We start from the raw sequence: 115,343 nt of genomic DNA on the forward strand, positions 1-115,343 counted from the left end.
TGCCTGACGCAAACCCCTCAACAACCGGCCCTTCAGGTGAAATCCCGCCTATTGTGCTTTTCGAGCGCTTGGTTCAGGGCTAGGAGGCCGGCGCAAAGGCGCCGTGGAACGTGATGGGGATCGGGTGGTCGAACCACGCCCGCGCGACCGGTCCCTGGGAGAGGTCGTCGCCGTCGAGCACCGCCACGAAGCTGCGATCGCGGGCTTGCTCGTAGCCGAGCACCAGCACCCACGCGTCGCGCTCGTCGTCGGGGCGATTGCCTCGGGCCACGGGGATCGGCTCGCTGAGCGCGGTTGGGGTGTCGGGCTGCCAGCTGCTGGTGCGACCCGTCTCGACCTCGAGCAGGGTCACCACCTCGCTGCCATCCGCCTTGCCGCCGTGGAGGAACGCGAGGCGATGCTCCACGCCCTCCCGCTCGGGATGCACCCGGGGGAACTCGGCGGCGCACGGGCTGCGCTCCTCGCTGGTCATGCGCCTGGTGCGAACGTCGAGCCGAGCGCGGTGGTAGCGAGGCTCGGTGGCCGCGGCGGGCTGACCACCACGGCCGGTTCGGATCTCGCGAAGCGTGCCGAAGTCGGCGTACCGGCACAGGTCGACCACGATCTCGTCGCCGCGCTCGAACGCGTTGGCGAAGTGCCACACCCAAAACGGCTCGGCGGGGATCCGTATCACCCGCTCGGGCTCGGCCAGCGGCACCACGATGATCTCGGTGCCGCGCTCGGGCTCCCAGGCGAACAGCCGCTCGAAGTTGGGGTCGCCGAGCAACGCTCGCCAGATGAGCAGCCGCACCGGACCCACCACGAACACCAGGTGCCGCTCGGTGGCGATGAAGTCGTGGACCATGCCCGCCCAGGGCAGCGGCACGACGCCGAGGTGGCGCGTGGGGCCGTGATCGGGCAGCGCATAGAGATCGAGGGCGTGCTCGCGTCCGTAGCGGACGCCGAAGTTGAAGGTGGTGCCCAGCGCGGCCACCCGATGGGGATGCGCCGAGAACACCCCGCGCAGCGTGCCATCGAAGCGCTCCTCGCCGAGCACGTCGAGGGTGTCGGGATGCAGGCGCGTGGGACGGGCGCCCTCCATCAGCGCGTAGACCTGACCATCGTGCACCCAGGCCGAGGTGTTGGCGGTGTTCTTGGTGCGCTGGCGCAGCGCGGCCACGATGTTGCGGAGCCGGCCTGCGCCGGTCCCGTAGAGGCGGCGCCCGGCGGATTGCTCTTCGAGGTAGCCCTCGCTCTCGATGATGCGAGCGGCGCCCAGCGGCCGCTCGTCCCCGAAGCGCACCGCCGTGATCGCGCCGTCGGCCTCGAACGGGTGCGCCACCGCGACGCCGAAGCGCTCGAACATCCCCGGGCCCGCCCGATAGAGGGTGCCGCGGAGATCCTCGGGGACGGTGCCCTCGAGCTCGAGCGGCACGAAGCCATGTGCGGTGCGGAGGTTCTCGTGGAGGGAGTCGAACGGCACGGGAGATCCTAACTCGACGTTGCGCGGCCCCCAACGGCCTTGGTGGGATGAAGGACGTCGCGGGCGAGGCAGCGTAGACGAGCCGCGCGGTTTCGCGACCGCCCGGCGTGCGAGTCGTGCGGCGAGCCGGCCGTCTCGGACGCGGGGGTGGCGACGATGAGGTGGTGACGTCAGGACGCCGCGGGGCAGCACACCGAGCCTTCGACCGCGATCGGCCCGCCCTCGGGCGCCGTGATGTCGCCGATGGGAGGCTGCCCGCTCTCGCAGGTGTAGTCGGGGCGGTGGATCGCGCCGTCGCCGATGTCGCCGACGATCGTGCCACCCTTGCCCTCGCACTCCTCGGCGGTCAGGGAGGGGCGCGCAGCGCCGTCGCTGGGCGGAAGGGTCTGGGGGTCGTTGGAGGAAGGCGGAGGGGTGGTCGTCGACCCCTCGCCGCTGTTCTTGGGGCAACCGGTCGTCGACAGCAGGGCCACCGTGGTGGCCAGGAGCAGGCGTAGCGTCATGCCGGCAATGAAGCGCAGGTTTGGGTGGGCGGCAAGTGAGGGCCCATCATCGTGACCTCACGTGGTGGTCGTGCGTGCGGTGAAACGGATGGCGTCGGTGATCAGATCCGGTGCTTCCTCCTGCGGAAAGTGGCCAGCGCCTGGGATCTCGACCGTCCTCGCGTTGGGGAAGGCCTCGCGCCAGCGTGCGAGGTAGTCCGGTCCGAAGGCGGGATCCTTCATGCCCCATGCGAAGGTGAGTGGCCGGCGCGAGAGGACCTCGCGCCTGGCCCACAGGGATGCGTACCAGGGATCGGAGCCGGCCAGCTCGCAGCCCAGCGTCCAGGGGCCGAGGCGCTCGTGGCGGCGGCCGAACGGACGGAGGTAGTGTTGGTGGGTCTGGCGATCGAGGCGGCTGCGGTCGCCGAACGCCATGGGCACGATCCATCGGGGCGACGCGTTGAGCCACAGGTAGAGGAAGCGACCGAGCGGCGATGCGACCAGGCTCGACATGCGGCGGATGGCCGGGCGATCGGCGTGCGCCCACATCCACGAGTTGAGCACGACCACCGAGGCGATGCGCTCGGGTTCCTCGAGCGCGAGCGACAGTCCGATCGGTCCGCCGAAGTCGTGCACCACCAGCGTCAGGTCGCGAAGGTCGAGCGCCTGGACCAGCGCGCGCAGGCGACGGGCGTGATCGGCCGGGGCGTAGGCGGCATTGCGGGGCTTGTCGGACAGGCCGAAGCCGAGGTGATCGGGGGCGATGCAGCGGTGGGACGATCGCAGCGACGCGATCGCGTGGCGCCACTCGAAGGACCACGACGGAGTGCCGTGCACGAAGAGGATCGGGCGGCCCTCGCCCTCGTCCAGGTAGCTCATGCGCCCCTCGTCGGTCACGTGGGTGCGAGGGGCGAAGGGGTAGAGGGTCGGGCTCAGCCAGGCGGGTCGGAGGCTCGGGCTCGAAGTCGTGGAGGTGGAGGTGGTGGTGGTGGCGGGGGCCAGCGCGGTCGTCGATGCCATGACGGTGGTTTCTCCTGCTCTCGAGAAGGTGCGCTGGAGCGAGGGAGGAGCGTATGGTACGTTCGTACCCCACCGACATGGCGGCCACGGCCATCGACCTCGGCGTGCGACTGTGCGCGATGGCAGCGGAGACCTCCGTGCTGCCGCAGTGGCGCCAGCAGGCGCTGCACGGGCTACGCACGCGGGTGCGGTTCGAGGCGGGGCTGTTCCACGAGCTGTCGCCGCGCGCTCCGCTGGATCGCGCCGGGGTGCTCGACTGGGACCTCGCTGGCCTGGCGGCCACGCGCCGGAGCTGGGACGACCTCGCGGTGGACTTCGGCCCGCTGCGAGAGCGGGCGCTCGTGCAGGGCGGCGTGGCGACCGACCGCGAGGCGTTCGGGCATCGGGGGCCGGCGCGCTCGCGATGGGAACGGCAGGTCGCGCGGCCGCTGGGGATCCGCTCGCTGCTGGCGATCCACCTCGTGCTCGACGCACGGATCATCGCGGTGGTCATGCTCGCGCGACGAAGGGACCCACCGTTTTCGACCGCGGAGCGCGAGGCGATGCAGCCGCTGGCGCCGGTGCTGGCGGTATGCGACGGGCTGCACCAGTCGCGCAGCCGCTGGATGCTGCCCGGGGTGGCGACCGCGGTGCGGTGCGTGGACGAGCGGCTGACGTCGAGACAGCGGCAGGTGGTCGAGTACGTGGCGCTGGGGCGGACCAACGAGGAGATCGCGGAGGTGCTGGGGATCTCGGCCAATACGGTGCGCAACCTGCTGGTGAAGGTGCGGGCGCGCGTGGGAGCGGCGAATCGAGCCGAGCTGGTGCGGGTGGCGGTGCTGCACCCGGGGACGCCGGGCGGGTCGTGACGGCCCATTCCATGCGTCCCATTGGAGTTAGACTCCCCGGCCCAAGACGACGAGTTCGAGCGCTGCGTTCCCCGATGTCCGAGATCCTCATCTCGATCAAGCCCAAGTACCTCGACCTGATCCTCAGCGGTCGCAAGACGGTCGAGCTGCGCAAGCGCTCGACGAAGATCCGTCCTGGCACACGTCTGTTGCTCTACGCATCGTCACCGCGATGCGCGGTCATCGGCGAGGCGCATGTCTCGTTTCGGGAGGAGCTACCCCTCGAAGAGCTATGGGCCAAGCATGGTGCGGCTGCCGCCATCGGGCGAGACGAGCTGGATGCCTACTACGCCAGTGCCGACGCCGGGGTAGTCCTGGGTCTTGTCGACGTCCACCACTATCCCGTCGAGCTCCCGTTGCGTTCCCTACGCGCCGTCCATGACGGATTTCGCCCGCCACAGAGCTACATGCGAGCACCCGCGTTCATCGACGTGTTGCTGAGCAGGCTGCTCGGCTGGCCTTCGGACCGTGGAGGAAGCCGGGAGCTCTCACAGCGAGCGCTCCCCTTCGTCGTGCCGGCCGAGTAGGCTATCGGTGATTGGCTGCCCGCCGGTGGCGTTCGTTGCTTGCGGTACCCACTGGGCGCGGGCGCAAGCGCCCCGCCGGGCGCTCGACTATCATCCGGGCATGGTGCGCGGGGGCAAGGCCTTCGAGTCTGGCGAGGTCACGTTGGGGCCCAGCGAGCTCGAGTCGGAGCTCTCGTCGCGAACCCACGAGCCCACGACCCGCGGCGCTCGAGCGTCATCCCCCGTGCCGCGAGCTCTGGGGCGCTACACGGTGCTCGGCGTGCTTGTCAAGGACCGCCATCACGGATCACGCCAGCTCGCCTAAGAACCTATCCCAGTAGGCCGGTGGCTCGCCATGCGATCAGCCCGCAGACCAGGTGCAGCATCCCGATGTAGGACGACGAGCGCTTCTCCCATCGCACCAGGATCCGTCGAAAGCGGTTGAACCAGCTGTGGGAGCGCTCGACCACCCACCGCCGAGGTTTGCCACGACGACGGCGACGCGCTCGAGCTTCCTCTCCACGATGACAAACGTGCGGGACGAGGTTGTACTCGGCCAAGATCTTCAGGACGAACTCGAAGTCGTAGCCCTTGTCCAGGCACATGTGCTGGGGGTGCTTCTTCGTGGGCTTGGGTCGGCGGATCGGAATGCTATCGAGCGTCTGCTCCACGAGCTTGCAGTCGTTGCGGTTGGCTCCGGCGACCGTCACGCCCACCGGGACGCCCTTGGCTTCGACCAGCAGGCTGCGCTTGACCCCGCCCTTGCCCCGGTCGGTGGGGTTGGGGCCCACATTTTTCCCCCCCGAGCGGTGCCTTGGTCATCGCTCCGTCCATCGACAGCCAGTTCCAGTCGATGCCGACCATCTCGTCGTAGACCAATAACCCCTGCCTCCAGAACTTCTCGAACACACCTGCCGCGGTCCACTCCTGGAACCGGCGATGGGCGGACGAGCTCGAGCAGATGCCGGTCGCGCTCAGAGCGTTCCATTGACAGCCCGTCCTCAGCACGAAGAGGATGGCGTCCATCGCGTCACGATCGGGTACTCGCCTGCGGTGGCAGCCCAGCGGGTGATTGTCCTCTGGCACGGGCAGCAGCGGCTGGATCTTGGCCCACAAGGCGTCGGACATGCGCCAATGGTCGTTCGGCTGGAGAAGCCTCATGCCGCCTGCCTAGCCAACCGGATCGGCGCGGCAATCGGACCGTCGGCGTCAGCCGTCGCCCTACCGGGGGCCTACTGGGATCGGCTCTAAGGCGTTGCTATCCAGCCGGCACGCGTCGCAAGAATTGGCATGAAGGTCTCGAAGAACCGAAGATGAGCCGGAACCAGTCCAAGAAACGTTGCATATGCGGATGCAAAGCGACTACGACCCCGGCTCCGTTCCATTGCATCGACAGCCGAGAGAACCTTTTCAAGGTCGGTCACAGGAATGTACTGTTTTACGGCCTCCTTCAGGCCCTTGAAGACATTTTTGTTGATCTCGGCAGTCAATTCGGCTGCCATCTGAATCAAGTCCCGGTGAGTTACGATGCCATTTTTATCGTCCCAGACTCTCTTGAACAATTCCCTGGTCACTTGGCTTTCCCCAAAGATCTTCATGAAATTCTGGAGCACCGCTTCACGTGCCTTGAGCCCCTTGAAACCGGAAGTAAATGTGACAAAGGGGTCAATCCCAAAGTTGTCTAGCTTTCGTCGTTCGATTGCAATATCCCAGAGGCCATTGATCTCCCGACGATCTTTCTGACCTTCTACCTGACTGTCTCTTTGATAGTCAAAACCAAAGCCGGGATCAAGCCGGTCGTTCAGATGATAAATTTCATGATATATGATGGACCGGAGGGATTTCTCATCGTCCTCAACGTCTTTGCTTGAACTATAGGAGTGCTCATCACTGAGGTTCAAGCGAACCGCGACACCATTGGGTGCAACGACTGGCACGGAGTGGAATACAGCTCCGTCGGACTCGACCTCCACTCGCTTCACGAAGTCGGGGACAGTAATCATGATCGCCGTCATTGCCTCTTGTATGAGTCTTTCCAGCGCCGCAATGACCATCTTCCGATCATCTTCGTCGTCGGGAGTTTCATCCATAAAACTAGGACCGAATATGACTTTCACCATGGTAGGATAGTTTACTCTGGTTTGAACCGCGTCACAAGTATTGCCGCACAGAGGAGACGCCAGCGCGACGTCGCCGTCACAGCAAGCCTCGGAGTTGGGTAGTGTGCGTCGACGGGCCGCCCTGGGCATGCTCGGCGGGGTCGTCCCCGTGGAGCCGGCCCCCGGCCCTGCTATCCGTCCGTCCCCCGAGGAAACGCCTCACCGGATTGACTGAGGTCGGGGTGGGTGCGCTCGGCGAGGTGCTTACCAGCGCGTGTCCACCCCAACCCATTGGTCGCAAGGTCACCTCAACCTTGGACGACGCATCATTCAGCAGCCTCGTGGTCGAGGGCCATTCTCACCGTCGCCTCCAGCGTGGCGACGAGCGCCAGGAGGATGTCGGAATAGTCCGCATCGGTGTCCCCGAGGAGATCGGCAAGGCGCTCCGTGAGGACCTTGGCGACATCGCCCTGGCCGGGCTGTGCTTGCAGGAGCGCCGTGGTTCGACCGTGGTCGTAGCCCAGCTCGAAGCCGACCTCGACGCCGCTCACGACCTCGTGGGACGTGTGGTGCTCGAAGTCGAGGATGAGCTGCCAGGTCTGGTCGTCCACGCGCTCGCGGATCCGTTCGAGCAAACGCCAGCGCGGCGGCTACGGTGTTGCCTCGGCGGTCCTCCTCGTCGAGACGGGCCGCGACCGCGTCCCACAGGGAGGAGAGCCGCGTTGCTCTCGGGCTTGCTCGAGCAGGCGCAAGAGCGTGTGGCGGCGGCGAAGGGGCTGGCGGTCGTCATCCATCATGGTCGACCGCTCCCTTCCGCTGCGCTTCGGGGCATGCCGCGTCGCTCGCACGAGGTGGTTCAGTCCATCGGTTCATCGGCCCTGCGCGTGTGAGGGCTCGCTTGTCGTCGGTCATGGGTGCTCCTCGCCCGGTTGTGGCGGGCAAAGTGCGGGTGCCCCGAAGCCACAACCTCCGGGGCTACGACCCGGGCCCCGACTTCGCCCGGGAAGGCGCACCGTCGGGGCAGAGCGTCCCCAGCCGGCGCACCACGAGAATTGCTCGCTCTGCTCCCCATGTGGAAGGAGGGAGCTCAGGGTAGTCGCGCAAGGCCGCGGCCACGACGTCCGAGAAGTCGCAGTCGTCGTCGAGCGCGCGCTGCTTGGTGGCCTTGTGCAGCGAGGCCGGGAGCGTGACCGTGGTGCGCTTCTTGGAGTCGCTCGGCTCGGAGGCCGGGGGGCGGGAGATCTTCTTGGGCATGAGCGAGATGCGCGAAGGCCGGCAGAGACTGGATCGCACGTCACGGGGCGGATGTCGAGGCCGACGGCCGCTGGGTGGCCCGTGAGGTGGCGGATGGCACCAAGGATCCATGAGTTGGGGTCCCATGCCCGGCGCCGGCACGGTAACCTTCGGTAACCGCGACCCGGGCCGCAGCGGGCCCAAGCCACGGCCGGGGGACGCGTCCCCAGCGGAGGACGAGCCGACCGCGCGCAAGGGGAAACGGGGGGCAAAGGCTCGGACGCCCCGTGACCCTTGACCCCAGCGGCGACACCCCGAAACGGCTAGCTGTGCGTGAAGAAGATGCCCCCGAGAACAGCAAGGTCACGTACAAGGGCCGCGCCAGCCCGAAACGCTGAGCTGTGCCTGAAGAGGATGCCCCTGTTCGACCCGACCAAGCTGCGCCTACTGGCTCGGCAGTATGAACTCCCTCGACACGAGGCTCTCAAGCGCCTTGACTGGATTGCCAAGCTCCGCCAACGACGTGCGGATGGGGTCCTGACAACTCGCAGGGAAGTTCGAGTGGAGCAGTCCTTCAACGAGCGCTTGTTCTGCGAGCTATTCGACTATGACAGCATGTTCCGGACTGGAAGGGGATTCTATTCCATTGAGGCGAAGAATGCCTACGACGTCCCTAAAGGCAAGACGCAGAAATCAAAGAAACAATTTGATGACTTCAGCCTGGGCTATTTCTCTGGCGACGACAGAATTTCAATAGCCTCGGTAGAACTGAAGCCAGCGGACACCGATCTGGACGCCCCGCAGAGTGGTTACCCCGGTCGCTGCTCGCCAGTTCAACAGGCCTTCCGTACCGCTGCTAACGACCCAGGCGTCCAGTGGATCATCGTTAGTAACTTTGATGAAATCCGACTCTATTCAGTCAAATCGCAGGAACAGCATGAGAGCATCCATCTATCGAACATATTGAGCGTTGATGACTTCGCTCGGGCCTACGCTTTGCTAGGACGCCGTACTTTGTTGGGTGAGCGAAATGTCGTGAGCCCGCTGCTGCGACTTTATAGAGGAGAAACGCCAATGGTCGTCGACGCTATTCCGGGACGTGCATCCATGGTACAGCAGTCGGATGTCGATATCGGGCAAGATCTCGGGTTTCACATCATCGAGGCAGCCTTCTTTGCTGCACTCGACCAACTAACGAAGGATCCATCGCTTCGCTGGCCGTTGCTCCCGCCACAGAAGCAGAAGATCTTCCCCGTTGTCAGAAACGACAGACTGGTCATTTCAGAGAAGGACAACGATGAGACGCAGTGCAACATCGAGTTGGTGCGGAGCGGTACAGTCCGAATCTCGGACCACCTTCCCTTGGCAGAGCCAAGCATCACCCGAGAAGCCAACGATGCACAGCAGGAGGTCACGAGATTTCGCGACTCAGAGGTAATTCTTCGCGTGGCCGGCTTCCTTAAATTTGTCAGCTATTTCTACCGAGAAATCTTGAAACATACGAGTGGATCTGTCACGATGAAGGTGCATAGCGAACTCCTGAACATCGGAGTGGCGCGTTGTGCATCTGAACGTGGTTCATTCAGTAATCCGCTGGACCTAAACAGCGCTCCGCATACCCATAGAACATATGTTGCGCGCGATAGTATCAACCTCGTTCAAAACAAAGGAATAGACAATCCAGACAGACTCAATCTCATCACATATATTGTAAGAGAGTTGCTATTTCCATTTGCACGCAGCAGGGGAGATGAATACTCCCGGCTGCAACCCGGCGACGATGACCTTCGTGCCGCACTGAAACACTACCGCACCCTTGGCCTATGGATCGGGTCGGGGATGGCCGATCACACCGGGTAGCAGATCGTCGATCGCAAGAGACGGACCGGTTATGCGGAAGGGCCATGAGAGATAGATTTACAAGGAAGAGCAAAACGGTTCGCGGACGCATGCGCCAGAACGTCAAGCAGGATGTCCTGCGAAGGGACGACTACACTTGTCAATACTGCCGCAAAAAATTCGCAGCAGCAGATCTAACTATTGATCACCTGATTCCTATGGCTCATGGGGGCCTCGACGAAATAACCAACTATGCGACATGCTGCGAGCCTTGCAATCAGCGAAAAGCAGACATGCCACTACAAGATTTTGCAAAGACGATCGGAGTAGAAGTCAAAGACTTGCCCGTCCACGGCGATCCCATCATCGACAATAACGACCTACCAATCCAGATACGACTACTGCGAAAAAGCATATTCGATAAGGAACGCGAACGAAAATTTGCCACAGGCAGTGGATTTCAGAAGAAGCTGGAAAAAATCTATCGACGCACATTTTGGAGCACTCCTATAGGAGTCGCCTTGGAATCAGAAATTCCAAGCCTGCCAGGACACGTGAGGATTATGATCCCCGAGATCCGAACGATTGCAACCAGCAAGGAGGAGTATCTGCTTCTTGTTGAGCTTGCCAAGTCGGCCTCTACGCGCAACCTGATCGGCACCACCCTTACCGCAGGCGCAGATGTTATCAATATCGTGGCTTCCATGAAAGAGCGCCACGGTGAGGAGGCCGTGCGGAAACGCCTCCAACAGGCATGGACCCGGTATCAGAAGGAGCTGGAACGCCTGGCCACCCGCGCGTGACCGATATCCGAAGAGGAAGGTGACAGATGGCGAGGCCACGTTCGATCAATCCTGGCGCGCTCGCCTTGCTCGGTCCCATCCGCGGCGGGCACCACGGGTGCTTATGGCGGGCGTAATTCCATACCCCGCTCTATCCGGGGCTCCCGGGCGAAGGCACCGCATCCACCGCGACCCCGAGGCAGGGGCGGCGTTGATGCGTCAGGCCTGGGGAATCACCGGGAACAAGGAGCCGGCGCGGGCGCTGCTCGAATTCGCCGATGCCACGGTCGGTGACGTGACGCTCGAGGACGAGGTCTTCGTGGCCTGGCAGATGGTGTTGCTCTCGGTCGGCTGGCGTTGCCTCGGCGAGTACGAGCGGGCGCTGCACTGGGCGCTGCAAGCCCGCTCGCTGGTGGGTGCGGTGACTGGGCCCGATCATCCGATGTGGGCCCACGTCGACGAGCACCTCGGGCGCGCCATCCATCCCCACGAGCGACGCGGAGGCTGCGAGGAGGCGCTGTCCTCCTTCGACGACGCGCTCCGGGGCTACCTGGGACACGGGAACGGAGAGGCAGCCGCGATCGTCCGCCTCGAGATCTCCCGGTGCCTGCACCAACTCGGCCAACATGCGGCGGGCCTCGAGCACGCACGACTGGCGGCCGACTACTGGGCCGAGCACGAGCCCACGTTCATGCTCAATCGACAAACCGCCCACCTGCTGGCCGGAACCCTGCTGGAGGCGCTCGGCCGGCTCGACGAGGCCGAGGCCGAGTACGAACACCTGCTGACGCTCGTCGACCTCGAGGCCTCCAGCGAGCACTCGCGCAACGAGGCCAGGCGGGCGCTCGAGCGCCTGAGGGCAGCGAGGACGGACGCCGCCACCAGGTGACGGCCGAGATCCCTCAGACGTACCGCACCCAGCTCGTCGGATGCGCGCGCTTGTACCCGCGATACCACCGACACACGGGCAGCAGCACGAGCACCGCCGCCGCCGCCGCGAGGCAGGCGGTCTGTGGGCCCCCCATGCCGAACAGACCGAAGATCGTCGCCGGGATCCCCAAGACCAGCCAGTGGATCAAATAGAAGAACAGCGCGGTCTGCCCGAGCACCAGCACCGGTCCGTTGGGTCGCGAGGGCATGCGGGGCTCGAGCTTCATGAGCATCGCGAGGATCAGCGCGACCAGGCCGAGCTCGAGGCCCACGAAGGCCAGGGCGGGCGGGTACTTGCTCACGTGCAGCCACTGGGTCAGTGAGCCGTCTTCGCGCAGCAGGAACATGTTGCCGTAGCCGTTGGCCGCCCTCACCACCGCGAACACGCACAGGCCGGCCAGACCGGCGAGCACGAGCACGCGCACGGGGGAGGTGCGCGTGGTGCCGGCCTGCCACCGGGCGATGTGCTGACCGAGCGCGTGGCCGAGCAACATGATCGCCAGCCAGGGGAGCGCCGGATAGATGATCGTGCCTTGCTCGCCCTGAAAGTAGCCGACCGCGAGTGCGGCCAGCGCGGGGGAGGAGCCCACGGCGGGGTCCCACACCAGCGAGGTGACGGCCTGGTCGATCGTCAGCCAGCCGAGCGCGAGCACCAGCAGCGTGCGGGGGCCGAGGCGCCTCGCGGGGATCAGCGCGATCATGCCGATCCCGATCGCATACAGCACCTGCAGCATCGGCAGCCCGACCAGGGCGGACATGTAGAACAGGTCGAGCCCCACGAGCACGAGCCCGCGAACGAGCAGGTGGCGATCGAATGCGCGTGCATCGTCGCGGCCCTGGCGACGCGCTCCCGCCAGGGCGATGCCCGCGCCCGCCAGCAGCACGAAGGCCGGGGCGCACAGGTGCGTGATCCAGCGGGTGAAGAATTGCCCCGGCGGCAGCGGTGTGCCGACCACGTGCATGATCGCGTTGTCGTTGGCGATGCGACCGGCGTTGTAGATGATCGATGCGTGATCGATCGCCATCACGATCATCACGATCCCACGCAGCCAGTCGAGCGCTCGCAGACGGTCGGGCGCGGTGGGGGCAGGCTGGGGCATGGCGCGCTCTAGGTGATCGCGAACACCCGGTAGGTCACCCCTCCGTCGCCGGTCTTGCCGTAGCCGACGGCCACCACGCCGTTGAGCCAGGCGTAGCGCGGGTCGCCGGTCTCGAACAGCGGGTTGGTGCGAAAGTAGTAGCTCTCGGGATCGGGTCCGGTGGGCTGGGCATAGGCCAGCACCTGCGCCAAGAGCTCGGGCTGCGCCACCAGCCGGCCGCCGTAGGTCATGAAGATGTGGGCGCCGTCGTGGGTGCGCAGGGTCAGGCGCACGTCGAGGGCGAGCGTTCCGTCGGGACGCAGCCGGCCCCAGTCGCCGCCGCTGTGGGTCACGACCGTGCCCTCGAGCTTGGGCCCGGAGAACCGCCCCCCGCCGACGATGATCGCGAAACGATGGCCATTGGGGGTATCGCCGTGATCGATCGGCGGGTGCAGCTCCGCGAACATCTCGAACAGGAGCTCGGAGGAGACCGAGCTACGCGCGAGCCAAGCATCGTGCGACATGGAACCCCGAGCATGCACCACCCCGCCCGAAGATCCAACGCTCGATGTCGGACGAAATCGCGCGAGGCGGCTGGATGTCCGCTCGATCAGCCGAAGCGAACCGAGTAGATCGGAGGCAGGTGGTGAGCCACCGCGACGAAGGAATCGCCGCGGTCCTCGCTGACGAAGAGGTTGCCGGTGGTGCTCCCGAACGCGACGCGACGGCCCCGGACCGCCAGGGCGTGGCGATAGATCACGTCGTAGGCGCTGTCTTGGGGCAGCCCCGCGCGGAGTTGCTGCCACGACTGACCGCCGTCCTCGGTGCGGGCCACGAACAGACCGCCGCCGATGGCCATCCGCTGCTGATCGGAGATCCCGGGCACCACCCACGCGGTGCGTCCGTCCTCGTCGTCGACCGCGATCGGGAAGCCAAAGTGTACGCCCTGCTCGGGAGCGCTCACCTTGGTCCAGCTCGCCGAGCCGTCGGCGCTGTAGAACACCCCGCAGTGGTTTTGCTGCCACACGTGCTGCGGCTGCCCCGGGCAGCTCTGGACGAAGTGTGCGTCGTGTCCCCACTCGGTGTGTGGATCCGGGAGGTAGTCGTTGGTCATGCCCTGGTTGCGGCCCGCCCAGGTCTTGCCGCCGTCTCGGCTCTCGAGCACCCCGGCGGTGGAGATCGCCACTCGCAGCCGGTTGGGGTCCTTGGCGTCGACGTCGATGGAGTGGATCCCCGCCGCGAACTCGCCCCCCTCCGAGGCCGGCGTGCCGAACCAGTGCGTCTTGCGATCGCCGATGTCCTCGTTGCGCCGCACGTCGGTGAGATCACCGCCACGGCTCTCGTGATCCCACAGCGGCCGATTGAGCTCGAAGCTCTCGCCCCCGTTCTCGCTCACGAACAGCCCGCCCGGAATCGTGCCCACGTAGACGCGACCGCCGGGCCCGAAGCCGAGCACCCACAGCTTGAGCAGCGTGGCGGGGCGCACGGTGAAGCGGCTCGGCTCGGCGTCGTCCTCGGTGCCGGGATCGGGGGGCGCGAGGTAGCGAGCGTCCTGCGGGTACTTGATCTGGCTGGCGTCCGCCCAGGTCGCGCCGCCGTCCTCGGAGCGCGAGAGCTTCGCTCCCCAGTGCCCGAATCCCAGCGCCGCCCACACGTGCCCGGTGTGGGGATCGCGGGCCACGTAGTTGACGCTCGTGCCGGCGTGCCCGGCCAGGCGAAGCTGGTACCCGTTGGGTCCGCGCTCGGCGATGAAGGTTCCCTTGCGAGTGCCGATGTAGAGGGTGTCGTTCATGATGGTGGTGCTCCTGCTGGCTCAGCCGCCGCTGAGCGCTTGCGCGATGAAGACGCGGGTGTCGGGTTCGAGTGGGTCGCTCAGGTGCTGCCGGTCCACCAGCAGCTCCCCATCGACGAAGATGTTGACGTGTCGGCGCAGACGCCCGCGCTCGTCGCAGACGTAGAAGGCCACGCCCGGGGCGAGCCGGTCGAGCGCCGCGACCAGCTCGGCCACCGTGCTCGCCTCGAGCGGCAGCGGTCCCCCGCGAAGGTGGGGGAACAAGGTCGGCAAGTGCTGGGTGAACTCGATCTGCGCCACCCCCGGGAGCATCGCTCAGTCGGCGGCAGGGCGCGAGCGGACCGCGGGAACGCGGGGAATCTCGTTTTGGAGGCGGATTTCGCCGCCATCTCGCCCTCGTCGTGCGATCCTCTCCGCGTCACCTCGATGCCCCGCGTGCTGATCATCGATGACGACACCTCCCTGCTCGACGTGCTCGCGCTCGCGTTCGAGGACGCGGCGCACGAGGTGCACACCGCGGTCGATGGAGCCGACGGTCTGGCGAAGATCGAAGGCAAGCGCCCCGACGCGATCGTCTCCGACGTGAACATGCCGGGCATCGACGGCTTCACCCTGTGCCGACGCCTGCGCGAGGCCGGCAATGCCACCCCGCTCATCCTGCTGACCTCGCGCGACTCCGAGATCGACGAGGCCCTGGGCTTCGAACTGGGCGCCGACGACTACGTGAGCAAGCCGTTCAGCACCCGCGTGCTGCTCGCCCGCGTGGCGGCGCTGCTGCGCCGCGAGGCGCAGCGCTCGGGCGGCGGCGGGTTCGGGGCCACCCAGGTCGCCGGGCGCCTGCACCTCGACGCCGCGCGCCTCGAGGCGCGCTACGACGGCCAGGCCATCGTCACCACCGTGACCGAGTTCCGCCTGCTCGAGGCCCTCACCTCGCGACCCGGGGTGGTGCTGGGTCGCCCCGCGCTGCTCGAGCGCATCCGCGGTGACGACAGCGTGGTGGCCGAGCGCATCATCGACACCTACGTGCGAAGGCTGCGGCGCAAGCTCGAGACCATCGATCCCGAGTTCGATGCGATAGAGACGGTGGTGGGCGCGGGGTACCGGTGGAAGGCCGGGCGGTGAGCGACGCCTCCACGACGGACGGCCAAACGGGCGGCCAAACGGGCGGTCGGACCCGCGGAAGGTTGGAGCCGTCGCTCGGTCGTCGCACGCGCCGAATGCTCCGCTCGCTGCGCTTCCGCGCGTTCATGGTGGCGGTGGTCGTGGCCTTCGCTCCGCTCTCGGTGGTGGCGATCGTGGGCGCGCTGGAGATCCGCAGCGAGCCCGACATGCAGCGCGCAGCCGACCAGGCCGCGACCGAGCTGACCGAGCGCTTCGCCGCCGAGCCCGAGGCGCTGGTGCAGCCCACCGCGCTGGTCGAGCAGGTGGCCCGGCGCCATCACGTGCGCGTGCGGCTGCTCGATCCCACGGGCACGGTGATGGCCGACGCCGACGCCACGCGTACCGTCACCGTGCTCGAGGATCTGTTCCTGGGCCCGGAGGACGAGCCGGCCCTGCAGGACGCCGACGAGCAGGAACCGGCCGTGATGGATCGCCCGATTCCCCGCGCGGCCGTGCACGCCGAGACCTCGGGCCACGCGGCGGGCTGCGAGACCTGGGCCAGCGGCACCCTGCGCGTGTGCCAGGTGGCCCGGGTGCTGTGGCGCGACGGCGAGGTGCTGGCGCTGGTCTACGTGCAGCAGGCCCACCGACGGGCGATCCGAGCGCTCTACGATCTGCGCTTCGCCCTGCTCAAGCTCACCCTGTTCGTGGCCGCGGGGGCGCTGCTGCTGGGTTGGTGGCTGGGCTGGCGCATGGTCCGGCCGCTGCACCGCCTGCGCAACCAGGCGCTCGAGTGGGCCACCGCCCATGCGCGCGATCAGCAGGTCGAGACGGTGTCGCCGGGGCTGGAGCTTGCGCGCGAGGACGAGATCGGCGACATGGCGACCGCCTTCAATCGGCTGCTCGAGGCGCTGCACGAGCGCGCGCGCCACAACGCCGAGTTCGTCGCCGACCTCACCCACGAGTTCAAGAACCCGGTGGCAGCGGTGCGGGCCTGCGCCGAGTCGCTCGCGTCGCATGCCGACGCGCCGCTGCCACCCGCTCGCACCGAGCGCCTGGCCCGGGTGCTGCGCGACAGCAGCGCCCGCCTCGATGCCCTGGTCACCCAGTTCCTCGAGCTGGCCCGGGCCGAGGCCGGCATGGTGGGGGAGGATCGCGGGCCCGTGGATCTGACCTCGCTGGTGCGCGGCGTGGTGGAGACGATCGCCGCGCAGCCCGAGCACGCCACGGTGGAGATCACCCACGAGCTGCAGGAGGTGATCGTGCCCGGCGTCTCGGGCCGGCTCGAGACCGCGGTGCGCAACCTGGTGGAGAACGCGGCCTCGTTCGCGGGGCAGGATGGTCACGTGCGCGTGACCCTGCGGCGCCAGGGGTCGCACGCGCGGCTCGAGGTCCACGACGACGGTCCCGGCATCGCGCCCGAGGATCTGCCCCGCGTGTTCGACCGCTTCTTCACCCGACGCCAGGGTCGCAAGGGCACGGGGCTGGGGCTGGCGCTGGTCAAGGCGATCGCCCACGCCCACGGCGGTCGAGCGCGCGTGCGCTCGACGGTGGGCGAGGGCAGCACGTTCTCGCTGCGGCTGCCGCTGAGCGCTCGGGCGGAGGCGGCGATCGGCTCGGCGTCGATCGAGCCCACGCGGTCGCGAGCGGAGCGCCACGAGAATCATCGCGTCATGGAATGACTCGCGATCCCGAGGACGGCGTTCCAGGGTGACGGACGATCATGCTCGCGTCGGCGGCCGCCGCCGCGCTCGCTCGATCGCTTGACGACCTCCATGCCCCCACTAGCTTCTTTCGAGAGCTGGGATGCCGCTGCTGGGCTCCCACGTGGAGTGTGAGGCGCCACTACTGCCCGGGACCAGGACAGGAACGGATCGGTGGCGCGAAAAGAACCAGGAGGATGATGATGACGGACATTGCATACGGACGAACCGACGGCGTGACGCACGACTGGGCCAGGGCCAGGATCGAGGCTTCGATGCTGTACCTCCCAACGGGCTACGACCGCCCGGTGGTCATCGCCTCGATGCTGACCTTCAACGGCGGCGACACGGCCCAGGTACGGATGAGGGCGCTGCGCGAGTGCGGCTTCGAGGTCAAGAGCGAGGAGGAGCAGTCGGCCGATGGCGAGGTCAACCATGTACCGGAGAGCATCGGCCACATCGCGTTCCCTCCCACCTGGCTCTACGACTACGGCGGCAATGCCATCGGCTACGCCACCTTCCTCGACGTGGAGCAGCGCAGCGCCAACATGTGGATCCCGGCACCGGTGCCCACGAGCTTCACCGTGGGTGACAGCATCCTGTTCGCCCAGGTGCTCACCTTCAACGGCGGGCAGCCCGTCCACGTTCGCATCCGCCACGATCACCCGTCGACGGGGGCTGGCGGCTTCTTCTTCAAGCTCGAGGAGTGGCCCACCTACGACATGCAGCACACGGCGGAGCGCGTGGGGTTGGTCGTGCTCCAGAAGGGCTACCATGCCCTGGGCTCGGCCAGCGATCCCCGCCTGCGGGTGGGCCAGGTCAACGGCGTCACCACCGGCTGGAAGAGCGTCGACGTGAGCGGCACGACCGGCGCCGGGCGGCCCGTGGTGGTGACGCAGTGCCAGACCTTCAACGGGGGCGACCCCGTGGTGACCCGACAGCGCGAGGTCGGCTCGTTCGGCGTCGACACCCGGGTGCAAGAGGCCGAGATCGGGGGGTCGCACCCCAATGCGGAGATCGTGGGCTACGTGGCGGTGGGCATGCCCTAGGGCGCGCCCTCGGCTCACCCCGGTGGATCGGTCGGCGGCATCCACAGCGCATCGAGGCTGAGACCACCGGGGTAGCCATAGGAGGCCGCGCAATCGTAGCCGCCCACCAGCACGCCCACCGGATTGCTCGACGTCATGAACTGCTGGCCGTCGGTGCAGCTGCCCTCGCCGCCCATGCCGTCGTTGTCGAGCTGCACCGAGCCCACCTCGTAGGGCGTGCCCGGGATCGCGGTGAAGTGGCTGGCATCCACCAAGCCGAGGCAGTCGAGCTCGACCTGCGTCCCGGTCTCGCGCACCAGCAGCACGAAGTCGCGCGCATAGGACGTGTCGGTGAGGAACGGCAGCGAGGTGAGCCACTGCTCGGTGGGCACCATCTGCATCATGTAGGGGTCGCCCACCGCGGGGCCCGGGGTGCACGAGGTGGCGTTGAACACGGTGGAGCCGCCCGCCATGTACTGCACCACCATGAACGGCTTGTCGTTCGGGGCGTCGAGCACGAAGCTCTGGGTGCTGCTCACCTCGGTCCAGTCGCCGGCCGCGGCCAGGGAGATCTGGTCGCCGGGCACGATCCCCGGCGGATCGACGTCGATCGTGATGTTGTCGACGCCGGCGATCACCCTCCAGTAGACCGGCTCGATCGGCGGGCTGAGCATGGGCTCGCGCTGGGGGTGCCGCGCCGCCACGTAGCTGGTGCCCCACGCCGCCAGCGGGATCACGGCTTCCTCGACGTGATCGCACCAGCCGGCCCCGGCGGGCACGTTGACGCACGAGCTGCCCGAGAACACCGCCACCGGCTTGTCGCTGCCCACGAAGAAGCCCGTGGGGTCGCCAATGCTGAAGGTGTAGACGTCGAAGGCATCGAGCACCTGCATGCCCGCATCGGTGTTGAGCGTGGTGCCATCCTGGGTGGCCACCGCGATCACGAAGCCGCCGGCGCCGTAGCCCATGCCGTAGTAGGCCTGTCCCAGCGCGTTGATCGGCAGCAGCATGCTGGCGTCGGGCACGAAGCTGGGGGCGCCGCCGATGGGGTTGATCTGCATGGCGGTGACCGGAGAGTCGCTGCTCACCCGGAACGCCACGTTGTTGCCCATGCCGCTGAACGGCGCGGTGTGGTTCTCGCCCGGCATCACCCCGCCCACGTTGCCGTTCATGTCGATGATCTGGCTCTCGCGGGGCCCGAGCACGAACTGGTGGAACATCCGCAGGGTGCCTCCGGCCCCCCGTAGATCCTCGATGGTCACGGTGACGTCGAGGTCGAACGGATTGCCCACGCTGACGCCCCAGCCGAGCCCCGCGCCGCCCGAGGCCGGCACCGCGGTCGCCCAGAATTCGCAGCCGATGCTGGTCGGCCCCAGCATCTCGAGGTTGTCGCACGTGGGCATCACCGGCGGCGGCGTGCCCATGTCGCCGTCGGGCGGCTGCAAGTCGAAGAGCACCGAGGGCCCCGTGTCGGAATCCTCCCCGGTGGTGGCCGAGCCCATGCTCGTGGTGGCCGCCGTCGTGTCCACGCTCGAGGTGCTACCCGTGGCGGTGGGGTCGATCGGGCCGGTGGTGGCGGTGATCGTGACCACACCCGTGGTCGAGCTCGATCCCTCCGGGTCCTCGCCCGGGCATCCGCTCAGCATCGCGACCAACACCAGCGTCCCCGTGCAGCCGAACGACCGTGGCATGCGTGGCATGCGTGCATCCATCGACATCGAGTCTTCTTCCCCCGTCCCCCCAGCAGAGCACGGGCGCGGCCTCGAGGACAAGCCCGTGCACGCGCTCGCGCACCGGCTCGAGAACACGGATTCGCGCCATCCGACGCCGCGATGGGCGGGGGTGGGCGTTTTCACCGTCGTTTCACACCCGCCTCACCGACCGTTCACGGGCGCCGCACATCCGGTCCACGGCCAGGGGGGAAGGTGGCTTCACGATGTCGAACGTCACCACTACCTTTTCCACCCTGCTCCAGCTCATCACCGGGCGCCGCGTCGAGGAGGCGGAGGGCCGAGCCCGCCGCGTCCAGCTGATGATCACGGCCGGCCTGCTCTCGCTGGTGTTTGCGGCGCTGTGGGGCCTGGCGGTGGGCAGCGCCTCGATCGGGCTGGCGGTGGCCAATCTCTACAAGGTCCCGATGATCGTGCTGCTCGCCGCGCTGTTCTCGGTGCCCGCGGGCTTGCTCGCGCTGCGGGTGAGCGGGGCCGACTACCGCGTCTCGGATCTGCTGATCTCGTTCTTCACCGCCGTGTTCAGCGGCTCGCTGGTGCTGGGCGTGCTCTCGCCCCTGGTCGCGCTCTACTACCACACCAGTGCCTGGGCCGGCCCGTTCCTCGGCATGGGCTCGGCGTTCCTCGCCCTCGCCACGGCCGGCTTCGTGTTCGTGCGCGCCACGCTGCGCCGCCGCAAGGAGGACACCATGCCCGGCGCCCTGGCCCTGCCCACGCTGGTGATGGTGGTGATGAACGCCGCGTGTCTCTTGCAGCTGGTGGCCCTGGCCTCGCCGATCCTCCCCGAGGCCACGATCTTCGAGGGCGGCGTGGACGGAGTGATCGCTCGCCATTGATGCCCACGGGTCATACGGAAGGGAGAGCACCCATGTCTCGCACCAACGCCCTCGTCCTCGCGCTGCGCCCCCTGGGTGCAGTCGCTGCCCTCGCGCTGCGCCCCCTGGGCGCAGCCGCCCTCTTGCTGATCCTGCTGCTGCCGCGCGCATCGTGGGCGGGCACCGAGAGCCCCGTGGCCTGGGGGCTCCATCGCGTCGAGCTCGAGCACGCCACCGTGGTGGTGCGCAGCGAGCTTCGGCTCGAGCACGCCACCGACGAGCCGATTGCCCTGGCCGCGCCCTTGCCGGTGGCGGCCGAGCTGACCGGAGCCGAGCCGGTGCTGGCCGATGGCGGCACGATCGTGGCCCTGCGCGCGCCCGAGCATGCCAGCGCGCTCGTGCTGGAGGTCCGCGTGCCGTGGGGTGACGTGCGCCGCAGCCAGGCGCTGCCCGTGCCCGTGCCCGAGGGCCGCAGCGTGCACCGGGTGGTGCTGAGCCCGGCCCTCGGCTTCAGCCCCGATCCCGCGCTGGGTCTCATTGCGCAGGTCGGCCACTATGCGCCCGCGGAGATCGACGTGGTGGCTCGCCACCGCTTCGATGCGCGCACCGACGGCGATCTGCGCCACGTGGGCGCCTACTACGTGCGGGGCGACGATCTCCGCGGCGTGGGCTCGCTGCACGGCGAGGTCGTCCTCCAGCGACAGCGCATGGGCCGGGTCGCGCTGGTGGTGGGCGTGGTGTTCGTGCTGGTGGTGGGCGGGATGATCGTGGTGCACCGCCGCCTCGATCGCGCCGTGCGCTACGAACGAGCCGAGGCCTACCTCGCCAAGGAGATGGAGGCGCTCGAGGAACAGAGCGCCGAGTGAGGCGCGGCGTGGAGTGAGGCGATCGCGGCGGGCGCGGCGGGAGCCGGTGGCAGGTGATCGCCCGCCGGAGCGCCCCGGGGGGCCCGAGGGGCGTGGTGGGCCGTTTGCTGGCGTCCGGACCCCCGACCCCGTACGATGCGCGAGTACGGCGCGCCGCCGCCCTGCCCCATGCCCCTGTCACTGCCCAACCCTCGTCGCGACCGCCCTCGGCGGCCGATCGAGCCGTTGGCTCCGCCGCTGCGCGAGCCTCCGCAGCGCACGTACTCGTTCGATCCGAACGCGGCGCGACAGGCCTGGCGACAGGTCGCACGCACTCGAGGGGCCTACGCCATGCGCCTGGACGGGCGCGATCCCGGCGGCAAGCTGGCGCCGCTGACCCTGGCCCTGGTGGCCCTCGCGGTCTTCATCCTGTGGGCCACCAGCCGCGAGGACGTCGAGCCGGTGCAGGCCCCGGCGGTGACGACCAACGACGTCGACCCGGCCTCGCCAATGGGCACGGAGCCGCGAAGCCTGCAGCCCGAGCCCGAGGCGGTGGAGCCAGCGCTTCGGGCGGGCGCCTCGAGCTTCAGCGACACGGCCGAGGAGGACGAGCCGCCCCCCGAGCCCGCGGTGCAGCGCTCCGTGCCGCCCGGGACCGACGAGGACAACGCCAAGGCGCTGCTCAAGCTCCCGCACGCCGCCTCCGATCGCCCCCCGCTCGGCGGCATCGGGCCGATGGGCATGCACGTCGATCGCATCGCCATGGGCACCGAGTACGAGGACGGCTCGTGCATGGGCCCCACCGGCAAGTTCTCGGCGCGCGACGACGACTTCGCCAACCTCTGCTTTCGCGTGGTCCACCCGCGAACGCGGCAGAAGGTGATCGTGCGGTGGGAGCGAGGCGGCAAGCTGGTGCGCCGCACCTTCGTCACCATCGACGACTCGCACGCCTATCGCACGCGCGCCGTGCTGCCCCTGCGCCGCCGCTATCGCGGCGAGTGGACGGCACGGGTGGTGTCGGCCGAGGACGGCGTGGAGCTGGCATCGCAGACGTTCCAGGTGCTGTGACGGATCTCGACACCCTCGGCACCCTGCTGGTCGTCTCCGTCGTGGTCATCGCCGTGGCACAGCGGCAGCGCCTGGCGGAGATCCTGCTGCGCCACGAAGACGGTCGCACGCTGGCGGCACTGCGGATCATCGGCGGTGGGCTCGTGCTGTGGTACGTCGCGGCACGAGCCCCGCTGCACCCGTACCTGCTGTCGGACGAGGGACTGTTCCTCGAGGACACGGCGCAGTGGGTGTTCGCGCGCGACGGGTTCGGCGGCTACGGGCAGGACCTGCCGGGGTCGGCCGCGGGGTTCTTCGACCTCCGCGGGGTGCTCGCCTGGGTGCTGGGCCCCAACCACTCGCTGTTGATGTTCCGCAGCGATCCCGCCTTCGTACGCGCGCACGAGCTGGCGCTCTACGTGGTGGCGGGCGCGTTCACGGTCGGGCTCGCCACGCCGATCACCAAGTGGCTGACGTGGTTCTTGCTGTTGTCGATCCTCCAGCGCAACACCATCGCGGCCGCGGGCGAGCAGGTGTTGCTGGGGTTCCTCGTGCCGGTGGTGTGGTCGCGTTGTGGCGAGGTCTGGTCGGTCGACCGCTGGCTGCGGAGAGCCAGGCCGGAGCGGCGCATTCCCGCGTGGCCGCGCTACCTGATGATCGTGCAGACGCTGCCGATGTTCGCGGCCAATGGCCTCTACAAGACGGGCCAGATGTGGGCCGACGGTGACACGCTCTGGTACACGCTGAGTCATCCGGGGCTGCGGACGGAGTGGGCGAGCGTGCTGCCATCGGCGCTGGGACCGGTGCCGCTGCGGCTCGCCACATGGTTCGTGCACGGCTTCGAGGTGCTGTTCCCGCTCGCGATCGCGGGCGCCGTCGCACGGGCGCTCGTCGGCACGTCGCGGCCCTCACCCGCCGCGCGGCTCGTGACGCGCGGCGCGGCGCTGGTGTTCGCCGCCGCGCTCGTCGCGACCGCCTTGGCCCTGCTCGACCCCAACGAGCGCGGGCGCCTGCCGATGGTCGCGGTGGTCGTGCATGCCGGTTGGATCGCCGTGCTGGCGATCGGCTGGCCCACGATTCCGCCGGCATGGCGTCCGTGGATCGTGGGCCGGCGGGTGTGGATCCCGGCGATCGCATGCTTCACGATTCCGCTGGTCCTGCTGCTCGACATCGGGGCCTTCACGGCGATGACGGCCGCCTCGTGCCTGGCGTTCGTTCGCGGGGACGAGCTCGGCCGGCTGCTGCGTCGAATCGGGTCGAGGGTCGGCGCGAGGCCGCCGGAGCCGGTCGATCCTCCCGCGCGGCCCGGCTGGCGGCGACGGGCCGTGCTCGTGCTCGTGGCGATGCACGTCGCGATGATCGGCGTGGCGCGGCTGCCTCCGAGCGAGTCCGAGCTGCGCGCGACGCTGGCGGGACCGCTCGAGAAGTGGTCGCGGCTCTGGGGGACCGGGCAGCACTGGCGGATGTTCGCGCCCAACGGCCCCGTGCGCGTCGAGGACGTGCGAGTGCAGGCCTCGCTGGCCGACGGGCGCGTGGTGGATCTGGGGCGAGGCTTGCACGCCGAGGCCGGCTTCGATGCTGGCTCGGAGCCGGCCTCGGCCCACGACAAGGCCGGCAAGGTGGCGCGTCGGCTCGCCGGCGGCGGTCCGAGCAAGTGGTTCCGCAAGTGGCACGTTCGCTACGTGTGCCGCGCGTGGGCGCTGCACCACGAGGGGCAGCCGCCGCTCGAAGTGGAGCTGTTCTCGGTGTCCGAGCCGATCGCCGCTCCGCCCGATCGCCGCCCGTTCACCTCGCCCACCTCGGTCGAGAAGAGCCTCGAGCATCACGTGTGTGCCGAGACGCCGCAGGGGCAGCTGCCAGGGGAGGTCTTGCAACGGTACGGGATCGATCCGGCCACCGCGCCACCGTTCGTCCCGTGGGATCAAGGGCGGCGCGAGAAGTGGATCGGTCGTTCGAGAAGAGGGAGCTGAACGGCCGAGCCGCGCAGCCCCGCGCAATCCTACGACTCGTCGCGCTCGTCGAGCCGGACCTCGATGCGATCGACCCGTGCATCGAGGCGGTCGACCCGCTCGTCGAGCCGCAGGCGTCCCTCGCTCGCGGCCGTGGAGGCGCGCTCGAAGAACTTCAGCCGCTCGGCGACGATCCCCAGCGTGGTGTTGGTGTGCACGGCGTTGGTGTGCAGGGCATGAATGCCATCCTCGACCGAGGAGAGCCTCGTCTCGACCGAGGAGAGCCTCGTCTCGACCGAGGAGAGCCGATCCTCCACTCGGTCGAAGCGCTCGCCGTGCTCGACGCGAAGCGAGCTCATGTCATCGCGGAGCCCACCCAGGGTGCCCTGGATGTCTCGCAGGATTCGGATCGTGACGTCGGTCGTCTCCATCGTGCGCAGGCCAACGTAGCACGCCGCGGATGGAGCGGCGCTGGTCCCAATGGAACCAGGTGGGTCTAGCCGCGGGTCAGCTGGTCGTAGGTGCGCTGCAGGTGCTCGGTCAACAGCGCCACGTCCTGGCGGGTGTTCTGGATCTCGTTCCAGCGCCGGGGGTTGCCGGGGATCTTCCACGTGCCTTCGGTCCACGCGCACACGGGAGCGAGCTTGGCCAGGTGGATGCGAAAACGTTTTCGTTCGAACGCCCGCTTGCGCGGGTGCTTGGCGACCAGGTGGTCCATGAGGTTGCCCACCGCCACGATGCCCGCGCCGTGCATCAGGCGCGAGTGACGCGGGGACTTGCCCCACGCCTCGGGGAACGTTTGCTTCACCGCACCCCAAAACGCGTAGAGGAGCGCCCGCATGGCCTCCGTGTCGGGGCCGTTGGCCGCGTCGCGAAAGCGGTACAGCGAGCCATCGCTCAGGCTGTTGCCGAGCATCTTGAGCATGGAGTTGTCCTTGATCACCCCCTGCGGCGAGGTGGGCGTGCGAACCATGTGGAAGAGCGGCGAGCTCGGGTCGTGGTTCAGGCTCTCGAGCAGCTCCGAGGGCAGGCGGCGCCGGTGGAGCTGCGTGGGCAGGAGCGCGTCGGTGCTGGGGAGCAGCTCGTAGAGCAGGCCCTTGGGCAGGGGCTTGGTGGAGTTGACCAGGATGAACTGCTCGGTCTGGGTGCGAACGTCGTCGGTGATGAACGCGTTGACGAAGATCGGGAACTCGCGAACGTGGGCCTCGCGGATCGCGGCCAGGCGCTGCTGACCGTCGACCACGAAGCCCGCCCGCCGCTCGCCGTTCTCGGCCAGGGGGATCCGCAGGGTGCCCATCCGGGAGTAGTCGGTGCTCAGGCGCTTGGACTGCGCCGGGCGAAACTTCACGCTGCTGTCGAATGCCACCACGACCCCGTTGGGGATCATGGGTGACTCGGTCTCGAGGTAATTGCGGATCTCCTCGATGTGCGAGTAGACCTCGGGACGCTGGTAGCCCAAGAGGTGGGTGGCGTCGGTCCGCTTGATGCGGGAGACGGCGGCGAAGCGGGGCACCAGCTTGCCGTCGACGGCAAAGGTGTAGAGGCGCTTGCCCTTGGACTGGCGTACCTCGATGGCGGGGACGGCGATGAACTCGGCGGGCATGGTCAGGGGTTCAGGCGAAGGCTTCTTGGCGGGGGGAAGCGGTACGGCGCGCTCGGTTGATGGCCTGCAGATCACGGCCCAGGCCCCGCTGCACGCGCTGGTAGAACACCCACACGTTGTGAAAGCCGCGCCGACGGTTGCGCTCGGCCCCGCGGAAGAGGATCACGTGGTGGCCGAGCGCCTCGCACACTTCGCAGCCGCACTCGCGCCAGGGCGCCGCCTCGAGGGTCTCGCGATAGGCCTCGGCACGGCTGCGGTCGGGGCTGTGGATCGCCTCGTACTCCTGCAACGCGGCGAGGACCGCCTTGACCGTGGCCTTGGGCTTGCGTGCGCCGAAGTCCGCGAGCAGGCGCAGGCACTTCTGCTCCGCCGCGCGGGCCCGATCCTGGTCGACCTCACCGGCTCGGATGCGCCGCTCGAGCTTGGCGTTGCCCTGCACCTGGGGGACTCGCAGGGCAGTGTAGGTGCGGCTGAGAGTGTAGTAGTTGTCCTTGTCGTCCTTGAAGGCCTGCCGGAGCGGCGAGGTGCTGTCGAAGCTGGCCACCCCGTGGGACTCGAACGCGCCGATGTGCTCCACCCGGGTCACGCCGAGCAGGTGGAGCTTGGTCTTGGGCTTGCGTGCGGCGGCGATCGAACCGACCACCTCGACCAGCGCGGGGGTCTTGAGCGGCACCAGTCCCCCGACGGCGATGTAGTCGTAGCCGATCTTCTGGAGCGCGCGAACGGAGTGGGCGTAGGACTTGGGGCTCCAGCCCTGGGCCACGCCGAGCGGCTTGAATCGGTGGCCACCGCGCTTGTGGGCGCGGAGGAAGTCGCGGGCCAGCTCGAGGGTGAGCTCCTGACGTGCACGGACCTCCTTGGGCACGCCGTCCTTGCCGAACAGCTTCTCGTCCCAGTCGGGGCGGTAGTCGAGGATGATGTGGTCGACGGAGATCCCGAAGTCGAAGCCGCAGCCCTCGTAGAACCGGATCACGTCGTCGACCGGGAACGGCGGGGCGGGCTCCTTGACGTAGGTGAAGGCCCCGCAGTCGCCCATGAGCTGGAGACGATGGGTGCGAGGGCCAGGACCGAGGCGAAAGAAGTCCTTGGCCCCCTCGCGAAGCAGGCGGAGGCGCTGCGATTGGGCGTAGCGGCCTGCGCCGCCGCCAACGGCCTCGACGATGCCCTTGGAGAGCAGGATGCCATCGTAGGCCCGCGAGCCGCGGAAGACCTCGTGGGCGTAGAGGTCGTCGCGCTGGCGAATGCGATCGGGGGATCGAGTCTCGCGCGTGAAGTCGAAGCTGGGGTCGACGAGGTCCTGCGCGTCGGGGAGGAAGTACTTCATCGGGGCGGGGTGCGACTCAGGAGCGACACGGCGCGGGACGATGGCGGGCACGGATGCGTCGGAGCATGGAGTCGTAGCGGCGCTGGAGGGTCGGGGCATCGAACGCGGCGGTCTTCAATCCTCGAAGGAGCGCGAGCGCTACACGAGAGTTGCAGGCCCGCGGACTGCCGCCCACGATCGCGCGCACTTGATCGGCGACGGGGACGAGATTGTCGGCAAGCGGGCTCTCTCCAAGCTCGCGACCGTTGGACACGACGATCAAGCGCTCGGGGCTCCGCAGGCATGCGGCGGCTTCCAGGAGATCCGGCTGCTTCGCTCGCACATAACCCGGGGAAGCGACCACGAGGATCGCGGCACCAGGGTCGGTGGCCGCGAGGGCTGCGATCCGTCTCGGGTCGCCGGCGATCGGACCCGGGAAGGTCGAGAGGATCGTCCACCACTATGCCAGTAGCGATGAGCGGCTCGCCCCAGCGGGCGTGGCCCGAACGACGGAATCCAACCCTGGTGAGAACGTGGCCGAGTAGGGGTGTAGAGGTGCACTCCAGCCGACCAGGCCATAGCCTGCCGAGGCGACCCATGAGCGAGCCCTTCGACCCGTAGCACCGAGCGCGGAGGGAAGCTGGAGGACATTGTGCCAGTGCTCGCCCGCGTAGAGCCGATGAGCCTGAAGGGACTCGCCTCGCTCGCCTCGGCAATGTGGCATGGCGCGCAATCGAGACAGCCATGTCCGTGCGCGGTCCCTCGGCGTGGCCTCGCGGATGTCGCGAAATCGCAGCTGGGCCTCGGGCCCCCGCTTGCGAGCCGTACAGGCCGCAACGATGTGGATCGTCTCCACCACTCGATCACTCGCGTCGTGCCGCGTGCGAAACCAGCACGCGCCACCGTGGAGCCTCGCATGGTTCACCCTGTCCAGGGAAGGACATCGCGGTGGAGATGCGTCACTGGAACGCTCGGGCCCATTGTCCGAGCCCCATCGCACCTGCATTTGACCGAAACCATTGGTACCAATGGTTCCACCGCCGACGGACGGTCCCTCTACGGGAGCGGCCAGCCGCGGGCCAAGACGTCCTCGCATTCCGCGAGGAGCGTCCCGAAGCGCGCCTCCCAGGTCAGCACCACGCCCACGTCCCGGCACACGGCGAGCCATTGCTCGGCCCGACGAGGCTCGCGCTCGACCAGGAGCACCGTGACGCGACGCCGCTTTGCCGTGTGCCCGGTCAGCGCCCAGACTCGCTGCTGATACCAGAGCGCTTGCCCCAGGCCGACGCGCAGTCGCTGGGTCTCGGCCTTGCCCGACTTGGGCAAGCTCTTGGACTCGATGATGAGCCGCAGCTCGCCTCGGCGCGCGCCGAGATCGTAATCGACTTTCGCCTTCTTCGCGCCCTCGGACGGATCGCCAACCTCGAATCCGTGGTCACGGAGGTGCAGGGCCAGCTTGTCTCGGATGTCCTCGTGCACTCGGTCGCCGCGCAGTTGCTTCTCGGGATCGTCCTTGATCGAGCCACCGGAGCGCCGCTGCTTGATCTCGCGTGGACCTTGGTAGGGAACCTCGAGGTCGTCGTCCGTCAAGCTCGGCGGCGAGCTCGGCGTCGGTGTGGGGCTGGTCGATGGGCTCGTGCCGCCCCTGCCATCGGCCTGGGTTCGTCCGTGGGCGAGCGCGCGAGCGGCGTACCGCAAGAACAGCTCTTCCTTGGGAGAAGAAGCGTTCTTCAGCTTCCCACGCTCGTGCCGGGCCGCGATCTTCTGGAATTCGACGAGAACCGCCACGACATGGGTGGGACTGCGTCTGAGCGCCGTCCCGACTCTCTCCTTCTCCTCCGCGAAGCTCGTGAGCCTCTGGCTCAGCTCCACGACCGTGGGATGATCGGGGGTTGGCTTCCACGGCCGATGGGACTGGTCCGTCTCGAGCACCAGCACCAGCTCTTCGTCGTACCAGTGGGTATTGGCCTGGATGATCCGGTACCCGAGGCGCTCGAGCTTGCGGGCCGCATGCTTCGCTCCACCGGAGAGCTCGTGGTGCGTCTTGCCACACGCCACGCCGTAGACGGCCTTGCTGTCGTACTCCCGGCCGGCCTCGTCGACGATGAAGTACTTGGTGTTGAGGACGCTGTAGTCGTTGGTCCTCAAGAACTCGAGGCGCTTCTGGGTCCGATAGTCGAGGAGGACCTGGTCGATCCTGTCTCGCGTCGGTAGGGTCCCGCGCGCCACGCCGGTCCATGATGTACCGTTTGGCCGGTCGATTGCGCGCGCGCGGATGATGCGCGTGCCGAATTTCGAGGTTTAGGCGGGATTCCAGCCGGTAACGATGTTCTTGATCTCGACCCGAGCACCGGTCCCGAAGGTATCGATCGCGGGCCCGTCGCCACCACGAAGTTCGAGCTCCCATCGTGGCCCACCCGTTGGCCACGATGACTGCGGCCCTCCACCCCGATCCATCGTGGCCCACCCGTTGGCCACGGCCCGGCCAAGCGGTTGGCCACTGCGCGCGTCATGGCGTCGCAACTCGTCGAGATCATGAAGGGTGCCTCCCGGTATCGAATTCGCAGGGCACTCATGCATGCCCCCATCGCTCAAGCATCAAGGGCTCGCCAAGCTCATCGGTGAGTGTCCCGAACTGTGGCCCACGCTACTGCGGCGAACGCTGGGGATCGAACTCCCCGAGCGGCTCGAAAGGGTCCAGCTCCCCGAGACGATTCGTGAGCTCCCCTTCCCCGAGCATGCAGCCGATGTCGTCGTGGGACTGCGATCGCATCGAGGCCGAGGGCTCGAGGAAGCCTTCCCCCATGAGATCCAGCTTCGGCCCGATCCCGACAAGCGCTGGTCCTGGCCGATCCACATTTCGGGCCTACGAACGCGTCTCGAGTGCCCAACCACGCTCATCGTGCTCGCGACCAACGAACGGACTGCGCGCTGGGCCGCCAAGCCCATCGATCTGGGACGCGGCCGCATGATCCTGCACCCATTGGTCATTGGCCCGCGTCAGATCCCCATGGAGATCGACCTGGTCGATGCGAAGGCGAACCCGGAGTTCGCCACGCTGGCCGTCATGATCCATGGCAAGAAAGCTGGTTCGAAGCGTCTCGGCCGAGTCGCCTACGAAGCCGTGCTCGACGTGCTGGACCGCAGCAGCAAACGAGGTACCTTGTTGCTGGAATTGATCGCGGCGTCGCTGCACGCCAAGACCCTGCGTGAAATCGAGGAAGAGATGGAACTCGACACCGACATCTGTTTCACCAAGATCGGGCGCCACAAGTTCGCCGAGGGACGCACCCGAGGCCGCGAGGAGGGCCTACTGGCTGGCCGCGAGGAGGGCTTACTGGCTGGCCGCGAGGAGGGCCTACTGGCAGGCCGCGAGGAGGGCCTGCTGGCAGGCCGACGGCTGGCGATCGGTCTCGTGCTCGAGTCCCGCGGGCTCTCGCTGACGGCGGCTCAACGCCGCCGGATCGAGCGCTGCACCAGCGACCGACAGCTCGAGGCCTGGCTGCAGCGAGCGGCCCTCGTCGATCGTGCCAGCGAGCTGTTCAAGACCCAGGCGAAGAAGACTCCAGCCGAGTCCGGCCGACGGTCATCGGTCGTCTCGTAGCGAGCGCAGTGCTCCACGGAGCGCCCGGGGCGGTGAGGCCCGCAGCGCCTCGACGGCCAGCGCGCGCAAGTCGAGACGGTCGAGCAGTTCCTTGGTGATCGGTCGCTTGGCGTCCCAGAACGTCAGCGCTCGCATCACGTCCTGGGCGGGCTCGGACCGAAGCAACCAGCACGCCGCCCGGGCCTCGGCCTCGTGGGCGAAGCCGAGGAAGTAGCACGTATCGTCGAGGAGCACCGGGCGCCCGTCCTCGCCGGGGCCAACGAGGGTGAACGCCGCCCGCTTGTACAGTCCCGAGATCGCGACCTTCCACGGTGCAAACGAGTACTCGCCGACCCCGAACACGCAAAAGCGCGGCTGACCGCGGTAGATCGAGCTCTTGCGAGCATCGAGGGCCTCGGCGTGGGCAAGCAGGTAGCGCCAGACTCGCGGGGCCGTGCGAGCCAGTGCCGTGGTGTCCTCTCCGAGTGCTCGCTGCGGCAGCACGAGCCAGCGACGCGGCGAAGGTCGATCGTCACCACGAAGGTCGGAGCTCTTGAGCAGGTCGAACCGTCGCTCACGCTCGATCTCGACGGGCTGGCCCCAGCCGTTGACGAAGCGGCCCCGGTCGTCGCGACGCAGCTCCATCACCTTGGCACAGTCGTGCTTGACCCCCGACCGCCACGGCGGAACGGCTCGCCCGATGACTCTGCGTGCGCGATCGTAGGCCGAGGCATCGGCGATCAACCGACCGTCGCGAATGGCGAGCTCGGCTCGCGGCGTGGGGTCGTCGAGGCTCGCGAGCACCGTGCACGTGAGCTCGAGTTCGGACCCGGGCTCGCGAGGCCTGCGACGGGTCGAGCCGACCAGCAGCCCCGCGTCCACCGCAGCGCCGAACTCGGCCTGGGCGTCGATCCGCACCATGCACGCGCCCTCGAGCATCAGCCCCGTCCGCGCCGCATGCTCGAGCACCCGCCGGGCCACGGCCGTCTTGACCAGCATCGCAATCGTCACGTCGCGCCCCTGGGCCAGCTGCAGCAGGTGCAGCAGCATCCACTCCGACACATCGAAGTTGCTCGCGCCGGTCTTGGCCGCGAGCCCCGGCAACGCCTTGAGGTTCGACTTGGACGGCAGGTTGTCGACCCCCAGCGTGGACAGCTCCGCACTGGTCACCCACGGCGGGTTGCCCAGCACGAGGATCGGCTCGCGACAGCGGCGCAGCTCCGCGGTCCACGAGGTGGTGAAGAAGTCGCCGACCGTCACCACCCGCCGGTGCCCGATCGCAGCCAGCCGCGCCCGTGCCTCGCGAGCATGGCCGGGGTCGAGCTCGCGACCTCGCAGCGTCGCGCCCTCGAAGGCCTCGGCCGCCGCGAGCAGGAACGTCCCGGTCCCACAGGTGGGCTCCATCACGGTGGCCGGGCGTACCCCACGGCGCACGAGCCAGGTGCACACGCGATCCGCGAGCGCCCGCGGGGTCTGGAAGTCCCCGAATGCCGCCTTGCGCACGCTCGGCTTCACGACGGGGCTCCGCGCTCCACGACCACGATCTCACCCTCGGGATCGAGCTCCACGGCGAACGCAAGGTCGAGCTCTCGCACCCGACGATCGTCGAGCACCTGGTGCACCCCGACCAGCTCGGCCCGGTAGTGCCCGCCCTGCTCGTGCTCGGCGGTCATGCACAGGTCGGCACCCAGCTGCCAGTACGTGCCGATGGCCTCCACGCGGAGCAGCAGCGCGATCACCCCCCGCTCGCCCAGCACCTGCCGACCGCGGCTGGTCACCCGTCCCACCACCTGGCGCGGCTCCGGCCGTGCCCCGGTCGCGTCGGCGTGGCGCAGCGGAGCGAAGACCGCTCCATCCAGCAGCACGGCATCGAGCATCGGGCTCCACCACGCGATCGGCTGGCCCTCGAAGCGGAGCTCGGCCGTCGCGGCGACCGGCCGCTGTCGCTGCGGATCGATCACCGCCGCCGGAAACCGGTCCTGGACCTGCGCCCGCGCTCCGCCCAGCTCGCGCAGCTCGGCGAGCGGCGAGTCCTCGTACGTCAGGGTGAACGCGGCCAGGCACTCGCGCGCGGCGAAGCGATCGGGATCACCCAGCGGTCGGGCCCGCCCTGCGCAGGCACCGAGCCCCAGCCCCAACCCCATGACCAACGCCTTCGGTCGCCACGAGCCGACCACGAGCCGCTCACTCCTCGCTCGCTCGCCGCCAGAGCGGGGCGACCAGCCGACGCCGCCCGTCGCTGCAGAGCGGCACGTCGGGCTCGTCGAGCTCGAGCCGATCCCATAGCTGACACGTCACCTGCTTGTGCTTCTGATCGAGCGCCTCGCAGTAATTGGTGTACTTGCAGCGCCGCACCTCGACCCCACGACCCAGGTGCACCTTGCGAAACCAATCGGGGTCGGCCAGCGTCTGCCTGGCCGCGCCCACGATGTCAGCGGCCCCGCGCGCGAGGATCCCCTCGGCCTGCCCGAAGCTGCAGATCCCCCCCGCGACCACCACCGGCGTCTCGTGCCCGGCCTCGCGCACGGCGGCTCGAATCGTGGCCGAGGCCTCCACGTTGCGACCAAAGGGCCCGCGCTCGTCGGACAGCACGGTGGGCATGCAGTCGTAGCCGCTGGGCCCGGTATACGGGTACGCGGCCCACCCCACCTTGGGCAGCAGCGCATCCTCGAACTTGCCGCCGCGCGACAGCGACAGGAAGTCCATGCCCGCCTCCGCAAAGGCCACGCCGTAGGCGGTGGCATCGTCGAGCGCGCTGCCGCCCTCGATGATCTCGTCGGCCAGGAACCGACACCCCACGCAGAAGTCGTCGCCCACCTCGGCCCGTACGCGCGCGAAGGTCTCGAGCGGCACCCGCAGCCGTTCCGCTCGCGAGCCACCGTAGCCGTCATCGCGATCGTTGTGGCGCGAGAGGAACGAGGCCATGGTGTAGGCGTGGGCGTAGTGCAGCTCGACGCCGTCGAAGCCGGCCTCGCGGGCCCGGCGGGCCGCCGCCGCGAACAACCCGGGCAGCACCCGCGGAAGCTCGCGCACGTGGGGTAGGTGGAGATCGGTCACCCGCTCGCGATCGCCGTAGTGCAGCGCCTCCAGCTCGCGCTCGTCGAGCACCTTGGCCCAGTCCTCGGGCGGCAGGGCCAAGAGCGCCTCGCGCACCGCGTCGTCGTCCCCGACCTCGACCTCGACCTCGCCCTCGGAACGGAGCACGGCCGCGCGGTGCTCGTCGCGGAGCACGAGGAACCGCCGAAAGTATCGCTCGGGCTCGGGCCGTCGGCGGATCCGCAGGAAGTCGATGATCTGCACCAGCAGCCGGGTGTGCCCCTCGCTGGCCTCCCGCACCACCTCGCACAGGCGGCGAAGCCCGGGCAAGAAGCGATCGTGCCCGATCCGCAGCAGCGGCCCGCTGGGCACGTCGCGGATCCCCGTGGCCTCGACCACGATGGCCCCGGGCCGACCCGCCGCGAAGCGAGCGTACCAGTCGAGCACGTCCTTGGTGACCTCGCCGTCCTCGGTCGCCCGCCACGGCACCATCGCAGGCACCCACGTGCGTTGCTCGAGCATCAGCGGCCCGAGCCGTACGGGCTGGAACCATCGCGCGGCGCGAGCCGACTCGGCATCGGGCCAGTCTCCCGCGGGAAGCTCGTAGCGGATCCGCTGTGGTGGGCGCCACACGCCGCGATTGTACCCTCTGCCGCGAACCCCTCGCGCCACCGGAGCCACCCGGACCCGGGCCGCGGCGGCCGATTGGTCAGGGCGTGGCCGGGTACCGTATCCTCCGAGCGCTTCGCCGATGGATCACCGAAGGACCTACGCAGGCGTCTTCCTCGTGGCCCTGGCCACCCTCGTGCTGGAGATCCTGCTCACCCGCATCACCAGCGTGGTGGCCTGGTACCACCTGGCGTTCTTCGTGATCTCCCTCGCCATGCTCGGCATGACGGCCGGCGCGGTGATCGTGTTCGTACGCCCGAGCGCCTTTACCGATGAGCTGGTGCCCCGCCGCGCCACCCAGGCCTGCCTGGCCCTCGCCGCCACCGCCCCCGTGGCCGTCGCGGTGGCGCTGATGATCCCCCTGCAGCCCATCACCTCCACCGAGGGCTTCGCGACCATGCTGGCCTATGGCGGCGCGCTGGCGGTGCCGTTCACGGTGAGCGGGGTCGTGCTCACGCTGGTGCTCACCCGCGCGGGGTTGCCCCCGGGACGGGTCTATGGGGTGGACCTGGTGGGCGCCGCCACCGGCTGCGGCGTGGTGATCCCCCTGCTCGACTGGCTCGATGCCCCGAGCGCCGTGCTGGTGGCCTCGGCCCTCGCCGCCCTCGCCGCCCTCGCGTTCGCGGCCGCTCGCAGCGACGCGAGCGCCTCCCGCCACCGACGCATGGCCGGGGGTCTCGCTCTGGTCCTGCTCGCGCTCGGCCTGCTCAACGCCGCCCTCGAGCCTCCTTGGCTGCGGGCCCGCACCGTCAAGGGCCAAGACGAGGATCCGTCGCAGCACCTCTACACCGGCTGGAACACCTACTCGCGCGTCACCGTGGATCAGACCCTGGTGCTGCCGCCGCTGATGTGGGCACCCGGCCGCATGATCCCGCTGCCCGTGCTCGCCCCGCTGCCCCAGCGCGGGATCAAGATCGACGGCGCCGCGGGCACGGTGATGGCCGCCTTCGATCGCGACCCCACCGACGGGCGCCCGGGCAGCCCGCTCGATCACGAGTACCTCGACTGGGACGTGACCGCGTTCGCCCACCACCTGCGCCCGTCCGGACCCGCGGCGGTGATCGGCGTGGGCGGAGGCCGCGACGTGCTCGAGGCGGTGCGGGTGGGCCACTCGCCCGTGGTGGGCATCGAGCTCAACGCGCTCATCGTGGCCCTGCACGAGGGCTCGATGCGCGAGTTCTCCGGCATCTCGGGGCTGCCCGGGGTCCATCTGGTGCACGACGAAGCCCGCGCCTTCATGGCCCGCGATCCGCAGCGCTACGACGTGATCACCATGTCGCTCATCGACACCTGGGCCTCCACCGGGGCCGGGGCCTATGCGCTGTCGGAGAACGGGCTCTACACGGTGGAAGGCTGGCGGATCTTCCTGAGTCGCCTCACCCCCACCGGGATCTTCACCGTCTCGCGCTGGTACAAGTCCGACTCGCCCGGCGAGACCGCGCGCATGCTGGCGCTGGCCATGGAGACCCTGTGGTCGCTGGGGGCCAAGGAGCCGCAGCGTCACCTGATGATGCTGCAGAACCTCAACATCGCGACCATCCTGGTCTCACCCTCGCCGCTGTCGAACGCCGATGTGAAGGTCATGTTCCGCGAGGCGGCCAAGCGCGGCTTCAACGTGCTGCTGGCCCCGGGTCGACTGCCCCGCAACCCCATGCTGGCCGAGCTCGCGGCGCAGCCCGACCGCGCGGCGATGTGGGCGTTCGCCACCAGCCAGACCCTCGACCTGACCCCGCCCACCGATGCGCGGCCGTTCTTCTTCAACATGATCAAGCCGGCCACGTGGCTCTCCGGCCCCGAGGAGGTCGACGAGCTCGACTATGCGTTCCTCGGCAACCTGCACGCCACGCAGACGTTGGTCTACGCCACGGCGATCAGCGCCCTGCTCACGCTCTTCGCCGTGCTCGTGCCGCTGTGGTCGCGCCGACGCGACCTGCGGGCCTACCCCAGGCTCGACGTGCTCGCCTGCGGCACCTACTTCGCGCTCATCGGCCTGGGCTTCATGTTCGTGGAGATGGGCCTCTTGTCGCGGCTGAACGTGTTCCTGGGCCACCCCACCCTGGCGCTCGCGGTGCTCCTGGGCGGGATCATCTTCTTCACCGGCGTGGGCAGCATGGTCAGCGGTCGCGTGCCGCTGCAGCGACCGTGGGTGGCGCGGCTCTATCCGCTCGTGCCGGGGGGCTTGGTGCTGATCGCGGGTGCGCTGCTCGACCCCGTGATGGGGGCCTACGGAGCCGCGGGGACTCCGGTGCGGGTGCTGCTGGGGCTGTCGCTGGTGGCCGTGCCCGCGCTGGGGCTCGGCCTTGGGTTCCCGCTGGGGCTGCGGCTGGTCGACGGCCTGCGTGCCTCGGACTCCGAGGGCGATGGCTCACCGCCTCCGCTCGGACCGTGGATGTGGGGGATCAACGGCGCCTGCGGCGTGGTGGCCAGCGGGCTCGCGCTCACCTCGTCGATGGCGTGGGGGATCTCGACGACGCTGATCATCGGAGCCGGGTGCTACCTGGTGCTGCCGCTGTGCAGCGCCCACCTGCAGCATGCGATCGCGCGTCGGGGATGATCACGGTCTCGCCACGGACTGATGCAAACGTGCGGAACACCGGCTCGACCGGCCTTGGTCGGTCCCGGCGCTTCTTTGGCCGGTCGTCGCCGCGGATTGATATCGTGAGGCACGATGCGGGGACGCTCGACGAACGTGGTGGGAATGGCGGCCGTGCTCGCGCTCGGCGGCCTCGGCTGCAGCCCGGGGGATTTCGGCGACGACACCGGAACGGGCACGACCGTCGTCTCCGATGACGGCCCACAGACCGCCCCGGGCCTCGACGAGAGCGGCACGGGCGATGAAGGCGGCGGCTCCACCGGGGAGCCCGAAGTGGCCGATCCGAGCGCATGCGATGGCCTGAGCTGCGGCGAGGGAGGTCTGTGCGAGCTCGACGAGGACGGTCGGCCGGTGTGCGTGTGCGACCCGGGCTACGCCGCGTATGGCCTGCGCTGCGTGCCCTGTGTGCCCACCGAGGGTCTGCTCGACGTGGACGTTCCCACCGCGAGCGTGAGCGCCAGCTTCTTGCTGCGCGGCCGGCCGTTTCCCAGCTCGTTCTACGAGCATGGCCAGCTCGTGCTGCGCGATCCCCAAAGCGGCGACGAGGTCGTGCTCGGCAGCACCCTCGACGGGGGCACCACCGCCGATGTCATGGTGATCCCCGGCAGCTACGAGCTCCACTACGTGCGACGGGCTGGTGGCCTCGAAGTACCTGCCAACGAGAGCGCCAGGATGGACACGGTCGAGCTCGCTCCCGGCGACGCGGCCTCGTGGGAGATCGACGTCCCCGCGGTCGACCTGCACGGCAGCATCCTGATGAACGGGTCTCCGGCGCCCGCGAGCCTCTACGAGAACGGCGAGCTCGTCCTGCGCCAACGATCCACCGGTGACGAGGTGGTGCTGGGCGAGAGCTACGACGGCGAGTACCGGGTGATGGTCCTTCCCGGGACCTACGATCTCCACTATCGCCGCAAGCTCGCGCAGGACGTGATGCCGATCAACCGCGACGCACGCCTCGCGACCGTCGACGTCGATGGGTTCGACGACCTCGAGCTCACCATCGACGTTCCCGTGGCCAACCTGTCGGGAAGCTTCACCCTCGACGGAGCCGCTCCGCCCGCCGGAGCCTACGAGAGCGGACGAATCCTGCTCCGTGACCTCTGGACGCACGACGAGGTCGTGCTCGGCAACACCAACGACGGCAGCTACGAGGCCCCGATCGTCGCGGGGGACTACGAGGTGGTCTACCAGCGCCTGCTCGGAGGCGACCAGGTGCCGGTCAACCAACGGGCGGTATTGGGTCAGGTCACGCTGGCCGCCGGTCGCGAGACCCACGACGTGGACATCGCGACCGCGGTGATCAGCGGGACGATCACCGTGGGCGGCGCGGCGGCTCCGGCCGATCCCGCCGATGACGGCCTGATCCTGCTGCGCAACCCCGACACCGGCGACGAGGCCGTGCTGGGCAACACCGCCGACGGCAGCTACACCCGCCGGGTGGTGCGTGGCACCTACGACGTGCACTACCGCCAGGAGACCAGCAGCGGGGGCGTGCCGGTCAACACCAACGCACGGCTGTCCTCCATCGACGTCATGGGTGGCGCCAGCTTCGACGTGGACGTGCCGATGGTGACGGTGAGCACCTCGGTGACGGTGGGCGGTGCCGCGCCGCCATCGTCGGTCTATGACGACGGCTTGCTCTACCTCGTGGACGAGCAGACGGGCGACGCCGTGCTGCTGGGCAACACGCGCCTGGCCAGCCTGCAGCGGCCGGTGGTTCCGGGCACCTATGACCTGCTCTACGTGGTCGAGGCGGCTGGACCCACGATGCCGATCAACTCCAAGTCATGGCTGGGCTCGGTCGACGTGAACGCGCCGACCGACCTCGCCGTGGACATCCCGGTGGCGGTGTTCCAGGGCGCGATCACGCTGAACGGCGCGACTCCGCCGGGAGGCTTCTACGATCGGGCCTCGCTGGTGCTGCACGACGTGCTCACGGACGATGAGATCGACCTCGGAACGATCGACGTGGGGTCCTTCGCACGGACCATCAACGCGGGGACCTACGTGCTGGCGTACCGGATGCTGGCGACCACGGGAGACGTGCCGGCCAACACCAACGCGGGGCTGGTGTGCGTGGAGCTGACGGCGCCGTAACTGGAGCCGTGAGCGACGTGTGATCACCAGCCGGCTACACGGTGGCGCAGGATGGCCTGCGCGACACCGGGCTCGAGCGCATTCTCGGGATTCGCTCGTCGAGCCAACTCGAGGAGGAACCCCAACACCGCAGCAAAGGGCTCGTTGATGATTGCCCGCTTGATGTGATGCGACATGGCAACGTTGCCACTGCGCACGTAGTTGTCGTAGATGATCAAGAGCACCTGTAGCTTGTAGAATGCATCCCTGCGTCCATGAGGCAGCCTACGCCCACGCAAGTCGCCATTGAGGTCGAACACCTCGATGCTGGCCTCGCCCTTCGGGCCAATTGCCATGTACTTCCCGTCAGCCGGTCGAAGTCGGAGATGAAGACTGGGCTCGTCGACGGACGGATCGAGAAGAGCGGGCTCTCCATCAATGAGCGGGAATCGAGCCCGCTTGTGGTTGCTGTTGCAGTGCGAACAGGCCAGCAAGTAGTTGGGCCACGAGAACGTCTTCTCCGGGTACGTCGACTTGGGCCGGAAGTGCTCGACATCGGTCCCCTCGTTGTCTTCGCAGTACATGCAACGCTCACGTCCACTCGCCATTCTCCTGAGCACCGTTCGGATCTCCGAGAACGCCTCGGTGGGCTTGGCCTTCCACAGTGCGGCGGCCCGCGCCCTGGGATCGTCTGCGCCAACGACATCCTCGGTGAGAGCCGACAAGCCAGCCATCGTGGATGGCGACAGCGGGAGACGCTCTACCTTCCTCATGGCTGCTTGGATCGGGCGAGCAAGGCGCGGAGGCTGCGATCGGCGAGTTCTTCCATGTTCTCGGGAAGCTGCTGCTTGATCGCCTCGTACTCGGCGAGTTCCTCGGGTGAGGCGGTCCCATCGATGACCTTGACCTCGAGCGTCGACAACCGCTCGCGGAGCTCCTCGGCCTGCTTCGAATGGGCGTGCTCGAGCCCGAACAGCTCCGACATCACGGCGTCGTCGGCCCCGCCATTGATGATGGCCTTGAAGAGCCGCTCGCTGACGTGCTCCATCTGGCGCTCTTCCCCGGGTGCTGGCAGGCGAATGATGCCACGCGGACTCGCAGCCTGGCAGATGAAGGGGCTGTGGGTGGTCACGAGGAACTGGATGTTCGGGAAGCGACTCGTGAGCCAGAAACCGAGACGCTGCTGCCATGCCACGTGGAGATGGGCATCGACCTCGTCGATGAGCACGACGCCAGGTTGATCGCAGACGTCGTGTCCATCCTTCGTGAAGAGCGCGAAGCTACCCCAGGTTGCATGGAGCCGTCGCACCAAGTCGACGACCAACGCGGTAGTGGTACGATATCCGTCGCTCACCTGCTCGAGGTGAAGCATGACGCCGTCCTGTACGAGCCAAAGGCCATCGGAATCGACATGATGCACCTTGCTTCCATCGGGGAGGAGCCCGTCATTGATCAAGGAGAGCACTTGATCGCGAAGCCCCCCGGCACCCGGCTTGTGCTCGAGCGCACGAAGATGCTGGAGCTTGAGCCAATCGACGGCCTCGGAGAGCGTCGATGACTCATCGAAGAGATTGATGAGCCGAGCCACCACGGGATCGGCTGCCTTTTGGAGTTCTGCGGTCACGGGGCCGAGATGCCGATAGGGTCCATACCCGGCAACGAACCACCCCCTTGTCGGTTGAGACCAAGGACCTCGCATCGCGGCGCTGTCGCTTCCGTCCTCGTCCCAGGGGCCAATCACATCCGATCCCTCTTGCCGTTGCCACTGGAGTCTCGACCAGATCGGATCCGACGGAGCTTGGGGGTCACCAAGCATGCCATCGTACGGCGGATGTACCGCGAGCTTGGTCGCCGCACGAGCGACCTCGGCCCCCTTGCGCACCCACGCCGGAAACGACCCCGCCAGGGAGCGTGCGGCCAGCGGACCGACGATCGACAACGCCAGCGCCTTCAGCAGCGTGCTCTTGCCCGCACCGTTGCGACCAGCAAAGACGGTCCAGCCCGCGTACACACCGCCCCCGCGATCCAGCGAAATCCTCTGGGTCCCGCGGAAGCTGCGAAGGTCGCTGATCTCGATGTCGGTGACGTACATTGGGGAGTCCGTGCAAGGATACTCAACCCGGGCATCGCACGCGATCGGTCGACACGGCGTGCCAGAACGCGGTGGCCCTGCCCCTCCCAGAGTGCCACCATGAACCCCTGACCCAGCCACGGGGCCTTGCGGCGCTGCTCGCATCCCGTTGCAGTGGGTCACCTTACCGTAGTGGCGTTTCCTCGAGCGTGTCGTCCACACGGCCCCAGCTCTGGTCGATCGCCACCACCGTGCGCACCTCGTCGGCCCAGCGCGAGTCGAACACTCTTCGTGTGCATCCGATTCGTCACGTGGCGCGCTCGCGTCTTCGCCTCCGCCAGTCGACGATCACCACCGCCCCGATCCCCAGCCACCCCAAGGCCCACAGGGCCCACAGCGCCACCACGCCCGGCGGCTCGTAGCGCAGCTCGATGCGGTGCGTGCCCGGCTCGACCACCAGCGCACGAAACACCAGGTTGGCCCGCCAAAGCGGCGCGGGCTCGCCATCGATGCGTGCCGTCCAGCCCTCGGCATGGCCCTCGGCCACCACCACCAGCCCCCGGGCGGGCGCGTCGATCTCGATCACGACCTCGTTGATCCCGTACGACGAGAGCCGTCCGGCCACTGCGGACGGGCGCTCGGACGCCGGCACCAGCGCGAGGTCATCCACCACCGCCGACGTCACCTCGTCGAGGTGCTCCACCTCGAACACCGCGGCGGGCTCGCGCTCGTGTCGGAGGCGATCCACCGCCTCGTCGGCATCACCCACCACCGCGACGTTGGCCGTCCAGTAGGCCATCGGCCAGGGATCGCGCAGCCGATAGAGACCCGGTGCCGCGTCCTCGACCGCCGTCATGCCACCACGTCGCCGCGGCACGTCCTGGGCAAAGCCCACCACGTCCACGTTCATCGCCGCGAGCATCCGCGACGACCGCGGCGCAGCCTGGTAGACGGCGAGGTAGCGAGGATCGGTCAGCGCGGGCCGGTGACCGACCAGATCGCGTACCGCCTCGCGCGGGCCCGGCCGATCGTTGGCCCAGCCGAAGTCCGCCACGCGGTAGGCCACGCGATCGGTCAGCGCCTCGGCCATCGCTCGCGAGCGCGTCGCGTCGGGCACGGGCTGCAGGATCTCGGCGACCGGACGCCCCACCACCCACAGCTCCATGGCCAGCGTGACCACCACCGCCCAGCCCACCCCGGGCCGCCAGCGCAGCGGCGCCACCCCGAGCCCCGCCACCGCGAGCGCCGAGAACACCGCGAGCACCCGCGACAGCACGTCGTCGCGCGAAGTGAACGAGAGCGCCACCCCGAGCACCACGATGGCCACCACCGGCGCTTGCCATCGTGGCGTGTCCGCCTGCGCGAGGCGTGCGAGCCCCAGTGCCCCCACGATCGCGGCCACGATCGGCACGAGCGTGAGGTAGTGCCCGGCGATTCGAAACGAGCGAAACCCGGGCAGCTCGGCCAGCGCGGGCAGCACGGGGAGGTTGTCGCCGCACGCGAGCACGAAGCCGAAGGCCCCCACCGCAACCAAGGTCACCACCCGCCCGCGCGGCCGCTCGCCCAGCGCCGCCAGCATCCCCGCGGCCGTCGCCACGCCCACGTACATGAGCAGGGCGGTGGTCGTCGGCAGCGGCGCCACGAGCCCGCGCCAGTGCTCGGGGTGGGTGGCGGAGGCGAGCACGTGGGCCAGCTCCAGCTGGGCGCGCTGCGTCTGCGGCAGCACACCCAGCGTGGCCCATACCTGCGCGGCACACAGCACCGCCACCACGCCCAGCGCCACGCCCAGCGCCTTGCCCAGCGCAATGACGTAGGCACCGCGATCGTCGTGCGTCCGCACCGTGGTCCACAGCCGCCAGCCCCCATAGGGCACCAGCAGCAGCAGCAGGCGAAACGCCGTGGGTGGATAGCCGGCGTCGATCACCAGCGCACCCACCACCCCCAGCGCCAGCCCACGCCGCCAGCTCGGCCTCGCCACGCAGCGATCGAGCGCGAGCAGCAGCCATCCCACCCACACCGTGGGCCACAGCGCGGACTGATCCTTGAGCTTGTCCATCCGCGGCGACAGCACCAGCACCGCCGCCCCCAGCGTCACCGCCCAGCGAGGCAGGCCGAGCCGCCGCAGGAACGCCGCCATGCCCGAGCCCGCGATCCCGTAGCACAGCACCGACTTGAGCATGATGAGCCACGCGGGCGCGTGACCCAGCAGCAGCGCCAGGCCCACGAGCAGCAGCGTGAGCGGATCGAACATCCCGCTCTGCGGCTCGGCCACGAACGGGTAGCCCACGCGATCGTAGGGATTCCACAGCGGCAGGCTGCCCTCCTGCGCGGCATGGTGGACGAACGCGAGATCGGCCCAGAACACGCGCGTTGCGTCCCAGCCCGGGCCTCGAACCTCTCCGCCCACGCCCAGCATCGCGGGGTGCGCCACGAGGAACGCCGCGACGGCGATGGCGAAGCTCGCGAGGATCCTGCGCACGGCGGCGGAATGATACCCGAGCGGCGCGGGGATTCACCGGTCGCTGCAGTCGGCGAGCACCTCGGCCGCCACGTCCTTCACCTTGCGAGGCTGGCCTTCCGGGTCGTAGCGCACGTCGAGGCCGGTGAGCTCGGCGATGGCATTGATCGCCAGCACGCGGCTGCGATCGTCGGAGGCGTGCTCGTCCGGGTGATGGCGTATGACGTCGAGCAGGGCGGGGACGTGCTCGGCCGTGCCCAGCGGGGCGGCGAGCCCGAGCAGGCGCTCGCGGAGGTACCACAGGCCATACTCGGGCTCGCGATCCTTGGCCGCCCAGAAGCGGGCGGCGAACAGGGCCTGGATCTCCGAATCATCGGGGGTGACCTCGGTGAGGGTGGAGATCAGAGCCTCGTCGCCGAGCACCTTCCAGACCTCGGTACTCGCGAGGTCGAGGGCAATGCGTTGGCCTTGGTCGTCGCCGCCGGTGGCATAGCCGCCGAAGTAGCGCTGCTCGCCATGGCCCGCCGCGTCCACCATGCGCAGATCGACATGGAAGTCGCGCGAGGACATCCCGATGCTCCCCAAGCGGACCGTGTCGCCCGGCGGCGGTGGTGGCTCGAGCTCGCGCGCATCGATGTGCATGGCCTCGCGTGCGCGTCGAAGCATGCGATCGATGCGCTCGGCCGGCAGCGTGCCGCGGCGGAGCTCCACGACGCCGGTGGCGTCCTGCTGCCAGGGATCGTCGGGATCGGTCGGCCTGGGCTTGCCGAAGTAGTGGTTGTAGTCGATCCAGGTGATGTCCCACGCTCCATCGGGACGGTGATCGAGCCGGACCATGTGCAGCGAGCCGCCGTGCCCCGAGCTCGACTCGAACGTCACGGTGGCGAGCTGCTCACCGAGTCGATCGCACGCGTGCGTCACCTCGAGCTTCTTGTAGTCGGACCAGCGCCACGTCCACTCCTTCTCGAGATCCTTGCGCAGCCGGGCCTGACGCGAGCGGCTGGGCGGGGGCAGGCAGGGAGCATCCGGCGGGGGTGGAACCAGAGCGGGCTCGCGTCGCGGGGCGACCTCCTCCCAGGGGCAATTGGGGTGCCGCGGCCGAGGTGACGCGACGGGGGACGCTTGCGGCGGTGCTGCTTCAGCAACGACCGCAGCAGGAGCTGGTTCGGAGGGCTTGGGGGCAGCGACCTCCTGCTCCGTGGTCGAGGCACAGCCGAGGACCAGTGTCAGCACCCACGCCCGGCGGCTAGGACCACGACCTGCTCTCCGTCGCCGACGAGCCCGTAGGCCGAGCAACCCCATCAACCCGAGCAGCGCTCCACCGCCCCCAGCGGGCGGCTGCGACGAGCATCCACAACCTCCGTCGCCATCCTCGCCAAAGCCCTGGGGCAGCGCCGGATCGATGCCACCGGTCCCGTCGTCGCCCCCGGTGCCGGCCCCCTCCGAGCCTCCGCTGCCCTCGCCCGAACCACCGCCGTCCGAGCCTCCGTCGCCAGGACAGCCTTCGTCGATCTCGCCGTCACAGTCGTCGTCCTCGCCATTGCAGCTCTCCTCCACCACGCAGCGAAGCCGCGGCCGAACCGCGCGCAGCGTCTCGTACACGGCAGGGGTGTCGAAGCCCGCGGCGTCGGACCACTCGGGGCCGATCCACGGCTCACCGAACGCGTCGCCCAGCGAGGGCCAGCAGCGCAGGCCGGCCGACGCGCGAGCACACAGATCGGCCATGCCATCGCCGTCGACGTCGGCCAGGCGAATCGTCGAGTAGAAGCGCACGTTGCTCCAGCCCGTGTCGTCCGAGAGCTCCGGTCCCACGAGGGGATCGGCCTCGAACCCCTCGCCCGTCCACCGCGAGCAGCGAATGCCTGCGTTGGCGCGAGCACAGACATCGGCATCCCCATCGCCGTCGATGTCACCGAAGCGAATCGTCGAGTAGTTGTCGTAGTCGCCCCACCCGGAGCCGTCGGACCAGTTGGGTCCCAGGATCGCATCTCCGAACCCATCGCCCAGGGAGAGATGGCAGCGCAGGCCATCCGACGCTCGACCACAGACGTCGGCCCTCCCATCACCGTCGACGTCGACCACGCGGATCGTGGCCCAGTACTCGGGGCGTCGCCATCCCGCGGCATCGCTCCAGGCTGGGCCCTCGATCGGTGCCCCGAACCCCTCCCCGGTCGATGGCCAGCAGCGCACCCCCTCGGCCGAGCGCGCGCACAGATCCGAGCGCGCATCGCCATCGACGTCGCCCATGCGGATCGTGCCATGGCGCGCGGGGTCGTCCCATCCTTGATCGTCGCCGAGCTCGGCCAGCGTCCAGGGATCCTCGAAGCCCGCTCCGCTCGACCGATAGCAGCGAAAGTCCGAGGCCGAGCGCGCGCACAGATCGTCGCGTCCATCTCCGTCCACGTCGGCCATCCTCAGCGTGCCGTGATAGATGGGGGCCGCCCAGCCCACCTCGTCGGCCAGGGCCGGCCCTTCGATCGATGCGTCCTCGAACGCATCGCCCAGCGACGTCCAGCAGCGAATCCCCGCATTGGCGCGAGCACACAGATCAGCGCGCCCATCTCCGTCGAGGTCGCCCATCCGCAGCGTCGACCAATTGCTCGGGTCGCTCCACCCGGTGTCGTCCGAGAGCGTCGGCCCGGCCACCGAGGCCACCAGGGCCCCGCCGTCGACGAGCGCACACTCGATCCCGGTGCTGGTCCGCACGCACACGTCGGCATCTCCATCGCCGTCGATGTCGCTGGTGGTGCTCGCGTCGTACGCGTCGCCGTGAACCGCGGATTCCTCCCAGCTCCGATTGCACGAGCCGGGATCGCCCACGCCGGTGGCATGGATCCCCAGGTGGTTGCCGACCACGCGCTGCCCCCCGTCGGAGGGCGAGTTCACCACCCCCTCGCCAGCCACCCACATCGTGGTCGAGCCCCCGCCGTCGAGGTTGATGGCCGTCCATGCGCCGAGCTCGGCCATCAGCGTGCCGAGCTCGGGACACGTCATGCCCACGCTGACGGTGGTGCGCCCGTCCACCACCGCCAGGTAGAGCGTGCGGCCATCCTCCGAGAAGCCGGCCGCCGTCCGTGGGTGCCGTAGATCGCACAATTCGGTGCCATCGGCGGACATGGGCACGCCCTCGTCCACCAGGCGTCGGCGACCCGAGACGAGCTGCTCCATCCAGTCGTCGGCCGCCGTGATCTGCGAGCCCGGCAGCTTGATCTCCATGCGATCGTTGCCGAACACGACGAAGCCGGACCCGTTGCCATCGGAGGTGTCGGCCCAGGGCTCGCCGTCGCCGACCGCGAGGCCCGAGGTGCCGTAGGTGGCATAGGAGAAGAAGTCACCGTTGATGGCCGCTTCGACCCCCACCAGCCCCGCGAACGAGCTCACGGTGCGCTGGCGCTCGTTGCTCCTGGTCGCACGCACCGAGACCCCCGATGCGCACATGTCGATCTCCAGCGCCCAGATCCTCCAATTGGGCGAGCTCTGGGTGCGCGTGAGCATGCGAATGCCCGGGTGGGGATTGGTCCACGCATCGGCCGCCTGGACCACGCTCGGCAGCCCCGCCAGCAGTCCCGCCAACGCCCACCGCATCATCGATCGGCCTCGCACGCGGCCACGCTATCACCGAGCCCGAGGGCCCCACCAGCCTCCGAGCCGACGCGGGAGGCCGCCAAGGCACCACTTCGCCATTCACTCGGTGACTATTCGGTGAGGCGGATGCACACCTTGCCCTGGTGCGCGCCCGAGGCCACGTGCTCGAACGCTGCGCGAGCCTCTCCGAACGAGAACGTACGGTCGACCATCGGGCGCAGCCCGTGCTGGGTGATCGCCTTCCCCATGGCCAAGAAGCTCGCGCGATGGCCCACGAACACGCCCTGGATCCGCACCTGCGTCATCAAGGCGGGCGTGAGGCTGAGGTCGGCGTTGCCTCCGGCGAGCACCCCGATGAGGCTGATGGTGCCGCCGGGCCGCACCGCCCGCAGCGACTGCGCCATGGTTCCCACGCCGCCCACCTCGACCACGTGATCGACCCCCTCGCCCCCCGTGAGCACGCGCGCGGCCTTGCCCCACTGCGGCACGTTGCGGTGATCGATCACCTGCCACGCCCCGCGCTGCCGCAGCCCCTGGGCCTTGTGCGCGCTGCCGGTGGTCGCGATGACCCGGGCGCCGTGCATGCACGCGAAGTCGAGGGCAAAGGTCGACACGCCACCCGAGCCCTGCACGAGCACGACGTCGCCCGCGTGCAGGTTGCCCAGGGTCACCAGCGCACTCCAGGCCGTGAGCGCCGCGCACGGCAAGGTGGCCGCCTCCACGTCGTCGAGGTGCTCGGGCACCGGCGCCACCCCGTGGGCGTCGAGCACGACCTGCTGCGCCAGCATGCCGTCGATGGGGCCGCCCAGCGTGGAGCGCAGCGCGTCGGCGGTGGGCGGTCCGTCGAGCCAGCGCTGCGCGAACAGGCCCGCCACGCGATCGCCCTCCTTGAGGCCCTGCACGCCGGGGCCGAGCGCCTCGATCGTGCCCACGCCGTCGGAGCACGGCACCAGCGGGAGCGGCTGGCGCGGGTTGTACTCGCCGCGCACCATCATCAGGTCGCGGTAGTTGAGCGACACCGCCGATACCCGCACACGCACCTGGCCCGGGCCCGGCTCGGGCTGCGGACGCTCGACGCATACGAGCTCGTCGAGGCCAAAGCCGTCGCGAATCTCGTAGGCTTGCATTGGGGGCACGTTAGCAGACCGCAGGCGCTCTGTCTGCCACCTCGGCCGAGGGCCTACGAGCGGCTCGCCACGAAGAACGCATAGCCATAGCGATCTCCGTGGCGCTCGAACATCTCGAGCTCCTCGCGGTGGGCCGCGAGCACGCCCGCGAGCGCGGCGTCGTCGGGTCGCTCGAGCGCCAGCGCCTTCATGCGAGCGCGCAGCGGCCCGTAGTAGTCGTCCCACCATGCCGAGGCAGGCAGCACGAAGTCGCCGCGCAGCTGCAAGCCCGCGCTCCGAAACCATGCCCGTACCCCGGGCACATCGGTCATCGCGGGGTAGCCCTCGCGCCAGAAGCGGCGCAAGTCCTCGGGCGGAGCGTCGCAGAGCCACACCGCCTCGGTGAGCGCAATCCGGCCGTCGTGCCGCAGGAGGGGGCGCCACGCCTCGAGGGCCGCTTCCACGCCCAGGGCATAGGCCGCGCCCTCGCACCACAGCAGATCGAAGCTCGCGGGTTCGAACGGCAGCGCGGCCATGTCGGCCACCTCGGCTCGTACGCGGTCGGCCACACCACGCGCAGCGGCCCGACGCCCCACCTCCTCCACGAAGCCCGGGTGCAGATCCACGGCCACGATCGACGCCTGCGGGAGCAGCTCGGCGAGATCGATGGTCTGCGCCCCGGGGCCACAGCCGAGGTCGAGCACCCGCGGTGATGCGGGCAGCGGCTGGGCCAACGCGAGCGCCCGCGCCGTGTGCTCGCGCCCTCCCGGAGCCTCGCGCGGCAGCCCGTGGTGCAGCGCGAAGAATGCCTCGTGCGTGGGTGGGTCGAGCTCCACGCGCCCATCCTACCAGCCCCGGATCGAGGCCCCGGATCGAGGCCCTGGTCGGGCCTCACTCCACCCGCGCGTCGATCGCCAGGCGGCCGTCCTCGGCGCTCACCCAGGTCTGTCGTAGCTGCAGCGCACGGATCTCGCCGTCGCCGAGCGCCTCGAGCCGCAGCGCCCCTCCCAGGTCGAGCACGGGCAGCGCATCCGAGCGGGTGCGCAGCTGCTCGTCGAGCCGCTCGCGCAGCACGTGCGGGTCGACGGCCGACGAGAAGCACGGCAGCCGTCGCACGATCGCCTCGTCGCGCTCGCGGCACCCGAAGTAGACCGCATCGAGCATGCCCCCCAGCCGCAGACGGCCCGGCTCGGGCTCGGGCAAGAGCCGCAGGGCTCCCGTGCCGCCCATCATCACCGTGCGTGCCACGTCTCGCTCGGGATCGAGCAGCTCGAGCGCAACGCCGCCCACCACCGCATCGATCCGATCGCCGTCGTGCAGCCGCACCATCGGCGGAAGCTCCACGCGCAGCGCCTCCACCCGCCAGCGCGTGCGCTCGCCCAGCAGCTCCTGCACCTGCTGTCGCAGCCCGCTGGCGTCGAGGCTGGTCTGCAGCCCGCCGCGCACCACCCACTCGGCGAGCAAGCGATTGACGAAGTCACCGCTCACGTCAGCGTGCACGGTGGCGTTGGGCCGCGAGGGCGCACGCGGCTCGCCCAGCTCGGTGCCCAGCCACACCGCAGCCCTCGCCGCGGCATCGCTCGCCTCGTCGGCTCGCAGCCCCACCCGAAGGCTGGCACGCAGCCCCGCCTCCTCCTCGAACACCGGCGGCCCGCACCAGCGCAGATCGGCCCGCAGCGCGGGCTCGGTGGGCAGCACCACCACGTCGTCGGGCAGGCGCAGCGCATCGGTGGCCACGGCCAACGCACGCTCGATCTGCTCCTGGGCCTCGCGCCGCACCTCGCGACGAGCGGTGCGCTCGCCGAGCCCCTCGCCCACCCGCGAGCCCAGGTAGTCTCCGCCCGCGGCCGCGGCAAGTCCCAGGAGCACCCCGCCGCCCGCCGCGGCCACCAGCCCTCCGCCCACCGCCGCACCGACCCCTCGCAGCCGCCGGCTGCCCTCGGCCCGCGCCAGCGCCTCGAGCTTGGGCCCCGGCGCTGCGTGCTCGAGCTTGCGCAGCGAGGCCACGATCCCCGCCTCGCCATCGCCGTGGACGTCCACGATCCCCGCCACCGCGAGATCGCCCTTGCCCTCCTCGGTGGTGTCGAGCAGCACGTCGAAGCGCAGACCTCCGTCGACCACCACCAGCTCCTTGCGAGCCAGGAAGCTCGTGGGTCCGAAGTACTCGTTGGTGCGCGCCCCGGCCAGGAGCTTGGCCTCCAGCACGGGAACCAACAGGTCGAACAGCCCCTGCGGAGTGACGGTGAGCGACAGATCGCAGCCCCGCTCGTGGTCGGACTGCCACGGACCCGCGCGAACTTCGTCGGTGATCGTGGTGACGCGCCCCCCGCGGCGCTCGATGGTGAGCTCTACGAAGTGCACCCCCGGAGCGAGCGGCTGGGCCGGAAGCCCCACGCCCCCGACTCGTAGATCGTCGCCCTCGAGCGTCACCGCTTGCGGCGGCCCTCGATCGATGCGGGCCTGGATCCGCGACCGATCCTCGGCGGGCGTGAAGCGCCCATGCCAGCACAGCGAGCCCTCGCAGACCCCCGAGGCATCCGCCTCGCGCTCGAGCGCCACCGTGGGCGCGGGCATCGACCGCACCTCGTACCCCGCCACGGCCATCAGGGCCGCGAACGAGAGCATGCCGGCTGCGATCGACCACCTCACGACGCTTCGTCCTCGCCCTCAGCCGAACAGGAGCGGCAGCGTCAGCAGCTCGAGCGCCACGATCCACAGCGTCGACGCCATCACGCTGCGCACCATCGAGGCGGTGACCGCCTCGGCGCTGTGCTTGTCGCGACCGCCCTTGGCCACCGCGTCGGCCGAGATCCCCACCGCATAGATCGAGAGCAGCAGCCCCGCCCGCGCCAGCAAGCGCCCATCGCCGGGCGCCGGGTCCAGCAGCTGCGCGGTGACCAGCTCGTAGGCCAGACCCGACTCCACCCCCGTGCCCGAGATGTAGAGCGCCCCGCCGAGCACCATGCCCATCACGAAGATCGCCGACAAGAGCAGCGACGACAGCGACAGCCCCAGCCACGCGGGTCCCCACAGGTAGCGTCGGGGGGAGACCCCCAGCCCCCGCAGCGCCTCGCTCTGACGCGTGAGCGAGATCCCTCCGAGCCACGCCGTGATGGCGTTGCCCGAGGTGGCCGCGAACAGGATCCCCGTCAGTGGCGGGGCCAGGGCGATGATGTGTCGCGAGCCCAGCAGGGTGAACACGAACCCATCGCGCAGCGCCAGGTCGCCGTCGGCAAAGGCGCGATGGAAGATGTAGAGCACGCTGTAGCCGATGAGCGTGGAGACGATCGCGAAGAACGGCGCGGGGCGCAGCAGCGTCTGCTTGAGCACCACCGGCATCACCTCGGCCGCATCGTGCACGGTCCGGCGCAGGCCCCCGCGCAGCAGCTCGGGCAGCGTGCGCAGCGCCTCCATCGGCACCCCGAACGGCTCGACCCACGCGGCCGCGCGCTCGCGCAGCGCGGCCGCCATGCGTCCTCGCGCCGTGCCCGGGGCCGGCGGGGCATCGTCCTCGAGCCGGCGCAGCACCGCCTCGCCCAGCTGCTGCTCGAGACGCCACACCTGCTCGGCGCTGCGCGAGACCTGCGGCGGCAGATCCTCGAGCCGCAGCTCGTCCACCCCGCCCCGCCCGCGATCCATGAACCAGAAGCGATCGGCGAACGCGGCCGCAAACGCGAGGTCGTGGGTGATGACGATCGCCGCTGCCCCGCGCTCGCGGATCTGCTCGCGCAGCAGGGCCGCCAGCACCAGCACGCGGTAGGGATCGAGTCCCACCGAGGGCTCGTCGAGGAACAGCAGGCTCCGCCCGCCCGCCAGCGTGCGGGCCACCGCCACGCGCTGCGCCTCGCCGCCGCTGAGTCGAGTGGCCGCGTGATCGCCCTGGGCCCACTGCCGCGGCAGGTGCATCCGACCCAGCCACTCCTCCACCGCACCATCGTCGCGCGAGGGTGGAGACCGCTCGGGATCGGCCTGGGCGTGCCGCAGCGCCAGCCGCAGGTTGCCGGCCACGCTGAGGTGGTCGAACAGGGCCCCGCGCTGCGGCACGATGCCGATCTGCGCTCGCAGCTCCCGGCGCACGACGTCGACGCCAAAGCCCCGCGACCGCAGCGCCCCGGGCTCCTCGATGCACTGAAGCAGCGTGGACTTGCCCGCGCCGCTGCCTCCCAGGAGCGCGATCACCTCGCCCGGGCGAACCGTCAGGTCGACGTTGCGCAGCAGCTGCACGCCGTCGGGCCGCCGCACCGAGAGACCCTCGAGCACCAGCAGCGGCTCGGGCAGCGGATCCGACACGGGCGCGGCCTCGCTCATTAGCAGCACGGTAGCAGGCCGTGCGGACCGGGGCGACCGTGGGACCGAACCGTGGCTTTTTGCTTCTCTCCTTCCGCCGATGGCGGGCATGCTGGTCCGGGATCCCTGCCATGCTCATCGCCCGTTCGCTCCCGATCTTGCTCGCCCTCACCCTCGTCCCCGCGTGCGGGCCGGTCATCGAGCTGCCCGAGGACGACACCAGCAGCTCGGGCGAGGCGACCACGGGCCCCGTCACCACCGCCTCGCCCTCGACGACCTCGACCTCGACCGTCTCGACTTCGACGTCCACCACCACCTCCTCCTCTTCCGGCTCCACCGATGACGTCGTCGACGACACGGGAGCGCCCTTCATCATCGAGCCCGACGGCGGCGGCTGCATCGTGTCGGGTGACGACCCCTGGCACTGCTCGTTCTGCGACCTCTTTGCGCAGGACTGTCCTCCCGGCGAGAAGTGCATGCCGTGGGCGAACGACGGGGGCAACGAGTGGAACCGCACCCGGTGCTCGCCGATCGACGACGACCCGGGTCAGCCGGGCGACGAGTGCACGGTGGAGGGCTCGGGCGTCTCGGGCATCGATGATTGCGACCTCGGCGTCATGTGCTGGGACGTCGATCCCGACACCAAGGTCGGGACCTGCGTTGCCATGTGCACCGGCGACGAGGTCTTTCCCATGTGCCGCTCGGAGCAGGATCGCTGCCTGATCGCCAACGATGGCTGGCTCGTGCTGTGCCTGCCCACGTGCGATCCGCTGGTCCCCGACGTCTGTGCCGTCGGCGAGGCATGCACCGCCGTGAACGAGCATCCCATGTGCATCCCGAGCGAGGGCGTCGTGGTGCCCCTCTGCAGCGCGGCCGTCTGCAATCCGAGCGAGGCCTGCGTCGGCGGCGACACGCTCGCGACCTGCATGGAGCCCGAGTGCTGCACCCCGTGGTGCGACCTGAACGCCGCCGATCCCGATGCCCTCTGCGCGGCCGAGCCCATGCACTCGTGCCAGCCGTACTACGGGCCGGGTGAAGCGCCCGTGGGTCTCGAGCACCTCGGCGTCTGCCACCTGGCCGCGTGACCACGACCCAGGCGACCACGATGGAGCGGCGGCCCACCGGACGCTTTCCTCGTGGGGTCGGGGAAGGCACGCTCGAACGAACCATGATTCGTACACGCTGCCTCTTGATGCTGACGCCGTTGCCCTTCGCGCTCGCGTGCGGACCGGCGATCGTGCCGCTGCAGGACGAGACCAGCTCCTCGAGCGAGGGCTCCGATGGGCTCACGGCCTCGACCTCGACCTCGACCTCCACGTCGACCACCACCGCCTCCACCAACGACACGACCGGCGACACGACCGACGACACGACCGGCTCGGTCTTCCTGATCGCCCCGGATGGTGGCACCTGTGTGGTCTCGGACGACGGGTACTGGCACTGCACGCGGTGCGACCTCTGGCAGCAGGACTGCCCCGCCGGCGAGAAGTGCACGGCCTGGGCCAGCGACGGCGGCTCGGAGTGGAACGCGACGCGGTGCTCCCCCATCGCTCGCGACCCCGGAGGTCCCGGCGATCCGTGCACGATGATGGGCAGCCCCACCTCGGGCCTCGACGACTGCGACCTGGGGTCGATGTGCTGGGGTGTCGATCCCACGACGCTCGAGGGCACCTGCGTCTCGCACTGCCAGGGCCCCGAGGCCGATCCGATCTGCGACCCGGCCACGAGCTGCGTCATCGCCAACGACGGGGCGCTCGTGCTCTGCCTGCCCCTGTGCGATCCGCTGGCCCCCGACGCCTGCCCCGCGGGCGAGGCTTGCCTCACTACCGATCGCGATGACGACCCCGTGTGCATCAGCGCAGGCATCGAGGTCCAACCCTGTGGTGAGGTCGCGTGCTCGATGGGCGAGGCCTGCCTCGACGACGCGTTGATCGAGGCCTGCATGGGCTTTGGGTGCTGTACTCCGTGGTGCGATCTGAACGCAGCGGATCCCGATGCCGCGTGCGCAGCCGTGCCTGCGCACGCGTGTCTGCCCTACCACGAAGCCGGGACCGCCCCGATGGGTCTCGAGCACCTCGGCGTGTGCCGGTTGCCAGCGTGAGCCGGTTGTGGATCTGCACCATCGAGCTCGCCGCCGCCGACGACCAATGAGGGTGCGCACGAACGCGAGCGGTGAGGGACGCCGTTATTTTGCTCCAGCCTGAAACAACCGCCCACCCGCGCTAGTCTCCCGGCCTCCAATGCCCGTCGTGCCCACCGCCCACCCCGCCGCCGCCCTCACCCGACACCTCGGCCTCGCGCTCGCGCTGTGGGCTGCCGCTTGTGGCAAGTCCCCGCAGACCACCTCCACCGTCACCCCCGAGCCTCCCAAGGCGACCGCTCCGGCCGAGGAGGACGACCTCCCCGCTCGCCTCGAGCGGCTCTCGGCGCGCCTCGAGGAGGCCCGCGTGCGCGGGCACATCCCCGGCATGGCGGTCGCGGTGGTCAAGGGCGACGAGGTGATCTTCGCCGAGGGCTTCGGGCTCGCCGACCTGAAGACCAAGCGTCCCGTCACCCCCAAGACCGTGTTCGCGGTCGGCTCCACCACCAAGGCGTTCACCTCGGCCCTGGTCGCCATGCAGATCGACGCGGGCAAGCTGCGCTGGGACGACCCGGTCTCCCAGCACGTGCCCGAGCTGAAGCTCGTGACCCGCCCCAAGCAGGCCGATGGCACCACCGCCCAGCCGACCCTGCGCGACGTGCTGTGCCACCGCACCGGCTTCACCCGCATGAGCCTGCTGTGGTACGGCAGCCCGCTGACGACCAACGAGGTCTTCACCCAGGCCAGCGGCGCCGAACCCATCGCCGACTTCCGCGAGAAGTTCCACTACAACAACGTCACCTACGCCGCGGCCGGCGAGGCGGCCGCGCGAACGGCCGGGACCACCTGGGAGGCGCTGCTGAAGCAGCGCCTGTTCGATCCGCTCGGCATGAGCAGCACCAACGTCACCGTGCCCGCAGCCAAGGCCAACGAGAACCTCGCCCAGGGCTACCGCTGGCGCGAGGTCCAGGAGGTCCACGAGGCCCTGCCCATGCGCGAGATCGTCTCGGTCGCGCCCGCCGGGGCCATCAACTCCACCGTGCTCGACATGGCGCAGTGGGTGCGCCTACAGCTCGGCCGCGGCACCTTCGAGGGCAAGTCGCTGGTCTCGGCCGAGCGCCTGCAAGAGACCTGGAGCTCGCAGATCGAGGTCGGCGGCGGCATCCACTATGGCCTCGGCTGGATGCTCGGCGACTGGCAGGGCCACCGCGTGGTCGAGCACGGCGGCAACATCGACGGCTATGCCGCCGAGGTGGCCATGCTGCCCGACGACGGCATCGGCTTCGTGCTGCTCACCAACATCAGCGTCACCCCGCTGCAGCGCGAGTCGATGGGCCTCGTGTTCGACAGCCTGCTCGGCGAGCTGCCCAAGGACGAAGACGAGGGTCCGGCCCTCGACCTGCGACCCTACACCGGCCGCTACGTGGTCGACTTCGGCCCCTGGAGCGACGATCGCTTCACCGTCACCGACGAGGGCGGCCGCCTGTTCGTGGACGTGCCCGGCCAGCGCAAGTACGAGCTGCGCCCGCCCAACGCCGAGGGCCGCTGGGTGTTCGCGCTCACCGACACCATCCAGGTCTACTTCGATCGCGGCGCCGACGGCCGCGCCCAGGTCCTGCACATGCTCCAGGGCGGCCTCGACCTCGAGCTGCCGCGCGAGGGCTACGCCTTCCCGATCGAGATCACCCCGGAGGAGGCCGCGGATCTGGTGGGCCGCTTCCGCAGCGACACCCCGCCGCTCGAGGCCTCGGTGCGCGTCGAGAGCGGACGCCTCGTCGCCGACATCAAGGGCCAGATGGCGTTCGCGCTGCGCAAGCCCGGTGAGGACGGCCGCTGGAAATTCCGCGCCAAGGACGACATCGCCGTCAGCTTCCGCCGCGACGACAAGGGCAAGGTCGATGCGCTGATCGTCCACCAGGGCGGCGCCGACGTGCCGCTGGCTCGAGTGGCGACCAAGGAGCGACCGCTGCCCACGGTCGAGGAGCTGCTGAAGACCGCCAAGGCCCAGCGCACCACCCAGCGCCTGCGCAAGCTCGGTCCCATCGAGCTGACCGGCAAGGTCCGCATGCCCTCGTCCAACATCGAGGGGCGCTTTCGCATGGTGATCGATGCCGACCACCACGGGCGGCTCGAGCTCGACCTCGGACGCCACGGGCGCTTGATCGACACCTACGACGGCACCTCGGCGTGGAGCATCTCCACCATCGCCCCGCCCACCGAGTCCAAGGGCAAGTACCTCGAGCAAGCGGCCCACTCGCTGGCCTATCCCATCGGCGACTTCACCGCGGGCTGGGACGGCGCCACCGTGGAGGATCGGGTGGGCGAGGGCAAGGACGAGCGCGTGGTGGTGGTGCTGCGGGCCGAGGGCCTGCCGCCCGCCAAGGTCTTCGTCGACCCCAAGACCGGCAAGGTGACGGCCACCGAGCAGATGTCGCTCTCGGAGGGCGTGGGGGTCATCCCCGCCAAGGGCGAGGTGGGCGAGTATCGCAAGGCCCTCGGCCTCGAGCTGCCCCACCGAGTGAGCTCCTTCAACGAGCACTCGGGTGCGACCATCTTCGAGATCGAGTCGGTCAAGAAGGCCGAGGGCGATCTGGCCACGCTGTTCGGACGGCCGAAGGATCTCTGAGCCGAAACGAGCTCACCGCGGTCCATCCGTTGCTATCATGCGGGCATGCGGTCGCGCATGCTCGTCCCCACATCCCTCGCCGTCACCCTGACGCTCGGCTGTGTGGGTCGATCACCCATCGTGGTCGATGGCAGCGGCGATGCAACAGACTCCGGTGATTCGACGGACACCAACGACTCCAACGACTCCAACGACACGTACGACGAAGGCCCGCCCCCTGCGACGGACGGGCCCGAGATTCCCGACACCTGCGAGCAACTCGAGCTCGCCGTGACCTCCGAGTGCATCGTTGGCGACACGATTGCCTCCACCGAGCATGCCAACGGTCTGTGCGAGGCCGAGCTCGGCGAAGGCTGGAGCTGGCTCGAGTTCCACGCGACCTGGGGCTGGTCGGTAGACGCGCAGATCCACCCCGACGCCTGGAGCACCGCCTCGCGGGCGTGGGTCTGGATCGACGACCAAGACGCCGAGTGCTTCTCGTCGCCCACGCGCGAGGTCACGGCCGGCCAGTCCGAGCACTTCGGCATGACCTGGCACCCGGTCGAAGCCAACGACGACTGCAGGGCCGCGAGCTGCAACGACTCGCGCGGCCTCGACGAGCCCGGCCTCGACCCGCTCGAGACGAACGAGGACGCGCTGCAGTGCAACCCCTATGAAGGGGATACGCCCTGCTCGCGCTGTCGACCGCTGCTCTGCGTCAGGACTCTCTGACGACTCCGATCCTGGGCGACCCTCCTGCGCACGGGGCCCGGCCGCCGTCGGCTCGGCCCTGGTGGGACTTGTGCGTGTATTGCGCCCATCGAGACCGGGACTGAAAAGGAAAGTTCTTCTCAAATTCCCACCACGTCCCGCCCACGGATGCATCGGGTCGTTCGGGGCTCAGCCGCGGTCTGTGGCCGACCATCCACGCTCGACCGTATTGAAAAGGAAAGTCAAATCCAGTACGGTCCTGGACCAATCATGAAGATCGCGACCCGCTGTGCTGCCTCGGCCCTCGTGGCCTTCGTTTGCTCGGGATGCCGTGAGGACGATCCCCACGTGCACTCGGGCGTGCCCGACGACGCGCACGAAGCCATCGAGGCGTATGCGAGCATCGTGCATGCGAGCTACGAGGACTCGCTGACCGAGGCTCGAGCCCTCGACACGGCCCTCGACGCCCTGATGGCCGATCCGTCGGAGGCCAACCTGACGGCAGCCCGCAGCGCGTGGCTGGCCTCGCGCGAGCCCTACCTCCAGACCGAGGTGTATCGCTTCTACGACGGTCCCATCGACGATCCGACCGACGGACCCGAGGGGCTGATCAACGCCTGGCCGCTCGACGAGGCGTACATCGACTACGTCGACGGTGATTCCGCGGCGGGCATCATCAACGATCCGGCGATCACCATCGACGCCGCGACCCTCGAGTCGCTCAACGAGCAGGGCGGGGAGGCGAACATCGCCACCGGCTACCACGCGATCGAGTTCCTGCTGTGGGGGCAAGACCTGTCCGACGCCGGGCCGGGAGCGCGCCCGGCAACCGACTACGTGACGGACGGCACCGGGACCGCCGAGAACCAAGACCGGCGCGGGCAGTACCTGGGCACGGTCTCCGACATGCTGGTCGGTCACCTCGAGGGGCTGGTCGCGGCGTGGGCACCGGGCCAGGACTACGCCGCCGAGCTGCACGACGCCGATCCCGAGGAGGGCCTGCGCCGGATCCTGACCGGCATGATCGTGCTCAGCGGGTTCGAGACCGGCGGCGAGCGGCTGCAGACGGCGCTGGACTCGGGCTCGCAAGAAGACGAGCACTCGTGCTTCAGCGACAACACGCACCGCGACATGGTCCAGGACATCCAGGGCGTGCAGAACGTGTGGCTCGGCTCCTACCGGCGGCTCGACGGAACCGAGGTCTCCGGGGTCGGCATCGCCGACGTCGTCCGCGAGGTCGATGCCGGGCTCGCCGACGAGCTCGACCAGCAGATCGCCGAGAGCCTGCGCCTGGCCAACGAGCTGCAGCCACCGTTCGATCGGGAGATCGCGGTGGGCAACGCCGAGGGCCAGGCCCGAGTGCAGGCCCTCATCGACTCGCTACGAACCCAGGAGCAGCTGCTCGAACGGGTCTTTCGCACCTTCGAGCTCACCATCCCCGCGCCCGAGTAGAATGCGGGCTCGACCACCCGATGCGCCGCCCCCTCTCGACTCGAACGACGAGCGCCCGCGATCCGTTGCTGGTCCTCTCGCTCGTCGTGGCGCTCGTGACGGGCTGCGAGCTCGCCGAGGGCGGTGCACGGTTCGAGCCCGGCGAGGATCTGCCGGGGGGTGACACCACCAACACGCTGCTGCTCGGTTCGAACGCATTCGCCCTGCCGGCCGAGAACATCACCGACGAGCACGCCTCGATGTTCTTCTCGGGCAACAGCTTCTTCAACCAGCCATGGGTGCAGGCCCCGTCGAGCACCGACTCCCGCGACGGCCTGGGTCCGCTGTTCAACGCCCGCTCCTGTGCGGCGTGCCACTTTCGGGACGGGCGGAGCAGCCCGCCGCTCTCGCCCGACGAGCCCTTCGTGGGAGTGCTGCTGCGCCTGAGCATCCCGGGTACCGGGCCCCATGGCGACGTCGTGCCCGAGCCCACGTATGGCGATCAGGTGCAGCCATTCGCGATCCTCGACGTGCCGGCCGAGGCGACGCCCACCGTGGAGTACACGCCGAGCTCCGGCCAATTCCCCGACGGTGAGCCCTACGAGCTGCTGTCGCCCGTGTACGCGCTCACCGAGCTCGCGCACGGTCCGATGGACGACCAGGTCATGATCTCCCCCCGGGTGGCCCCGGCCGTGTTCGGCCTCGGCCTGCTCGAGGCCATCGACGAGGCGCACTTGCAGCAGCTCGAGGATCCCGACGACGACGACGGCGACGGCGTCTCGGGCCGGATCAACCGCGTGTGGGACGTGCAGCGGCAGACGACGAGCGTGGGTCGCTTCGGCTGGAAGGCCGAGCAGCCCACCGTGCGGCAGCAGTCGGCCGGGGCCTTCATCGGCGACATCGGCATCACCAGCACGCTGTTCCCCGCCCAGACGTGCACGGACGTGCAGGCCGAGTGCGCCAGCGCCATCGACGGTGGCACACCGGAGATCGCCGACCACCTGCTCGATCGCGTCGAGGTCTACGCCAGCCTGCTGGCCGTGCCCGTGCGCGAGCGCGCCGAAGACCCCACGGTGCTGCAGGGCAAGGCGGTGTTCCACGAGCTCGGGTGCGCCGATTGCCACGTGCCGTCCCACCACACCGGATCGGATGCAGCGCTCGTGGAGGTCCGGGACCAGGAGATCTGGCCCTACACCGACTTGCTCTTGCACGACATGGGGGACGCCCTGGCCGATGGTCGCCCCTCGTTCGGCGCCGATGGCCGAGAGTGGCGCACGCCTCCGCTGTGGGGCCTGCGGCTCTACCCCGTCGTCAACGGTCACGACCGGCTGCTCCACGACGGGCGGGCCCGCGGCGTGACCGAGGCGATCCTCTGGCACGGCGGCGAGGCAGAGTCCGCCAAGCAACGATTCATGGCACGATCGGCCGCGGAGCGGCGGGCGCTGGTCGAATTCGTGGAGTCGCTATGAAGACGATCGATGGGCTCGGGCTCGTGTGCGGCTGCGCGCTGCTCTTGGGGTGCTCGGACGACGAGCCGGAGGACTTCCGCCGGCGGGTGCTCGTCTCGTGGGGCGAGCACGTGATCTTGCCGCTCCAGCACGACTTCGAGGCGCGGGCCGTGGCGCTCGACGAGAGCGGCCGGGCGCTGTGCGAGGCGCCCTCGGCCGAGCGCCTGGCCGCGGCGCAGGCGGCCTGGTGGGACGCACGAGAGCCCTGGAAGCAGAGCGAGATCTTCGCGTTCGGGCCGTACGAGGACGCGCCCCTGCGGCTGGGCCCCAAGATCGATTTTTGGCCCGCGCGGGTCGAGGACATCGAGCTGGTGCTGGGCGGCACCGATCCGATCGCCGCCGAGATCCTGGGGGCCACGCAGATCGGGCTGCCGGTCGTGGAGTACCTGCTCCATCAACCGAGCGCGGCGGACGTGGCGTTGGTGGACGAGCTCGCGCAGTCGCCCCGCCGCTGCGACCACCTCCGGGTCACGACCGGCGATCTGGTGGTGCGGGCCGGGCAGATGCGGCAGGCCTGGGATCCCGAGGAGGGGGCGTACCTCCTGCAGCTGACCCACCCTGAGCAAGGCGACTCGATGTTCGAGACCCTGCACATGGCGCTGGGCGAGGTCGTCAACCGGATGGCGCACACCATCGAGAACATCCGGGTCGACAAGCTGGGCCGCCCCCTCGGGACCACGGAGGACGCCCTGCTGCCCGATCCCGACACGGCCGAGTCGCGCTTCAGCGGTCGGTCGCTCCAGGACATTCGCGACAACCTCCGCGTGATCGAGCGGCTGTACTTCGGCGACGACTCGCCCCAGAGCCTCGGGCTCGACGACTACGCGCGCGAGCAAGGGCACGACTTCACCCAGACCATGGCCGACGAGCTCGCGTCGAGCCGCGAGGCCCTCGATCTGGTGCCCGAGCCGCTGACGCTGGCCGTGGTGGACGCGCCGGGACGCGTGGACGAGCTCATCCGGCGACTGGGCGCCCTACAGCGCCTGATCCAGGTCGACATCCTCAACGCGCTGTCGCTGACCCCGACCTTCAACGACAACGACGGAGACTGATGCCGGAGCCCGAGCCGCGCAGTGCGTGGATGCGCTGGCTCGAGCGGCCCACGCCGTCGACCGGGCTGGCGGCCTTCCGCATCCTGTTCGGCGCGCTGATGCTGCTGTCGGTGGCTCGGTTCTGGGCCCGGGGGTGGATCGACGAGCTCTACATCGACCCGAGCTTCCACTTCACCTACCTGGGGTTTGGGTGGGTGCGCCCCTGGCCGGCCTGGGGCATGGCCCTGCACTTCGCGGTGATGGGCGCGGCCGCCCTGGCCCTGATGCTGGGGGCCTACACGCGATGGAGCGCGGCCCTCTTCTTGCTCACCTTCACCTATGCCGAGCTCCTCGAGAAGGCGGCCTACCTGAACCACTACTACCTCGTGAGCCTGCTGGCGCTGCTGCTCGTCGTCGTGCCCGCGGGAGCCACCTGGTCGGTCGACGCCTGGCGCCGGGGAGACAGGCCGACCGTGGGGCGATGGGCCTACGTGCTGCTGCGGGCCCAGGTGGCGGTGGTGTACGTGTTCGCCGGGCTGGCCAAGCTCGACGGCGACTGGCTCTTGCGAGCAGAGCCGCTGCGCACCTGGCTCTCGGCCCACGCCGATCTGCCGCTCGTCGGCGCCCTGCTGACCACGTCGGCCGCGGCGTATGCCATGAGCTGGGGCGGGATGCTCTACGACCTGAGCATCGTGGCGTGGCTCTCGTGGCGACCAACGCGGCGCGTGGCCTACCTGGTGTCGATCTTCTTCCACGTGAGCCTCTGGATCCTGTTTCCGATCGGGGTGTTCTCGTGGGTGATGCTGGCGTCCGCGACGCTGTTCTTCGATCCCGCCTGGCCGCAGCGGCTGGTGGCCAGGCTGCGCACGCGAGCCCCCTCGCGCGGCTCGAGCCCGAGTGATCGCCCCGGCCGGCTGCACCCGGTCGCCGTTGGCCTGGGCGCGACGTACCTGCTCGTGCAGGTCGTGCTCCCGTGCCGCCACGTGCTCCATCCGGGGGCGGTGAACTGGACCGAGCAGGGCTATCGCTTCGCGTGGCGAGTGATGCTGATCGAGAAGACCGGACAGGTCGAGTACGAGGTCTTCATCGGCGACGAAGCCCGCTTCATGGTCCATCCCCGCCGCGAGCTGACCACGCTGCAGTACCGCATGATGTCGACCCAGCCCGACATGATCCACGAGTATGCCCTCGCGCTCGCCGAGCGCTACCGCGAGCGCGGGCACGACCACGTGCGGGTCCACGCCCACGCCTGGGCCGCGCTCAACGGCCGCCCGAGCCAGCGCCTCATCGACCCGAGCGTGGATCTGGCGAGCCAGCCTCGCTCGCTCCGCACCGCACCGTGGATCGTGCCGCTGCAGGACCACGGCTCGGAGGTGCGCCCCCGCGGGCACGCGTCGGCGCCAACTCGACGGTCGCTGCCCCCACGGTCGCTGCCCCAACGGTAGCTCCCCCCACGGTAGCTCCACCTACGGTCGCTGCCCCGATGGCGAGCGCCGACGGTCGTCGCGGCCCGGGGCACCGTGATACCGTGTCGTGGGGTGGCACGATGCCGGTGACGTCGAGGATCGCAGCGGGGCTCGTCGTGGGCGCGGGGCTCGGGCTGGCTGCGAGCTGTCAGCCCACGAGCTTCGCCTGTGACGAGGACACCTCGTGTGCGGGTCTCGAGGAGGGCCGCTGCGAGCCCAGCGGCTACTGCAGCGTGCCCGACGACGACTGCCCCTCGGGCCACCGCTATGCGCCGCACTCGGGCGCGCTGTCGGGCCAGTGCGTCGACGCGGGCGGCAGCGATACCGGCTCGACCACGCCCGCCGAGAGCAGCGGCGGCACGGTCGTGCTCGATGGCACCACCACCCTGCCCAACCCGGACACGGAGGACGGCAGTGACTCCACCACGGGCCCCTCGTCGCTGGTGTGCCCAGGGGTCGCGCTCATCGACGATCCCTTCGACGCCCGAGCGCTCGATCCCGACTGGTGGACCACCTACGAGGCCGAGGGCGTGACGTTCACGCTGGTCGACGGCGAGCTCTACTTCGAAGCCATCGACGCCACCGGTGACTACACCGGGCTCGTGAACCTCGTGCCGCTCCCACCCGTGGGCTTCGCCGCGGTCGAGCTGAGCACGACGCCCCCCGAGGATGCTCCGGCGCAGGCCTTCTTCGTGCTCGGCAGCAACGACATCTACTACGGGTTCGTGGTGGAGGGGAGCACGCTGTACTCGATCTACGACAGCGACGCAGACGACGACGACCGCACCATCAACCCCTACGACCCGGTGGCGCACCGCTGGCTGCGGATGATCGTCGATGCGGAGGAGGGCACACTGGTGTGGGAGGTGTCGCCCGACGGTCTGGAGTGGAAGCCGCTCGACTCGGAGGACCAGCTCGACAACGACTTCGACCTCTCCACCGCCGTGATGGACTTCGGCGCCGGAGTCTGGGATGGGCCGTTCAGCGCCGATCCGGTCGCGACGTTCGGGCACGCACGTCTTTGCGCGCTCTGAGGCCGCGGCCGCACGAGAGCACCGCAAGCAGGCGCACCTGCAGCGCGCTGGGTCCTGAACGCAGCCGCATCGCGGGGCTCAGGCCACCGAGACCGCCAGCTGCCGCAGCTCCCGGGCTGCGTCCGTGCGCGGCTCGATCACGCCCTGCGCCAGCATCCACGCATAGGCGTCGCGCACCGTGTCCTCGAAGGGTCGCGGCGCGTAGCCGAGCTCGCGCCCGGCCTTGCTGCGGTCGTAGGCCATGCGCAGCATCAGCGGCATGAGCGACTCCGAGGTGTAGAGCGGCTCCCCGCCGCGCATGAACCATGCCGCGAGATCCATGAACGGCGCCCCGATGTCGGCCACCCACTTGGGGCACACCAGGCGCGGCCGCGGCACTCCGGTGATCCGCTCGGCCACGTGGGCGACCTGCGCGATCGTGCGGTAGTGGCCAGTGAGCAGGTAGCTCTCGCCCGTGCGGCCACGCTCGGCCGCGGCGAGGATCCCAACGCCGACGTCGCGGGCATCGACCCAGTCGAACCCGCCGCCGAGCAGCGCGGGCAGCCGACGCTGGTAGAGCTTGAGCAGCACGTGCCCCATGCGCGAGGGCTTGAAGTCGTAGGGGCCCATCACTCCCGAGGGGTGCACGATGACCGCATCGAGCCCATCGGCCACCGCCTCGCGCACCACCGCCTCGCCCTCGGCCTTGCTCACGTCGTAGGCCGGCGCATAGCCCCGCTGGACCCGCGGGCGCAGCTCGTCGGTGGGCTGGTCGAACGGCTCGGGTTCGAACACGTGAACCGAGCAGCAGTGCACCAGCCGAGGCAGCTCGGCCCGCCTGGCCGCGTCGACCACGTTGCGCACGCCTCCCACGTTGACCGCGTCGACCAGGCCGTTCATCGGCCCGATGATCGAGATCTGTGCCGCGAGGTGGATCGCGAGGTCGGCTCCGTCGAGCAGCTCGGGCAGCCCCTCGCCCGACACCACGTCGCCCGGAACCTTCTCGACCGTCAGCCCGCGCAGCTCCACCGGATCGGGCTTGCGGGTCAGCGCACGCACCGTGTCACCCCGCTCGAGCAGCTGTCGCACGAGGTTGGATCCGACGTGTCCGGTGGCTCCCGTGATTGCAACCGTGGCCATGGCGGGCGGGATGGTACGTGGTGTGACCGGGGGGCTGGAATACGGAAGGCCGTACGCCCGCGTCGGTTCGCTCACCTCCGCCGCCCGACGAGCGCTCCCCGCTCACCCCCCGCGCGCCGTGATCCGCCACAGCCGGTGGATCGGCGGCTCGCGGCGAAAGTCGGGCGGCAGGCTGTCGAACGTCAGATCCTCCACCGCCCACCGCTCGCTCACCCGGGCATCGAGCACGAACCGCCGCGAATTGGTCGAGAACAACAGCTCGCCGCCCGGAACCACCCGGGCCATCGTGGCCTCGATCAGCGCCACGTGGTCGCGCCCCACCTCGAAGCGCTCCTCCATCTTCTTCGAGGTGGAGGTGGTGGGCGGATCGAGGAACACCAGATCGTAGGTGCCGCGATCCTCCTCGAGGAAGCGCCGCACGTCGGCCCGGACCAGGCGATGCCGCGCACCCGGCTCGAGGCCGTTGAGCTCGAGGTTGGCCTGGGCCCAGTCGAGGTAGGTGTTGCTCAGATCGACGGTGGTGCTGGCCTCGGCCCCTCCGGCCATCGCATGGACGGTGGCGCTCCCGGTGTAGGCGAACAGGTTGAGGAAGCGCTTGCCCCGGGCGCGCTGCTCGATCCACCGTCGCGTGGTGCGGTGATCGAGGAACAACCCGGTGTCGAGGTAGTCGTGCAGGTTCACCCAGAAGCGGTGGCCACCCTCCTTCACCTGCATGCGATGGCCGGTGAGCGCCAGCGGTCGGTACTGCTCGCGCCCACGCTGGCGACGGCGACGCTTGAGCACCACGTGCTCGGGATCCACCCCGGTGAGCTCGGGCAGGCTGGCGATCACCAGGTCGATGCGACGCGCAGCCCGCTCGGGGTCGACGCGCGACGGAGCCTCGTACTCCTGCACGTGCAGCCAGCGCTCGTAGCGGTCGATCGCCACGTTGAACTCCGGCACGTCGGCGTCGTAGAGGCGAAAGCAGGTCACACCCTCGCGCTCGGCCCAGCGCTCGCGCGTCCGCAGGCCCTTGCGCAGGCGATTGACGAACGGAGCCACCTCGTGACGATCGGCCTCGCTCAGGCGTGGAGGCACCGGTGAAGGCGCGGGCTTGGCCTGGGCCTCGGGCCTGGGCTTGGCCTGGGCCTCGGGCCCGGCCCCAGCCTCGGCCCCGGCCTTGGTCGGCGAGCTCGCGAGCGCGGGGCCCGACGCGGTCTCGAGCGAGGGAGGCAGCGTGTAGCGAAGCACGGTGCACGGCAGCGGTCCGTTGTCGACCGCCAGCGTCTGCTCGGGCACCAGGCCCACCGCGTGGCGCAGTGCATCGTCGGAGGTGAGCACCAGCGCGCGCCAGTCGGGGAAGCAGCGCAGCAGCGTGCGACCGAGCCGGCCATAGAGACCGCGCAGGTCGGCCTTGTCGCCCAGCCGCTCACCATAGGGAGGATTGAGCGCCAAGAGCCCCTGCGGAGGTGCATCGCCGGGCTTCCACTGCCGCAGCGGTCGCACGTCGAGGAGGATCCGATCCGACAACCCTGCTCGAGCGATGTTGGTGCGAGCGAGCCGCACGATGTCGGCGTCGCCGTCGTAGGCCTGGATCTCGACTCGCGGGCTCCGTGTCCCGGCGACCGCCCGCTCGAGCGCCTCACGGCGCACCTCGGCCCATGCCGCGGCGTCATGGCCGTGCCAGGCCGAGAACCCCCACTGCGAGCGTCGCAGCCCGGGGGCCACGTCGTCCGCCATCCAGGCCGCCTCGATCGCCAGCGTGGCCGCGCCCGCCATGGGATCGACGAAGGCACCGCCGCCGGCCGCCACCTGTGGCCAGCCTCCCCACTGCAACAGGCCCGCCGCGAGGTTCTCCTTGAGCGGCGCCGCCCCGTGCTCGCGCCGATAGCCGCGACGGTGCAGGCTCTCGCCGCCGAGGTCGATGGCCACGCTGCACCCGCCGCCGCGGGCAAACGCGTTGATCCGCAGATCGGGGCGCTTGGGATCGACCGACGGCCGACGGCCCGTGCGATCGCGGAAGCGGTCGACGATCGCATCCTTGACCCGCTGCATGCCGAAGCGATCGTGGTCCACCGCCGCGCGCACCCCGAGGTAGTCCACCGCCAGCGTTCCATCGGGCGAGAGGTGCTCCTCCCAGGCGATCGCCCGCACGCCCTCGTAGAGCGCGTCGGCATCGGGCACCGCGAGGTCGGCCAGGTGCAGCAGCACGCGATTGGCCACCCGCGACCACAGGCAGATGCGATAGCCGAACGACAGCGGCCCGCGCACGCGACAGCCACCGGGCTCGGTCCGCACCACGCGAGCCCCCAGCGTGCGCAGCTCCTGGGCGAGCACGTCCACCAGGCCACGGGGCGCGGTCACGAAGAACGAATGCACCGTCATGCAGACGCTCCATCCGGGCGCGCCACGGCCAGCTCGGCCCGCAGCGCGGGGGCGAGGGCGGGCCCGCTCGCGCACACGCTCGGCCCGCGCAGCGTCCATGGTCGACCGCGCATGGTGGTGACCTCGCCCCCCGCCTCGCGGACCAACACCACTCCCGCGGCGCAGTCCCAGGGCTGTAGGCCGTACTCCCAGTAGCCATCGAGCCGTCCCGCCGCCACGTAGGCCAGGTCGAGGGCCGCGCTGCCCGGGCGTCGAATGCCCCGAACCCGCCGGACCAAGTAACCGAATTCCTCGATGTTGATCCCGCGCGCGCGGTCGTAGCCGAACCCGGTGGCCAGCAGGCTCCGCGACAGCGCGTCCGTGTCGGTGACCAGCAGCCTTCGCTCGCCGTGCCGGGGCGAGCGCAACCATGCCCCCTGCCCGCGACAGCCGAAGAAGGTCTCGCCGCGCGTGGGATCGTGCACCACGCCCAGCAAGCCGTCACCGAGCCCCGGCTCCCCGACCGACGAGTACAGGCCAATCGAGACGCTGAAGTGGGGAAAGCGATGCGCGAAGTTGGTGGTGCCGTCGAGCGGATCCACGTACCAGCACGGCCCCTCGGTCGTGGCCACCTCGCCCGATTCCTCGGCCACCAAGCCATCGTGGGGGAAGGCCGCCCGCAGCCGCTGCAGCACCTCGGCCTCGGCCTCGCGATCCGCTTGCGTGACCAGGTCGGCGTCGGACGACTTGGTCTCGATCTCGAGTGCGCCCTCGAAGCGCTGCATCAGTCGGGCCCCGGCCGCGACGGCGGCCTCGAGCGCAACCTCCAGGCGGGCCTCGAGCCCCTCGGCGGTCAGCCCCTCGGGGCCCACGAACGAAGCAGGGCTCATGCTCGCTCGCCCCCGATCAGGCGACCGAGCGCAACCCCGGCCGTGGCGCGATAGAGGCGCGGCGACAGCCGCTTGAGCAGCAGCGCCGGATAGCTCGCGCCCAGCGTGGTGGCCAGCGGTGCCCCGCTCCTCACCGCCCGTACGATGTCACGCGCCACTCGATCGGGCGGGATCCCCATCTTCTCGTAGAAGTCCATCACCCTGCGCTTGCGCTCTCCCACCGCGCCCTCGAGCCGCGCCGCGCGGATGATGTCGGTGGAGATCACTCCCGGGCAGATCGCGGTGACCCGAATCCCAAAGGGGGCCAGCTCGGCGCCCAGCGCCTCGGAGAGCCCCACCACCGCATGCTTGCTGGCGCAGTAGGGCGCCATCGAGGGCACCCCGACCAGCCCGGCCAGCGAGGCGGTGTTGACGATGTGCGCATCGCCGCCTTGATCGATGAGCCGCGGCACGAACACGTGCACGCCGTGGATCACCCCCCACAGGTTCACGTCGAGCACCCAGCGCCAGTCGTCGAGGCTGGTCTCCTGGACGAGGGCACTGTGGCCGACACCGGCGTTGTTGATCAGCACGTCCACGCGACGGTGACGGGCGTAGACGTCGGCCGCGAGCGCCTCCATCGCCGCTGCATCGCGCACGTCGACCACGTGCGCATGCGCCTGCGGGCAATGAAGCCGACACTCGGCCGCCGCCTCTTCCACTCGACCGCGATGGATGTCGATCAGGTGCAAGCGCGCCCCCTGCCGGGCAAAGGCCCGGGCCGTGGAGCGACCGATGCCCGAGCCCGCGCCGGTGATCACCACCACGCGGTCCTTGAACCTCTTGAAGATGCTGAGCATGGCGTTGCGGCCCCGCACGGTAGCACGGCGGCCACGTCCCCCTGGCCCCGGCTCGGCCGTGTGCCCGGGCCAGTCTCGAGGAAGAGTTCCACCGACCCTCGGCGCCGGCCGCCATGCCCTGCGAGCTCAGCGATCGGCCCCGGCCACATCGGGGGCCCCGGCCATCTGCGGGCGCGGCTCGCCATCGAGATCGACGATCGGGTCGCCCGGCTGCCACTGCGCCACGTCGTCGAACGGATGTGGAGACACGAGATGGAAGTCGCCCGCGCCCGGGGCCAGGAACCAGCCCGAGTCGAACGACTCCCGCAGCACCACCCCATCACCCGCCAGCAGCGAGTCGATGGCGCTGTGGTCGACGACCAGGCCCGGGCACGCGATCGAGCCGGAGTCGATGCCCACCACGATCGAGTCGTGCACCACGCCCGCGCTGCCACCCATGCACTCGATGGAGGCCACGCCCGCGCTGTCGTTGCCCGCCACCGTCACGTAGCGGAGCTCGAAGGTCGACGCCGCGGCGCGCAGGGCCTGGGCGTCGATGAGGCCCGAGCCGTTGGCCCCGAGCACCGAGGTGCGCGCGTGGAGCTCGGCCCCGTTGGACAGCGACACGCCCCCGCCGGGGTTGAGCACCACCAGCCAGCCATCGAGGTGGAGCACCGCGCCCACCACCGCGATGGCCTCGGACACCGAGCTTCCATCCACGCGACCACGATCGAGATAGGCCACCGCGCCGCCCGAGATGGTGATGGGCGCTCCCACTCCGCCGCCCGAGAAGCGCGGCCGCTCGTCGGCCAGGCCTCGCACCGCCACCACCCGACCACCGGTGAGGGTCAGGCCCGCGGCATAGGCCGCATCACCGGCGCGCGCCCGTACCCACAGAGTCCCGGTCTCGCCCACGCCCACGTTGGCCAGGGCACCGGCCACCGTACAGTAGGGGGATGCCTCGCTGCCATCGGCGCCGGCACAGCCTCCCGCATCGCCGTCGACCCACCACACGCGATCGGTGGGCAGGCAGCTCCCCATCTCGAGGTGGCACGCGCTCTGGGGGCACTGCTCGTGGCGAGTACAGGCGACGCACGTGCCCTCGACCAGGTCGCAGACGGGCGTGGGGTCCTCGCATGCGCTGGCGTCGTCCTCGGTGCACGCCACGCAGCGATCGTCGGCGCACAGCGGACGCATGGGATCGAGCTGTGCACACACCAGATCCGGATCCGGGGCCAGGGTGCACGGTACGCACTGCCCATCCACGCACGAGGGCATCGTGGGCTCGCAATCCGCATCCACCCGACAACCGGGGATCCCGGTGTCCGAGGCGGTGTCATCGGCCTGCGCCGTGCTCGAGCTGGTGGCCCCGGTCTCGCCGGTCGAGCCCCCGCTGCTGCCCGCGCTCGAGCTCCCTTGCGGGCACTGGGCTAGCTCCACCGCGGTCAACCCCTGGCCGCAGGGGCTGTAGCAGGCGTCCTCGGGCCGATCGGCCACGCACCCGTTGCCATGGGGGCTGGTTTGGCACCCCGCGCTGCAAAACGGCAGCACTCCGCTGGGATAGAGGGCCGCGCAGGTCTCGTCGCCTTCGAGCAACGAGCAGTGCCGCAGGTTGGGATCGAGGCTACACGAGGGCACGAGACCCAGCCCCAGCCCCAGACAAGCGCCGAGGCCGAGACCCAGACCCGACCAGAGACCGGACCGACGAAGGAAGGCATGGGGAACGAAGGAGCGAGCGAGCATCATCGATGGGACTCCGGCCGGGCCTGGCGACGGCGGCGATCGAGCAGCAGCAGCACCGCCCCGCTGACGAGCATGGCGCTCCCCACCGTGACGGCAGCGATGCCTCGGGCCCGAACGTCGGCGCTGGATTGGAAGGTTTCGTCGTAGAAGCGATGCGTGATCGCGAGGGCGGCCGCACCGGCACCGAGGCCCAGTCCCCCGAGCCCCGCGAGTACGGCCCCGGCGCGGCCCGCCGGGCCCAAGCCCGTGCCGTGGCGAGCGGACCGGGTGCGAGACTCGGGCCTCGGGGCAGGGTTGGGCGGCTCGGGCGGCTCGGGATCCGGGGGTGCCGCGAGCGTCATCGCGGGATCCTGGGCCTTCAGTGCCTGCGCGAGGTGATCTCGAACGTGGGGCACCAGCTCGGCGTGCGTGCACGTGCATCGCGACGACCACGTGCCTCGAGTCGTACCGGGCACCACGATGTGCACGCGGAAGTCGAGCAGTTCCCCGGTGATCACGATCGAGGCCAAAGTGGAGGTGACCATGCCCCTGGTGCCCGCCAGCACCCGGGTGGCGAGCGCCTCGCGATCGACCACCGCCGCATCGACCACCACCGAGACCGGAGCGGACGACGACGTCACCCCCGCCAGGGCGCTCACCAGGGCGCGCGCCTGCAATACGGCCGCCAGCGTGCTCATGGCGCCCCTCCCCCCAGCGAGACGACGCCCGTGCGATCGAGGCGTCGTCGGCAGCGCTCGACCAAGCGCACCAAGGCGGGATCGTGGACCGCGGCCCCCTCGCTCACACAGGCATCGAAGCGTTGCTGCTCGATCCACGCCACCAGTCGCAGCCGCATGCGAGGGCTCGGCTCGGGCCAGCACGTGGACTCGGCGGTCACCTCCAGCACCTCGGCCCACGCCCAGCGCCGAGCCGCCGCCCGGGCTCGCTGGCGCTGGGTCTCGCACCAGGGCAGCGACGGCTCCACGCCCATGCGCACCATTCGTGGATGAGCCCCGCCGGACGACGTCGAGTGCGATCGAGACTCCTGACTCGCGCCTCGCTTGGCCCGGGCCTCGCTCGGCTCCGCGATCTCGACCCCGTCCTCGACCCCGCTCGGGCGGCCGTTCGAGCCCTCGTTCTGTAGGGTGGCGAGCGGCACCACCGTCGAGGGCCACGCGACCATTGGAGGTTCCGGAGGTTCCGGCGCCCCGGCGCCCGCGATCGCTTCACCCCGTGCGAGTGGATCCGCAGCATCGGGCTGAAGCCATCCCCGAACCAGCGCCGCCACGCCCACGATCACGAGCAAGAACCACCATCGCTCCAAGGCGGTCCGCTGCGCTCCAACGGGTGCCAGCACCGCATCCCTCACCTCGCTCCCCACCACGGGGTGGACCTCGGTCGAGCACGTCGTTGGTCGGGGGAACGAGATCACCGTGGCGAGCGCAGCCTTGCCACCGAGCGCCTGGGTGATCGCCCTCAGCTCGCCGCACAGTTCCTCGGCCGAGGGCCGAAGCCGTGACTCGGGCTCGGTACAGGCATCGATCAAGCTCCCCAGCGACGATGGAGCCTCTCGGTCCCGTCCCGCCAGGCGGGGTACCACCCGCACGCCCTCGTAGTGGAGCTCGAGCAGCCGCGTGCGCGAGACCGTCGCATGCGGGTCTTCGCCCGTGAGCATCTGATGGAGCAGTCGCCCCACCGCATACACGTCCATCGAGGGATGGGGCGCGGCCCCGCGGTACTGCTCGGGGGCCATCGCGGTGACCGTCCCCGGTCGCTGATCCGCGCAAGTCAGCCGAACGATCCGCGGCTCGAGGTCGAACACCGCGGCCAGCCCGAAGTCCACGAGCACCGGCTGCGCCGCTTCGTCGGGATCGACCCCTTCGTTGGTCTCGCTCCCCCCAGGTGAAGCCAGTACCACGTTGCGAGCGGTGAGGTCGCGATGGACGATCCCCACCCCGTGCGCCGCCACCAGTGCCTCGGCCAAGCCCAGGCCCACGCGCACGACCTCATCGGGTCGCATGCACAGCGCCGCCGCCATGCGAAACGCCAGCGTCGGACCGGGCACGCGCTCGGTGGCGAGGAACGGCCGTCCTTCCAGCTCGGGCAGCCGGCCCGCCCCCAGCCATCGCAGCAACCCGCGGTGCAACGGCAGCCGCGCCACCAGCTCGGCCTCCCGCTCGAAGCGTTGCGCACGAGCCGGCTCTTCCCTGGGATCGCCCAACATCACCTTGAGCGCCACCTCGCGATCCAGCCGGCGATCATGCCCCGCGTACACGGTGGCCATGCCACCCCGGCCGAGCAATTCGCCCACCACGAAGCGACCACCACCCACCAGGACTCCGGGAACGAGCTCGCCGGGCACGGCCTCGGGACAGGGCCAACCCGACCGCGTGTGCCAACGCGACGCGTCACCCCACCGCGCCTCCGGTCGTGCCTCTCGTCGTTCCTTCCGCCGTTCCTCGATCACGAGCGACCTCCCCATCCCAGAACCGCACTCGCTGGCTTCGCCCATTCGTTGGCCCATGCCACCCCCAGCACGACCAACGTCGACAACCCACCGAGGAGGGCCGCGAGCACCATCAGCAGGGCCAACCGCATGGGCGAAGCGCTGCCCCATGGGCTCGTCATCGCAAGGGCTCGAGCCCCCTTGCCTCCCCAACCATGGGCCAGGCCCTTGGTCGGACCATCGACGGGGTCGATCGAGAGACCGGAGGACGACGACACCAGCCACGCGGTCGCCGACTCGTCGAAGGACGAGGGCGCAGTGCCCCGCGAGCCCGGCCATGGCTCGGTGATCTCGCGCTCGAAGGGGTCCTCTTCGTCCCGCTCGTCACGCTCGTCGTCCTCATCGCACCCGTCGTGCTCGTCGCCGGATTCGTCGCCGTCGCCCGGTTCGCGGGCGACGCGATGCGCCGATACCCGCTCGGCCGTCCGTGCGCGTACCACCGCATCCCCGACGGCTCTCGCCTCCAGGCGCGCACCGACCTCTGCCGCTCCCACCCGAGGCCCCACCGGAGGCCCCACCGGAGGTTGGGTCGCACGAATGGGAACGGTTCGCTCCGCCTCCCTGGCCTCCACTCCCGTGCACGGACCGACGCCAGCATCGTCGTCGACCTCGGGCCATGGAGCGGCCACGGTCACCAAGCGTCCGGCCTCCACCCGACGACGCACCTCGTCGAGCACTTCGCTGCGCACCCCGAGCGACAGCAATCGCGTGAGCCCCGAGCTCGGCTCGCCAACGACCTGGCGATACAAGGCCTCCAGGAACAACCGCCGGTTGCGATAGCCCGCCCACGACGTCAGCATCGCCAGCGCTCGGCGGGCCGACTTGATGCGGAGCTCGACCCGCGGCTCGAGCAACGATCGCCGCAGACCCTCGACCAGCGCGGGCACCCATCGATCGAGCCGAGGAATGCCGCCTTCGAGGATCTCCGTCACCAATTCGCGCTCGTCCTTGCACCAGTGGCGAAACTTCAGACCCTCGAGCAGCTCGTGGAGGATGGTCCCCACCGCGAACAAGTCGGACGCGGGCCCTGGCCGTCCCCTCGCCTGCTCGCGCGACAGATACCGCAGCGTGCCGCGGAAGCGCAGCCCCGCTCCTCCGATCGCATCGTCTCCCCGGCTCGCGCCCACCCCCGCTCCCGCTCCCAGGAGGGTCTGGTCGAGCCCCGCGAGTCCGAAGTCCATCAGCTTCACCTCGCCTCGCGAGGTGATCATGACGTTGCTCGGCGATACGTCGCGATGCACGATCCCATGCTCACGGCCCGCAATCGCGAAGTCGTGCGCGTAGACCAGCGCATCGAGCAGCGCGCCCACGATGTGGACCACGTCCTCGACCGCCATCGGACGCCCACCGGCCGCCATCTGGACCTGCTGCCGAAACGTACCGAGGTCGACTCCGTCGACCCAGTCCATCGCCATGAACAACAGATCGTCGACCACCCCCACGTCGAATACGGAAACGATGTTGGCGTGGCCCAACATCATGGCAACTCGCCCCTCGTCCACGAACAAGCGGCGATACCGATCGTCGTTGGCGAACGCGGGTCGAATGAGCTTGATCGCACAAGGCTTGATGGCCCCCTCGAGCCCCAGGCGCGCCCCAGCCCATACCTCGCCCATGCCGCCCGCTCCCAGGCGGCACACCAGCTCGTAGCCGGCCTTGCGTAGACATCCCGGGCCTGGCCCGGCGTTGGTGCCAACCTCCATCGCCATGATCTGCGCCTTCGATCCACAACCGATGACCGATGACCGATGACCGACGATCGTCGGCCTCGACGTTCGACTATGTACCATCGTCGATTCGACGAAGGAATGCCCCTTTCGCGAAATTCGACCGAGTCACCAATGCCCACCAATCGCATGGTTTGGAGTGACCACCTCGGTTGGCGATCGCTCCAACTGGCACACTACCGTACCGGTCATCGATTCCCCATCGACTCCCATGGGCGCCTCGTCCTCGACTCCTCGCCGCTCGGCTCGTCATCGCCTTCTCGACATCCGCCCCGCCTCCGGCTCACGACCCGCTTCACGTCACGAGGCGACGATCCGGACGGATCGATGTCGAGAATTCACACTTCATGCGCGCACCATTGCAGCATCCGGTGCAGTCCGTTCCAGATTGGCGCCACCCAAGTCCCCCCGTTGGACCAGAACCGCCGATACGACCGCCAATTCGTTCGATTGCGGTGAGCCCCATCTTCCCGGACGCTGGTCCCAACATGACCATTCACGCCCTTGGATCCGACGTGATATCTACCCCTCGACATGACGGATACGGTGGATCGCACGGCCGCGACGACGCGGACCGATCGGACGGCCACGGTCGTTCGCAGGCTGCGAAGCCTCAAGCTTCGGCGGACGGATGGGCCCGCCCCGGGTGCACCGCAGACCTTCACCTTGCCCCGCGTCACGGTGGGTCGTAGCAAGGCTTGCCACGTGATCGTGCCGCATGCCTCGGTGAGCGCGCTGCACTTCGAGCTGCGCGTACGAGGCGAGCACGTCGAGCTACGAGACCTCGACAGCACCAACGGCCTGCACCTCGACGGCCGCCGGATCTTCCACGTCGAGCTCTACCCCGGCGATTGCTTCTCCGCCGGCGAGGTGACGTTCGAGCTGCTCGAGGCCGGCGAGGTCGAGGTTCCGGTCTCGGCCGACGATCGCTTCGAGGAGATGTGGGGCGACAGCCCGGTCATCCGCGAGGTGTTCGCCCAGCTCGACGGGCTGGCCGCCACCACCATCGACGTGCTGATCGCCGGAGAGACCGGCACGGGCAAGGAGGTCGCGGCCCGCTCGTTGCACCTGCGATCCGGTCGCACCGGTCCCTTCGCCACGGTCGACTGCGCCAGCCTCACCGCCCCGGCGCTCGATCATGCATTCGAGGACGCCAACGGCGGCACCCTGATGCTGGACGATCTCGCCGAGCTCCCCATCGAGCTGCAGCCGCGGCTCCTGCGACTGCTCGATCGCCGCGGGACCCGGCGCGAACTCGGACGCGAGCCCGGACGCGAACTCGGTCGCGAGCCCGGACGCGAGCCCAGTCGCGAGCTACTCGGCCAACGGCGAGCCCTCGACGTGCGCATCGTCGCCGCCACCCGCACCGACCTGCCCCAGCTCGTGGCCACCAAGCGCTTCCGCGAGGACCTCTACTTCCGCGTGGCCCAGGCGCTGGTCGAGCTCCCGCCGCTGCGCGAGCGGGGCGACGACGTCGAGCTGCTCGCGGCCCAGTTCCTCGCCGAGCAGGCCAGCCTCACCGATGGCCGCGAGCTCGAGCTCGGCGACGACGCCAGGCAGGCCCTGCGCGAGCATCGATGGCCGGGCAACATCCGGGAGCTTCGCAACGTGATCCAGCGCGCGGTGCATCTCGCCCACGGCTCTCGGCTCCACGCCCACGATCTCGCGCTGCGCGACCAGGGCGGACTGATGGGCACCGAGGAGCTGCTGGCGCTGCCCTACCGCGAGGCCCACGACCAGCTCGATCGCTACTACCTGCGCCGCATCATGATCGAGACCCGCGGCAACATCACCCACGCCGCCCTGCGCCTGGGTACCAGCCGCCGCTCCCTGCGGGAGCGGCTCAAGCGACTGGATCTCTACACGGGCGAGTCCTAGGCTCGCGTCGCCTCAGAATCGCAGGCGCAGCGACAGCCCTCCCGCGGGGCGCTGCACCGACGCCCACGGCTGCACCGACACCTGCGCCTGGGCGGCCTGGAACTTCCGATAGTCCCGATGGATCCGCACCCCACGGGTCAGCAAGAAGCCGCCCGCCAGGCCGAGCACCGCGGCGAACCCAAACGAAAGACCCACTGCGATCCCGACGTGGCGTCCCGGGTTGTTGAAGGCGCAATCGAGCGCGAGGCTCCCCGCTTCGCACGCCTCGACCGTCCTCTCGATCCGAACCGCCTCCCAGATCCCCCGCCCGACCAGCAGCGCCGAGGTCCCCACCACCACCGACCCCAGGCTCAGCTCGAGCACCCCTTGGCGCGTGCCGCCTTCGGAGTGGTCGGTCTCGGACCTCCGAGCTTGCCGCCGCTCCTTGCCCTTCTTCGCCTCCGGGGTGATCTGCGTGGGCCCTCGGTTGCGCTTGGCGTGGGTCGGCCGCGGTGCGAGCACGATCGCCATGGCGATCGACCCCACCACCAGCGCACGTAGCCCAGACCGGCTCACCGCCCAACGGTACCAGCCACCGGGACCGAGATCGCGCTCCCGCCATCACGTCCGCCCTGCGAGCCAGCCCCAGGGGCCCCGGGGTGCATTGCGCACAGGCCGCGACCCGCCGCGTCGACCACTCCACCGATTCATCCCATGCCAGCCGAGTCCGGGTCGCAATCGCCCGGTTTCTCCGTGCCTCGCACCATGGAGATCGCTTCGCCCCCGCCTCCCCGCCCGTGATACCCATCCACGATGACTCGGCGATGGAAGACGGCGGTCGCACTCCTCTCGCGAGCGCTCGCCGTGGTGGTGCTCGTGGGCGCGGGTTGCAAGAAGGACGAGCCCGCCAGCGACGGTGGCGCTTCCGCGGGGCCCTTCGGAGGCACGCCGGACACCCCCGCCCGCGTCGCCCCCGTGAAGCTCGACGCCTTCGGCGAGGCACCGGGCCTGCTCGACCGCGGGGCGATCTTCGTCGCGGTTCGAGCGGGTGCCGCCCAGAGCTTCCTGCAGCAGCTTCCCCTGCCCGGCTACGTCACCCGCGAGCTCGCCGAGGCCCGCCGCGAGCTCGGCTTCGACGTCCTGAACGACGACGTGCTCGCGCGCTTCTCCATCCCCCCGGATGCGGTGGTGAGCATGACGCTGGGTCGCCCCGTGGGCACCGACGCGCGCAAGACCGTCACCAGGGGCATCCACCACCGCGACGATCACTTCCTGGGCCTGATGGCGCGAGTGATGAGGAAGGACCTCGACGAGAAGCCCTCGTTCGTCGAGCCGCTGCCCGAGTCGCACCTCGAGCCCGAGCCTCCGCCCCCACCCGAGCCGCCGACCATCGAGGCCAAGCCCATCGAGGAGTCGCCACCCCCCTCGTCGAAGCCACCGACGATCGAGGTCCCCGGTGGCGTTCCGGGCGGCGTCATCGGAGGCGTTCTGGGCAGTCCGTGGGCCGAGCCCCCGCCCCCGCCCCCGCCGGTCATCACCCCCGCCGAGCGCCGCGAGATCGACGAGCTGCTGCGCCAATCCGACGGCATGGCGATGCAGTTCCGCTTCCACGTGCCCACCGACGACCCCGACCAGATCCTCCGCGAGATCCGGACCCGCATGAGCCCGCGCGACCACGAGCGAGGCCGGGCCCAGTGCAGCGGGCTCGAGGCCGAGCTGTGCGTGGCCGACGGGCATGCACTGGTCATCGCGCGCCGCGACGGCAAGGCCGTCGTCTTCGACCTCTTGACCTTCCTGGGCCGCTCGTCCGACGACGCCGATCCCGAGGCCCGCCGTCGCGCCACCACCGAAGCGCTCGGCGCTCCCCCGGCCAAGCTCTCCGAGCTACGGAGCATGGCGGGCCATGCCAGCCTCTACGTCGACGCCACCGCATTCGTGGAGCTGTTCGAGCACGAGCGCGTCGGCAATGCCCTGCGCTCGCTGACCTGGGACTACGACCAGCCGCGCGAAGGCGTCGAGCGTCGCGTCCGCGAGGGCGAGGCGCTGCGTCGCATGCTCGACGTCCCGCGCCTGTTCGACGGCGTGCTCGCCAACGTCCACCACGACCGCGAACGAACCCAGCTCCAGGTCACGTGGCCCGTGCGCGACGATCAGCGCGCGCTCGCCCGCGAGGTCCTCGCCTCGCCGCCGGTCGTGGTACCCGTTCCCACCCTCGCGGCGCTGTGCGACGGCTCGCTGCTGTGCGCCCGCAGCCGGGGCCTGCCCTCCGCCCAGGCGCTGGGCAACCGCCTCGGCCTGGGGATCTACGGCGACGCTCGCAGCCTCGAAGACGCGATCGACGACGCCGACGAGCTCGCGGGCGTGCTCATCCTCGTGGCCACCTGGCCCAACGCGCTGGGCACCGGGCTGTGGCACCTGCCGCTGTCGGAGGCCCGCGGTCCCGAGGCCGCGATGGTCCGCGGTCTGCTCGACGCGATCGGTCGGATCCAGGGCGCCGGCCTGAGCGTGCGACGCCTCGACGTGGGCCGCCGCTCGCTGCAGGCCGAGTACGCCGCCTACCTCCGCGTGCCCGCCAACGACATGGCACTCGTGAGCACCCTGCTCTCGATGGCCGAGATGCGCATGAGCCCGACCACGGTGGAGGGCGTCGACGGCAGCGTGATGATGCTGCGGATCCCCGAGGACGACCTCCCCGCCGTATTGATGACCCGCAAGGATCCCGACCCCAAGGACGACGTCGTGCACGGCTGGCTCACCGTGGTCGACGCGCCGCAGCGACTGGGGTGGCTGCTCGGTCTCGCCACCGACGACGGCCAGCAGCCCTTGCTCTACGCCGAGATTCCCGAGCTGTGGCGGCTGGTCGCGTCGGTTCCCGAGGCGGTCGACGAGCTCGGCTTTGCGCGCACCTGGGCCTCCGAACGCAGCGCGCGAACCAGCTTGTGGATCGACGACGGGCAGCCCCACGTCCTGATGGAGGTCGCACGGATCTCGCCCACCGAGGCCAGGGACCGCTGAGCCGCTGGCCAGGGCGCGCTGCTGCACCACACGGCCAGGGAGCGTGAGCCGGCCGTCACGACGTGCACGTCGCTCCGCGCCCTTCCATCCAGGACACCCGCGCCCTACCTCGTCCGAAGGCACGGGCCCTCACGCTGTCTCGAGCCCGCCAACTAGCCGAAATCACATCATTGTCAGTCCGGGGTCCCCGTCTTGCACACGCAGGGACCGGCCTGCGGCACTGCTCGTGCCGCTCTTGGATTGCACGACCATGAGCCTTGCTTCGTTTCGCCCGTCGACCCCGCTCGTGCTCGCCATGCTGGCGGTGAGCGCGGCCGGTTGCTCCTCCACGGATGACTCCGACGACCGCCACCCCGGCTACGCCGACGGCGGCGACTACGACCCGAGCGATCCGAGCGGCGATGCCGGCGACGAAGACGAGCCGGCCGGCACCAGCGGCGGCGAAGATGGCGACGATGGGGCCGGACCCGACGAGCCTCCGCCCGAGCCCGACGACGACGGGATCGACAACGCGAGTGAAGAGCAGCCCCTGGCCTGTGATGCGCAGACGGACGTCACGCTCTTCCTCTCGCCCGACGATTCCAACTCGATGTCGTCGCCGGTCCAGGTGCGCGAGGCCGTGCTCAGCGGCTGGGGCAGCGTGCAATCGGTCGCCATCCGCACCTGGGAGTTCTTCAACTACTACGACTTCGGCTATCCCGCGGCCGAGCCCGGCGGCCTGGTCGTGACCCCCTCGCTGGCCAAGGACGAGAGCGGAGCCGAGGGCGACTACCTGCTTCAGATCGGCATCAGCAGCGAGCAGCTTACCAACGAGCTCCGCCCGCCGATGAACCTGACCCTCGTGCTCGACACCTCGGGCTCGATGGCCGGCACCGCGATGGACATGCTCAAGGAGACCGGCTTCGCGATCGCGGCCAGCCTGAACGAAGGCGACACGGTCTCGATGGTCACCTGGAGCACCGAGAACGCCGTGGTCCTTGGCGGCTACCACGTGTCCGGCCCCAACGATCCCTTGTTGCTCGCCAAGCTCGACGAGCTCGAGCCCGGCGGCGGCACCGACCTTCATGGCGGCCTGGTGGCGGGCTACGGGCTCGCGGAGCAGGTGTTCGCCGCCGATCGGATCAACCGCATCGTGCTCATCAGCGATGGTGGCGCCAACGCGGGCATCACCGACATCGACCTCATCGCCGAGCAGAGCGGCACCAACGATCAGGACGGCATCTACATGGTGGGCGTGGGCGTGGGCGACGCCTCGACCTACCACGACGACCTGATGGATGCGGTGACCGATGCCGGCAAGGGTGCCTCGGTGTTCATTGCCACCGAGGACGAGGCCTGGTCGGTCTTCCACGACGATTTCATCAGCACCTTGGCCGTGGCCGCCCGCGACGTCCAGGTCCAGCTCGACATGCCGCCCGGCTTCGAGATCGTGCGCACCAGCGCCGAGGAGATCAGCACCAACGCCAGCGAGGTCGAGCCGCAGCACCTTGCGCCCAACGACGCCATGGTGTTCCACCAGCAGCTCCACACCTGCGCACCCGAGCTGGCGACCGACGACGCCGCCATCACCGTCACCGTGCGCTGGCGCGACGCCGTGACCTTCGAGCCGCGCGAGCTCGTGCACCAGGCCGCAATCGGTGAGCTGCTCGCGGCCGAGGCCGACGGGGGCCGGCTGCTCAAGGGCGCGGCCGTGTACGCCTACGCCGAGAGCCTCAAGGCCTACAAGCGTGCCGACGCCGACGGCCGTACCGTCACGGTGCAGGGGGCCTTCGCCGCGCTCGAGCAGGCCGAAGCCGCGCTGCCCGGGGACACGGACCTGGCGGAGATCCGCAGCGTGCTCGAGGCGCTGATGGAGTAGCGCTCAGTCGGCCCACAGCGTCAGCGGCAGCTGGAGCACCGTCCCCGGCGACAGCGCCCACGGAGCCTCGGTGATCGCGTGCTCGAGGCAGCGGTCGGCCTTGGCATCTCGCAGCGTGCCATGGACCACGCGCGCCGAGAGCTCGCCCTGGGCGTCCACCGTCAGCTCGATGATCACCAGCGTCTTGTTCCCGGCCTGGCCCTCGACCTCGAACATCGGCGACGACTCGAAGCACTGGCGCAGGCGACCACGGCTCTTGCGCAGCGCCGCGCGCAGCGGCGCCGTCGAGCGCGACGTCTCGGCGCGTACGCGCCCGAAGGCGACGTGCGCTTGCGGTCGACCGGGGGGCATGGGCCCATCGGTCTTCAGCTCGAGGTCGAGCGCACGCTCGGGTGCCGTGCGCACCTTGGCCACCCGCTCGGCCTGCACCACCTCGACCTGATAGTTGGACTCCGCCCCCGTGGTCCCCGCCAGCGAGATCCCGGCCGAATCTCCCAACGCCATCGCCGACGACTCCACCACCTGGGTGAAGTCGCGGCCGATGCCGTTGCCGATCGGGATGTTGCGGAACTCCTCCATCGCAACCGTGCGACCCACGCTCACCCCGCCGGCCATCTCCACGTCGACCCCCTCGGGAGCATGAGTCGGCTGCACCACGTGGGACGGTCGTCCGTTGCCCACGCGGCGCGAGCGATCGACCGCCACCAGGCTGGTGTAGGCGGTCACCATGTGGTGCTGCAGACCCAGCGCGGTGATCTCGTCCACCGCCTCCTCGTCGTGGCCGCTCCACAGCCGGGCCTCCAGCTCATCCACCTTGGCCCGCGCCCACAGCGTGCTCATGGTGCGATCGTCCTCGCTCGTCCGCTGGATCTCCACCGGGATCCGTCGATGCCTGCGCCCCTGCTTGGCGTGCAGCGCGAGCGACTGCGGCGGCCGACCGTGGTAGCGCCCCACCACCACCACCGGATGACTGACGAACAGATCGGGGATCGTCGACGGAAAGCTCTCGACCTCGAGCCCGCTGCCCTCGGGCAGCCGCAGCTCGGTGAGCGCCGGTCGATCGATGTCGTGCAGGGTCGCGTTGACCACTCGGCTGGGCTCCTCGCGATGGGTGATGGTCCGGGCCGCCCCGTTCCCGGCCTCGGCCAGGCCATCGATCAAGTAGCGGTTGGGGGACGACCCGATTCCAATCCCGAACACGCGCGCCACCTGCCCCCGCCTGGCGATCCGCTCGACCAGGCCCCGCGCACCCGCGAGGATCTGATCCTCGTTGCCCACGTAGCCGTCGGTCAGGAACAGCACGTAGCGGTTGAACCCGCGGGCGACCTCGTCGCTCAGCGACGCCTGCACCGCATCGTTCATCATCGTGCCTCCGCCGCCGACCATCTCGTCGATGAAGGCCAGGGCCGTCACCAGGTTCTCGGCGTTGGCGGGCCGCGGCCGGCCGAACAGGCGCTCGGTGCCCGAGGCGAAGCCAACCACGTCGAAGGTGTCCACGGGACGCAGGTGCGACAGCAGCTCGCGCACGGTCTGCTTGGCCAGGGCCAGCGGCTCCCCCGACATCGAGCCCGAGCGATCGACCACGAACACCAGCTCGCGGCGCCCGACCTCGGCATCCACGTCCGCGTGGGGCGGGTAGGCAATCATGAGGTAGTGCCCGTCGCCCTTGGCGTTGGTCGGGCCGAAGAAGGCCGTTGCGCGGGGCTCGGCTCCGGCCACGCGGTAGCGCAGCACGAAGTCGCGATTGGGCACGGAGTCGTGTCGAGCGAGGGCGAGGCTCAGACGACCGTCGCGGGCCTGCGCCACCACGTCGTGGGTGGGGGCCGACCACGACACGATCGGCAGCCCGGCGTCGGCCGTGACCGAGATCGAGATGTCGTCGCCGTCGCGCTCGCCGTGGCCGAGGATCGGCGGGGAGATCCGCGCGGCATCGGGAACCACGGTGGTGTCGAGATGGGTTCCGGTGCCGCTTTGGGGCCTCCCCGTGGGCTCGCCGGGCATGAAGCGCGGCCCCACGACCATGGGGAACACGTACTCGTACGCGCCCTCGTCGTAGGTCAGCGTTTGGAGGTAGCGCAGCTCGACCTCGACGTCCTCGCCGGGTGCGATGTTGGCCACCGAGTGGGTGAAGATGTTGGGCCGCTCCTGCTCGAGCAAAGCGGCCGTGTGCCCCTGCGCGCGAGCATGCTCGTAGGTGTTGCGCGCCGCCTTGCGCTCGTGAACCTCGCTGTGGATCGTGCGCTCGCCGATCGTCATGCGCATGTCGGCGACCGCAGAGTTCTCGGGCAGCGGAAACGTGTAGACGACCTCGATGGGCCGCTTGGCCGCGTTGTGGAACGTCTGCCGCACCCGAACCTCGGCCACGTGGCCACGGAGATCGGCCTGCACGTCGGTGTGGCGCAGCGGCAGCGGGACCCCCTTGGCGTCGCACAGCTCGGGCAGCGAGCCGGGCGCGGTGCGGGCGTAGAGACCGTCCTCGGGCTCGTCGGGGCCGGTCCACGCCGGAGACGTCGCCGAGCGGCCGAGCCGATCCGCCGCTCGGGCGGTCCGCCGTTCCTCGTGCTCGTGCTCGTGCTCGTGGACTTGGGGCTCGGAGGGGTCGGTCGCGAGCGCGGGTGCGGGGTCGAGGGTGGTCGGGAAGAGCGGCGCCGTACGGCACGCGGGCAGCACCAGGATTCCGAGCCCACACAGCACCAGGCGACCCACGAGGACTACGAACGAGCGGCTCACGAGCGGCCAACGGGAGGCCCCCAGCGGGCTTTCAGGCATGAGGGACGAACGGCGCGTCCCACGAAGCCCGCAATCAACCGAGCGTGCCCGGGGCTCTACGTCCACTCCTCCCACAGCTCGGCCTCGGTCCAGCCGAGCGCCCGTAGATCCACCTCGCGCAGCGAAGCATCGCCCTCGGGGAAGAATTCGTCGAGCTGCGGGGGCTCGACCGAAGTGCTGCTGAGCATGGCATGCGCCTGGCCGCGGTGGTGGACCTGGTGCAGCAGCAGGTGCAGCAGCAAGCGATCGCAGCGCTCCACCTGATCGTGAGCTCCCCGGTTCACGCGTACGGGCGCCGCCAGGCGCTCGGCCGTGAGGCCGTTGCACACGGCGATCAGCCGCCGATCCACCGCCACCTGCTCGCGCCGCAGCTCGTCGAGCGTCTTGCACGGCTCGCGCTCGGCCCACGCGGCCGGCCCCAGCCGCCCGCCCTCGAGCGCATCCACGTAGAAGCGATCGATGACGAGGATGTGGTTGAGCGTCGCTCGCAGCGACGGAAAGAAGCCCGAGCGCGGCGCCACCAATTCCTCGGGCGTCAGCCCCTCGCACGCCCGCAGCAGCCGGTGGTTGGCCCAGGCGTTGTTGCGCGCCAGGCCACGGAAGTATGCCGAGGGATCCATCGAGGTCCTTCCTCCTTCGGTCGTCAGCGCGGCCCCGTCTCCCCGGCCAGCGGATACACCGGGCGGATGTCCACGGGGATCTCCGTCAGCCCCGCCAGCGCCTTCTCCATCGATGGGCTCATCACCCCGTGCTCGGCCACGAACGCCTCGGCCTTGGCCTTGTCGCCCTCGTGCTGGAGCATCACCAAGTCGTGCACCAGGGCGCCGATGTTCTCCTCGAGCTTGGCCAGATCGATGGTGAACACGCCCTTGGCCTCGTCGAAGCTGGCGCCGCCGCCTGCGAGGTAGCGGTTTACCTGGATCGCGGCTCCCTGCCCGTGCGACTCGGCCACGCCGAAGCGAACGCTGCGAAACAGCCCCGCGAAGTACGAGACGAGCAGCTTCTCGCGCATGTCGGCCGGCAGCTGCCCCTCGTCGATCATGTAGAGGATGTTGAAGGCCCCCATGGCGTCGGCCTTGCACTCCTCGAGCGCGGTGTAGACCGGACCCAGCGCCACGCGCACCTCGACCTGCTTGCCATCCACCTTCGTGAACGCGGGGCCGAGGCTGTGCGAGAGCTCGTGGAACAGCACCTGGTTGAAGAACGCGTCGCCCGAGAGCCGGTCGTGCAGCGAGGGATCGAGCACCTTCTGTCCGATGGGCTTCATGATGCGCTCGAACTTGGTCTCGATGAGGTTGCGCAGCAGCACCTTCTTGGCGCCCTTCTCCTTGCGCACGCGCTCGTCGTTGGGGAGGTTGAAGGCGATCGTCTGCACCGACTTGCGCGAGTCGCCCGCGGTGAACACGATGTCGACGACGCGGATCGGGCTCTCGGACCCGCGCTTGGTCTTGACCGAGTCGTCCACGGGCAGGTGCTGCTCCATCTTGGGCAGGTACTCCTTGTACTTGGCCAGCGCCTCCGAGGCGGCCGGGTCGCTCACCGTCACGAACGCCTCGAAGCTGGCCTTGAGCCCGAGCAGCTCGTCCTCGTAGGTCTCGTAGGGCCCGATGGTGATCTCGACGCGGCTGTCGAGATCCATCCAGTCCTTGTCGCTGCCGTAGTAGTCGTCGCTGCCGAAGGCGTCGGCGCGCGAGCGCAGGAACTTGGCCAGCGATGCGTTCTCGGTGTGCTCGGCGGCCTCGCGCAGCTTGGCCGCGGCCGGGTCCAGCCACTCCGCATAGGACTCGGAGTAGGGCGTGGCGCGAAGGCCCTGGTTGTCGCGAGCGATCACCGTGTAGAGGCCCTCGAATGCGCCCGCGTCCTTGGGGTGGTCGGCGACCCAGGCCTTGAATTCCTCGGCGGTCAGATCCTCGGGGTAGAAGCCCGCGCCCTTGGGCCAGGGCTCGGTCACCGCGAACGGCTCGCGATGGTTCTGGCGATCCCACGGCCCCCGCATGATGCGAAAGTAGGCGTACTTGGCCTTGCCGACCGGATCGGTCGCCGTGGACAGCTTCGACTCGAGCTTGGGATTGCCCACCCACGCCTGGCGGTCGAAGATCGGATCCATCAGCTTGGCCGCCTCGATGAGGGTCGACAGCGTCTGGCGTTCCGACTCCGACAACGAGGCGGTATCGACCGTCAGCTCGGCGATCGCGAACTGATCGATCTTGGCCCCAAGGGCAGCCGCCTCGGGGTTGGGCGCCTCGCCGGCCTTGGTGTCACCGGCCTTGGCATCGCCGGCCTTGGCCTCACCGGCCTTGGCATCGCCCGACTTGGCATCACCGGCCTTGGCATCACCGGCCGCCGTCTTCGCCTCCACCTTCTTGCCGTCCTTGCCCTCACCACTTCCACCGCCGCACGCGAGCGTAAGCAACAGCGGCATCGGAGCAAACAGACGAGCGAGCGAGACGAAGGGGACCGAGCGCGTCGACATCGAGGCGAAGCGTCGCAAGACCCGCCGCCCGGAGCAAACGGCGGCCCATCCGCCTGGCCATGACACGCACTGACGGCGACGGACGGGATGAAGGACACTGTTCCCATGTCCAAGCCCGCGGTGGACGTCACCCCGCCACGTAGCGCGTGGGATCCTCCACCCCCGCCTCCGCAAAGCCCTTGCGGCGCAGCTGGCAGCTGTCGCAGCGGCCGCAGGCCAGGGGCCAGGCTCGACGCTGGTCGGGCTCGTCGGCCGAGGGGTCGTAGCAGCTGACGGTGTCGGCGTAGTTCACCCCCAGCTCCACGCCGCGGGCGATGATGCCGGACTTGGGCAGGTCGATGAGCGGAGTACGGATGCGCACCGCATCGCCCTCCCCTTCCACCCCCACCCGGGTGGCCAGGTTGGCCATGCGCGCGAACGCATCGATGAAGGCGGGGCGGCAGTCGGGATAGCCCGAGTAGTCGAGCGCGTTGACGCCGATCCAGATGTCGCGCGCTCCGAGGGTCTCGGCCCAGGCCAGGGCATACGAGAGGAACAAGGTGTTGCGCGCGGGCACGTAGGTCACCGGGATCTCCGAGGCGTGCTCGGCCGCAGCCCCTGCTCCGGATGGATCGCGATCCTTGGGGACCGACAGCGCGCTGCCCTCGACCAGGGCCGTGGCCGACGCGACCAGGCGACCGAGGTGCGACAGATCGACGAGCTCGTGGGCCCGGGCTCCGAAGCGCTCGGCCTGCCGCGCGGCGCACTGCAGCTCGAGCGCGTGGCGCTGACCGTAGCGAAAGCTCAGCGCGTACACGTCGTGCCCGGCCGCGCGCGCGATCGCGAGGACGGTGACGGAGTCGAGCCCACCGCTGAGCAAGACCACCGCCGGGCCGGTGGCGCCCTCGTCTCGTGCGTCGCTCATGGGCTCGGCCTGCGCTCGTGCGTCACTGGGCGCACAGCTCGTCGAAGCCGCTCGAGGCATCCGGGCAGCAGTAGAGATCGTACTGCTCGTTGCTGTAGCCCGGATTGCACTGACACGACGGCTGCCCGTCGGCATCGGGGAAGCAGACCCCCCGATCCTCGCCCCCGCAGAAGAACCCGTTGCACGGATCGATGGGGTCGTAGCAGAAGTTGCGATTGCGGTTGCAGGTGCCCGCCTCGCAGTGGCCGTCGGGTGCGAGGCACAGGCCACCGGGCAGCCCTGGTGGTGGATCCTTGTCGCGCTCGCCCCCGTGGTAGCAGGCGGGCCCCAGGCCCATGGCCAACCCCACGGCCAGGATCATGGATGGCAGCACGGTCGCCCCGCTGCCCCATCCGCGCCGATGGCCGCCGGGGCCAGCTCCGAGCCGTTCGTCGTTCGACACCTGAGCGAACACTATCTTCGAATCGCACGGGAGGAAAACCGACCCCTCACCGGCACCAGCCACGGCCAGGCGCACCAGGAGCAAGGCGCCCCACCGGAAATCTCGGGGGAGAAGCCAGCCGCCATTTCCTCGGCGGCCCGCCCGACCGGCAAGCGCCGCCCCCGGTTTGAAAAACGGCAGAGGCTCCGGTAGCTTGGCCCAGTGATGTCGAGTCCAGGCAGGGCGGGGCAACGTCGCGCGTCCGCGACGCTGGCGCTTGCGCTGGCCCTTGGGGTGGGGGTGGCCACGGTGCCGGTGTCGGCCCGCGCGGGCGTCACGCCGGCGCCGCTGCTGTTCAAGAAGACGAAGAAGAGCGGCGGGCTCACTCCCGAGGAGGCGGCCGAGCGCCGCGCCCCGGTCCAGCAGCAAGGCCAGCAGATGGTGAGCGCCGGCGAGCTGACCGCGGCGACCATCCTCTACGACGGCGCCGCACAGAACGAAGGCGACCCGGTGCTGTTCCTCGACGCCGCCGACGTGTACCTCGCGATGGCCAAGGAGGAGCGCGAGATCTCGTCGGCCGAGACCGCCAAGATGCGCGCCCAGACGGCGCAGGACGTCCTCTACTTCCACCTCGACTCGGCGTCCGATCCCGACTACCGACTGGTGGCCACCGAGGACGTGTCGGGGCTGCTCGCCCGTGCCAGCGCGCTCATCGACGACGCCGACGCCACGATCGCCGAGATCGAAGCCGAGCAAGACGCGGTGGTCGCCCCCGAGGCGGCGCCCAAGCGCAAGCAGGGCAACGGCCGTGGCCTGCGGATCGCGGGCGCCGGGTTCATCGGCCTGGGCGTGGCCGGCCTCGGCCTGGGCGCCGCCGGCATGGCCATCGGACGCATCAACCAAAAGCGGGTCGACGATCCCGCCGTCTACGGCACCGAGTTCGACGAGTTCGACGCCAAGGGCCGCCGCGGCAACCTGCTCGCCGGGGTCGGCCTCGCCGTGGGCGGCGTCGGCCTCGTCCTCGGCGTCACGCTGCTCGTGATCGGCAAGCGCCGTGGCAAGAACGCCGGCTCCGCCCCCCAAGAATCTCCCTCGGACGAGGAAGCCTCGGTGATGCTGTTGCCCACCGGGCGCGGCCTCGCCCTCACCGGTCGCTTCTAGACCCTTCCCCCCAACTCCTGCCAACCATCGCGGAGAGCCTCATGCCTGCCCTGCCAACCCTGCCCCGAACCTCCGTGTCCCGACCACTGCCGTGGGCGCTCGCCCTCGGGCTCGGCCTCGGGCTCGCCGTGGCCTCCCCGGGTCCGGCCGCCACCGCGGCCGTGCTCGCTGCCGGGATGGGTTGCAGCGACAGCAGCGGCCTGTGCGTCGACTCCGGCGGCGCGAGCTTCACCGCCGACAAGAAGAGCACCTCGAAGGATCGCAAGAAGCGGAGCACCAAGAACGCGGGCACGCTGTCGCTGTCGATCGACGGCGGCCGCGGCAGCGTGTTCCTCAACGGTCGCTACGTGGGTACGGCGCCGGTCTCGGGCGTGGAGCTGCCCTCGGGCAAGAACGACCTGCAAGTGCGCGACGGTGCCGACGTGCTCGCCACCGGCTTGCTCGACGTGCCCAAGGGCGCGGCGGTGTCGATCACCGTCAACGGCGGCTAGGGCCTCCCGGCGTGCGAGACCACGAGCGGGCCTCGGCACCGGGCCATCAGCTGTACTGGCAGCCATGCTGGCCGTTGCTGCTGGTGCTCGGCATGGCATGCGGGCGCTCGGTCGTCGAGCCCGAGGGCTCGCCCCCCGGGGCCGGCGCGGCACCTCGAGGGGCCGTGGTCGCGCGTGCGTCCCGGCCCGAGCCCGAGCCCGAGCCGCTGTCGCCCTCGGCGCTGGCTCGCATCACACCGCAGCGCCTGCACGCCCATGTGGAGCGCTTGGCCGACGATCGCTTGCGCGGCCGCCCCACCCCCTCGCCGCAGCTCGACGAGGCGGCCGACTACGTGCTCGAGCAAATGCGTGCCCAGGGCCTGCGCGCCCCGCAGCTCGCACCCGAGCACGTGCAGCGCTTCGAGTGCGGCGGGCCCGAGCACCCGGGCCTGGCCAGCAACGTGCTGGCGCTGCTGCCCGGGCGCGATCCCGAGCTCGCCGAGCAGACCGTGATGGTGACCGCCCACTACGACCACATCGGCGAGCGGGCGTTCGGAGAGGATCGCATCTTCAACGGAGCCAACGACGACGCGAGCGGAACGGCGGCCATGCTCGCCATCGCCGAGGCCCTGTCCGTCTCGCCCCGGCCGCCGCGGCGCAGCGTGCTGTTCGTGGCCTTCTGCGGCGAGGAGCGAGGCCTGCGAGGCTCGTACCACTACGCCGAGCACCCCGTGCGCCCGCTCGAGCAGGTGGTGGCCCACGTCAATCTCGAGATGCTGGGGCGAGCGTCACCCGAGGACCCCTCCAGCGGTGCCCTGGTCGCATGGCTGCCCGGCATGATGCGCAGCGAGCTCGGTGAGTGGCTCACCGCGGCCAACCCCGACGGCAAGGTCACCTTCCTCGATGGGTTCGCGATCGGAGCCGAGGAGGGCGCCGCGTTCGATCGCTCCGACAACTACCCGCTGGCGCGCCAGCACGTGGTGGCCCACACGGTGGCCGCCGGAACCATCGACGCTCTCTATCACTCGCCCGACGACGAAGCCGACCGACTCGACTACGAGCGCATGTCGGTGATCGTCCAGGCGGTGGCACGCGGGGTGTGGCGCCTGGCCGAGCACGAGGGTCAGCCGGGGTGGTTCGATCCCCCGCAGTGACGCGAGGCCGGCGAAGCCAGCGGGTCCTCGACCCGAGCGCACCGCGGCTTGCCCCGCTCCATCCATCCGCGCCAAGCTGTCCGGGATGCGGATGCTCGCCCGATTCGCGCTCTCGCTCCCGCTGCTCACCGCCCCGGCCTGCACGTCCGACGAGCCGCCGCAGACCGCCGACGACGCGTCGACCACCGCGACCACCGGCACCACCGGGACGACCACACCACCGATCACCACGACGAGCTCCGACGCCACCGGGGCCGATGCCAGCACGGCCGAGCCCGGCTCCTCGACCTCGGGCGGATCGTCCTCGAGCTCCGCCTCGGCCGAGACCGGCACCGCCTCCGATTCCACCGACACCACGGCATCCGACTCGACCGGAGAGGCCCCCGCCCTCGGCACGATCTCCGGCGAGTGCGGGCTCATCGACGCGCTGGAGCTCGACTCGCCCAGCGCCTTCACGTTCGAGAATGCGATCGACTTTCGCGATCTCGGCTTCGACTACGATCTGCTCACGCCCGAAGGCCAGGCCGTGTACGACGCGGGCAACCTCGGCGGCAGCTCGCTGCACTCCGAGGTGATCTCGTTCGAGGTGCTCGCCCGCTGCGAGGGCGCGCAGCTGCTCGCGACCGAGGGTGAGATCGTCTACACCGATCCCATGGGCACCAAGACCGACGTCTTGGTGGAGATCGACGGCCGCGTGGTGGGGGTGAGCGTCACGCGAGCGGTGGGCTTTCCGCCCGACGACCCCTACACCGAGATGCAAGCGGCCAACCTGCTCACGGACAAGCTCGAGGACATCCTGGCCAGCACCGCCAACGTGGCGCCCCGCGATGCGTGGGTCAAGCAGATCCTCCACGTGATCGCCTACGCCGACATGCACGCGCAGAGCCTGTTGGCCGCCTACGCCACCCTGCCGCCCGAGGTCACCGCCGACACGATCCTGCTGGTCACGGTGACCCACGGCAATGATGCGTTCGTGTATTGAGAATTCATGGTTGGGGCGCGCGCTGCTATCGTCGGCCGATGCGCCCTTGCTTGCTCCTGATCGTACCTTGTGCCCTGATCGCGATCGGCTGTGGCGACCCTCCCCCCGCGGGTGAGACCGAGACCGAGGCGAGCTCGGGCACCACCTTGGCCACGACCACCACGACCACCTCGGCCGACGACTCGACCACCATCGACCCGGGCACGACCAGCACCGGCGAGCCGGACCCGAGCTCCGGCACCACGGCCACCTCCGGCTCCGACTCCGGCTCCAGCACCGCGACGGACACCGACACCGACACCGACACGAGCGACGACCCCGACGACGACGCGGACGGTCACCCCGCCTCGGTCGATTGCGACGACACCGACCCCGACGTGCACCCCGGCGCCGTCGAGCGCTGCAATGGCATCGACGACGATTGCGACGCCACGACCCCCGAGGACGGCGTGGTCTCGGTCGACGGCCAGGGCAGCCATGCATCGATCTTCGCCGCGGTCGCAGCCTCGGTCCCGGGCTCGGAGGTCCGCGTGTGCGCGGGCACCTTCGTCGAGAACGTCGGCATTCCGCATGATCTATGGCTGGTGTCCCAGGAGGGCGCAGCCGTCACCACCATCGATGGAGGAGGAGCCGCCCCCACGCTGGTCGTGAGCGCAGGCGAGGTCGTGATCACCGGCTTCACCCTCACCGGGGGGCAGAGCAATGGCCTCGGCGGGGGGCTCAGCATCACGGGCACCGACCTGGTCACGGTGGAGCAGTGCACGATCACGGGCAACACCTCGAGCGATGGCGCCGGCGTCTACACCTACGTGGGGGCGCAGCTCGTGCTCGTCGACACGACCATCGCCGACAACATCGGAGGGATCGGAGGCGGCCTCGCCATGAATGGCAACGGCCTCACCGGCAGCCTCACCATGACCGGCTGCACCGTGGCCAACAACGTCTCCGACGAGCTCGGGGGCGGCATGGCGCTGTTCGACATCCCGCAGGTCACGATCGACTCGAGCAGCATCATCGACAACGACGGACTCGACGGTGCCGGGATCGGTACGGCCGGCTCGACGATCACGCTCACCGACACCACCGTGCAGCGCAACGTGGCCACCGGGAGCGGGGGTGGGCTGCTGCTCTACGCGGGCAGCGGCACGGTCACGGTGATCGACGGCGACTGGGGCACGGGGGTCGACGACAATGGACCGCAGGACGTGGCGATCCCGGGCGTGGGCGCCTTCGGAGGCTACGGCGCGGCGACCGGCTTCGTGTGCAATGCGATGGGCTGCGGCTGAGCCGTCGCTCGCTCGCCGCAACGAAGTCGCCACCCGGGCGGATCAGCGCGGTCGCCATCCCGGCGGCGGCTGAGCGAAGCGCTCGCGCTCGGACGCCCCCGGCCATGCATCGGGGCCCGGGTGCGGCCGGTGCACGATCACCGGCTCGATCTCGATCGGCACCCCACGCGCGGCGAGGCCACGCGCCGAGTCGTAGAACAGCTGCGTGGTGAAGTCGGGCCGCCGCGCGTTGGCGCGCGTGAAGCTCACCTCCCGCACCGCACTGGAGCGCTGCTCGCCGAATTCGGTGCCCAGCTCGTTGGCGGCTTCGTCACGGGGCGGCGACCAGCCCGAGCGACTCCCCGTGCGTCCAGGGGTCGAGGGCGCCTGGGTGGCACCCCCCGGCGCGGCTCGATCGGCCTTCTTGGACTTGGGCTGGGACTTGGGCTGGGACTTGGACGCGGGCGCGACCGCGTGGGGCCGGGCCACGCGCCGCGGCTGCTCCTTGAACACCGCCACCCCGATCACCCCCGCGTGCTGCGGCGTGCCCAGCCGCCCCGTGAAGCTGTCCTCCACGCTCGAGAATCGGAACGCCGCCACCTGCTGGAGCGAGGTGCGAAAGCCATCGATCACCACCGTGCCGAACGGCTCGAGCACGTAGCCCCGCTGGGTGGTGAAGTCTCCGAGCTTGCCCGAGACGGCATCGCGACCGTCGACGCTCACCACCACCTCGATGCGATCGGAGGAATTGTTGGTGACGCGGATCTCGTAGCGATCGCCTCGATCACCCGCCACGAACGTCTGGCCGCGGTGATGCACCGTGGGCAACGCGTGGCCATGGGCCGATTGCAGCGAGACCGAGACCGCGGGCATCACCACCGGCGGGGGTGGCCGCCAGCCCTGAGGACCGTGGGCCCGAGCGACGGGCTCGCCAACGGTCACGCCGGCGAAGCCGCACAGAGCGAGCAGGAGGGCGAAGGGAACTGCGCGTCGATGGCCCACCAGGCCCCGTACGCACCACGGCGCGGGCGCGGTCTGGTCTCGAGCGGTTCGCGGCCATGGTCGACGAGGGGGTGCTCACACGCGTAGCCGGACTTGCACCTGACCGCGCCCAAACGGCGCTCGCTGGCGCAGCAGCAGGCGCAAGAGCGGCCGCACTCGCAAGATCGCGCTCATCAGCCGCAGCATGAGCCAGCCGCGTGCCCGAAGCCCCCGGGCTCGTCTGGTCTGGAGCGCCTGGATCGCCGTGATCTCGGGCCGCCGCTCGGCCTCGATGGCACCAAGGACCGCGTCGAGCTCGGCGGGCGAACACCCCGGCTCGAGCAGCACGGGCACCAGGTGATTGGCGGCGATCACTGCATCGCGCAAGGCCATGTTGATCCCCTGCCCTCCGACCGGCGACATGGGATGGGCGGCATCACCGAGCAGCAGCACTCCGGGAGCCGACCAGGTCGGGGCCTGGCCACAGATCACGTCGAGCAGCACCGGATCGTGGAGCTGCTCGCGCGCGCGCTCGAGCATCTCCCACATGCCCTTGCTGACCCGCCCGTGCAACCAGCGGAGCTCGGGCAGATCGCCGCTGCGACGCAGATCCGAGAACACGCCCTTGCGGATGATCACGCCGATCTGGTGGCCCCCCGCGGGGGCCGGGAACACCGACGCGAACCCTCCCTCGGGCAGGTACTCCACGTAGGCCTGGTCGGGAACCACCAGCGGCCCCTCGAGCCGGGCGCGCGCCCACACCACGTCGAAGCTCTGCTCGACCTGGTCGATCTCGATTCCCAGGCGCTTGCGCACGATCGAGTGCCGACCGTCGGTGGCGATCACCAGGGCCGCACGCAGCTCCTCGCCGCCGTCGAGGCGCACCCCTCGGACGCGACCGCCGTCGTCGCGCAGCAACCCCCGCACGCCCACGCCCATGCGCAGGTGAAAGCTCGGGTGCTCGGCCGCCCTTGCGCAGAGCATGCGCAGGAGCGCGGGCTGAGCGATGAGCCGGATCCCGGGACCACCGTCCTCGAGCGCGGGCACCTCGACGATCCGCAGCGGGCCGTCGCGGCCACGGCGAAAGCCGAACACGGTGCGCCGCAGCCTGGTCTGCGGCAGCGCGGCCACGTCGTCGCATAGGCCCATCTGCTCGAGGCACACGAGGCCGCTGGGCTGCACGCCCTCGCCCCGAAACTCGCGCTCGAGATCGGCGTGGCGCTCGATCAGCACGGTGTCGATGCCGCGGCGCGCCAGCAAGAGTGCCAGGGACGCCCCGGCGGGACCGGCTCCGACCACGATCACGCGGGCCGCATCGGCTCGAGGGGATCGCTCGATCATCGCTTGCTCCTCTTCTCGTGGCTGGCCTTGCTGGCCTTGACCGTGCGCTTGCCCGCCTTGCCCGAGGCCGGGCCTGGCCTGCCCGCGCGCGTCTCGGCCCGTAGCTCCTCGAGCGCCGCGCGCATCACCGCCTGCAAGCGGACGTAGCCGTGGCGGAGCCCGGCGAGCCGGGCGCGCCGCTCGTCGGACGCGTGCTCGAGCAACGCCAGGCCCTCGTCGGCCAGCGCCACGCAGCGATCGATGACCCGCAGGCGGCGGGCCATCAGCTCGGGCCAGGCGTCGATGGCGACGCGGTAGTAGCTGCGACGATCGCCCGGCAAAGTGATGCGCTCGACCATCCCCCGCAGCTCGAGCTGGCGCAGCTCGGTGCTCACCGATGCCTTGCTCACCCCCAGCCCCTGCACCAGCTCGGCCTGGGTCTGGTGGGGCGGGTCACACAACATCAGCCACCCCACCACGCGACCCGCGATGCGCGTGGAGCCGCCGTCCTCGAACAAGCGGCCGAAGGCCTCACACAGCTGCAGCTCCGCCTCGGACAGCACGGTGTGGAGCATGGCCGTTCGGTTCGTTCAGTCAATACCGAACTAACTGATCATGCTGATTTCGACGATCCAGAGCCGTCTTGGGGCCCTGGCGCCCCGTGCCGAGACGAGCCCGCGATTGCCGCGCGTCGAGCCAGCGCCGGCGGGGCGCCTGCGCTACCGTGCCGGGTGACCCATGCCCACCCGTACCGTGCACCATGGCGACGGCGTGCAGTGGCTGCATCGGGCCGAGCTGGGGCCCGAGCATGCGCTGGTGACCTCGCTGCCCGACGTCTCCGAGCTGCCCGCGCTGGGGCTGCCGGCCTGGCGCACGTGGTTTCTCGAGACCGCCACGCTCGTGTGCAGTCGCGTCGATCCGCGGGCGGTCGCGGTCTTCTATCAGACCGACATCAAGCACGACGGGCGATGGATCGACAAGGCGAGCCTGGTGCAGCGTGCGGCCGAGGACGCGGGGCTGTCTTGCCTGTGGCACAAGATCGTCTGCCGCGTCGCACCGGGTCACACCACCTTCGGGCGGCCGGCCTATGGACACTGGCTGGCGTTCTCGAAGGAGCTGCGGCTACCCGCGAGCGCATCGACGCCCGACGTGCTGCCGCTGCTCGGTGGGATGACCTGGGCCCGCGCCATGCCGATGAGCGCCGCGGCTGCAACGTGCCGGTTCCTCGTCGAGCACACGACCTGTCGCGTGGTGGTCGATCCGTTCTGCGGGCACGGGACGATCCTGGCCGTCGCCAATGCGCAGGGGCTCGATGGGATCGGCGTGGAGCTGTCGAGCAAGCGCGTGCGCAAGGCCCAGCGGCTCGTGCTCGACGCCTGAGCCGCTCGAGGCTCCGCGCGTCCGATGTCCCGTCGCATGCGCGAGCTCGACACGGCCGGTGGCCGGTGGCCGGTGGTGGCCCGCTCAGCCGCGGATCCCCTCGAGCTCCAGCACCTCGAGCTGCGGCAACGAGCGCAGCCGCGCCACGCCTGCGGCGGACACCACCGTGTAGGCCAGGTTGAGCCGTCGCAGACTCCGAAGCTCCACCAGGGTGTCGATCGCGGCGTCGGTCACCAGCGTGCGATCGAGCCGCAGCGTCTCCAGCTGCTGGAGCTTGCGCAGGTGCGCCACGCCTTCGTCGACCAGATCGGTCGATTGCAGCGACAGCTCTTGCAGCGTGACGAGCTCGCCGATGTGCTGAAGTCCGCGGTTGGTCACGCGCGTGTGGTCGAGGTGCAGCGTGCGGAGCTGCGACAGACCGGCCAGGCCCTCGAGCCCCTCGTCGGAGATCTGCGTGCCCCCAAGGTCCAGCCACTGCAGCCGCGTCAGCTTGCCGAGCTGTGTCCCAATGCGATCGTCGATCTCGGGATGGGAGAGCCGCAGCGTCTTCAGCGTCACCAGCCCTCCCAGCCCCTTCATGCTGGGGTCCTCGATCGCCCCGGAGAGCTCGAGCAGCTCGAGCTTGGAGAGCATCGTCAGGTGCTCGAGCCCTTCCTCCCCGATGTCGCGGTCGAGCAGCACCAGCTCGCGCAAGTAGGCCAGCTCGGTGAGCGGCTCGAGGCCGGGGCCGGTCACGTCGGTCTCGTGCAGCTCGAGCCGGGTGATGCCCTTGGAGTGCCGCAGCGATCGCAAGCCTCCGTCGCCGAGCTTGCTGCACGTGCACGAGAAGCGCTCGACCGGAAGATCGCGGAAGTAGAGCGGGCTGTTGTCGTTGAACGTGGGGCCCTCGAAGGTCACGTCGCGCAGCTGCAGCAGGGTCTTGATCTGGTTGAGCGAGAAATTGCCCACCCTGGTGTTGCGCAGCTCCAGCACCTGCAGCGCGGCCGCCCGCGAGAGCGTGAGCATCGCCTTGTGTCCCGCCCACTCACCGGAGAGCTCCACCCGGGTCAGCGACGCGGGCCACAGGTCGAGCATCAGCGCCACGTCGCTGTCGGGCTGTAGATCGCGGAGCACCAGGTGGCGCAGGCGAAGCGCTCGCAGCGGCTGCATGGGATCGGCTCCGGCATCCACCCGCGTCAGCACCAGGGTGTGAAGCCCGCGAAGACCGGCGAGGTTGCCGATGGTCACGCCGTCGAGCACCAGGTCGGCCAGCTCGAGGGTGTCGATGCGAGTGCCGAACGCCGAGAGCCCGGCATGCACTGCACCCTGGCACCCCGAGATCCTCAGCTTGCGAAGGGCCGGGGTCTTGGTGGCCAGCGCGACCAGGTCGAGCCGCGTGCACGTGGTCGCGGGGTCGATCTCGTCGAGGAAGCCGACCTGGTCGGCGGGCGACATCGCCAGGTCGAGGAATCGCACCTGGGACAGATCGACGTGGTCGAGTTGATCGGCGTGGTGGACGACCACCCGGGTTGGATCGTCCGACACGGTCCTCGGCAACGGGACCGGAGACGAGGTCCCTTGCACCGGGGGCGGCGGCGGCGTGGGGTCGTCCTTGCAGCCGGCCCACGACAGCAGCGCCAGGGCAGCCAAGCACGCGCGACGGATCACGGAGGCCGTTCTTAGCAGCCCTGGACGGAGGGTCGTGGACGTCCCGTGCGGGAGGACTGGATCGGAGCGAATCGGGTGCAATTGGCGCAGTCGCGACGCCAGCGGCGCCTGCGGAATTTGCGTGACTCGGACCCCCGGGGAGGGCGGGACCTCCGCGCTCCCCTGGATAATGGCGTTCTCGGGCCTCTACTGGACGAGGACGGCCGAGCGTGTCACACGCAAGGCAGTCCGTCGCGAAGCCCGCAGCGTGATTGACGCGTCTGGTTCGGTTTTGTAAAAAAGGGTGCGTGGTCGCCGAACGTCGGCGAAGGGCAACCACATCTGCCGGGGGATCAGGTCTTCGAAATGGTGATGAACAAGATTGAGCGCGTCCTGCGTCACGACGGGATCGTGGCGGTACTCGACCAGACTGCGGAGCAGGCGCAGGGCGGCGGTGAGCCGTCGTGGGTCGGGGACGAGAAGTGGAAACCGATCGTGCTCGAAGCGGTCAAGCTGCGGCAGATCGCCAACGAGCCGTCCGTGCGCGTGCTGGTGGGTGACCACGCAGTGCTCGTCTCGGGCGACGAGAAGCACGTGGTCGGGGTCGTCTTCATCAAGGGCCATCCGGTGGTCAAGTCGGTGGTCCGCATGGTTCGCCAGTTGCTTCGCCAGCCCAGCGGTGGCGGCGGCGCCCCAACGGCGGCGCAAGGTCTGTAGCGGGGCAGACGCCGAGCTCGTCTCGTCGTCACGCCGGTCGCGCTCTGCTCGCCCGACTGCGAGCATCGAGCCGACCGGCGTCGTTCATCGTGGCGCTCCGCTTCGCAGGCCCCGCCGCAGCGTCGTGGGAGCGGAAAATCAGGCGAAGCGGCCGTAGCGCTCGGCACCGCTTTGGGCGAGCATGGCGGTCCGTGACCACGCGACCGCTCCTCTGTCTCGTTGCCACCGCGCTCCTGCTGGGCCCTTCGTGCAAGGGGGACGACCCTCCACCACCCCCGCCGGATCCCGTGTGTGGCAACGGCCTGCTCGAGGCTGGTGAGACCTGCGAGGGCTTGCCGCCGCCGATGGGCTGCGACATGGCGACCTGCACGGTCGACCCCGAGTGGGGCTGCACGCCCGAGGTGCCCGTGCCGAGCGGCGGCGACGAGAGCGGGGGCGAGCCGGTGGAGCCGATGGAGTGGATGAGCACCTGCGAGCTGCTCGACACCTGCGGCGACGGTGTGATCGATCCCGAGGAGGAGTGCGACGACGGCGACATGATGGTGGCCGACGGCTGCTCGGGTTGTCGCATCGATCCGCTCTACACGTGCACCGGACAGCCGAGCGATTGCTACAAGTGCGGCGACGGCTTCATCAACCCGGGCGAGGAGTGCGACTCGGGCGAGGACCTGGGCAACCCGAGCCCCGGCTGCTCGCCCGTCTGCAAGGTCGAGCCGGGCTGGATGTGCTTTGGCGAGCCCACGCTGTGCGGCCCGCTCTGTGGTGACGGCATGTGGCTCGACACCACGATCCCCGAGGTGACCGTGGGCTTTGCCGAGGGCTGCGACGACGGCAACCTCGTCAACGGCGACGGCTGCGACAGCAGCTGCGAGGTGGAGGACGATTGCGAGTGCATCGGCATGCCGCCAGGGATCAGCACCTGCGCCTGCGGGCTGGGGACCAGCACGAGCGACAGCAGCGGCAGCAGCGGCAGCAGCTCCGGTTCCAGCTCGGGCACGGACACGGGCACCGGCACCAGCACCGGCGGCACCACGATGGGCTGAGCGAGACGACGAACGAGGAGCAACCCGCCGTGCCATCCGACGACGAGGGTGAGACGCCCGACTGGATCCTGCTCGAGCGCTGGCAGCAGGGTCGACGCGACGCCGGCGAGGAGCTGATGCGGCGCTACCTGGGCCTGCTCACCCGGTTCTTCCACAACAAGGTCTCCGATTCCCAGGACGTGGCCGATCTGGTGAGCGAGACGCTGCTGGCCTGCACGCGTGGACACGAGGGCATTCGCTCGAGCAAGAGCTTTCGCAGCTACGTGTTCGGCGTGGCGCTGAACCAGCTGCGCCGCTACTACACCAAGCAGCACAAGCGAGAGATCGAGCGCGACGACTTCGAGCAGTGCTGTGTCAGCTACCTCGACTCGGTCAAGTCGACGGGCACGGTGATGCACCAGCAGCACCAGCAGAGCCTGATGGTGCAGGGACTGCGCTCGCTGCCGCTGAGCTACCAGGTGGTGCTCGAGCTGTCGCTGTTCGAGGAGATGAGCGGGCGGGAGATCGGCGAGCTGCTCGATCTGCCCACCGCCACCGTGCACACGCGGCTGCGACGGGGCAAGGAGCAGCTCGCGCTCGCGGTGGAACGGCTCGCGCAGAACCCCGAGCAGTACAACTCCACGATCACCGACCTCGAGGGCTGGGCCAGGCAGCTGCGGGCACGGGTCGAGGGCGAAGAGTCGGACGGGAGCAGCAGCTAGGGCGCGCGCTCCCTACTCGTCCCCATCCAGATCGAGCAGGTGGCCCGACCGCCGTCGCTTCGTGTCGAGGTAGCGCCGATTCTCCTCCCGCACCCCCACCTGCAACGGAACCCGCCGCACCACCTCGATCCCCATCTCTCGCAGCCCCTCGACCTTCTTGGGATTGTTGGTGTGCAGCTCGATCGACCCCACTCCCAACGCTTCGATCATCCCCGCCGCCAGATCATACCGCCGCAGATCGTCATCGAACCCCAGGTGTCGGTTCGCGTCCACCGTGTCGAGTCCTTCGTCTTGCAGCGCATACGCCCGGATCTTGTTGGCGATCCCGATCCCACGCCCCTCTTGCCGCAGGTACAGCAGGATTCCCCGCTCCGCCCCCGCGATCCGCCGCATTGCCTCGTGCAGCTGATCCCCGCAGTCGCACCGCGTCGACCCCAGCACGTCGCCCGTGAGGCACTCGCTGTGCATCCGCACCGGCACCTCCGTCCACCCCCTCACGTCCCCCCGCACGATCGCCACGTCGTCGAGCCGCCGCCCGCCGTCGATCTCGAACGCCACGATCCGAAACTCCCCGAACTTCGTGGGCAGCTTCGCCTCGGTCGTCACGATGACCAGCGGCGGACTTCGATCCACCACGGTCAGCGAGGCATTGAACGGCGGAATGCGCATGGGACCCTCGCGCTCACCGGGCAGCCCGCGTGGCGTCGACGATGTCCTGGTAGAGCTTGTTGCTCGACTCCACCCCTTGCTCGATGCTCTCCACCACCAGCGTCAGTAGCTGGTCCTGATCGAGCCGCAGCACGTCGTAGTAGCGCTGCCGATCGATCGCATGGATGGTGCCTGGCCAGTAGCCCTCGTTGCACAGGATGTGGTTCATCGCCAGCCGCGCCACCCGCCCGCTGATCTCCGGCCACGGGAAGATGCGGATCACCTCGCGGTGCACCTCGACCGCCAGCTCGATGGGATGCGCCCGCTTGCACTCGTCGGTGCGAAACCAGTCGGTCAGCTTGCGCATGCGGTAGCTGATCTTGTCGGCCGGTGCGAGGTCGTGGAAGTACATCCGGTGGATCGGATTGTCCTTGCGGTACTGGATCTGATCCTTCTTGTCGACCGGCAGCAGCAGGTGGTGCAGCTTCTTGAGCCAGTCGAGGTTGAGGGTCAGCCGCTTGCCGCGCGACTCCAGCACGTAGCGAATGCCGTCGCGCATCGCGATCACGTGGTTGTAGGCGGGGATGAGGCTGGGCGAGCTGATGATCTCGTCGTCGATCGCGGCCTTGATCTCCGCGATCTGGAGGACCGTGCCCTCCAGCGCGAAGTCATGGTAGATCCACGACATCAAGAAGCGCTCGTCGAAGCTCTCGCGCTGGGTCGGCGCGAGCATTCCGAGCTTCTCCCAGAGCAGCTCCGAGGCCTCGTGGAGCTGGCGATAGTTCCTGCTACGGGGCGGAATCATCGATTGGTCTCGGCTCCCATGGGCATGGCGAATTTGGAGCGGGTTGAGGGCGGGGCCACCCCCGAGGCGCCCCCCGGGGATCAGGACGCGCACGCTACTGACTCGCCCCGGCCGGGTCAACCTTGGATCGCGTAACCTCACGGGATCCAAGCGGAAATTCGACACGGCGGCGCTCGGCGATCCTGGCAGGAAATTTGACGCCAGACCCGAAAGATGGGCACGTCGGGCGGGCTCCCATGGGCGATCCCAGCGTAGCTCACATGACGGTGCTGACCGACGAGGTCGTTGCCGCGCTGCGCCCCGCGCTCACCGGGAACGGGCCATCCCGGGTGCTGATCGACGCCACGGTCGGTCTGGGCGGACATACGGCGGCGCTGCTGACCGCGACCGCCCCCAGCCGGGCGATCCTGTTCGACCGCGACCCCCATGCCCTGGCCCTGGCCCGCGAACGCCTGGAGCGGATGAGCCCGCCCTGTCCGCTGACCTTCGTCCATGCGGGGTTCGCCACCATGGCCGAGTCGCTGGCCCGCCTGGGGGTCGAGGAGGTGGCGGCCATCGTCGCCGATCTCGGGGTTTCCTCGATGCAGCTCGACCAGCCCGAGCGCGGGTTCTCGTTTCGCGGCGACGGGCCCCTCGACATGAGGATGGACCCGACCCAGGGCCGTAGCGCGGCCGAGCTGCTGGCTCGGATCGATGCGGGGGACCTCACACGGATCCTGCGCGAGTACGGCGAAGAGCCCGACGCCAAGCGGATCGCCGCCGCCATCGTCCGAGCCCGTCCCACCACCACCCGGGGCCTGGCCGAGGTCGTCGCCGAGGCCATGAGCGCCCCGCAGCGGCGCAAGCTGGCCGGACGCATCCACCCGGCCACGCGCACGTTCATGGCGCTGCGCATCGAGGTCAACGACGAGCTGTCACAGCTCGACCAATTCCTCAGCGACGCCCCGTCGCTGCTGATGGTGGGCGGACGCCTGGCCGTGATCACCTTCCACTCCCTCGAGGACCGCCGGGTCAAGCACCGGTGGCGGGCGCTCGGCCGGCCTCCCCAGCCACCGGCTCACCTGCCCCTGCTCGCGCACGAGCTGCCGCGGCCGCGCTTTGGCGTGCCCTCGGGCTTCGAGCGCGGGGTGACCCCCAGCCCCGAGGAGCTCGACCGCAACCCGCGGGCCCGTAGCGCCCGCCTTCGCGTGCTGGAGCGCCTGGCCCAATGACCATGCCACCCTCGATGCCGCCCACGAGCCAATCCTCGACCGAGCCCTCGCTGGGATCGCCACGTGCGTCGCTCCGTCGTCGCCGACAGAAGAAGCACGAGGCTCGTCCCCACGGCTGGCAGCGCAGCAGCGACATGCCGGCGGCCTCGCCCACGTCGCGCGGCCTCGACGACCGTCGCCGGGCCACCCCGGCCGGCACCTCGCTGCTGCTCACCCTCGTCGTGGGGGTGCTCACCGCGATCGGCATCGCCCGGGTCCACGCGACCACGCGGGTGCTCGAGCTGGGCGCCGAGATCACCGAGCTGACCGCCGAGCAGGCCAACCTGCTCGACCAGCGCCGCCGCCTCGCGGCCGAGCGCGCCTACCTGCGACACCCCACGCACATCGGTGAGGTCGCACGCAACCACCTCCAGATGATCCCCATGTCGCCCGACCTCGTGCAGACCATTCGCCTGCAGGCACCCGAGCCCCCTACCCAGTCGCAGTCCTCCTCGGACCCTTCCCCCTCGGAGTAGGCACGCAAATGAACCTCTTGCGGCGATCCCAAGCGCTGGTGATGAAGCCCATGGCCAGCGACCTGCGCGCGGTACAGCGCCGGTCGTGGCTGGTGGGGGGCGTGCTCATGCTGGCCCTCGCCGGCCTGGGGCTGCGCTCGTGGAACGTGGCCGTGGCCCAGCACGAGCCGCTGGCCGAGCAGGGCAACCGCCAGCAGCTACGCAGCTACAAGGTCAAGGCCAGTCGCGGCGACGTCGTGGACCGCAGCTACATCTCGCTGGCGGTGACCGATCGCGTGCACAAGATCGTGCTCAACCCGCGGCTCATCACCGCGCAGGAGCAGACCGAGGCGGTGATCGCCGCGATCATCGAGCTGTTCCCCGGCGAGGATCCCGAGTACCTGCGCGAGGAGCTGTCCCAGGACAAGGCCTACCGCCGCCTGCGCATGGTGCTCGACGATCCTCAGACCGACGCGCTGCGGGCCAAGAAGCTACCCGGCGTCAGCCTCGAGCCGGTGCCGCACCGCGTGTACCCGCGCAAGCTGCTGGCCTCGCACGTGCTCGGCCGCGTCAACGCCCAGGGCAAGGGCAACCTGGGCATCGAGTACGGGCTCGACGAGCACCTGCGGGGCCGCGACGCCATGAGCCCCGCCTACTTCGCGCGCGGCAAGAAGCTGCTCACCGAGGGCTTCCCCGATCCCGGGGTCTCGCGCGGGCACACGGTGGTGCTCACCATCGACTCCGCGATCCAGGCCATGGCCGAGGAGGAGATCAACACGCTGGTCGAGAACTGGACCCCGGTCAGCGCCAGCATCGTGGTGATGGATCCGAAGACGGGCGAGGTGCTGGCGATGACCAGCCGGCCCACCTTCGATCCCAACCACCCGATCGAGAGGCTGCCGCAGACGGTCAACCAGGCCGTGCAGGCCGACTTCGAGCCCGGGTCGACCATGAAGGCGATCACCGTGGCCGCCGCGCTCGAGCAGGGCGTGATCCGCAAGGACGAGAGCTTCTTCTGCGAAAACGGCCGCTGGCAGTACACCGACGAGCACGCGATCAAGGACACCAAGCGCTCCGAGTGGCTGAGCGTGACCGAGATCCTGGCCGTGTCGTCGAACATCTGCACCACCAAGATCTACGAGCGGCTGCGCAAGGAGAGCCTGCATCGCTGGGCGCGGCGCTTCCACTTCGGCGAGCGCCCGGCCATCGAGCTGCCCGGCGCCACCGCGGGCGTGCTGCACCACTGGGAGAAGTGGTCCGACATCCAGGGCGCCAACGTCTCGTTCGGCCAGGGCATGACCGCCAGCCCCTTGCAGGTGGCGGCTGCGTTCTCGGTGCTCGCCAACGATGGCGTCTACAACCCGCCCACGATCGTGCGGCAGGTGATCGACGCCGACGGCGAGCCGGTCGAGCTGCCGCGGCCCGAGCCCGAGCGGGTCGTGCGGATCGCCACCGCCAAGACCGTGCTCGAGATGCTCGAGAGCGTGGTGCACACCAAGGCGGGCACCGGGCGCAACGCCGTGATCGAGGGCTACCGGGTGGCCGGCAAGACCTCGACCGCCCAGAAGGCCAACCACGAGAGCGGTGGCTACGCCGAGGACGACTACTTTGCCTCGTTCGTGGGCGCGGTGCCGGCGAGGGATCCCCGGGTGGTGATCCTGGTCTCCGTCGACAGCCCGCAGGGCGGGCACTACGGCAACGAGGTCGCCGCGCCCACCTTCTCGCGACTGGGCACGCGGGTGATGACCTACCTCGGAGTCGAGCGCGAGGACGGCACCAGGCCGGCGCTCGATCCCATTCGCCTGATGGCCGACAGCACCGTGCTGGTCGAGGGCTTCACGCCCATCACCGACATCGAACCGCGGCTGCCCGGGCAGCGGGCGCCGAGCGTGGTGGGCGGGCTGCCGGACCTGACCGGGCTGACGGTCGCGGAGACGCTCGACGTGTGCGAGCGGATCGGGGTCACCGCGCGACCGCAAGGGACCGGGATCGCGGTGATGCAGAGCCTGCCGCCCGGGCCGGTCGAGCAAGGGGCGGTGGTCGACGTGCTGTTCGAGGCACCGGCCTGAGTGGGCCTGGGTGGGCCGTCCGCTCGCGCCCCCAGAGGCGCTCACCATCGTCGAGGGTCCAGTGGACACACCCCGGAGGATGCGCAATGCTCGACCCATGGCGCAGGCGGCCGCGAGCTCGAGCATGACCGAGGACGAATACCTCGCGTTCGAACGGGCGTCGCAGGAGAAGCACGAGTACGCGAACGGCGAGTTGTTTGCGATGTCCGGCGGCACCGGCGACCACGCGGCCATCGCCGCAAACCTGATCGGGGAGCTCCGCAACGCGCTGTTCGGTCGCGGATGTCGGGTCCATACCTCCGACATGCGCGTGAAGATCCCCAACACGCCCCGCTACGTGTATCCCGATGCCTCCGTGGTCTGCAGCAAGCCCGAGTATGCCGACGACACCAAGGACACCCTCACCAACCCGCAGGTGGTGATCGAGGTGCTCTCGGAGTCCACCGAGGCATACGACCGCGGCGAGAAATTCGCCGCGTACCAGACCATCCCTTCGATGGCCTACTACGTCATCGCCTCGCAGACCAAGCCGCGGATCGAAATCTTCACCCGCCAAGACGATGGCGGCTGGCTCCTGAGAACCTACGGAGCCGGCGAGTTGGCCGCACTGCCCTCGCTGTCGTGCTCGATCGAGGTCGACCGCATCTACACCGACGTGCTCGAGGTTCCGTCGAGCTGAAGTCCAACGCCGCTCAGCCGCGTGCTCGCGAGCGTCGGCGCCGCGCCAGCGCTCCGAGTATCACCACCAACCACCACCCCCGCTCCCCCTGCGGCGAGGCGCCGTTGCTGCACCCGCACCCCGACGATCCCGGCGTGATCGCACCATCGTCGAGGCCGGCCCCGGTGTCGCTCGTGCTCGCGCCGCCGGTGCTGCCACCGGAGTCGCCGAGCACGGTCGTGGCACCGACATCCTCGCCGCCTCCACCGCTGCTGTCCGCCGCCCCGGTGCCCGTCGGCCCGACCGTGTCCCCCGAGTCCACCGGCCCCGTGCTCCCGCCCCCGCCCGTGCTGCCCGCCGCGGGCACGCACTCCTGCGCATCGAGGTCGCAGACCTCCTCCTCCCCGCAGTAGTCGTCGTTCGTGCAGCACCCGGAGATCACGTCGCTCACACACCCCATGACCGGATCGCACGAGTCCGCCGTGCACACGTCGTCGTCGGCGCAGTTGGTCGGCATGCCCATGCAGGCGCCCCCCGAGCACGCGTCCATCTCGGTGCACGGGTCCCCGTCGTCGCAAGGATCGGTGAGATCCAGCTGAGCGCAGCCGACCCCGAAGTCGCAGTAGTCGAGCGTGCAGGCGTTGCCGTCGTCGCAGCTCACCAGCGAGCCCTGGCAAAGGCCTCCCGAGCACACGTCGTTCTCGGTGCAGACCTCGTCGTCGTCGCAGGGGTCGGTGTTGAACGGGTACGTGCACAGCCCCATGTTGCACACCTGATCGGTGCACGGATCGAGATCGTCGATGCAGTCGGCGTCGATCATGCAGGTGCCCACCGGCCCATCACCAACGATGAGGTCGTCGATCTCGATGTAGCCGTTCGTGGTCGAGCCGCCGCCGCTGAGCCCCACGTGGATGCTCTGGATCCGCTCGGGCGCGGCCACGCCCCAGAACGTGCCTGCCGGCGGGAGCTGGATGTTGGCCGTGGTGCCGTCGCCGAACGTGATGTACGCGAAGTACGTGTTGTCGGACGAGGCAATGTCGAAGCCCGCCCCGTTGACGCCGACCACGTTGCCCACGCTGGTGGTCTGGAACGAGAGCTGGAACGAGCCGTTGCAGCCGGCACAGTAGTGGCCGCCTCCCACCACGAGGTTCCAGTTCAGGTGCCCCGTGGTCATGTAGTCGGTCTCCCCGATCACGGCGCTCATCACCGCGTCGCTCTGGTTGAACACGTACGCCGGGTTCTGATAGTCGTCGGTGACGCTGACGATGATGTCGGCCTCGAACGCCGCGAGGTTGTTGTAGTAGGTGGGCGTGGCGGCCCGGGCCGAGCCGGCCGCGGTCATGACGAGCGCCCCGACGACGGGAACGGTGAGCAAGCGCGTGGTGGTGGTCTCGAGCCCGCGTGTCATGGGTAGTCCCTCGCAGCGCAATCGTAGTACGGCGAGCCCCTGCGCGGGCCGCCCATCGCCATCCCGCGCCGCTACGCCACCGCGAAGCAGTTGACGTCGATCGTGAACCCCGAGCCCCCGAGCCACATCCACGCCTCCTGCGTGGGCGACACGACCACCGTGAACTCCGTGGGCGGAATGTGCCCCACCGACACCGTCGCCGAGTACATTCCCGCCGCCGCGTCGAACACCCCTTCCTCGCACTGCACCTCGGGCCCGTCGCACGAGCCCTGCTGCAGCGACAGCGCGACCCCGAAGCCCGAGGTCACCGTGATGTCGCAGCCGCTGTTGTCGCCCACCATCCCCGGTGAGGTCCACGAGAACGTGGCATCGGCGTAGTCGTAGAACGTACCGCCCTCCTGGTAGCCCGACGGCCCACACGAGGAGCTCATCACGTTGCCGTAGTCGTCGATGTCACCCACGATGGGAGGCACGAGCGCCGCTCCGGGGCAGGTCTCGGCGAGCAGCTCGATGTCGATGTCGAAGTCGCCCGCGCCGCTCGTGCTGTCGACGAAGATCGTCACATACTCGCCAGCCGAGAGCACGCGCATCACCTCCGAGCGACCGAACGCCGGCCCGTTGCACTGGAGCTGCGGTCCGCCGCAGATCGGCCCCTCCTCGAGGTAGACCGCGGGCTGGAACGCCCCCGTGTCCACGCGGAAGGCATGCAGGCCATCGGCCTCCGCCTGCCAGCGAAACGCTCGCTCCGGGTTGCCATCGCCCCCGCAGGCCCCCCCGTGGGTGTTGGTCCCGGCCACGTTGGAGAACGTCTCGGGCAGCGGCTGCCCGGTGAGGTCGGCGCTGGGGCACTCCACCGGGTTGATGTTCAGCACCGCGGTGCCCGTCTCGCCCGCCTTGCCATCGACCACCACCAGCAACCGATCGTCCTGCCCAAACGGCCCCACGATCCGCGACGAGACCGAGCCCTCCGCGTCGTCGTTGCAGGCCAGCTCGCTGCCCTCGCAGTCGTCGCGCAGGTAGAGCAGCGTGTCGAAGTCGGATCCCTGGGTATCGAGCACGAAGAAGCCGTCGAACGGCACATCCCACTGGTAGGCCACGTCGTTGCTGCCCGCGCCGCCGCAGCTGCCCTCGAAGTCGTCGCCCGCGGGTGCGGTGGGGGTCTGCACCAGCCCCGAGCCCACCGGCGGCTCCAGCACCCCGTCGATGCACACCAGCGGTGGCTCTCCCGTGGTGTCCCCCGTCTCCGTCGATCCCGTGGTCGGGCCCACCGTCGTGTCGCCCACCGTGGCCGTGCTCGTCGTGGTCGTCGTGGTACCCGGGCCGGTCGGTGCGGTCTCGCTGCCCGCGTCGCCCGAGCTGCCCGTGTCGGGATCGATGTTGGTCGGGTCCTCGAAACAGCCACCCAACGCCCCCAGCAACGCCAACGAAGACCAACGCACGAGCTTCATGATGACGACCATGGTACCCCCCAACCGAGGCCCCCCCGCGCGAGATGGCATGCGCGATGACCTGCGCGATGCCGGGCGCGGCGGCCGGACGCACCGGCCGGACCCGACCGCCGGACGCGACTCACCCCAGGGCGTCGCTCGCGCAACACGGGCCGTCTCGTGGCCGGTGCAGCGGCACGCTACCCTTGTCGGCGATGTCGCCCCCCCGTGCCCTCGGTGCCCTCGCCCTGATGGGCGCCCTCGCGCTGGCGTGCCGCCCCGGTCCCGGTCAGCCCCCCGACGATCGCGTGTGGGGCCCGACGCGCGGCAAGGGGCCGCGCATCGTGATGGACCGGGCCAAGGCCGACAAGGGCGATCCCGCGGCGCTGCTCGACATGCTCGAGGCGGAGCTCCAGCGCAACTTCGCCGCGCTGTCCTCGCCCGACCTCGATCCCCCGGCCTACTACATGGGCTACACCGTCACCGCCGTCGACGAGCTCTACCTCGAGGCCGAGGACGGCGCGCTGCTGCGCGAGGACCGAGACCGCAATCGCGTGCTCGACATCGACGTGCGCGTGGGCGACCGGCAGCGCGACAACAGCCACAGCCAGGGCGGCGACCATGGCCCGGGCAACGGCCTCGGCTCGGGAATGCCCATCACCCTCGACGACGTGGAGCTGTCGCTCTCGCAGGCGATCTGGCTCGACACGGAGACCCAGTACAAGGCCGCCGTCTCCAAGCTTCGCGACGTGGAGAGCAGCGAGCAGCTGCGCTCCGAGGACGACGGCCCCGTCCACCCCGACTTCAGCAAGGAAAAGCCCACCGTCCACGTCGAGCCCGAGCAGAGCCTCGACCTGGCCGCGACCCAGGAGGCCTGGCGCGACGTGCTGGCCGAGATCTCGGCCGAGCTCGGCGACGACCCGCTGGTGCTGCGCAGCTCGGTCTCGCTGTCGGCCGAGGCCAACAACCAGTTCATGGTCAACACCGAGGGCTCTCGGGTGCAGACCGGACGCGTGCGACTGCGGATCATGCTCGAGGCCAGAGCGCAGGCCGCCGATGGGATGTACCTGCAGCGCTCCGAGTCGTTCGAAGCCCACACCCCCGAGCAGCTCCCCGACGTCGAGCGCCTGCGCGCCACCGCCACCCGCCTGCGCGAGGAGCTGCTGGCGCTGCGCAAGGCCCCGATCGCCGACCCCTACACCGGCCCCGCGATCCTCGAGGGCCGTGCGGCGGGCGTGTTCTTCCACGAGATCTTCGGACACCGCCTCGAGGGCCACCGCCAAAAGGACGACCTCGAGGGCCAGACGTTCACCGACAAGCTCGACCGCCGCGTGCTCCCCGGCTTCCTCGACGTCGTCGACGATCCCACCGTGACCACCCTGGGCGGCATCCCGCTCTCGGGGCACTACTTCGTCGACGACGAGGGCGTGCCGGCCCAGCGCACCCTGCTGGTCGACCGCGGACGGCTCAAGACCTTCCTGCTCGGACGCTCGCCCGTGCTCCCGTTCCGCCGCAGCAACGGCCACGGGCGCCGCGCCCCCGGCTACCAGACCGTCGCACGCCAGGGCAACCTCGTGGTGACCTCGCGCAAGACCTACTCGAGCCGCGAGCTGCGTCAGGAGCTCATCGAGGAGATCAAGCGCCAGGACAGGCCCTATGGCCTGCGCTTCTCCGACATCGACGGCGGCTACACCATCACCGATCGCAGCGGCCCCCAGGCGTTCCGCGTGACCCCGTTGATGGTCTATCGCGTCTACGCCGACGGCCGCCCCGACGAGCTGGTGCGCGGGGTCGAGATCGTGGGCACCCCGCTGGCCTCGTTCGACACGATCGTGGCCACCGGCGACGAGCCCGGGATCTTCAACGGCGTGTGCGGAGCCGAGTCGGGCTGGGTCCCGGTGAGCGCGGTGAGCCCCTCGCTGCTGCTCGAGAGCATCGAGATCGAGCGTGCCGCCCATGATCGCGATCGACCACCGTTGCTCCCCGCGCCAGGGTTCGGGGCGCCCGGCAGCGGCGGGGCCAGCCATACCGCCGGCAAGTCGACGGGCAAGGCGCCCGCCCAGACACCCGGCAAGAAGAAGTCTGGAGGTGAAGGATGAGCGCGCGTCGTTCCTCGCTCGTGGCCGTCGCGCTCGCGCTGGGCCTCTTCTACGGAGGGGGTACCCCCGCGAGCCATGCCGCCGTCGCCCCGCCCACCAGCACCCCGTCTGCCAAGCCCACGGTGAGCGCGGACGGGCGCGCCGAGCTCACCGCCGTACAAGAGGAGCTCGCCCGCGGCATCGCCAAGCTCCGCCTCCCCGACGCGCCCGCGCCCTACCGCGCCGAGGCCCGCTGGGTTCGCGCCCAGCTGCTCAGCCTCGACGGCTCCTACGGCGGCGTCATCACCAACGTGATGCAGGCCCAGAGCGCGGGCGTGGCCGAGGTGCGCGTGGGCACCCCCCAGCGCGACGACACCAACTTCCTGGGCTCCGACGCGGGCATCACTCGCTTCGACGTGCCCCGCGAGCCCTCGCCTCGGTTCCTGCGCAAGCAGATCTGGCTGGCCCTCGATCGAGCCTTCCGCGGCGCGACGCTGGCATTTTCGCAGAAGCAGGTCGCGCTCGAGCAGCTCAGCACCGAGACCACCGTGGCCGACCTCGGCCCCGCCGCCCCCGCGGGCGAGCACGTCACCCTGGCCACCGCGGCCCCGATCGATCGCGACGGCCTCGCCGCCATGGTGGGCTCGCTCAGCGCTCGCTTCGAGGACTGGCCCTCCATCGACAATGGCGACGTGCACCTGCAGATCCTCGAGAGCCACGAGTCGGTGCTCAGCAGCGAGGGCCTGGTGGTCACCCGCACCCGGGCCCGTGCCGTGCTGGCCGTGGTGGCCGACACCCAGGCCGACGACGGCATGCACCTCGACCACGGTCTGGCGATCCACCTGACGGGCATCCCCGCCGCCGACGACGCCCTGCTGGCCCAGGGCGAGCAGCTCGTCGACCGAGTGCTGCGCGAGCTCGACGAGCTGCAGCGCGCGCCCATGATCGACGAGGAGTACGACGGCCCGATCCTGCTGCTCGGTCCCGCCGCCGCCCAGCTGCTGGCCTCCACCGTCGCCACCGAGGCCTCGGGCCAGCCCGCCCCGCTGTCCGACGGCGGCCGGCTGATGGAGCTCGAGCCCGACTGGCAGAGCAAGGTCGGCAAGACCGTGCTCCCCCCGTTCCTCGATCTCATCGACGACCCCACGCGACCCGACGGGTTCGGCAGCTACGCCGTCGACGTGGAGGGCTTCGTGCCCGGTCCCCTCACCCTGGTGGAAGCCGGGGTGCTGCGCGACCTCATGCTCACCCGCGTGCCCAACCCCCACCACGGCAGCGGCAGCAACGGTCGCGCCCGCATGACCCCCGCGCTCGAGATCGGCCCCACGCTCAGCAACCTGCAGCTGCGCAGCCGCAAGCGCGGGCAGAACCCCGCCGCGCTCGAGCGCGAGCTGCTGCAGCGCGCACGCGAGGACGGCTACGACTTCGCCTACGTGATCGAGTCGCTACGCGACGGCACCGTGCTGGGACCCGTGATGCGCCCCGGAGCCGCCGCCTATGCCGGCACCGGCAAGCTCACCCTCCCCCTGCCCGCCCGGGTGTACCGCATCGATGGCAGCGGCAAGCGAACCCTGGTGCGCGGCGCCGTGATCGCCCCCGTGTCCATGCGGGCCCTGCGACGGATCCGCGCCGTCGGCCAGGCCGACCACGTCGAGCGCCTGCGCCTGCCCGTGGGCGCCTTCGGGGGCTTCTCCGCCGAGGTCGGCATGGACGGGATCCTCAGCCAGACCGTCGACGTATCGATCACCACCCCCGATCTGTTGATCGACGGCCTCGAGCTGTTGGTCGAGCGCGGCGAGCACGAGCGCCTGCCCACGCTGTCCCATCCCCTGCGTCGCTCGACCGTGGCGGTCGAGGTCGAGGACGCCGACGAACCCGATGCGAACGAATGACCGCTACAGCTTGTTCAGCGCGAACTCGACCGCCTCGATGATCGTGTACTGCGCCGGGTCGGCCACCTGAGCGCCGGCCGGCGGCTGCTGCAAGCCCTCGGAGTTCCAGCGCACCACGCCACGCTCGTCGAGCAGCACGATCACCGGGCTCTTGCCCAGGTTCTCGAACACCGTGTAGGCGTTCTCCATCCCGAGCTGACGAGCCTCGTTGAACTCGGTCTTGTTGGGGAAGCGGTACATCGGAATCGGGGCCAGCTTCTGGCCGCCCTGCTCCACCGTCCACTTCTTCTGGAACTCGCGCAGATCGCTGTCGTTCATCGCCACCTGCCGCCCCGTGGGGAACTGCAGCTGGATGTACATGATGTCGATGTCCTTGGCCTTGAGGTCGGGCTGGGCCTTCTGCAGCACCTGCAAGAGCGCCACCGCGGCGGCCTGCTCCTCGCGGTCGCCGCGATCCCAGTAGACCATCAGGTGCTTCTTGCCGTGGAGCTGCCGGCCGTCGAAGATGCCGCCGTCGGTGTTCACCAGCATCGCCATGGGGCTGGCGTGGCCGAACATGCGGCGCCGCGCCCACTCGGGCGCCTGGTTCAGCCGGGCCGCCCCCGAGGTCCAAAACGGCGGCACGTTCTCGAGCGGCGGCATGTCGGTCTTGGGCGAGGCCACGATCTCCACCGTCGCGGTCGACCCGTCCTTCTTGCGCACCTCGAGCTGGTGGGGCTGGCCGTCGATCACGTTGGCCGCATCGAAGTCGGCGCCGGTCGAGACCGCCTTGCCGTCGATCTTCTGGATGAGATCGCCCTTCTCGATCTGATCGCAGCCCTTGGTGCAGCCGTGGTTGTAGACCACGTACACGCCGCCCGGCTCGA

Annotated in this window: 92 protein-coding genes and 1 pseudogene (1 of these 93 running past the window's edge); 42 read left to right on the top strand and 51 right to left on the bottom strand. The window is 69.8% G+C overall.

The features are described 5' to 3' along the window. Positions 1-79: 79 nt before the first annotated feature. From OEB96_RS43220 to OEB96_RS43230, 3 genes are all read right to left on the bottom strand, one after another. Positions 80-1,462 (bottom strand): carotenoid oxygenase family protein, encoded by a 1,383-nt coding sequence (locus OEB96_RS43220; protein ID WP_266222833.1) that lies wholly within the window; start codon positions 1,460-1,462, stop codon positions 80-82. 170 nt (positions 1,463-1,632) lie between these two features. Further along, entirely contained in the window at positions 1,633-1,965 is a 333-nt protein-coding gene (locus OEB96_RS43225) for a hypothetical protein (protein ID WP_266222834.1), read from the bottom strand. 57 nt (positions 1,966-2,022) lie between these two features. After that, a complete protein-coding gene (locus OEB96_RS43230; protein WP_266222835.1) occupies positions 2,023-2,964 on the bottom strand; it encodes an alpha/beta fold hydrolase in 942 nt (313 codons plus the stop codon). 53 nt (positions 2,965-3,017) lie between these two features. Here OEB96_RS43230 and OEB96_RS43235 point away from each other — a divergent pair, with 53 nt between their 5' ends. Both OEB96_RS43235 and OEB96_RS43240 read left to right on the top strand, forming a co-directional pair. Continuing rightward, positions 3,018-3,812, top strand: a complete 795-nt coding sequence (locus tag OEB96_RS43235; RefSeq protein ID WP_266222836.1) for a helix-turn-helix transcriptional regulator — start codon at positions 3,018-3,020, stop codon at positions 3,810-3,812. Between the two features lie 74 nt (positions 3,813-3,886). Beyond that, positions 3,887-4,378, top strand: coding sequence for an ASCH domain-containing protein (locus OEB96_RS43240; RefSeq protein WP_266222837.1), 492 nt, complete (start codon positions 3,887-3,889; stop codon positions 4,376-4,378). Between the two features lie 308 nt (positions 4,379-4,686). Here the strand turns inward: OEB96_RS43240 and OEB96_RS43245 are convergent. The 4 genes from OEB96_RS43245 to OEB96_RS43260 form a co-directional block, all read right to left on the bottom strand. Beyond that, positions 4,687-5,518, bottom strand: a protein-coding gene (locus OEB96_RS43245; protein WP_266222838.1) for an IS5 family transposase whose coding sequence is annotated in 2 segments (ribosomal slippage) — positions 4,687-5,148 and positions 5,150-5,518 — 831 coding nt in all. Because the reading frame shifts where the segments join, the coding sequence is not laid out codon by codon here. Positions 5,519-5,604: 86 nt separating this feature from the next. Continuing rightward, a complete protein-coding gene (locus OEB96_RS43250; RefSeq protein ID WP_266222839.1) occupies positions 5,605-6,477 on the bottom strand; it encodes a hypothetical protein in 873 nt (290 codons plus the stop codon). A gap of 305 nt (positions 6,478-6,782) precedes the next feature. Continuing rightward, on the bottom strand, positions 6,783-7,067 hold the full coding sequence (locus tag OEB96_RS43255; RefSeq protein WP_266222840.1) for a hypothetical protein: 285 nt from the start codon (positions 7,065-7,067) through the stop codon (positions 6,783-6,785). A 364-nt stretch (positions 7,068-7,431) separates the two neighbouring features. Next, a complete protein-coding gene (locus tag OEB96_RS43260; RefSeq protein ID WP_266222841.1) occupies positions 7,432-7,710 on the bottom strand; it encodes a hypothetical protein in 279 nt (92 codons plus the stop codon). A gap of 393 nt (positions 7,711-8,103) precedes the next feature. Between OEB96_RS43260 and OEB96_RS43265 the strand changes: the two genes are divergently transcribed. The 3 genes from OEB96_RS43265 (at position 8,104) to OEB96_RS43275 (ending at position 11,199) form a co-directional block, all read left to right on the top strand. Continuing rightward, a complete protein-coding gene (locus tag OEB96_RS43265) occupies positions 8,104-9,549 on the top strand; it encodes a hypothetical protein (RefSeq protein ID WP_266222842.1) in 1,446 nt (481 codons plus the stop codon). An 89-nt stretch (positions 9,550-9,638) separates the two neighbouring features. Then, positions 9,639-10,331 carry an HNH endonuclease gene (locus tag OEB96_RS43270; protein ID WP_266222843.1) on the top strand — a complete coding sequence of 231 codons (693 nt, stop codon included), beginning with the start codon at positions 9,639-9,641 and terminating at the stop codon, positions 10,329-10,331. Positions 10,332-10,524: 193 nt separating this feature from the next. After that, positions 10,525-11,199, top strand: a complete 675-nt coding sequence (locus OEB96_RS43275; RefSeq protein ID WP_266222844.1) for a hypothetical protein — start codon at positions 10,525-10,527, stop codon at positions 11,197-11,199. A 13-nt stretch (positions 11,200-11,212) separates the two neighbouring features. On the opposite strand, the gene OEB96_RS43280 is transcribed toward OEB96_RS43275, so the two are convergent. From OEB96_RS43280 to OEB96_RS43295, 4 genes are all read right to left on the bottom strand, one after another. Next, complete coding sequence (locus OEB96_RS43280) at positions 11,213-12,340, bottom strand: DUF1624 domain-containing protein (RefSeq protein WP_266222845.1); 1,128 nt, start codon at positions 12,338-12,340, stop codon at positions 11,213-11,215. An 8-nt stretch (positions 12,341-12,348) separates the two neighbouring features. Continuing rightward, a complete protein-coding gene (locus tag OEB96_RS43285; protein ID WP_266222846.1) occupies positions 12,349-12,843 on the bottom strand; it encodes a DUF3237 domain-containing protein in 495 nt (164 codons plus the stop codon). An 86-nt stretch (positions 12,844-12,929) separates the two neighbouring features. Further along, entirely contained in the window at positions 12,930-14,111 is a 1,182-nt protein-coding gene (locus tag OEB96_RS43290) for a WD40/YVTN/BNR-like repeat-containing protein (protein WP_266222847.1), read from the bottom strand. A gap of 21 nt (positions 14,112-14,132) precedes the next feature. Then, positions 14,133-14,411 (bottom strand): MoaD/ThiS family protein, encoded by a 279-nt coding sequence (locus OEB96_RS43295; protein WP_266222848.1) that lies wholly within the window; start codon positions 14,409-14,411, stop codon positions 14,133-14,135. A 126-nt stretch (positions 14,412-14,537) separates the two neighbouring features. Between OEB96_RS43295 and OEB96_RS43300 the strand changes: the two genes are divergently transcribed. The 3 genes from OEB96_RS43300 (at position 14,538) to OEB96_RS43310 (ending at position 17,964) form a co-directional block, all read left to right on the top strand. Then, positions 14,538-15,233: a response regulator transcription factor gene (locus tag OEB96_RS43300; protein ID WP_266222849.1), complete on the top strand. Its 696-nt coding sequence runs from the start codon at positions 14,538-14,540 to the stop codon at positions 15,231-15,233. A gap of 95 nt (positions 15,234-15,328) precedes the next feature. After that, on the top strand, positions 15,329-16,894 hold the full coding sequence (locus OEB96_RS43305; protein WP_266222850.1) for a sensor histidine kinase: 1,566 nt from the start codon (positions 15,329-15,331) through the stop codon (positions 16,892-16,894). Between the two features lie 296 nt (positions 16,895-17,190). Then, complete coding sequence (locus OEB96_RS43310; RefSeq protein WP_266222851.1) at positions 17,191-17,964, top strand: hypothetical protein; 774 nt, start codon at positions 17,191-17,193, stop codon at positions 17,962-17,964. Positions 17,965-17,978: 14 nt separating this feature from the next. Here the strand turns inward: OEB96_RS43310 and OEB96_RS43315 are convergent, their stop codons facing one another. After that, complete coding sequence (locus OEB96_RS43315; protein ID WP_266222852.1) at positions 17,979-19,634, bottom strand: IgGFc-binding protein; 1,656 nt, start codon at positions 19,632-19,634, stop codon at positions 17,979-17,981. Positions 19,635-19,879: 245 nt separating this feature from the next. On the opposite strand from OEB96_RS43315, the gene OEB96_RS43320 reads away from it, so the two are divergent. From OEB96_RS43320 to OEB96_RS43335, 4 genes are all read left to right on the top strand, one after another. After that, positions 19,880-20,509 (top strand): hypothetical protein, encoded by a 630-nt coding sequence (locus tag OEB96_RS43320; RefSeq protein ID WP_266222853.1) that lies wholly within the window; start codon positions 19,880-19,882, stop codon positions 20,507-20,509. Between the two features lie 32 nt (positions 20,510-20,541). After that, a complete protein-coding gene (locus OEB96_RS43325; protein ID WP_266222854.1) occupies positions 20,542-21,354 on the top strand; it encodes a hypothetical protein in 813 nt (270 codons plus the stop codon). Between the two features lie 135 nt (positions 21,355-21,489). Continuing rightward, the gene (locus OEB96_RS43330) at positions 21,490-22,401 is read left to right on the top strand and encodes a DUF2914 domain-containing protein (RefSeq protein WP_266222855.1); all 912 of its coding nucleotides are present in this window, start codon (positions 21,490-21,492) and stop codon (positions 22,399-22,401) included. Next, positions 22,398-24,350: a hypothetical protein gene (locus OEB96_RS43335; protein ID WP_266222856.1), complete on the top strand. Its 1,953-nt coding sequence runs from the start codon at positions 22,398-22,400 to the stop codon at positions 24,348-24,350. Before OEB96_RS43330 ends, OEB96_RS43335 begins: the two co-directional genes overlap by 4 nt. A 29-nt stretch (positions 24,351-24,379) precedes the next feature. Here the strand turns inward: OEB96_RS43335 and OEB96_RS43340 are convergent, their stop codons facing one another. From OEB96_RS43340 to OEB96_RS43355, 4 genes are all read right to left on the bottom strand, one after another. After that, positions 24,380-24,760 (bottom strand): hypothetical protein, encoded by a 381-nt coding sequence (locus tag OEB96_RS43340; RefSeq protein WP_266222857.1) that lies wholly within the window; start codon positions 24,758-24,760, stop codon positions 24,380-24,382. Between the two features lie 65 nt (positions 24,761-24,825). Then, complete coding sequence (gene dbpB / locus OEB96_RS43345) at positions 24,826-25,932, bottom strand: DGQHR domain-containing protein DpdB (protein WP_266222858.1); 1,107 nt, start codon at positions 25,930-25,932, stop codon at positions 24,826-24,828. Positions 25,933-25,942: 10 nt separating this feature from the next. Beyond that, positions 25,943-27,256, bottom strand: a complete 1,314-nt coding sequence (dpdA, locus tag OEB96_RS43350) for a tRNA-guanine transglycosylase DpdA (RefSeq protein ID WP_266222859.1) — start codon at positions 27,254-27,256, stop codon at positions 25,943-25,945. A gap of 1,035 nt (positions 27,257-28,291) precedes the next feature. After that, positions 28,292-29,464 (bottom strand): hypothetical protein, encoded by a 1,173-nt coding sequence (locus tag OEB96_RS43355; protein ID WP_266222860.1) that lies wholly within the window; start codon positions 29,462-29,464, stop codon positions 28,292-28,294. Between the two features lie 673 nt (positions 29,465-30,137). Between OEB96_RS43355 and OEB96_RS43360 the strand changes: the two genes are divergently transcribed. Next, positions 30,138-30,839, top strand: a complete 702-nt coding sequence (locus tag OEB96_RS43360) for a hypothetical protein (RefSeq protein ID WP_266222861.1) — start codon at positions 30,138-30,140, stop codon at positions 30,837-30,839. Here OEB96_RS43360 and OEB96_RS43365 read toward each other — a convergent pair. The 3 genes from OEB96_RS43365 to OEB96_RS43375 are packed head-to-tail and all read right to left on the bottom strand — an operon-like array spanning position 30,822 to position 34,487. After that, a complete protein-coding gene (locus tag OEB96_RS43365; protein WP_266222862.1) occupies positions 30,822-32,333 on the bottom strand; it encodes a DNA methyltransferase family protein in 1,512 nt (503 codons plus the stop codon). The genes OEB96_RS43360 and OEB96_RS43365 overlap by 18 nt on opposite strands. Further along, complete coding sequence (locus OEB96_RS43370) at positions 32,330-32,995, bottom strand: hypothetical protein (protein ID WP_266222863.1); 666 nt, start codon at positions 32,993-32,995, stop codon at positions 32,330-32,332. Before OEB96_RS43370 ends, OEB96_RS43365 begins: the two co-directional genes overlap by 4 nt. Before the next feature lie 7 nt (positions 32,996-33,002). Next, positions 33,003-34,487, bottom strand: a complete 1,485-nt coding sequence (locus OEB96_RS43375) for an oxidoreductase (protein WP_266222864.1) — start codon at positions 34,485-34,487, stop codon at positions 33,003-33,005. A gap of 118 nt (positions 34,488-34,605) precedes the next feature. Between OEB96_RS43375 and OEB96_RS43380 the strand changes: the two genes are divergently transcribed. Together OEB96_RS43380 and OEB96_RS43385 are read left to right on the top strand one after the other, a co-directional pair. After that, positions 34,606-37,077 carry a spermidine synthase gene (locus OEB96_RS43380; protein WP_266222865.1) on the top strand — a complete coding sequence of 824 codons (2,472 nt, stop codon included), beginning with the start codon at positions 34,606-34,608 and terminating at the stop codon, positions 37,075-37,077. A gap of 114 nt (positions 37,078-37,191) precedes the next feature. Beyond that, the gene (locus OEB96_RS43385) at positions 37,192-39,213 is read left to right on the top strand and encodes a Kazal-type serine protease inhibitor family protein (RefSeq protein WP_266222866.1); all 2,022 of its coding nucleotides are present in this window, start codon (positions 37,192-37,194) and stop codon (positions 39,211-39,213) included. A 23-nt stretch (positions 39,214-39,236) separates the two neighbouring features. Here the strand turns inward: OEB96_RS43385 and OEB96_RS43390 are convergent, their stop codons facing one another. The 9 genes and pseudogenes from OEB96_RS43390 to OEB96_RS43430 form a co-directional block, all read right to left on the bottom strand. Continuing rightward, positions 39,237-39,965: an HNH endonuclease gene (locus tag OEB96_RS43390; protein WP_266222867.1), complete on the bottom strand. Its 729-nt coding sequence runs from the start codon at positions 39,963-39,965 to the stop codon at positions 39,237-39,239. After that, a complete protein-coding gene (locus OEB96_RS43395; RefSeq protein WP_266222868.1) occupies positions 39,962-40,240 on the bottom strand; it encodes a hypothetical protein in 279 nt (92 codons plus the stop codon). The genes OEB96_RS43390 and OEB96_RS43395 overlap by 4 nt, the downstream gene beginning before the upstream one ends. Before the next feature lie 120 nt (positions 40,241-40,360). Further along, positions 40,361-41,428 (bottom strand): annotated as a pseudogene (locus tag OEB96_RS46790) (AAA family ATPase); the annotation flags it as partial. A gap of 142 nt (positions 41,429-41,570) precedes the next feature. Continuing rightward, entirely contained in the window at positions 41,571-43,742 is a 2,172-nt protein-coding gene (locus tag OEB96_RS43405) for a glycosyltransferase family protein (protein WP_266222870.1), read from the bottom strand. A 33-nt stretch (positions 43,743-43,775) separates the two neighbouring features. After that, positions 43,776-47,324, bottom strand: a complete 3,549-nt coding sequence (locus OEB96_RS43410; protein ID WP_266222871.1) for a phosphodiester glycosidase family protein — start codon at positions 47,322-47,324, stop codon at positions 43,776-43,778. A gap of 92 nt (positions 47,325-47,416) precedes the next feature. Beyond that, complete coding sequence (locus tag OEB96_RS43415) at positions 47,417-48,433, bottom strand: zinc-dependent alcohol dehydrogenase family protein (protein WP_266222872.1); 1,017 nt, start codon at positions 48,431-48,433, stop codon at positions 47,417-47,419. A 53-nt stretch (positions 48,434-48,486) separates the two neighbouring features. After that, positions 48,487-49,248, bottom strand: coding sequence for an SAM-dependent methyltransferase (locus OEB96_RS43420; protein WP_266222873.1), 762 nt, complete (start codon positions 49,246-49,248; stop codon positions 48,487-48,489). Positions 49,249-49,303: 55 nt separating this feature from the next. Next, positions 49,304-51,061 (bottom strand): hypothetical protein, encoded by a 1,758-nt coding sequence (locus OEB96_RS43425; RefSeq protein WP_266222874.1) that lies wholly within the window; start codon positions 51,059-51,061, stop codon positions 49,304-49,306. Between the two features lie 18 nt (positions 51,062-51,079). Further along, positions 51,080-52,720 (bottom strand): ATP-binding cassette domain-containing protein, encoded by a 1,641-nt coding sequence (locus tag OEB96_RS43430; RefSeq protein WP_266222875.1) that lies wholly within the window; start codon positions 52,718-52,720, stop codon positions 51,080-51,082. Between the two features lie 110 nt (positions 52,721-52,830). Here OEB96_RS43430 and OEB96_RS43435 point away from each other — a divergent pair, with 110 nt between their 5' ends. From OEB96_RS43435 to OEB96_RS43475, 9 genes are all read left to right on the top strand, one after another. Beyond that, positions 52,831-53,784 (top strand): hypothetical protein, encoded by a 954-nt coding sequence (locus OEB96_RS43435; protein ID WP_266222876.1) that lies wholly within the window; start codon positions 52,831-52,833, stop codon positions 53,782-53,784. An 83-nt stretch (positions 53,785-53,867) separates the two neighbouring features. After that, entirely contained in the window at positions 53,868-54,800 is a 933-nt protein-coding gene (locus tag OEB96_RS43440) for a ribulose phosphate epimerase (RefSeq protein ID WP_266222877.1), read from the top strand. Positions 54,801-54,948: 148 nt separating this feature from the next. Then, on the top strand, positions 54,949-57,405 hold the full coding sequence (locus tag OEB96_RS43445; protein WP_266222878.1) for a serine hydrolase: 2,457 nt from the start codon (positions 54,949-54,951) through the stop codon (positions 57,403-57,405). A 45-nt stretch (positions 57,406-57,450) separates the two neighbouring features. After that, a complete protein-coding gene (locus OEB96_RS43450) occupies positions 57,451-58,116 on the top strand; it encodes a hypothetical protein (RefSeq protein ID WP_266222879.1) in 666 nt (221 codons plus the stop codon). A 249-nt stretch (positions 58,117-58,365) separates the two neighbouring features. Further along, the gene (locus OEB96_RS43455; RefSeq protein ID WP_266222880.1) at positions 58,366-59,547 is read left to right on the top strand and encodes an imelysin family protein; all 1,182 of its coding nucleotides are present in this window, start codon (positions 58,366-58,368) and stop codon (positions 59,545-59,547) included. A 20-nt stretch (positions 59,548-59,567) separates the two neighbouring features. Then, positions 59,568-60,995, top strand: a complete 1,428-nt coding sequence (locus OEB96_RS43460; RefSeq protein WP_266222881.1) for a di-heme oxidoreductase family protein — start codon at positions 59,568-59,570, stop codon at positions 60,993-60,995. After that, on the top strand, positions 60,992-62,086 hold the full coding sequence (locus OEB96_RS43465) for an imelysin family protein (RefSeq protein ID WP_266222882.1): 1,095 nt from the start codon (positions 60,992-60,994) through the stop codon (positions 62,084-62,086). The genes OEB96_RS43460 and OEB96_RS43465 overlap by 4 nt, the downstream gene beginning before the upstream one ends. Continuing rightward, positions 62,086-63,510, top strand: a complete 1,425-nt coding sequence (locus tag OEB96_RS43470) for an HTTM domain-containing protein (protein ID WP_266222883.1) — start codon at positions 62,086-62,088, stop codon at positions 63,508-63,510. Before OEB96_RS43465 ends, OEB96_RS43470 begins: the two co-directional genes overlap by 1 nt. Positions 63,511-63,548: 38 nt before the next feature. Beyond that, entirely contained in the window at positions 63,549-64,565 is a 1,017-nt protein-coding gene (locus tag OEB96_RS43475; RefSeq protein WP_266222884.1) for a hypothetical protein, read from the top strand. A 78-nt stretch (positions 64,566-64,643) separates the two neighbouring features. Here OEB96_RS43475 and OEB96_RS43480 read toward each other — a convergent pair whose 3' ends face one another. From OEB96_RS43480 to OEB96_RS43515, 8 genes are all read right to left on the bottom strand, one after another. Beyond that, entirely contained in the window at positions 64,644-65,684 is a 1,041-nt protein-coding gene (locus OEB96_RS43480) for an NAD-dependent epimerase/dehydratase family protein (RefSeq protein WP_266222885.1), read from the bottom strand. A 102-nt stretch (positions 65,685-65,786) separates the two neighbouring features. After that, positions 65,787-68,048 carry a bifunctional 23S rRNA (guanine(2069)-N(7))-methyltransferase RlmK/23S rRNA (guanine(2445)-N(2))-methyltransferase RlmL gene (gene rlmKL / locus OEB96_RS43485; protein ID WP_266222886.1) on the bottom strand — a complete coding sequence of 754 codons (2,262 nt, stop codon included), beginning with the start codon at positions 68,046-68,048 and terminating at the stop codon, positions 65,787-65,789. Then, the gene (locus OEB96_RS43490) at positions 68,045-68,917 is read right to left on the bottom strand and encodes an inositol monophosphatase family protein (protein ID WP_266222887.1); all 873 of its coding nucleotides are present in this window, start codon (positions 68,915-68,917) and stop codon (positions 68,045-68,047) included. Before OEB96_RS43490 ends, rlmKL begins: the two co-directional genes overlap by 4 nt. Then, the gene (locus OEB96_RS43495; RefSeq protein ID WP_266222888.1) at positions 68,914-69,756 is read right to left on the bottom strand and encodes an SDR family NAD(P)-dependent oxidoreductase; all 843 of its coding nucleotides are present in this window, start codon (positions 69,754-69,756) and stop codon (positions 68,914-68,916) included. Before OEB96_RS43495 ends, OEB96_RS43490 begins: the two co-directional genes overlap by 4 nt. 126 nt (positions 69,757-69,882) lie before the next feature. After that, entirely contained in the window at positions 69,883-71,373 is a 1,491-nt protein-coding gene (locus OEB96_RS43500; protein WP_266222889.1) for a hypothetical protein, read from the bottom strand. A gap of 104 nt (positions 71,374-71,477) precedes the next feature. Further along, complete coding sequence (locus tag OEB96_RS43505; protein ID WP_266222890.1) at positions 71,478-72,155, bottom strand: hypothetical protein; 678 nt, start codon at positions 72,153-72,155, stop codon at positions 71,478-71,480. Then, positions 72,152-73,819, bottom strand: coding sequence for a serine/threonine-protein kinase (locus OEB96_RS43510; RefSeq protein ID WP_266222891.1), 1,668 nt, complete (start codon positions 73,817-73,819; stop codon positions 72,152-72,154). Before OEB96_RS43510 ends, OEB96_RS43505 begins: the two co-directional genes overlap by 4 nt. 101 nt (positions 73,820-73,920) lie before the next feature. After that, positions 73,921-75,672: a serine/threonine-protein kinase gene (locus OEB96_RS43515; protein WP_266222892.1), complete on the bottom strand. Its 1,752-nt coding sequence runs from the start codon at positions 75,670-75,672 to the stop codon at positions 73,921-73,923. A 552-nt stretch (positions 75,673-76,224) separates the two neighbouring features. On the opposite strand from OEB96_RS43515, the gene OEB96_RS43520 reads away from it, so the two are divergent. After that, positions 76,225-77,568, top strand: a complete 1,344-nt coding sequence (locus OEB96_RS43520; RefSeq protein ID WP_266222893.1) for a sigma 54-interacting transcriptional regulator — start codon at positions 76,225-76,227, stop codon at positions 77,566-77,568. A gap of 12 nt (positions 77,569-77,580) precedes the next feature. Here the strand turns inward: OEB96_RS43520 and OEB96_RS43525 are convergent, their stop codons facing one another. Next, entirely contained in the window at positions 77,581-78,123 is a 543-nt protein-coding gene (locus OEB96_RS43525) for a hypothetical protein (RefSeq protein WP_266222894.1), read from the bottom strand. Positions 78,124-78,360: 237 nt separating this feature from the next. On the opposite strand from OEB96_RS43525, the gene OEB96_RS43530 reads away from it, so the two are divergent. Further along, a complete protein-coding gene (locus OEB96_RS43530) occupies positions 78,361-80,562 on the top strand; it encodes a hypothetical protein (RefSeq protein WP_266222895.1) in 2,202 nt (733 codons plus the stop codon). 250 nt (positions 80,563-80,812) lie between these two features. Continuing rightward, positions 80,813-82,420: a vWA domain-containing protein gene (locus OEB96_RS43535; RefSeq protein ID WP_266222896.1), complete on the top strand. Its 1,608-nt coding sequence runs from the start codon at positions 80,813-80,815 to the stop codon at positions 82,418-82,420. 3 nt (positions 82,421-82,423) lie between these two features. Here the strand turns inward: OEB96_RS43535 and OEB96_RS43540 are convergent, their stop codons facing one another. The 5 genes from OEB96_RS43540 to OEB96_RS43560 all read right to left on the bottom strand — a co-directional run bounded on the left by OEB96_RS43540 (position 82,424) and on the right by OEB96_RS43560 (position 88,927). Continuing rightward, on the bottom strand, positions 82,424-85,150 hold the full coding sequence (locus OEB96_RS43540) for a VIT domain-containing protein (RefSeq protein ID WP_266222897.1): 2,727 nt from the start codon (positions 85,148-85,150) through the stop codon (positions 82,424-82,426). A 95-nt stretch (positions 85,151-85,245) separates the two neighbouring features. After that, positions 85,246-85,809: a DinB family protein gene (locus tag OEB96_RS43545; protein ID WP_266222898.1), complete on the bottom strand. Its 564-nt coding sequence runs from the start codon at positions 85,807-85,809 to the stop codon at positions 85,246-85,248. A gap of 23 nt (positions 85,810-85,832) precedes the next feature. Then, complete coding sequence (locus tag OEB96_RS43550; protein ID WP_266222899.1) at positions 85,833-87,662, bottom strand: dipeptidyl-peptidase 3 family protein; 1,830 nt, start codon at positions 87,660-87,662, stop codon at positions 85,833-85,835. Positions 87,663-87,789: 127 nt separating this feature from the next. Then, positions 87,790-88,566: a 7-cyano-7-deazaguanine synthase QueC gene (gene queC / locus OEB96_RS43555; protein WP_266222900.1), complete on the bottom strand. Its 777-nt coding sequence runs from the start codon at positions 88,564-88,566 to the stop codon at positions 87,790-87,792. Positions 88,567-88,588: 22 nt separating this feature from the next. After that, a complete protein-coding gene (locus tag OEB96_RS43560) occupies positions 88,589-88,927 on the bottom strand; it encodes a hypothetical protein (protein ID WP_266222901.1) in 339 nt (112 codons plus the stop codon). A gap of 285 nt (positions 88,928-89,212) precedes the next feature. Between OEB96_RS43560 and OEB96_RS43565 the strand changes: the two genes are divergently transcribed. From OEB96_RS43565 to OEB96_RS43585, 5 genes are all read left to right on the top strand, one after another. Further along, positions 89,213-90,148, top strand: a complete 936-nt coding sequence (locus tag OEB96_RS43565; protein ID WP_266222902.1) for a hypothetical protein — start codon at positions 89,213-89,215, stop codon at positions 90,146-90,148. A gap of 74 nt (positions 90,149-90,222) precedes the next feature. After that, entirely contained in the window at positions 90,223-90,639 is a 417-nt protein-coding gene (locus OEB96_RS43570; RefSeq protein WP_266222903.1) for a peptidase associated/transthyretin-like domain-containing protein, read from the top strand. An 11-nt stretch (positions 90,640-90,650) separates the two neighbouring features. After that, positions 90,651-91,772 (top strand): M28 family metallopeptidase, encoded by a 1,122-nt coding sequence (locus OEB96_RS43575; RefSeq protein ID WP_266222904.1) that lies wholly within the window; start codon positions 90,651-90,653, stop codon positions 91,770-91,772. 91 nt (positions 91,773-91,863) lie between these two features. Further along, complete coding sequence (locus OEB96_RS43580; protein WP_266222905.1) at positions 91,864-92,754, top strand: hypothetical protein; 891 nt, start codon at positions 91,864-91,866, stop codon at positions 92,752-92,754. A 38-nt stretch (positions 92,755-92,792) separates the two neighbouring features. Then, positions 92,793-94,040 carry a right-handed parallel beta-helix repeat-containing protein gene (locus tag OEB96_RS43585; RefSeq protein ID WP_266222906.1) on the top strand — a complete coding sequence of 416 codons (1,248 nt, stop codon included), beginning with the start codon at positions 92,793-92,795 and terminating at the stop codon, positions 94,038-94,040. A gap of 42 nt (positions 94,041-94,082) precedes the next feature. Here the strand turns inward: OEB96_RS43585 and OEB96_RS43590 are convergent, their stop codons facing one another. From OEB96_RS43590 to OEB96_RS43600, 3 genes are all read right to left on the bottom strand, one after another. Next, the gene (locus OEB96_RS43590) at positions 94,083-95,021 is read right to left on the bottom strand and encodes a hypothetical protein (RefSeq protein ID WP_266222907.1); all 939 of its coding nucleotides are present in this window, start codon (positions 95,019-95,021) and stop codon (positions 94,083-94,085) included. Between the two features lie 75 nt (positions 95,022-95,096). Beyond that, positions 95,097-96,341: an FAD-dependent oxidoreductase gene (locus tag OEB96_RS43595; protein WP_266222908.1), complete on the bottom strand. Its 1,245-nt coding sequence runs from the start codon at positions 96,339-96,341 to the stop codon at positions 95,097-95,099. Then, positions 96,338-96,895: a GbsR/MarR family transcriptional regulator gene (locus OEB96_RS43600; protein ID WP_266222909.1), complete on the bottom strand. Its 558-nt coding sequence runs from the start codon at positions 96,893-96,895 to the stop codon at positions 96,338-96,340. Before OEB96_RS43600 ends, OEB96_RS43595 begins: the two co-directional genes overlap by 4 nt. Positions 96,896-97,058: 163 nt before the next feature. Here OEB96_RS43600 and OEB96_RS43605 point away from each other — a divergent pair, with 163 nt between their 5' ends. Beyond that, positions 97,059-97,700: a DNA methyltransferase gene (locus OEB96_RS43605; RefSeq protein WP_266222910.1), complete on the top strand. Its 642-nt coding sequence runs from the start codon at positions 97,059-97,061 to the stop codon at positions 97,698-97,700. An 84-nt stretch (positions 97,701-97,784) separates the two neighbouring features. Here OEB96_RS43605 and OEB96_RS43610 read toward each other — a convergent pair whose 3' ends face one another. Then, a complete protein-coding gene (locus OEB96_RS43610) occupies positions 97,785-99,347 on the bottom strand; it encodes a leucine-rich repeat domain-containing protein (RefSeq protein ID WP_266222911.1) in 1,563 nt (520 codons plus the stop codon). A 351-nt stretch (positions 99,348-99,698) separates the two neighbouring features. Here OEB96_RS43610 and OEB96_RS43615 point away from each other — a divergent pair, with 351 nt between their 5' ends. The 3 genes from OEB96_RS43615 (at position 99,699) to OEB96_RS43625 (ending at position 101,787) form a co-directional block, all read left to right on the top strand. Further along, on the top strand, positions 99,699-100,043 hold the full coding sequence (locus tag OEB96_RS43615; protein WP_266222912.1) for a hypothetical protein: 345 nt from the start codon (positions 99,699-99,701) through the stop codon (positions 100,041-100,043). A 191-nt stretch (positions 100,044-100,234) separates the two neighbouring features. Beyond that, entirely contained in the window at positions 100,235-101,086 is an 852-nt protein-coding gene (locus OEB96_RS43620; RefSeq protein ID WP_266222913.1) for a DUF4215 domain-containing protein, read from the top strand. A gap of 29 nt (positions 101,087-101,115) precedes the next feature. Continuing rightward, positions 101,116-101,787 carry an RNA polymerase sigma factor gene (locus OEB96_RS43625; protein ID WP_266222914.1) on the top strand — a complete coding sequence of 224 codons (672 nt, stop codon included), beginning with the start codon at positions 101,116-101,118 and terminating at the stop codon, positions 101,785-101,787. 12 nt (positions 101,788-101,799) lie between these two features. Here the strand turns inward: OEB96_RS43625 and ribA are convergent, their stop codons facing one another. Together ribA and OEB96_RS43635 are read right to left on the bottom strand one after the other, a co-directional pair. After that, complete coding sequence (gene ribA / locus OEB96_RS43630) at positions 101,800-102,456, bottom strand: GTP cyclohydrolase II (RefSeq protein WP_266222915.1); 657 nt, start codon at positions 102,454-102,456, stop codon at positions 101,800-101,802. A gap of 13 nt (positions 102,457-102,469) precedes the next feature. Beyond that, entirely contained in the window at positions 102,470-103,240 is a 771-nt protein-coding gene (locus tag OEB96_RS43635; RefSeq protein ID WP_266222916.1) for a Fic family protein, read from the bottom strand. 260 nt (positions 103,241-103,500) lie between these two features. On the opposite strand from OEB96_RS43635, the gene rsmH reads away from it, so the two are divergent. From rsmH to OEB96_RS43655, 4 genes are all read left to right on the top strand, one after another. After that, on the top strand, positions 103,501-104,451 hold the full coding sequence (gene rsmH, locus OEB96_RS43640; RefSeq protein ID WP_266222917.1) for a 16S rRNA (cytosine(1402)-N(4))-methyltransferase RsmH: 951 nt from the start codon (positions 103,501-103,503) through the stop codon (positions 104,449-104,451). After that, positions 104,448-104,966 (top strand): FtsB/FtsL family cell division protein, encoded by a 519-nt coding sequence (locus OEB96_RS43645; RefSeq protein ID WP_266222918.1) that lies wholly within the window; start codon positions 104,448-104,450, stop codon positions 104,964-104,966. Before rsmH ends, OEB96_RS43645 begins: the two co-directional genes overlap by 4 nt. 8 nt (positions 104,967-104,974) lie before the next feature. Further along, on the top strand, positions 104,975-107,014 hold the full coding sequence (locus OEB96_RS43650) for a penicillin-binding transpeptidase domain-containing protein (protein WP_266222919.1): 2,040 nt from the start codon (positions 104,975-104,977) through the stop codon (positions 107,012-107,014). Between the two features lie 97 nt (positions 107,015-107,111). Further along, on the top strand, positions 107,112-107,693 hold the full coding sequence (locus tag OEB96_RS43655) for a Uma2 family endonuclease (protein WP_266222920.1): 582 nt from the start codon (positions 107,112-107,114) through the stop codon (positions 107,691-107,693). 13 nt (positions 107,694-107,706) lie between these two features. On the opposite strand, the gene OEB96_RS43660 is transcribed toward OEB96_RS43655, so the two are convergent. Both OEB96_RS43660 and OEB96_RS43665 read right to left on the bottom strand, forming a co-directional pair. Then, positions 107,707-109,080 carry an MYXO-CTERM sorting domain-containing protein gene (locus OEB96_RS43660; protein WP_266222921.1) on the bottom strand — a complete coding sequence of 458 codons (1,374 nt, stop codon included), beginning with the start codon at positions 109,078-109,080 and terminating at the stop codon, positions 107,707-107,709. A 71-nt stretch (positions 109,081-109,151) separates the two neighbouring features. Beyond that, entirely contained in the window at positions 109,152-110,528 is a 1,377-nt protein-coding gene (locus tag OEB96_RS43665) for a hypothetical protein (protein ID WP_266222922.1), read from the bottom strand. A gap of 194 nt (positions 110,529-110,722) precedes the next feature. Between OEB96_RS43665 and OEB96_RS43670 the strand changes: the two genes are divergently transcribed. Further along, entirely contained in the window at positions 110,723-112,606 is a 1,884-nt protein-coding gene (locus tag OEB96_RS43670; protein ID WP_266222923.1) for a TldD/PmbA family protein, read from the top strand. Continuing rightward, positions 112,603-114,477, top strand: coding sequence for a metallopeptidase TldD-related protein (locus tag OEB96_RS43675; RefSeq protein ID WP_266222924.1), 1,875 nt, complete (start codon positions 112,603-112,605; stop codon positions 114,475-114,477). The genes OEB96_RS43670 and OEB96_RS43675 overlap by 4 nt, the downstream gene beginning before the upstream one ends. Before the next feature lie 3 nt (positions 114,478-114,480). Here OEB96_RS43675 and OEB96_RS43680 read toward each other — a convergent pair whose 3' ends face one another. Further along, positions 114,481-115,343: the 3' portion of a hypothetical protein gene (locus OEB96_RS43680; protein WP_266222925.1), read on the bottom strand. The gene runs 106 nt beyond the window's last position; 863 of the gene's 969 nt are visible here — the last part of the coding sequence; the start codon falls outside the window, past its right edge — the gene reads right to left on this strand; it ends in the stop codon at positions 114,481-114,483.

The organism is Paraliomyxa miuraensis (assembly GCF_026337845.1).
Lineage (GTDB): Bacteria > Myxococcota_A > Polyangia > Nannocystales > Nannocystaceae > Paraliomyxa > Paraliomyxa miuraensis.

What these genes read in the sequence shown, in the direction of transcription:
- OEB96_RS43225 (WP_266222834.1), bottom strand. Translation starts at nt 1,965, where the DNA reads ATGACGCTACGCCTGCTCCTGGCCACCACGGTGGCCCTGCTGTCGACG.
- OEB96_RS43230 (WP_266222835.1), bottom strand. Translation starts at nt 2,964, where the DNA reads ATGGCATCGACGACCGCGCTGGCCCCCGCCACCACCACCACCTCCACC.
- OEB96_RS43235 (WP_266222836.1), top strand. Translation starts at nt 3,018, where the DNA reads ATGGTACGTTCGTACCCCACCGACATGGCGGCCACGGCCATCGACCTC.
- OEB96_RS43240 (WP_266222837.1), top strand. Translation starts at nt 3,887, where the DNA reads ATGTCCGAGATCCTCATCTCGATCAAGCCCAAGTACCTCGACCTGATC.
- OEB96_RS43250 (WP_266222839.1), bottom strand. Translation starts at nt 6,477, where the DNA reads ATGGTGAAAGTCATATTCGGTCCTAGTTTTATGGATGAAACTCCCGAC.
- OEB96_RS43260 (WP_266222841.1), bottom strand. Translation starts at nt 7,710, where the DNA reads ATGCCCAAGAAGATCTCCCGCCCCCCGGCCTCCGAGCCGAGCGACTCC.
- OEB96_RS43265 (WP_266222842.1), top strand. Translation starts at nt 8,104, where the DNA reads ATGCCCCTGTTCGACCCGACCAAGCTGCGCCTACTGGCTCGGCAGTAT.
- OEB96_RS43270 (WP_266222843.1), top strand. Translation starts at nt 9,639, where the DNA reads ATGCGCCAGAACGTCAAGCAGGATGTCCTGCGAAGGGACGACTACACT.
- OEB96_RS43275 (WP_266222844.1), top strand. Translation starts at nt 10,525, where the DNA reads ATGCGTCAGGCCTGGGGAATCACCGGGAACAAGGAGCCGGCGCGGGCG.
- OEB96_RS43280 (WP_266222845.1), bottom strand. Translation starts at nt 12,340, where the DNA reads ATGCCCCAGCCTGCCCCCACCGCGCCCGACCGTCTGCGAGCGCTCGAC.
- OEB96_RS43285 (WP_266222846.1), bottom strand. Translation starts at nt 12,843, where the DNA reads ATGTCGCACGATGCTTGGCTCGCGCGTAGCTCGGTCTCCTCCGAGCTC.
- OEB96_RS43290 (WP_266222847.1), bottom strand. Translation starts at nt 14,111, where the DNA reads ATGAACGACACCCTCTACATCGGCACTCGCAAGGGAACCTTCATCGCC.
- OEB96_RS43300 (WP_266222849.1), top strand. Translation starts at nt 14,538, where the DNA reads ATGCCCCGCGTGCTGATCATCGATGACGACACCTCCCTGCTCGACGTG.
- OEB96_RS43305 (WP_266222850.1), top strand. Translation starts at nt 15,329, where the DNA reads ATGCTCCGCTCGCTGCGCTTCCGCGCGTTCATGGTGGCGGTGGTCGTG.
- OEB96_RS43310 (WP_266222851.1), top strand. Translation starts at nt 17,191, where the DNA reads ATGCTGTACCTCCCAACGGGCTACGACCGCCCGGTGGTCATCGCCTCG.
- OEB96_RS43315 (WP_266222852.1), bottom strand. Translation starts at nt 19,634, where the DNA reads ATGCCACGGTCGTTCGGCTGCACGGGGACGCTGGTGTTGGTCGCGATG.
- OEB96_RS43320 (WP_266222853.1), top strand. Translation starts at nt 19,880, where the DNA reads ATGTCGAACGTCACCACTACCTTTTCCACCCTGCTCCAGCTCATCACC.
- OEB96_RS43325 (WP_266222854.1), top strand. Translation starts at nt 20,542, where the DNA reads ATGTCTCGCACCAACGCCCTCGTCCTCGCGCTGCGCCCCCTGGGTGCA.
- OEB96_RS43330 (WP_266222855.1), top strand. Translation starts at nt 21,490, where the DNA reads ATGCGCGAGTACGGCGCGCCGCCGCCCTGCCCCATGCCCCTGTCACTG.
- OEB96_RS43340 (WP_266222857.1), bottom strand. Translation starts at nt 24,760, where the DNA reads ATGGAGACGACCGACGTCACGATCCGAATCCTGCGAGACATCCAGGGC.
- dbpB (WP_266222858.1), bottom strand. Translation starts at nt 25,932, where the DNA reads ATGCCCGCCGAGTTCATCGCCGTCCCCGCCATCGAGGTACGCCAGTCC.
- dpdA (WP_266222859.1), bottom strand. Translation starts at nt 27,256, where the DNA reads ATGAAGTACTTCCTCCCCGACGCGCAGGACCTCGTCGACCCCAGCTTC.
- OEB96_RS43380 (WP_266222865.1), top strand. Translation starts at nt 34,606, where the DNA reads ATGGATCACCGAAGGACCTACGCAGGCGTCTTCCTCGTGGCCCTGGCC.
- OEB96_RS43385 (WP_266222866.1), top strand. Translation starts at nt 37,192, where the DNA reads ATGCGGGGACGCTCGACGAACGTGGTGGGAATGGCGGCCGTGCTCGCG.
- OEB96_RS43390 (WP_266222867.1), bottom strand. Translation starts at nt 39,965, where the DNA reads ATGAGGAAGGTAGAGCGTCTCCCGCTGTCGCCATCCACGATGGCTGGC.
- OEB96_RS43395 (WP_266222868.1), bottom strand. Translation starts at nt 40,240, where the DNA reads ATGGAGCACGTCAGCGAGCGGCTCTTCAAGGCCATCATCAATGGCGGG.
- OEB96_RS43415 (WP_266222872.1), bottom strand. Translation starts at nt 48,433, where the DNA reads ATGCAAGCCTACGAGATTCGCGACGGCTTTGGCCTCGACGAGCTCGTA.
- OEB96_RS43430 (WP_266222875.1), bottom strand. Translation starts at nt 52,720, where the DNA reads ATGAGCGAGGCCGCGCCCGTGTCGGATCCGCTGCCCGAGCCGCTGCTG.
- OEB96_RS43435 (WP_266222876.1), top strand. Translation starts at nt 52,831, where the DNA reads ATGCTCATCGCCCGTTCGCTCCCGATCTTGCTCGCCCTCACCCTCGTC.
- OEB96_RS43440 (WP_266222877.1), top strand. Translation starts at nt 53,868, where the DNA reads ATGATTCGTACACGCTGCCTCTTGATGCTGACGCCGTTGCCCTTCGCG.
- OEB96_RS43450 (WP_266222879.1), top strand. Translation starts at nt 57,451, where the DNA reads ATGCGGTCGCGCATGCTCGTCCCCACATCCCTCGCCGTCACCCTGACG.
- OEB96_RS43455 (WP_266222880.1), top strand. Translation starts at nt 58,366, where the DNA reads ATGAAGATCGCGACCCGCTGTGCTGCCTCGGCCCTCGTGGCCTTCGTT.
- OEB96_RS43460 (WP_266222881.1), top strand. Translation starts at nt 59,568, where the DNA reads ATGCGCCGCCCCCTCTCGACTCGAACGACGAGCGCCCGCGATCCGTTG.
- OEB96_RS43465 (WP_266222882.1), top strand. Translation starts at nt 60,992, where the DNA reads ATGAAGACGATCGATGGGCTCGGGCTCGTGTGCGGCTGCGCGCTGCTC.
- OEB96_RS43470 (WP_266222883.1), top strand. Translation starts at nt 62,086, where the DNA reads ATGCCGGAGCCCGAGCCGCGCAGTGCGTGGATGCGCTGGCTCGAGCGG.
- OEB96_RS43475 (WP_266222884.1), top strand. Translation starts at nt 63,549, where the DNA reads ATGGCGAGCGCCGACGGTCGTCGCGGCCCGGGGCACCGTGATACCGTG.
- OEB96_RS43480 (WP_266222885.1), bottom strand. Translation starts at nt 65,684, where the DNA reads ATGGCCACGGTTGCAATCACGGGAGCCACCGGACACGTCGGATCCAAC.
- rlmKL (WP_266222886.1), bottom strand. Translation starts at nt 68,048, where the DNA reads ATGACGGTGCATTCGTTCTTCGTGACCGCGCCCCGTGGCCTGGTGGAC.
- OEB96_RS43490 (WP_266222887.1), bottom strand. Translation starts at nt 68,917, where the DNA reads ATGAGCCCTGCTTCGTTCGTGGGCCCCGAGGGGCTGACCGCCGAGGGG.
- OEB96_RS43495 (WP_266222888.1), bottom strand. Translation starts at nt 69,756, where the DNA reads ATGCTCAGCATCTTCAAGAGGTTCAAGGACCGCGTGGTGGTGATCACC.
- OEB96_RS43505 (WP_266222890.1), bottom strand. Translation starts at nt 72,155, where the DNA reads ATGAGCACGCTGGCGGCCGTATTGCAGGCGCGCGCCCTGGTGAGCGCC.
- OEB96_RS43515 (WP_266222892.1), bottom strand. Translation starts at nt 75,672, where the DNA reads ATGGCGATGGAGGTTGGCACCAACGCCGGGCCAGGCCCGGGATGTCTA.
- OEB96_RS43520 (WP_266222893.1), top strand. Translation starts at nt 76,225, where the DNA reads ATGACGGATACGGTGGATCGCACGGCCGCGACGACGCGGACCGATCGG.
- OEB96_RS43530 (WP_266222895.1), top strand. Translation starts at nt 78,361, where the DNA reads ATGACTCGGCGATGGAAGACGGCGGTCGCACTCCTCTCGCGAGCGCTC.
- OEB96_RS43535 (WP_266222896.1), top strand. Translation starts at nt 80,813, where the DNA reads ATGAGCCTTGCTTCGTTTCGCCCGTCGACCCCGCTCGTGCTCGCCATG.
- OEB96_RS43545 (WP_266222898.1), bottom strand. Translation starts at nt 85,809, where the DNA reads ATGGATCCCTCGGCATACTTCCGTGGCCTGGCGCGCAACAACGCCTGG.
- OEB96_RS43550 (WP_266222899.1), bottom strand. Translation starts at nt 87,662, where the DNA reads ATGTCGACGCGCTCGGTCCCCTTCGTCTCGCTCGCTCGTCTGTTTGCT.
- queC (WP_266222900.1), bottom strand. Translation starts at nt 88,566, where the DNA reads ATGAGCGACGCACGAGACGAGGGCGCCACCGGCCCGGCGGTGGTCTTG.
- OEB96_RS43560 (WP_266222901.1), bottom strand. Translation starts at nt 88,927, where the DNA reads ATGATCCTGGCCGTGGGGTTGGCCATGGGCCTGGGGCCCGCCTGCTAC.
- OEB96_RS43565 (WP_266222902.1), top strand. Translation starts at nt 89,213, where the DNA reads ATGTCGAGTCCAGGCAGGGCGGGGCAACGTCGCGCGTCCGCGACGCTG.
- OEB96_RS43580 (WP_266222905.1), top strand. Translation starts at nt 91,864, where the DNA reads ATGCTCGCCCGATTCGCGCTCTCGCTCCCGCTGCTCACCGCCCCGGCC.
- OEB96_RS43585 (WP_266222906.1), top strand. Translation starts at nt 92,793, where the DNA reads ATGCGCCCTTGCTTGCTCCTGATCGTACCTTGTGCCCTGATCGCGATC.
- OEB96_RS43595 (WP_266222908.1), bottom strand. Translation starts at nt 96,341, where the DNA reads ATGATCGAGCGATCCCCTCGAGCCGATGCGGCCCGCGTGATCGTGGTC.
- OEB96_RS43600 (WP_266222909.1), bottom strand. Translation starts at nt 96,895, where the DNA reads ATGCTCCACACCGTGCTGTCCGAGGCGGAGCTGCAGCTGTGTGAGGCC.
- OEB96_RS43605 (WP_266222910.1), top strand. Translation starts at nt 97,059, where the DNA reads ATGCCCACCCGTACCGTGCACCATGGCGACGGCGTGCAGTGGCTGCAT.
- OEB96_RS43615 (WP_266222912.1), top strand. Translation starts at nt 99,699, where the DNA reads ATGAACAAGATTGAGCGCGTCCTGCGTCACGACGGGATCGTGGCGGTA.
- ribA (WP_266222915.1), bottom strand. Translation starts at nt 102,456, where the DNA reads ATGCGCATTCCGCCGTTCAATGCCTCGCTGACCGTGGTGGATCGAAGT.
- OEB96_RS43635 (WP_266222916.1), bottom strand. Translation starts at nt 103,240, where the DNA reads ATGATTCCGCCCCGTAGCAGGAACTATCGCCAGCTCCACGAGGCCTCG.
- rsmH (WP_266222917.1), top strand. Translation starts at nt 103,501, where the DNA reads ATGACGGTGCTGACCGACGAGGTCGTTGCCGCGCTGCGCCCCGCGCTC.
- OEB96_RS43645 (WP_266222918.1), top strand. Translation starts at nt 104,448, where the DNA reads ATGACCATGCCACCCTCGATGCCGCCCACGAGCCAATCCTCGACCGAG.
- OEB96_RS43650 (WP_266222919.1), top strand. Translation starts at nt 104,975, where the DNA reads ATGAACCTCTTGCGGCGATCCCAAGCGCTGGTGATGAAGCCCATGGCC.
- OEB96_RS43655 (WP_266222920.1), top strand. Translation starts at nt 107,112, where the DNA reads ATGGCGCAGGCGGCCGCGAGCTCGAGCATGACCGAGGACGAATACCTC.
- OEB96_RS43660 (WP_266222921.1), bottom strand. Translation starts at nt 109,080, where the DNA reads ATGACACGCGGGCTCGAGACCACCACCACGCGCTTGCTCACCGTTCCC.
- OEB96_RS43665 (WP_266222922.1), bottom strand. Translation starts at nt 110,528, where the DNA reads ATGAAGCTCGTGCGTTGGTCTTCGTTGGCGTTGCTGGGGGCGTTGGGT.
- OEB96_RS43670 (WP_266222923.1), top strand. Translation starts at nt 110,723, where the DNA reads ATGTCGCCCCCCCGTGCCCTCGGTGCCCTCGCCCTGATGGGCGCCCTC.
- OEB96_RS43675 (WP_266222924.1), top strand. Translation starts at nt 112,603, where the DNA reads ATGAGCGCGCGTCGTTCCTCGCTCGTGGCCGTCGCGCTCGCGCTGGGC.